Genomic DNA, 114,933 nt, shown 5'->3' with positions numbered 1-114,933 from the left:
ACACCAAGCGTTCGGTGCGTAAGGCGTACACCGAAAGCCTCATCGGCCGTGGCGATATCTCCATGAAGGAAGCCGAAGACGCCCTGCGCGATTACCAGGGGCAGCTGGAGCGGATCTTCAACGAGGTGCGCGAGCTGGAGAAGTACGTTCCGGAGCCGTCCCCGTCGGTCGAGGACGAGCAGAAGATGCCGACCACCCTGGTCACCGCGGTCGACAAGACCGTGCTGCAGCGCATCGGCGACTCGTTCGTGAACGTGCCCGAGGGCTTCAATGTGCATCCGCGCGTCAAGCCGGTCATGGAGAAGCGCCGCGAGATGGCGTACGAGGGCAAGATCGACTGGGCCATGGGCGAATTGCTCGCCTTCGGCACCCTGGTCGACGAGGGCAAGGCCGTCCGTCTGACCGGTCAGGATTCCCGTCGTGGCACCTTCTCGCAGCGGCACTCGGTGATCATCGACCGTAAGACCGGTGGCGAGTACACCCCGCTGCACAACATCGGGTCGAAGAATCCGGGTTGGTTCGCGGTGCACGATTCGGCGCTGTCCGAATACGCCGCCGTCGGTTTCGAATACGGTTACTCGCTCGGCAACACCGACGCACTGGTGTTGTGGGAGGCGCAGTTCGGTGACTTCGTCAACGGCGCGCAGACCATCATCGACGAGTTCATCTCCTCCGGTGAGGCCAAGTGGGGCCAGCTCTCCGAGGTCGTGCTGCTGCTGCCGCACGGTCACGAGGGTCAGGGTCCGGACCACACCTCCGGTCGTATCGAGCGCTTCCTGCAGCTGTGCGCCGAGGGTTCGATGACGGTGGCGGTTCCCTCCACCCCGTCGAACTACTTCCACCTGCTGCGCCGGCACGCTCTCGACGGCATCCGCCGTCCGCTGGTGGTCTTCACCCCGAAGTCCATGCTGCGCAACAAGGCCGTGGTCTCCGAGGTCGAGGACTTCACCGACAACAAGTTCCGTTCGGTGCTCGAGGAGCCCACCTACGAGAGCGGCGACGGTGATCGTTCGAAGGTCAAGCGCGTACTGCTGACCTCCGGCAAGATCTACTACGAGCTGGTCGCGGAGAAGAACAAGAACAAGCGTGACGATGTGGCCATCGTGCGCGTGGAGCAGCTGTACCCGATTCCGAAGTTCCGCCTGAACGAGGCGCTGGAGGGTTACCCCAACGCCACCGATCTGGTGTGGGTGCAGGAGGAGCCGGCCAACCAGGGTGCGTGGCCGTTCTTCGGCCTCAACCTGCCGGAGATCCTGCCCGCCCGCTTCGCCAAGCTGCGCCGCATCTCGCGCCGCGCCATGTCGGCCCCGTCCTCGGGTTCGTCGAAGGTGCACGCGGTGGAGCAGGCCGAGATCATCGGCGAGGCGTTCGCGCCGACCGTCTAGGTCAACCGATTCACGGCTCCGGGCCGGATTCCCGCACGGGAGTCCGGCCCGGCGTCGTTTGTCCCCTTGCTGGCGTATCGAGTCCCGTCCGCGTGAATCCGCCGCTCCTAGAGTCGAATTCATGAGATCGATAAGTACCGGGATTCAGATCGACGCCCCGCCCGACCAGGTATGGAAGGTGTTCAGCGACTTCGCGGCGTATGGAGAGTGGAACCCCTTCATCCGCGAGGCACGGGGCACGCTCGCCGTCGGCTCCCGCCTGAATCTGCGCCTGTATCCGGTGAGCGGGCGGCCGATGACCTTCAAACCCGTTGTGCTGGTGGCCGAGCCGGAGCGGGCGGTCACCTGGAAGGGCATCGTGCTGGTGCCCGGCCTCTTCGACGGCACCCACAAGTTCACGATGCGAGCTCGGGACGGCGGAACCTATTTCACGCAGGCCGAGGATTTCAGCGGACTGCTCACCCCCTTTCTGGGCAGCACCATCAGCGGCACCGTGCAGAGTTTCGAACTGCTGAACGCGGCCTTGAAGAAGCGAGTGGAACAGTGACCACAATCCAGCCTTCGATCAATACCACCGTCCTGAAGAGCCTGTTGCACAACGGAATCGTGCATCGGGCGCTAGCACTGGCGGTGGCGACCATCCTCTTGATCGCCATCCACCACCCGACCTGGGTGCCGTACGCGGTGAGCCTGTACGCCATCTGGAATGCCGCCGCGGTCACCTTGAACGCGGTGAAGGCGGCGGCCGCGAACGCGCGGTGACGCCCGGTTCAGGCGGCGCGCCGGAAGGCGTCCGGGGTCTGCCCGGTCCAGCGCTGGAAGGCGCGCCGCAGGGTGCGGTGGTCGGTGTAGCCGAGCCGCCCCGCAATCGATTGCAGCGACAGTTGGGTGTCGCGCAGCAAGCGGGTGGCGTGGTCGAATCGCACCGCCTCCAACTCTTCTCGCCAGGTGGTGTCGTGTTCGGCGAGGCGGCGCTGCAGGGTGCGCGGGCTCATGGCCAGCCGGTGCGCGACCTCCTCGAGCGAGGTGCCGCGCCCGTGACTGTCGGCCAGGGCCTCACCGATCGCGGTGCGGAAGGTGTCCTGCCAATTCGGCGCGGGTCGTGCGCTGTCGATGATCGAGCGCGCGTACATGCGCATGACGCGCTGTAGCTCGGGATCGAAAGGTCTTGCGGCAGGCTCGGATTCGGGATCGAGGAAGGTGATCCGATTCCCGCTCTGCCCGAAATGGATATTGCCGGTGCCGAACACCTCGCTGAGATGGTCGTGCCGAGCCGGTGCCGCATGCGCGAAATCCACTCGCACCGGCCGTAATCCGTCGCCGCGCGCATCCCGCGCCCGCCGCAGGATGAGCCCGAGCGCGTACTCGTTGATGGTCCTGTCGATCTCGGTACCGGTCTTCAGATTGTCATGCTCGACGGTGAGCCGCGCCCCGTCCTCCACCACGGAAATCCGCGCGAGTGGGTCGCAGATGGCGCTCAAATACTCCCCGGCATCCGCGAAACCCGCTGCGAGCGTAGGCGCTCCGCTGGCGAGATAGTCCCATACGTGCAGCCGCCCCCGGTCGGCCGCCGCAATGGCCCGCGCTCCCCCACCGACCGGATCCGCCGCGTGAATCAACTCCCACACCCGCAGCAGCGACGAAGTGGGAAATCGCGTCAGATCATCGTCCAGGGCCGGTCCCCGCACCCCGTCGATGAATGCCAGCTCATGCTCGGGCACTCCCGATTGCTCCGCGACCCCCAACAACAACCGCATCACATGCGAGGCCACAGAATCCCTAACCACCGCGTCAGCCTACCGAGCGGTCTGCTGCCCGTCTGCCCCTGAAACCTCCGGCGGGCCAGGGGTTCCGGTCCGGCTGGACGCGAACTTGCCCCCGCATGCTCCACGTCGTATATTCCACGTGGAATATTTGGAGCGGAGGAGGCCGATATGGCGGGCAAGCAGGCGAGTGTGGCGCTGACGCCTTTGGCGATCGCGGTGCTCGCGCTGCTGGAGGAGAAGCCGATGCATCCGTACGAGATGTATCAACTCCTGATGACCCGGCACGAGGACGAGCTGGTGAAGATCAAACCCGGCTCGCTCTATCACACGGTGGCGCGGCTGGCGGAGCAGGAACTGGTGGTGGCCGAGGGCACCGATCGGGCCGGTAATCGCCCGGAACGGACAACCTATCGGATCAATCCGGCGGGCCGGGACAACCTGCGCGCGCGCATCACGGAAATCCTCCGCACTCCGATCAAGGAGTACCCGATTTTTCCGCTCGCCATGGCCGAGGCGCACAATTTGCCGGTGCACGATGTGATCGCACTACTGCGGGAACGCGTCACCTGGGTGGACGGCCGAGTCGCCGAGTTCGAGGCGCTGCAGGACTGGGTCCGTTCCCGCCGGGTACCGCGGCGGTACTGGATGGTCATCGAATTCCTGCACGCCTCGAATGTCACCGAGGCCGGTTGGCTGCGGCGGGTGATCGCCGAACTCGAATCCGGCGAACTGCCGTGGTCCGATTTCGATCCGGTGACCGGCGAGCGCATCCCGGGCTGCGATGACGACGACGACCGGCTCGGCGCGGACTGGGGCGCGGGCCTGAGCCAGGCGGACCTGGCTGCCGTCCGAAAGGGCGTGGTCCCCTGACAAACCGCGAAAACCAGTCCCTTACACAGACTTTCATTCTCTAGATAGGAACCCCATGTCCACTCAACGCAATCCGTGGCTGGCGCTATACGCGCTGGTCGTCGGGTTCTTCATGATCCTGCTGGACATGACCATCGTCGCGGTGGCCAATCCGGCGATCAAGGAGGACCTGAACGCCGATATCAACAAGGTCATCTGGGTGACCTCGGCCTATCTGCTCGCCTATGCGGTGCCACTGCTGGTGACCGGGCGGCTCGGAGATCGCTTCGGCCCCAAGAACATCTATCTGATCGGCCTGACGGTCTTCACCCTCGCCTCGCTGTGGTGCGCCATGTCGACGAGTATCGAGATGCTCATCGCGGCCCGCGCGGTGCAGGGCCTGGGCGCGGCGCTCATGACGCCGCAGACCATGGCCGTCATCACCCGCACCTTCCCGCCGGACAAGCGCGGCGCGGCCATGGGCCTGTGGGGCGGCGTCGCCGGTCTGGCCACCCTGGTCGGCCCGATCCTGGGCGGTGCGCTGGTGGATTGGCAGGGCTGGCAGTGGATCTTCTACGTGAACGTGCCGATCGGCATCGTGGCGTTCGCGTTGGCGGTCTGGCTGGTGCCCTCGCTGGAAACCCATGAGCACAAGTTCGACTTCGTCGGGGTGGCGCTTTCGGGCATAGGCATGTTCCTGCTGGTCTTCGGCATCCAGGAGGGCGGTACCCGCGACTGGGACGCACTGACCTGGCTGATGATCGGCGGCGGTCTGGTGGTATTCGCGCTGTTCGTGGTGAATCAGGCCCGCAATACCGGTGAGCCGCTGGTACCGATGAGTCTGTTCAAGGACCGCAATTTCTCGCTCTCCAGTCTGGCGATCGCCACTATGGGTGCCGCGGTAACCAGCCTCTTCGTGCCGTTCTATTTCTTCCTGCAACAGGTGCATGGCATGTCGCCGACCAAGTCGGCGCTCGTCCTGGCTCCGATGGCCATCGTGACCGGTGTGTTCGCTCCGATCATCGGCAAGATCTCGGATCGGATGCCGCCCCGCATCCTGCCGACCATCGGATTCGCCGTCTTCGCGGCAACGGTCTTCGGATTCGCGGCACTGATGAAGCCGGACACCTCGATTCCGCTGTTCCTGGTTCTCGGCGGTGTCGCGGGTATAGCCAACGCCTGCATTTGGGCGCCACTGGCCACCACTGCCACCCATAACCTGCCGGTTCAGCAGGCGGGTGCGGGTGCGGGTGTGTACAACACGACCAGGCAGGTCGGTTCGGTGCTCGGTTCGGCCGCTGTCGCCGCGCTGCTCTCCTCGCGGCTGGCGGCGCAGCAGCTGGGCGGTGGCCCGATGATGGAGGGCGGTGGCAGCTCGGCGAAGATTCCGGCGCCGGTGCTGGAGAAGATCAGCACCGCGCTCGCCCAGTCCACGATCCTGCCGGGCTGCATTCTGCTGATCGGCGTGGTGGCGTCCGCGCTGTTCGTCGGACACGGCAAATCCGAGGACAAGGCTCCGTCCCCCGAGAAGGCGGATATCGCGGGCTAGACGCTCGCGCCGTGAGCGGGCCCTCTTCACCGATTGCGAAGGGGGCCCGCTTGTTTCAGCTCAGTAGACGAGTCCGTACAGCCGCGGCCAGTCGATGCGGATCTCGATCGGCATATCTATCAGGGTTTCGCCGCAGGTGGGCGTGAGGCGGCGGTGCGGCCGATAGTGGCCGAGCACCAGCACATGGGTCTGGATAGTGGTCACATGGTCATGGTTCAGGTAAACCAGCCAGTACCAGGGGATTCCGGCCTGCGCGTACTCCGCCTGCTTATCGGTGGTGTCGATGCGCTCGGTCAGCGGTGACACCACCTCGACCGCGATCTTCACGCGGGCCGCGGGTAGTGGACCCGAACCCGTTGGAGCACAGGTGAACAGCGCGATATCGGGCCGCCGCAGCGTCAATCGCGGCAGTTCCCAGAGCAGTACGTCCTGCTCGACGGCGGCGTACAGCGGTCCGTCGCTGTAGCGCGCCATATGCGATTCGGCGCCGGCCTCGAGCATGGCTCCGATGCGGCGCGCGGCATTGTGATGCCGGTGCGAGGCCGGATCCGCCCGCACCACATCGCCGTTCACCACTTCGACCAGACGGCAGAAGTCGCGCGGCAACTGCTTCCAGACATCGAGGGTGATCGGTTCGGGCTGCAGGTTCTCCGCCCGCGCCCATTCCAGCACTCCGGTCATGCACGCTCCTTGATTGGGCGTCAACGGCCGGGCCGATCGTAATGCGCGGGCGCGGGCAAAACGGCCGTTCGGCATTTTCGCCACTCCGAATAGCCCGGCAATTGCGGTGATTCAGCCGATTCGTACGAATCTCGAGGCGTATCCGGTCGCACCGTCGGGTACCTCGCCCGCGATATCAGCGGTCTGCACCACGCCGTCGCCGTCGGTGCTGCGCGCCCAGAGGGTGTGCGGCCCGGAGGTGGCTTCCCAGTCGAAGGCCCATTGGCGCCAGGTGTCGATCGACGGTTCGGCGGCGAGCCGCGCGGGCTGCCAGTCGCCGTTGTCCACGCGCACCTCAACGGCGCGAATGCCGCGATGCTGGGCCCAGGCGACGCCCGCCACGGTGATCCGGCCCGCCGCGAGTTTGCCGCTGCCGGGTGTGTCGATGCGGGTTCCGGTCTTGATCGGCCCGCGCTCGGACCACCCACGCCGGGTCCAATACGCCTGTGCGCGATCGAATCTGGTGATCTCCAACTCGGTCACCCATTTGGTCGCCGAAACGTAGCCGTAGAGTCCCGGCACCACCAGTCGCGCCGGGTAACCGTGCGCGGTGGGCAGCGGTTCACCGTTCATACCGACCGCGAGCATGGCATCACGACCGTCGGTGAGCGCCGCGAGGGGACTGCCCGCGGTGAAACCGTCGATACTGCGGGACAACACCATATCGGCGTCCGGATGCGGTCCGGCCTCGGCGAGCAGTTCGTCGAGGCGGTACCCGAGCCAGCTGGCATTGCCGATGAGATCGCCGCCGACCGGATTGGAGACGCAGGTGAGCGTCACCAGCTTCTCGACGGCCCGGCGGGAGCCGAGATCGGCGTAGTTGATCCGGATTTCGCGATCCACCATGCCGTGAATGCGCAGTGACCAGTCGTCCTTGCTGACCTGCGGAACGGTCAAAGCCGTGTCTATGCGGTAGAAGTCGTTGTTCGGCGTGAGATAGGAAGACAGACCCGGGATTCGGAGATCGGCGGCGGGATCCACCTCGACCTTCGGCCCGGCGGGCGGCGGTAGTCGCACCTCCGCGCGCTCCCCCGAGACATCGTGCCGCCGCGCCCCCAGCACGCGCCCCACGACTCCGGCGGCAGCACCGGAGGCCACGGCGATACCGATACCGCGCATGACGAGTCGCCGCTCCAGCGCGATATCCGAAATCGACGCCGCGGCAGCACTTTCCGTACCGGCTTCGGTCTCGGCGACCGCGGCGCTCGCCGCGTCGAAATCGGCGATACGGCGAATCAGTGTGCGCAGCACCATGATTCCCGCCCAGGCGCCGATCAGTGACGGCAGCGCCCAGGTCCAGGAGGCATGCGGCCGGGACACCGCGGCGATCAGGGCGACCAGTCCGAACACCGCGAAGAGCGCCGAACCGATCGGGCGGCGCACCCGCTCCACGAGCCCGGCCACCCCGGCGACGATCAGCGCCACCACGCCCATCGAAACGAACAGCACCAGTTTGTCTTTGGTGCCGAATCGCTGAATCACCCACTCGCGCACCCCGTCCGGGGTGTGATCGACAATCGTCGATCCGATCGCCTGCAGGGGTGTGCTGTCCGCGCTGATGAGCACCGCGACCAACTCGGCGACCCCGAGGGTCACCGCGGCGGCGGCGATACCACCGACTATTCGAAGTTCACGACCGGCCACGGATCCGACCCTACTGCCGGATTCGGCCCGTGCACCGGTGCGAACAATGACATTCCGGTGACGCCGGGTTCCTTATGACCCGCTCCGGACGGAAGCGGGTCACGGTAACGGAATGGGGATTCAGCGCGGGGTGTAGCTGATCATCCACGGCACCGAGAATTTATCGGTGACCATGGCGAACGCCTCGGCCCATTCGGTCTTGCCGAGCGGCATGGAGACCTGGCCACCGGCGGAGAATTCGTGGTAGACGCGCTCGGCCTCGACCGCCGAGTCCACCGCGAGATTCACCATTTGGGCCCGGTTCTGGGAATCGACCGGCTGTGCCGGTGAATCCATTCCGGAGAGTTCGCTCCCGGCGACAGGCAGCGATGCGTACGCGATCCAGTTCTTGACCTGTTCGGGTACGTTCTCGCTGCCCTGCATCTCCCCGAAGCGGGACAGCCGCAGTTCACCTCCGAAGACGGACTGATAGAAGGTGAACGCCTCTTCGGCGTTGCCGTTGAATACGAGACACGGGTTCACGGATGGCACGTCTGCCTCCTCGATCGACTTTCCCTGTGGATGGACGATCCGCCATCCACAGGGTAGGACTTCCCCGCATCGCCGAAATCATCGGCGTTCGGTCGAACTAGGAGTAGATCGCGTCCACGTCCGCCGCGTACTGCTTCATGACCACATTGCGCTTGAGCGAGAGCTTCGGGGTGAGCTCGCCGCCCTCCTGGGTCCAGTCGACCGGCAGGATGCGAATCTTCTTGATGGCCTCGGCATGTGACACCAGCTTGTTGGTGGCGGCCACGGCCTCGTTGATCTCCGCGACCAGGGCCGGGTTCTCGATCAGGTGCTCGATGGTGGTCTCGGGCGGAATGTTGTTGCGCTCGCGCCACTTCGGCAGCGTCTCCTGATCGAGGGTGATGAGCGCGCCGATGAACGGCTGTCCGTCACCGACCACCATGACCTGGCTGATCAGCGGGGCCTGGCGCAGCGAATCCTCGAGCATGGCCGGGGAGACGTTCTTACCGCCCGCGGTGACCAGGATTTCCTTCTTGCGGCCGACGATGGAGATGAAGCCCTGCTCGTCGATGGCGCCGAGGTCACCGGTCTTGAACCAGCCGTCGGCGTCGAACGCGTCGGCGGAGGCTTCCGGATTGTTCCAGTAGCCGCCGAACACCACGGGTCCGCGAATGAGCAGTTCGCCGTCGTCGGCGACCTTGGCACCGTGGCCCGGCAGCGGCTGACCGACCGAGCCGACCTTGATGTGCTTGGGGGTGTTGACGCTGACGGCCGCGGTGGATTCGGTCAGACCGTAGCCCTCGTAGATGGTGACGCCCGCGCCGCGGAAGTAGTGGCCCAGTCGCGCGCCGAGCGGTCCGCCGCCGGAGACCGCGGAGGAGCACTGCCCGCCCATGGCTTCGCGCAGCTTGCTGAAGACCAGCTTGTCCAGCACGGTGTGCTTGAGCTTGAGGACCAGGCCGGGGCCACCGTTCTGCAGCGATTCGCTGTATTCGATGGCCACCTCGGTGGCGTAGTCGAAGATCTTGCCCTTACCGCCGTCGTGCGCCTTCTGCTTGGCGCCGTTGAACACCTTCTCGAAGACGCGCGGTACCGAGAGGATGAAGTTCGGCTTGTACTCGCCGAACTGCTCGACCAGCGTGGACCAGTCCGAGGTGTGCGCGACGGTGACGCCGGCGTCGAACGCGGCGAGCGCGACCGCGCGCGCGAAGACGTGCGCCAGCGGCAGGAACAGCAGCGATTTGCGGCCGGGCCGGAGGAATTCGCTCATGGCGGAGCGGTCCGCGGCCGATTCGGCGTAGAGGTTGGAGTGCGAGAGCATGACGCCCTTGGGCTTACCGGTGGTGCCCGAGGTGTAGATGAGGGTCGCGGGCGAGGCGGCCTTCACCTGGGCGCGGCGCTCGTGCACGACACTGTCGTCCAGCTCCGCGCCGCGCTTGGTCAGCTCTGCGACGGCACCGCTCTCGATCTGCAGCACCTCACGCAGATCACCCAGTCCGCCTTCGATTTCGGCGATCGTGGCGCGCTGCTTCTCGTTCTGCACGACGATCGCCTTGGTGGCGGAGTCGGACAGGATCCAGCGGATCTGCTCGGCCGAGGAGCTGTCGAAGATGGCGACGGTACAGCCGCCGGCGGCCCAGATGGCGAAGTCCAGCACGACCCACTCGTAGGAGGTGGCGGCCATGATGGCGACCCGGTCTCCGAGTTCGATTCCCGAGGCGACCAGACCCTTGGCCACCTCGGTCACGGTCTTCGCGAACTCGGCCGCCGTGACGTCGTTCCAGCCGCCCTTACCATCCGGAGTATTGAAGACGACCAGGTCAGGGGTCTTCTCCGCATGCCGGAACGCACCGTCCGACATATTGGCGTTCTCGGGGATGGTGTAGGTAGCCGGGACTTCGAACTCTCGCATCGCTGCCCTTCCACAGTGGGTTTACTCGCGGGTAATTTACGCCACGCTTACATGTCACACCCGGCAGCCCGCCCGAACAGGTTCTCATCGCCTGTCCGACCGGGCTTCACAAACCGTGCTGCCCCTATCCTATGGATCGGGTTTGCGCAGGTCGAAGGGCTTGCCGCAAGAACTCTCCGAGTTCGCGGGTAATCGCCTCGGCCGGAGCCACCAGCGACGCCTGCAATTGGGATACGTGCCAGAGACCCTCGGTCTCGGTGAATCGGGTTTCCACACCGGCCGCCCGGAGCTTGTCGGTGAGCCGAATGCACTGGACATGCAGCAGCTCGCCCCTGTCCGCCTGCACATAGGTGGGCGGCAGCCCGTGCAGTTCGGCGAGCAAGGGCGCGTAGCCGACATCGAGTCCGTCGCCGTCGCCGAGATAGGCGGCGGCGCAGGCGCGCGACCACGGCTTGTTGATGACCAGATCGCGGGTGCGCTCCGGAATCTCATTGGGATCGGCCCACGGTGCGATCAGACCCAGCGCGGCCGGAGTCAGGCCGTGCTTGTCGCGCAGCCGGACGGCCAGTGCGAGCGCGAGCCCGCCACCGGCCGAATCACCGGCCACCGCAATGCGTTCGGGCTGATAGCCGAAGGCGATGAGCTCCAGGAACGCCGCCTCGGCATCGTCCAGTGCGGCCGGGAACGGATGCTCCGGAGCCAGCCGATAGTCCAGAACCTGCACGGGACAACCGGTTTCCCGCGCGAGGTACCCGGCCAGCGGGCGGTGGGTGGCGGGCGAACCGACCGTATAACCGCCACCGTGCAGGTACAGCACGGTGGCGCTGTCGGTCGCCGGGCCGAGCGTGACCCGCTCGGCCGGACGCCCACCGAGGCGGACCCGCTCGGCGTGCGTACCGCGCAGCGCGCCCTGCGCGGGTGCGCCCAGATCCATCAACGTGCGCTGCACCGTGAAGGGCAGGCGCTTGTTGAGCATGAGCCGGAACATCGGATGGAGCACCGCGCGCGCGACGGGCAGCGGCAGATTCAGCTGTGGCATATCCATTTTCCCTAGGGCAGGAAGCGCTTCTGCACGGTCGCGGCAATGCGCTGATAGTACGAACCGGTGCTGCGCACGAACAGGTCGAGCAGCTTGGCCTCCCAGCCGATCAGCACGCGGCCGTGACCGCGGGCCACGCCCTCGGTAATGGTCTGCGCGGCCATCTCGGGGGTGTGCATGGCCAGCTTCTTGTCGAAGAGGGTGGCCAGGTTCTGCTGGTTGAGCCCTTCGGAGACGGTGGCATTGCGGGCCACTGCTGTCTGGATGCCGCCGGGGTGCACACAGGTGACCTTGACGGGCTTACCGCTCATGATCATTTCCTGGCGCAGCGCCTCGGTGAAACCGCGCACCGCGAATTTGGCCGCGTTGTAGGCGCTCTGGCCGGGGACCGCGATCAGGCCGAAGAGGCTGGAGATGTTCACGACGTGACCCGAACCGGATTCGATCAGGTACGGCAGGAAAGCCTTGGTGCCGTTGACGACTCCGTAGAAGTCGACATCCATGATGCGGTCGATGTCCTTGAACGCGGTGTCCAGCACATCGCCGTGGTGCGCGATACCGGCATTGTTGTAGATCTGGTTGACCTTGCCGAAATGCTTGTTCACCTCGTCGGCGTAGAGCAGTACGGCTTCGCGCTCGGCCACGTTCAGGCGATCGGATTTGATCTGCACGCCGTACTTCTCGCACAGCCGCACGGTCTCGGCCAGGCCATCGGTGTCGATATCGGACAGCGCCAGCTTGGCGCCGCGGCGGGCCAGATTCAGCGCCAGCGCACGGCCGATGCCGGAGCCCGCGCCGGTGATGACGCAGACCTTGTCCCTGAAGTAAGCGTCGTTGCTCACGGTTACCACTTTCGGTTGTTCGGGCCCTACCGGGAATTACGCGGCGGGTCGGGCGGAGCTCGAGGTCTCGTACGCGGATACGTCGAATTTCTCGAGCAGACTGCGGAACCGGAAGGTGAAGTCCGGCCAGAGCGTGGTGTTGTTGCCGTGCTTGTCGAGATACCAGGAGGCGCAGCCGCCGGTATTCCAGACCGCGCCGGTCAGCTTGCGCTGTAGTTCGGCGTTGTACTCGTCCTGTACATCCTTGCGCACCTCGACGGTGCGCAGGCCGAGCCGGTCGACGGTGGCCACGGCATCGGCGATGTAGTTGATCTGCGATTCGATCATGTACACCATCGAGGTGTGGCCCAGGCCGACATTCGGGCCGAGCATGAAGAACATATTCGGGTAGTTGTGGATGGCCGAACCCTTGTAGCCCTGCTGGCCGATGGCGTCGAAGACCTCGGACAGCGTGCGGCCGTCGCGGCCCGAAATGGTTTCGTACGCCGGGGAATCGGTGACGTGGAAGCCGGTGGCCACGATGATGGCGTCCACTTCGCGCTCGACGCCGTCCTTGGTGACGACCGAGTTGCCGCGGATCTCCCGGATGCCGTCGGTCACCAGGTCGACATTGTCGCGGCCCAGTGCCGGGTAGTACTCGTTCGAGATGAGCATGCGCTTGCAGCCGATGCGGAAGTTCGGGGTGACCTTGGCGCGCAGCTCCGGATCCTTGACCTCGATGCGCAGCTTGGCGCGGGCCACGGTCTCCAGAATCTTCATGGCGGGCGGGAACTTGGCCAGGCCGACCACCTGGGTCTCCCGCGCGGCGTAGATGGCGGCGCGGGAGAGCGCCTGCACGCCCGGAATGTATTTGAAGGCGAGCTTCTCCGGCAGCAGGTACGGCCGGTCCGCGCGCGGCAGCAGCCAGGGCGCGGTGCGCTGGTACACGTCCAGGTGTGCGACCTGCTTGGCGATGCTGGGCACGATCTGGATGGCCGAGGCGCCGGTGCCGATGACAGCGACGCGCTTACCGGTCAGGTCGGCATTGTGATCCCAGCGCGCGGAGTGGAAGATCTCGCCCTGGAAGTCGTTGATGCCCTTGATATCCGGCAGGTTCGGCTCGCACAGCGCGCCGACGGCGGAGATCAGGATATCGGCGGTGAAGTCGCCCTGGCTGGTCTGGATCTCCCAGCGGGCGGCCGCGTCGTTCCACTGCGCACCGGTCATATCGCAGTTGAAGACGTGCTTATCGCGCACGTCGTACTTGGCGGCGACCGACTGAATGTAGCGCTGAATCTCCGGCTGCTTGGAGAACGAGCGCGACCACTCCGGGTTCAGCGCGAAGGAGTACGAGTACAGCTGCGAGGGCACATCGCAGGCCGCGCCCGGATAGGTGTTGTCGCGCCAGGTGCCGCCGACATCATTGCCGCGCTCGAGCACGAGATAGTCGTTGCGACCCTGTTGGCTCAACCGGATCGCCAGCCCGAGGCCGGAGAACCCGCTGCCGACGATGATGATGCGGGAATGCCGGGCGGGCCGGTTGTCGACAGCTTTGTCTGTAACCTTGCGACTCATGTATCCGAGCGTAAGGTCTTATTGAGTTCGAGTCAATAGTATTGACTCACGTTCAGTAAGATTGTGCAGTGACCGAAGGAGCCAGCGTGAGCAAGCCCGACGCCGGAGCCAAGCGCACCCGGCTCAGCCCCGACGAACGTCGCCAGCAGCTCATCACCCTAGGTGCCCGGATGCTGCGAGAACGCTCACTGGAGGACGTGTCGGTGAGTGAGATCGCCGAACAGGCGGGCATCTCCCGGGGCCTGCTCTTCCACTACTTCCCCACCATGGGGGACTTCCACCTGGCGATCATCGCGCACGCCAATGCCGAGCTGCTGGCCCGCACCACACCCAATCCCGAACTGCCACTGGCGGATATGCTGCGCGACTCGATCGAGCGCTACGTCGATTACGTCGAGGAGAATCGCACCCCGTATCTGGCGCTGCTGCGCGGCCCCGCCAGCGCCAGCCCCGAACTGGTCACCATGGTGAACGCCCACCGCCTCGCCCAGGTGCAGCGCATTCTCGCCGAAGCCCCCATCCCCGTGCAGGATTCGGATATGCCCCGGCTCACGCTGGCGGTCCGGGGCTGGATCGCCTTCGTGGAGGAGACCACGCTGATCTGGCTGCGCGAGGCCCCCATTCCACGCGCGGCGCTCGTCGATCTGCTGGTCGATTCACTGCCCGCGCTGACGCTCAACTCCACTCTCGCCGCCGCCCTGCGCGACTGACCCCGATATCCAACACCTCCGCCAGTGCGCGGTTATCCGTTGTGCGGCAGGCTGTTTCGGGCCAGTACCCGGTGACGGCCGCGACTATGAGCGCGGCGGCGAGCGGGGTGTGCGCGCGGGTCAGGGTGCGGTACAGCTGTTCGGCCGGGGTCCATCCGCACTCCTGCTCGGATATCGACATCGAGGTCCCTCCCGTGGGTCCGTGAAGCTGGAACCACGAGATTGCCATCGGTGGAATATGCTGTGCGCCTGAAAAATCCGGCGTCGGCGCAGATTTCGGTAAATCCTCATACCAGCCCGGCGTACTTGCGTAATCCTTCGAGATCACGCACCACGAGGTGCCGATTGCGCAGGCAGACCAGATCCGCCTCCTGCATGCGTTTCATGGCCAGCCCCACCGCGTCCTCCCCCGCGCCGATGAGATTGCCCAACTCCTCATAGGAGAGTCGCACGGTGATCTCCAGCCCGTATTCACCCGGGCGGCCGTAGGATTCGGCGAACTCCACCAGTAACCGCGCCAGACAGCGCCGCACCGGACAGCCACCGAAATCCAGCCGCCGCTGATCGGACCAGGCCAGCCGATCGGCCAGCGTCCGGCACAGTGCCTGCCATCCGTCCGGATGCTCCGCGAGAAACCCCAGGAACATATTCCCCGGAATACAGTGCACGATCGTCGCGGTGCACACGGTCGCGGTGGCCGACCGGACCGAATTCGGTGTCAGCGCGCCCAATTCCCCGATCACATCCCCGCTCACCCGAATCGCGAACAGCGTCCCGGTATCCGCGGTGATCTTCACGCAGGCCGAGACCGTGGTATCCCGCGATCGCAATACGTACACGATATTGCCGGGATCCCCCTGCCGCATGAGCATCGTCCCCGGTTTGCATTCGCGCTCATGCCCCAGCCCGAGCAACTCCCGCCGCGACCGCGGGCTCAACCGCGCCAGCAAAGTGTTCTCCGGCCACGGCCAACTCTCCAGTGTGCCCATCGAATCCAATCCGCCCTCGTTGGAATCGTCCCCGAACCTCAACGGTAGGCGAGCCACGCGGCGGCGCACCAGCACGGTGTGATCAGTTTTCGCGGGAGCGATGAATTCGTGCGGCGTGCGGCGTCAGGATTGGTGAGCGGTTGCCGCCGGGGTTGCCGCATGCCAGTTTTCGGGAGCGCTCATGAACACTCCGTTATTCGATATGAAGTCGGCCGCCGGTGCGCTGAACGCGGTGGTCGCCGGGGTCCGGGACGATCAGCTCGAATTGCCCACGCCCAGTCCGGAATGGACCGTGGCGATGTTGCTTGCCCATATTGTCGGGTTCACCGAGGCGTTTCGCGACGCCGCCACCAAAGCGGGTATCGGGAACTCACAGCCGCCCAGCGATGCGGATCTGGTGCTCGAGGATGGCTGGCGCGAGCGGATCGCCCTGCAACTCGAGGCGTTGGTCGCGGCGTGGCGGGAGCCGGAAGCCTGGGAGGGCGAGACCGAGGTGGGTGGAGTCCGGGGACCAGCGACACAGATGGCGGTCTTCGCCTTGGACGAGGTGGTGATTCACGGGTGGGATCTGGCCAGCGCCACCTCGCAGACCTACCAGCCCGGCGATGAGGATCTCGCGGTGCTGTGGGAGATGTTGCGGCACACGCCGGATGCGGGCACCCCGGGCCTGTTCGGACCCGCGGTTCCCACCGGAGCGCACAGCTCGCTCTTGGATCGGGTGCTCGGGCGGACCGGCCGCGACCCGCTGTGGACCGCCGGGTAGTACTGACGGCCAAGGCTTTCGACGCCTACAGCGCGTGGGCGTCCAGCCAGGTGCGGGCCAGGTCGGCCGGATCGGCGTGATTGTCGCGAAGCTGGCGCAGCATATCGGCGAGATCGGTGGTGGTGAGTTCGCCTGCCACATAGTTGAGTTTGCGGAGCTGGACATCCGTCAGTGCCGACTTGCGAACGATGGGCAGCACCATGGCGGCACGAAAAACATAGGCGGGGTCGGCCAGGGCGGTCAGGTCGGCTCCGCCATCCGACAGGTAGGCCACCGGCCCGGAGAGCACAGCGAGTTGGATTTCACCGGTGGACAAGGCTTTTCGCGCCTCCTCCGAGGTGGAGAACGGAACCGTGCGGGTAACGGCGCAACCGTAGACCGATCGCAGCGGGGCGATCACATCGCGCTCGGGATCCAGGGGCGCGTGCATGGGATCGAGGGCCGGACCCGTCGCGATACCAATGGTGAGGCCGGGGCAGAGCGGGGCCAGGTCTTTCAAGGAGGACGGCAGTTCGGTGGTGGCGGCGGCCACCACGGCGGGGCGCAGATCGGTGCCGTCGGCGGGGTCGCCCACCGTGAGCCCTTCCGGGAGAGCGCCGTTGAGGGCTTTGTTCACATCGTCGGGGGTGCGCGCCCGCGATGTGGAGTCCAGGGCGGTGAGCAGATCACCGGTCACATCGGCCACCGCTATCGCGGTATCGGCATCGAGGGCGGCGAGCTGCGCGGGCCGCGCGCCCAATCCGGCACGCACCGCCGTTCGCGCGCCGGTGCGTGCGAGTGCGCCCGCGTAGATCTCGGCGAGCAGCGTCGACTGCGTGGAATCGCCCGCGCCGATGGTGAGCGCGGGTGCGTCGTCGCTCCCGCACGCGAGGGTTGCCAGCGCGACCGTGACCGCCAGCGCGGTGGACAGCAGGGCTCGCCGGGGGGCGCGGGAATCTGTGCTGCCGAACATGCGCAACAGTCTGCCGCGCCGCGGCCGCGCACCCCGGATCGGGTGCCCCCGAGCGTGTCTCACCAGCGAATTGCGCGAGCGAATTGATTGCGGCGGGCACTCGTGCGCCGCGCAACACCCGCAAAACCAACCCGGTGTAGGCAACGTTCTCGGGGCAAACCGGGCAGTATGGACAATCAAGTCGGTTCTCCCGAAGCCACCGCGCGCCGGGAAACCCGCATGCCCCCGCTCGGAAGGACTACAGTGCATTCGCTCATCACCACGCGCGCCGACGGCAGGCGCACCGCCCGCACCGTACTACGCATCCTCGCCGCAGCGGTAGCGCTGGCGGCCGCCATGGCCGCCTCCGCATGCGGCGGTAATTCCGACAATCCACTCGGCGGTAAGAGCGACTGCGGTGGCGGCACCGACAGCCTCACCGTCGGCTCCGCCAACTTCCCCGAATCCGAGACCGTCGCCGATGTGTACGCGGAAGCACTGCGCGCCAACGGCTTCCAGATCACCACCAAACTCAATATCGGCAGCCGCGAGGCGTATGTGCCCGCGCTGCGACAGTGCGCCATCAGCCTGATCCCGGACTACACCGGCAACCTGCTCCAGTATCTGGACAAATCCGCCACCGCCACCTCCCCCGCCGATGTGAATGCCGCGCTCACCAAGGCGCTGGGGGATCAGCTCGGCATCGCCACCCCCGCGCCCGGTGAGGACTCCGACGCGGTCGTGGTCACCAAGGCCACCGCCGACAAGTGGAATCTGAAGACCATCGCCGATCTGGCCCCGCACTCGGCTGAGGTCAGCTTTGCCGCACCGGCCGAATTCGCCGAGCGCCCAGGCGGTCTGCCCGGTCTGAAGAAGGTCTACAACCTCGATATCGCGGCCGCCAAGTTCGTGCCCATCGCCGACGGCGGCGGCCCGGCCACCGTGCGCGCACTCACCGACGGCCAGGTGACCGCCGCCGATATCTTCACCACCTCGCCCGCCATCGCCGCCAATAACCTGGTGGCCCTGGCGGATCCGCAGCACAACTTCGCCGCGCAGAATGTGGTGCCGCTGTTCAATACCGCCAAGAAGAGCGACAAGCTGGTCGCCGTGCTCAACGCGGTCTCGGCGAAACTCACCACCGCCGAACTGATCTCACTCAATACCGCCGTCTCGGGCAGCGCCAAGACCGAACCCGCCGCCGCGGCGAAGGCGTGGGTGCAGGCGCAGGGGCTCGACAAGCAGATCGGCTAGGAGGGGAAATACGGTGTCCGATATCGAATTCAGCGGCGTCAGCAAGACCTACCCGGGCGGTACGGTCGCCGTCCACGATTTCGACCTGCGCATCGAATCCGGATCGTTCACCGTGTTCGTCGGTCCATCCGGCGGCGGCAAGACCACCGCCATGCGAATGATCAACCGTATGATCACCCCCAGCACCGGCACCATCACCGTTGCCGGACAAGATATTTCGACACTCGACCCGGTGCAGCTGCGGCTCGGCATCGGCTACGTCATCCAGAATGCCGGGCTGCTGCCGCACCGCACCGTACTCGACAATGTGGCGACCGTCCCGGTGCTGCGCGGCGAATCCCGCCGCGCGGCCCGGGCAGCCGCGTTCGAGGTATTGGATCGGGTCGGCCTGGATCGCGCACTGGCCCAGCGGTATCCGGCACAGCTCTCGGGCGGACAGCAGCAGCGCGTCGGAGTGGCCCGCGCCCTGGCCGCCGATCCGCCCATCCTGCTGATGGATGAGCCGTTCAGCGCCGTCGACCCGGTGGTGCGCACCGAACTACAGGCCGAGATGCGACGGCTGCAAGCCGAACTGCACAAGACCATCGTCTTCGTCACGCACGATATCGACGAGGCCATCAAACTCGGCGACCGCGTCGCCGTCTTCGGCGCGGGCGGAAAACTCCAGCAGTACGACGAACCACAGCGCGTACTCGCCCAGCCCGCAACCGATTTCGTGGCCGGATTCGTCGGCCGCGATCGCGGCTATCGCGAACTCTCCTTCCGCAGCGCCGCCGAGGTGCCGCTGCGCGAACTCGCCACCATCACCCCCGAGGAGGTCACCGGGGTACGCCTGCGCAAGGGCGAATGGCGACTCGTCATCGACGCCGACCGGCGACCGGTCGGCTGGATCGACACCACCGGCGTGGAGGGCGTGCGCGCCGGCCGGCCGCTCGCGAACAATGTGGCGGCGGGCGGCTCGCTGTATCCGCCGAACGGCGATCTGCGCCAGGCCCTCGACGCCGCCATCTCCTCACCGTCGGAAATCGGTGTGGCGATCGAGGATTCGGGCGCGGTGCGCGGGGCCATTCTGGCCAAGGATGTGCTGGAACAACTCTCGCGCCAGCGCGCCGCCGAGGATGCCGAGCGCAACCGCGCCTTCTTCGAGGAGGAGTCGGTCAATTGAGGTATCTCCTGGACAATTTCACGGAGATCGCCGGATACGCCCGCACCCACCTGTACCTGGCGCTGCTGCCGCTGCTCATCGGTCTGGTCATCGCCATACCCGCCGGAGCCATCGCACATCGGGCCCGCTGGCTGCGCCGCATCACCACCACCGCCGCGGGCATCGCCTACACGATTCCGTCGCTGGCGCTGTTCGTCATCATTCCGCCGCTGCTCGGTATCGCCGTCATCGATCCGCTGAATGTCGTTATCGCACTGACCATCTACTCGGTGGCATTGCTGGTCACCGCGGTCCCCGCCGCCCTGGATTCGGTGCCCGCGCAGGTGCTCGACGCCGCCGATGCCATCGGCTACACCCGGCTGCGCCGCACCCTCACCGTCGACTTCCCGCTCGCCCTACCGGTTTTCATCGCCAACCTGCGCGTGGTGGCCGTCACCAATATCTCCATGGTCACGGTCGGCGCGCTGATCGGCGTCGGTGGGCTCGGCAAACTCTTCACCCAGGGCTATCAGCGCGACTATCCGGACGAGATCATCGCGGGCATCATCGTGGTGCTGGTGCTCGCCCTGGTCATGGACCGACTGCTGTACCTGCTCGGGCGACTCGCCACCCCGTGGCTGCGAACCGGCGGCCTACGCCGCCGCCGGGCGAAAGGCATTGCGGTATGAACCTTTTCCTCGACGCCTGGCACTACCTCTCCGACGGCGCGAACTGGGGCGGGCCGACCGGAATCGAAACCCGTATCGCCCAACACCTGTGGTACAGCCTGCTGGCCATCGGCCTCTCCGCCGTCATCGCCCTGCCCATCGGCCTGCTGGTCGGGCACTCGCACCGCGGCGCGGCGGCGATCGTCGGCTTCGCCAATGCCATGCGCGCCCTGCCGACCCTGGGCGTCCTGACCTTCGTGGTGCTGCTCATGGGCCTGGGCCTGTTCCCCCCGATCCTGGCGCTGGTCACCGTCGGCATTCCGCCCCTGCTGGCGGGGACCTACGCCGGTATCGCCAATGTCGATCCCGGCGTCGTGGACGCCTCCCGCGCCATGGGTATGAAGGAACGCCAGGTCCTGTTCCGGGTCGAACTCCCCAACGCGCTACCGGTAATCCTCACCGGCCTGCGCGCCGCGACCCTGCAGGTGGTCGCCACCGCCACCATCGCCGCGTACGTGAACCTCGGCGGCCTCGGCCGCTACATCTTCGACGGCATCGGCCTTTACAAATACGATCGCGTACTGGTCGGAGCGATTCTGGTGGCCGCGCTGGCCCTCGCCCTGGATGCCGTACTGGCCTTCGCGGTCTGGCTCTCCGCCCCCGGCGCGGGCCGCCTGCGCCGCACTCCCCCACCCGTCACGCGGGCCGCACAACCGGTCAGCTGACCGACCGCGCATTGACCTCCACTGTGATCTGGGCCACGATGACAGGTGGCCCGAAGCACCATCCACTCAGTAGGAGGTCTGCGTGAAAGCCATGAAAGCCCGCGACATCATGCACCGCACGGCGGAGTGTGTTCCGGCGGACGAAACCCTCGATCGCGCCGCGCAAATGATGCGCAATATGGATGTCGGCGCCCTTCCGATCTGCAATAACGACCGCTTGATAGGCATGCTCACCGATCGTGACATCGTCGTGCGCTGCATTGCCGAGGGCCATGACCCCTCCCGCGTGCGATGCGGCGACCTCGCCCAGGGCACACCCCGCTGGGTCGACGCCGAGACCGACGTCTCCGCGGTCTTGGAGATGATGGAGCGGAACCAGATCAAGCGACTGCCGGTCATCGACGTCAAGGGCGGAAAGCGACTCATCGGCATGATCTGCGAATCGGATCTGGCCAAGAACGTCAGCGATAAGCAGCTCGCCGAATTCGTGGCGGCGGTCTCGGTACCGCATTAGTCAGCCGTTTCTCAGCCGCCGGTCGCAGAATGACCCGGTGCAACCGGGACGAATCCTTGTCATAGAAGACGCCGAAGCCATTCGCGCCGCCGTCGCCTCGGGGCTGACCGCCGTCGGTCACGAGGTGCTCGGGCGCGCGGATGGAGCGCGCCTGGAACAGGATCTGGCGCGGTTCCGGCCCGATGTGGTCGTGCTCGATGTGATGCTGCCGGGCCGGGACGGCTTCGCACTGCTCGAGGCGGTACGGGCACGCTCGGCGTCGGGGGTGTTGATGCTGACCGCGCGGGACGGGGTCGAGGATCGGGTACGCGGATTGCGCGCCGGATCCGACGACTATGTGGTGAAACCCTTCGACCTCGCCGAGGTGGTGGCGCGGGTGGACGCGCTGCTGCGGCGCATGGGACGGGCACGGGCGCGAATCACGGTGGCGGACCTGGTGATCGATGTGGACTCCGGCAGTGTGCGGCGCGGGGACGCCGACATCTCACTCACCGCCACCGAATTCAAACTGCTCACCTATTTGGCCGGGCATCGGGACCGGGTGGTCACCAAAACCCAAATCCTCACCGCCGTATGGGGTTACGACAATTACGATCCGAACCTGGTCGAGGTGAATGTGAGCGCGGTGCGGCGCAAGCTCGAGGAGCACGGGGAGCGCCTGCTGCACACCGTGCGCGGGCTCGGCTACACCCTGCGGGTGGGCGATCGGTGAAGACGGTATCGCTGCGCCGCCGGGTCACCCTCACCACCACCGTCGTCTCCGGCGTGGTGCTGATCGCGGTCGCGATCACGGTGCACGCGTTGTTCGGACTGGTGGTGAATCGCAGTGAGAACGCGGTACTCACCGATCGCGTACAACTGGCGAAAAGTCTCACCCAGGAAGGTGTTTCACCGGACGAGTTGATCGCCCGGGTGGATACCAAATCCGTACGAGCCCGGCTGGTACTGCCGGACGGGCGCACCTTCGGCAGCCTGACCCGCAAGAACGCCGACGACACCACGGTCAAGTCCCGGACGGCGCGGCTCACCGGCGGCGGCCAGCTGAACGATGCCCGGCTGACGCTGCAGATCGACACCCCGCTGCTCTCCCGGGTCCAGCAGCGCCTGGGCTTCCTGCTCGGCATCGCCACCGCGAGCGCCATCGCGGTGATCGCGACCGGACTCTGGTTCGGCATCCCGCGCGCCCTGGCACCCCTGGACGCCATGACCCGACTGGCCCGCGAGATCGCCCGCGGCCAGCTCGGCCGCCGCCTCGAACCGTCCCGCACCGATACCGAATTGGGCCGCACCGCAGCGGCATTCGACGAAATGCTGGACACCCTCGAGGGCGCGCTGCACGACACCACCGCCGCCGAGGCCCGCGCCCGCGCCTCCGAACAGCGCATCCGCACCTTCGTCGGCGATGCCGCACACGAACTCCGCACGCCGGTGGCGGGTATCCGCGCGCTCGCCGAAGCGGTGATTCAGCAACCCGCCGACGCCGATCCCGAAGACCGCCAGCGCATGCACCTGCTGCTGGTCCGCGAGGCGCACCGGGCAGGCCGTCTCATCGACGACCTCCTCGACCTGGCGCGCATCGACGCCGGCCTGCACCTGCGCCGCGCGCCGACCGACCTGTACGACCTGGCCGCCGCCCAACTCGACCGGATGCGAATGCTGCACCCGCACATGGACTTCCGCCTCGAAGGCGGTCCCCTCACGGTCGAGGCCGACCCGGAACGCGTGACCCAGATCCTGGCCAACCTGCTGAACAACGCCTGTCAGGCGATGAACGCGGATCCGGTCGGTGCGACACCCGTTCCGCCCGGTGGTGCGGCAGCGCCCACCGGCCCCACCATCACCGTCCGCCTCCGCGCCGCCGACGCGTTCGCGGAGCTATCGGTCGCCGACACCGGTCCCGGCATTGCCCCGCGGGACCGCGAACGCGTCTTCGACCGCCTGGTCCGCCTCGACACCGCCCGCGACCACCGAGCCGATGGCTCCGGCCTGGGGCTCCCGATCGCCCGCGGCCTTGCCCGCGCCCATGGCGGCGATCTGACCTGCGTAGATCCCGAACCCGGCGAGTCCGGAGCAACCTTCCTGTTGCGGCTTCCCCACGCCTCCTGAAAGCCGCGGGGCTGCCGCCTCCGACATCCCGGGACACCGCCCCGTCTTGCCGGGACACCACCCCGTCATCCCGGCGCGCTTTCGGCCGGGAGCCACCGCGGCAGCTGAAGATCGCCTGAAGATGGTCCCCGGATTCAGGGGATCTTCAGGTGGCGGAGGCAGATTCGGTGGGGACAGATCGTCGTCACGAAGGAGTGGGTATGAAGCGCAGCATTGCCGCCGTTCTCGCCGGTGCGGCCGGATTCGCCGCCATCGCCCTGGCGGTGCCCGGCGTCGCCTCGGCCGATGGACCCGATTGCAGCCCGGCGGCTCTGAGCGCGGCCCGGGCCGACGCCAAATCCAAAGTGCAGGCATACCTTTCGGGCCACCCGGACGCCGCGGCCGAATTCGCCAAGATCAAGACGCTGCCCAAGGATCAGCGCCGGGCCGAATGGCAGTCGTACAAGTCCTCGCATCCGCAGGACGCCCAGGCCATCAAGGACGCCCGCCAGGCCGTCCGCGACTACCGCGCCAACTGCCACAAGTAGTTTCCGGCGTGAGGCCGCCCCGCATCCGGGGAGACCGGCCCCAGCATCCTGGCGCGCCACCCCCGTTCATCCCGACGCGCCACGGGAGTGACAGTCCGCACCGAATCTCGGCGACCACCGTGCGCGTCGTCCCGGTGAACACTTCCTCGCCCTGTTCACCGGTCAGCACGCGATTGCCCTCGCGGCGCGGCGCATACGGAAACCGATTGGCGGGCATCGACTCAGCGAGTCGATGCCCGCCAATCGCCGTCCGCCGGGCCGCGCGGCGTGCGGCCGCCCCGGCCGCCCCACTGTTCACTCGCGAACCAGCCCATTGCGGTAGGCGTACACCACCGCGTGAATGCGGTCGCGCACACCGAGTTTGGCGAGGATGCGCGAGACGTGGGTCTTCACCGTCTCCTCACCGACGCCCAATTCCGCGGCGATCTCATAGTTGCTTCGAGCATCGGCGACGAGCAGTAGGACTTCACGCTCGCGGGCGGTCAACTGCGCGAGTTCCGGGGGCTCGGCGGGTGGGGCCAGATCCGCCGCGAAACGTGTTGCGAGCCTTCGAGTCATGGATGGGTCGATGACCGCGTCACCGCGTACCGCGACCCGAATGGCCGCCACCAGATCCTCCGGTGGCAGGCTCTTGAGCAGGAACCCACTGGCTCCGGCCGCCAGCGCCCGGGACAGATTCGCCTCACTGTCGTAGGTGGTGAGCACCAGCACCCGGGTACCACCCGCCGCCACAATGGCTTCCATGGCGGCCAACCCGTCCAGTTTGGGCATACGCACGTCGAGGATCGCCACGTCCGGCCGCAGCCGGGCCGCCGCCTCGATGGCCGCGCGGCCGTCCCCCACCTCGGCCACACATTCCAGATCGGGCTGCCCATCCACCACCGCACGCAGTCCGGACCGGAACATGGTGTGATCGTCGGCGATCAATATCCGAACCGGTGCCGTGCCCGCCATGCGATCCTCCTCGATATCCAGGCCGGTCATGCCGCGCCGATCGGCACCGAAACCACTATGTCCCAACGACTTCCGGTCCGATCCGGACCGGAGTCAACGGTGCCGCCGAACAGCTCCACCCGCCGCCGAATGCCGTCCAGTCCGCGTCGCACTCCCGCGCCGGGCGCCGGGGCGGTGGCGATCGGGTTGGTCTCACGAATCTCCACCCGGGTCGGCCGGTACCCGATCTCCAGTCGCGCGGGTTCGCGCCCATGCCGCAGCGCATTGGTGAGAATCTCCTGCACCACCCGGTGCAGCATGACGTCCAGGGACTCCGGCAGCACCGGCGGCTCACCCGAGATCGCCACGCGCACATCGAGTCCCGCCGCCCGCACGCGCTCCACCAATTCGTCGATATCGGCGAGTCCGGGCTGGCGCTGCCCGTCATCGTCCCGCCCGTGCAGCAGATCCAATTGCCGCCGCAGATCCACCATGGCCGAGCGGCTGCTGGACTCCACCGCCGTGAGTGAACGGGTAGCCGCCTCGGCATCGGTGCGGGACAGCGCTATTCGCGCCACACCGGCGTGAATTCCGATGGCGCTCACATGATGTGAGATCACATCGTGCAGATCCCGGGCGATGGCCGCCCGCTCGTCCGACAGCGCCCGATCCAGCGCCGCCCGGTGCTCCTGTTGCCGAAGCCGTTCCCGCTGTTCGATTTCGGCGATATAGGCCCCGCGCGCCATGGTGTACCGGCCCACCAGCCACGGCACCAGTCCGGTCGCGGCGATGACGAACAGGCTCCGCCAGTCCCGCGAAACAGAGCCCGCCGCAAAGAGATTCGCCAGGACCGAGCCGACCATCAGACCGGCGACCGTGGCCACCGACACCGCGCCGCCCAGCCACGCACCCGCTCGATACCCGGCCACCAGGAAACCGACATCCGATATCCGCGTCGAGGTGCCGTAGTGGTGCACGAAGATCATGGCGCCGGCCTTCACCAGCACCTGCGCGACCGCGGTCCCCACCACCCAGCCGGTGGTGGGTGTGGCGGCGAGCGCCAGATCGGCGGCGATGAAACCGATCGCGAGCACCGTGGCGGCCAGCGGCGCGGCCCCGAACGCACCGCACAGCACCAGTTGCAGACTGTCCACCACCGCCGCGACCACCGCCACCAGCAGCGATTGCCGGGCCAGCGCCCTGCTCACATCCATCGCACGGCACCACCCTCTCGTCATCGGAACTCGGCAGGCGGGGCCGCCGTGACACCCGGTCCATCGCGCCGACCATCACCGATTCGGCGCCGCCGGCATCGTTCGCGACGGTACCCGGAGAGCCGCCCATCCCCCGTGTGGGGGACGCGAAATCCCCCGTCGGCGCGACGATTCGTCACGCTCCGCTCATTACCGTCGAGGTATACCTTCCGCGCAGATATTTCCGCTCAGGAGACCGTGTGATTCCAGATCTCTTCATCTACGCCGTCCCGGCATTCGCGCTGCTCATGCTGGTCGAGTGGATCGCCGATCGGCGCGACCCGGACCGCCCCGCCAACGGTATGACCGGCCGGGACAGCGCCGCCAACATCGCGACGTACGCCATCGGACGGTTCGTGAAACCGTTTGTGGCGCAGATTATCCCGTTCTCGACGGTGGTGCTGGTCGCGCACCTCACCCCACTGCACCTGTCCCCGAAGGACTGGTGGGTGTGGGTGCTGGGCCTGGTGGTGACCGATTTCTGCTACTACTGGGCGCATCGCGCCGATCACCGCATCCGGCTGCTGTGGACCTCGCACAGCGTGCACCACTCCAGTCGCTTCTTCAATTTCTCCACCGCGATCCGACTGCCGTGGGCGCATCCGGTCGCCGCGCAGCTGCGTGGAATGTGCTGGATTCCAGCCGCTCTCATCGGCCTGCCGGTGTGGATGATCTTCCTGCTGCAGACCATCGGCCTGCTCTACCAGTTCCCGATCCACACCCAGCGGGTGGACACGCTGTGGCGGCCGATCGAATTCCTCTTCAATACCCCGGCGCATCACCGCATCCATCACGGCTCGAATCAGCCGTACCTGGATACCAATTACGGTGGCGTATTCATCATTTGGGACCGTATGTTCGGCAGCTTCGCCGCGGTATCGGAGCCCATCCGGTACGGGCTGACCAAGAACATCGGCACCGACAACCCGATCAAGGTCAACTATGCCGAATTGATGAACCTGGTGCGTGATGTCCGCGGCGCGAATACCTGGAAGGGCCGCCTGGGCTACGTTTTCGGCCCACCCGGCTGGACCGAGCATCCGGCCGACCAGCCCGAGCCGCCGCGGGATTCGGCGCGGCAGACCGAATCCGGCCGGGCCACCGCAGCGGCCTGAGCGTTGTGCCACAAAGCAATTCGACCCCCGCACCGGAATCGGTGCGGGGGCCGAACTCTAGTTCGGGCCTCGGGTCAGGCGACGCCCTCGGCGCGGGCGGCGGCGCCCACGGCCTCGGCGACGGCCGGGGCCACCCGGGGATCCAGCGGGCTGGGGATGATCCTGTCCACTGCCAGCTCATCCGCGACCACCGCGAAGATGGCATCGGCGGCGGCCACCTTCATACCCTCGGTGATACGGCGCGCGCCCACATCCAGCGCGCCCTTGAAGACGCCCGGGAACGCGAGCACATTGTTGATCTGGTTCGGGAAGTCCGATCGCCCGGTCGCCACGATGGCGGCGTACTTGGCGGCCACCTCCGGGTGGATCTCCGGATCCGGGTTCGACATGGCGAACACGATGGACTCCGGCGCCATCGAGGCGATGAGCTCCTCGGCGATGGTGCCCGCGGACAGACCCAGGAACACATCGGCGCCCGCGAGCGCCTCGGCCGGGCCACCGGTGACCTTGCGCGGGTTACTGCGCTGCGCCAGTTCGGCCTTCACCTCGTTGAGGTCGCCGCGATCGCTGCTGATGATGCCCTTCGAATCCAGCACCACGATGTCGGAGACACCGGCGGCCAGCAGGATGTTCGTGCACGCCACACCGGCCGCGCCCGCACCCGACACCACGACCTTCAGATCCGCGATCGGACGGCCCTGCACCGCGGCCGCACCCTTGAGGGCGGCCAGCACCACGATGGCGGTGCCGTGCTGGTCGTCATGCATGACCGGGCAGTCCAGGGCCTCGACGAGACGCTTCTCGATCTCGAAGCAGCGCGGCGCGGAGATGTCCTCCAGGTTGACCGCGCCGAAGCTCGGGCGCAGGCGGATCACGGTCTCGACGATCTCGTCGACATCCTTGGTGTCGAGCACGATCGGAATCGAATCCAGGCCGGCGAACTTCTTGAACAGCGCCGCCTTGCCCTCCATCACCGGCAGCGACGCACGCGGGCCGATATCGCCCAGGCCCAGCACCGCGGTGCCGTCCGAGACGACCACGACCAGGCGCTCGGCCCAGGTGTAGGCCTTGGCGAGCGACTCGTCCTTGTGGATGCCGCGGCAGACCTGCGCCACACCCGGGGTGTAGGCGATCGAGAGGTCGCGCTGGGTGTCCAGCGGGGCGGTGAGTGCGACCGAGAGCTTACCGCCCAGGTGGCCCGCGAAAATTTCTTCCGTGGTGATGTCGGAAAGGTTCGCAGCATTGGTCGCGGGGCTTGCCGTGGTGGCATTCACTGCTTCAGTCACGGGTGACACGATTTCACTCCATCTCGGTGCGGACTCAACCGTTTGACGGTTACCGTTCGGTAATAGGTAATGGGGGTTTCGGAACTCGTTTTTCGGGCGCGTCGGCCATCACCGCGGGCCACTTCGAAAACCTTGCCACCACATCGTGGCAACGCGCACAAAGTATTACCGATCGCGGGAAGCGTGTCTCGGAGGAGACAACACAGCGCTGCACAGATCGTCGAGCTGGAACCGGACGGGTGGGTCCGCGATGCTGCCGGGGTGATCAAGAGTCAATCCGCGCGTCGCGGACCGTAATCACCGAGTCTCCCCGGACCGGGCGGTCGGCTGCGGCCGGGGGTCGTCACATTCTGCCAGTAGCGTCGACGACGCGCCAAATCGGGTCCGGCCCATCGCGCGCGTTCACCATCAACGAAGCCTAGGTGAGCCGAATCACCCGCAGGTTAAGGGAAACTCGCACGTCCGGCCGCGACTACGGAGAACTGTCACAACACGGTCGCCTCGGCCGCCGTGAGCTGTCGCGCCCGATTGGCAGGAAGGCGGTGAGATCGACGCCGAACCGATTCCCGGCGCCTATTGCGCCGCGATTCGCGAATGCGGTGACCGCGCACGTGGTTCGCGGAAGCCGTAGCCGACCCTGCCGCAACGGCTTCCGTGTACGCCCTGGCCAGCTACTATCGCGACTGCTCAGGAGGCTTCGGGTGCGGCGCTCTCGACGGGTCCGCGCATGGTTCGCGGTGCGGCGGTGCGCTCCGGGCGCACCCAGACGCTGTCCAGACCACCGGTGAGCAACCGGACACGCCAATCGCTCGCCACGCCAGGGTGATCGGTGCGGCGGTGCATTCCGCGCGTCTCCGTGCGAGCGAGAGCGCTGTACTTGGTCCAGCGCGCCACAGCCAGCAGCGCCGCGGCCTGCCGCGCATGCAGGCGTTCGGTGCCCTTACCGCCGAGGTCGAACTCGACCCCGGGCCACATACCGTCCAGTTCACCGATGCTGTCGCGCAGACTGCCGTCACTGCGCCAGTAGCTGCGCCGCAGCGGCAGCGTGTGCTCCTGCACCAGCCCGACCACCGCGCGCGGATCGATGCGCGCCCGAGCACCGAGCCCGACCCCCGGCACCGGACGGGTCTTGCCGACCTTGCGACGGGTCCCGGCGAACCGCGCCGCGGCCTGGCCCGCCCACACCCCCGACGACACCGCCCAGGCACCGTTCTGACCGCCGAATCCGGAGACCGCGCCGGTCACCGGCTCGCGCGTGGTGACATCGCCCGCACCGTAGAGCCCGGGAACCGTAGTGGCGCAATCGGGTCCGGCCAGCCACAACCCACCGGTCCCGCGCACGGTGCCCTCCAATACCGCACGCAATGGCACCCGCCGCGAATCCCCCTGTCGGACCGGCACTTCGCGATCGGAACCGAGCAATTCGGCATGTTCGCCCAGGAGCAGCGGCGGATCCGCGCTCGCATCGGACAGGTCGTCGAGGGCGGCGAAGACGCGGCGACCGTCGGCGATGGCGGCGAAGGCCTGCGCCCGGGAGCCGACGCCCGCACCGCAGAGCACCGAACGGGATTCGTCGTACAGCGTCGCGAAGTGCCGGACCTGGTCGGCGGGGAAGGCGCCGGGCGGCCGCTGGCCCGAGACCGAGGCCGGACCCGAAACACCCGCCGGGAGCAGCGAATACGCGTTGGAGAACTCCATTCCGGAGAGTTCGGCCCCGGCCTCGGCACCCATCAGCAGCCCCTCACCGGTATCCACATCGGTGCCCGCGCCACCGGAGAGGAAAGCGCAGCCGCCGGTGGCGATGACCACCGCTTTGGCGCGCGCACTCCAACTCCGGAACTCGCCCTCCAGGGCCACGCCCGCCGCACCCGAGACCACGCCGTCGGCATCGGTGAGCAGCTGTAATGCCGGATGGTGATCCAGGATTCGCACCCCGGCGACCACCATGCTGCGGCGTAGTCGGCCCAGATACTTCGGCCCGTCCAGCCGGATACGGGTGGGCGGTCCGCCGCGGTCACCGTGCGCCCGCAGACCACCGTGCACGAGTTGTGCCACACGCCGGTGCGTCTCCTCGAGCACCCGATACATCCACTCCGGATCGCCGAGCCCGCCGCCGTGCTCGAAGCTCTCCGCGACCGCCTCATCGCGCAATCGCCCGGGCGGAATGTTCCAGAGCGTCGCCCCGGCGCGTGCGGTGGGGCCGCTGGATCCGCAGCGGGCCTTGTCGACCAGCAGAACTCGAGCACCGGCCGCCGCCGCGGCGAGTGCGGTCCAGGCGCCCGCCGGACCACCCCCCAGCACAAGCACATCGGTCTCGAATTCGGTCATAACGACAAATGTTCGCGGACCGTTCAACTACTCGCAACCGTTATGCGTATTTCAATTCCACCACTGCAGCCACAGCAGCGATCCGGCTATCGCAAAAACTACCGCGCATCCGAAAAATGACGCAATTCCCTGACGCCTATCAGCAAATACCTGCGCTCCCACAACCGACAATCCCGCACCGATATGCCACGCCAGATCGGCTCCCCCGGGGCCCGGAAAATCATGCTGGGCACCCATGATCGCCGCGCCGACCACCGTCGCCACCAAAACCACCGTGCCACCCGCGACGATCCCACTCAGACCCCGGAGTACCTTCACGCGGTGATCACCGGAACCCCACTGGACTTGCCCACAAGTATCTCGAATTGCGTTGGGTCGGTGGTGAATTCGCCGAGTTGAATGGTCTTGTTGCTGCCGTGGTAGTCCGAGGAACCGGTGGTGAACAGACCGAGTTCGGCGGCGAGTCCGGCAAGCACCTCGCGATCGGCGGCGCTGTGATCGGGATGATCGAGTTCGAGCCCGCCCAAACCCAGCTCGGCCAATTCCCGAATATGGTCCAGGGCCAGCAACCGGCCGCGTTTGCGGGCGCGCGCATGCGCCACCACGGTCACCCCGCCCGCCGACCGGACCATCTCCACCGCGCGCTGCAACGGCGTATCGGCCTTGTCCACGTAGTACTTGCCGTGCGGGGCCAGCAGATCCTGGAACGCCGCGTCGACGGTCGGCACCACACCCGCCTCGACCAATGCCCGCGCCAGATGCGGACGGCCGGCCGACGGACCCGCCGACGCCATGACCGCGTCCGGATCCACCGGCAGTCCATCGGCCGCCATATGCTCGGCGATCGCCCGCAGGCGGACGGTCCGCTCACCACGCAGCCGCTCGCGCTCCTGCGCGAAGGCGTCATCGGTCGGATCGAACAGATAGGCCAGCAGATGCACCGCCACCGGCCAGCCGTCGTCGCCCCTGCCCTCGCAGGACATCTCCATACCGCGCACCAGCGTCAGGCCCGGCGGTAGCGCCTCGACCGCCTCCGCCCAGCCCGCGGTGGTGTCGTGATCGGTCAGGGCGACCACGTCCAGCCCGGCGGCCGCGGCATTGCGGATCAGCTCGGCCGGAGTATCGGTGCCGTCGGAGGCGGTGGAATGAGTGTGGAGATCGATGCGCACAGGGTCTATCTTGCCTGCGCCGCCGCAACCGCCCCGGGCAGCCGGTCCGAGCGCGGTGCGCACAATCGGGCCCGCGCTGCTCACGACTCCGGCCATCAGCGCGAACTAGACTCCGGCGAGTGTCCTCGCTACCGCAACTTCCGTCCTTCCGCTGGCCGAATCGGGCGCAGGCGCACCCGCATACGGCCACGCCGAAGCACGGCGCGAATGTGGTGGTCGACTGCGCGGTCTACGTGGACGGCAAACGACTGGCGGCGCACTGCACCTATGCCGAGGCATTGGCCGAGGTGCGCAAGCGCGGCGAAGGTTTCGTCTGGCTCGGTCTGCTCGAGCCGAGCACCTCGCTGATGACGGACGTGGCGAAATCATTCGGTCTGCACTCACTCGCGGTGGAGGACGCGGTGAGCGCGCATCAGCGACCCAAACTCGAACGCTACGACGACATTCTGTTCCTGGTGCTGCGCACGGTCTCCTATCACGTGCACGAACTCAACACCGTCAGCGAGATCGTGGACACCGGCGAGATCATGATCTTCCTCGGCCCCGATTTCGTGATCACCGTGCGACACGGCGATCACAGCGGCCAAGGTGAGCGTGCAGCAGAACACCGATATGCGAAAGATCTCCGCCTACGCCGCCATGGCGGCGGTGCCGACCATGATCGCGGGCATCTACGGTATGAACTTCGACCATATGCCCGAATTACGCTGGACCTTCGGCTATCCCGGGGTCGTCGCACTCATGGTGGTGTTGTGCGGTGCGCTCTACGCGAACTTCCACCGCAACAACTGGTTGTAGCTCAGAGCGAGGCCGCGCCGCGATCCGCGTCGCGTACATCGATTTTCGCCTCGGTCCAGGCATCGCGCAGCGCGGCGGCACCGCGAATACGCACCCAGGCCGCCTCGGTCGCGGTAATCGGTGTGGCGGTCAGAAACCGCACCGGCTCAGCGGGTTCCGGCAACTCCACCGCGGCGATATCGCTGTCTTCGAGCAGTACCGCCGTGAAAGGCGCGTTGAGCCACAGCGGTTCTCCCAGATCCAGCAGCGCATCGGCCTGCAGCACAATGCCTTCCACCGAGGGTGAGGCCACCAATACCGCGAGCGCACGGGTCAGGCCCGCGCCCGCCCCGACCCCGCCGCGCAGCGTCAACGCCAACTCCGCGCGCGGTCCGCGCACCGGATCGGCCAGTGCCGCCGTCGGATCCGTCATGGGATGCCGCGAACCACCGAGCGTCACATAGTGCACCAGATCGCCATCGGGAATCCGCAGGATCTCGATGGGCTCCAGCCCGAGGAAGGTCACCGAGGCCGCGTCCGCGGACTCCACTCCGAAGTGTCCGAGCACCCCGGCCCGGACCTTGTCGATCACATCCATGCGCTAGATGGCCAGCCGAGCCAGCATGTCACGCGCCTGTTCGGCGGCCTTGGGATCGCACAGCACGTCATAGCGCCCCGCCACCAACTGCATGGTGGAAGCGAAATCCCGCTGCCCGCGCGTGGCGGCGTACGGGATGGTGGTGGAGATGACGCCGAAGACGATGCCGCCGATCAAGCCGACCAGAATCGCGCCGCTGGAGGAGAACAGGCTCAGCAGCAGGCCGATGAACAGGCCCAGCCAAGCGCCCGACACCACACCCCCACCGATGACCTTGCCCCAGGTCAGGCGATAGAGCACGCGTTCGACCTGCATGAGATCGACGCCGACGATGGTCACGTTCTCCACCGGGAAGGAATTGTCGGCCAGGTAATCGACCGCACGCTGTGCCTCGGCGTAGGTCGGGTAGGACCCGACCGGCCAGCCCGACGGTGGCGTCGGTAGGCCCGGACGGTTCCGGCTCGAGTTCCCCAAGGGATTCGTCATGGCTCCATCATGCTATTTCTCGTCAGCGGACGGCGGTTCGCAGCGCCGATCAAAAAGAAGGCGTGGCACGCGTCATTTTCGCCGCTCGTCCTTTATCAGCGATCACCTGCGCCATCTTGGCGCTGGCCTCGTCGATCATCTCGTCGCCGAGCATGACCGCTCCGCGAGCTCCGCCCGCGGCCGATGTGTGAAAAGCGTACGCGTCCAGAATTTCCTCGGCGCGGTCGTAGTCGGCCTGACGTGGGCTGAAGATCTCGTTACCGGCCGCGATCTGATCCGGATGCAATACCCACTTACCGTCGAAACCCAGTGCGGCGGTGCGTGATGCGTTGCGCCGGAAGCCGTCGATATCGCGCACCGCCAGGTACGGCCCGTCGATGGCCTGCAAACCGTGCGCCCGCGCCGCGAGCAGGATCGTCATATAGATGTGGTGATACGCGTCACCGGGTTCGTAGCCCTCGGGCTGTTCGCCGACGACCAGGGTGCGCATATTGATCGAGGCCATGAAGTCGGCCGGACCGAAGACCAGGGTCCGCACGCGCGGGCTCGCGGTGGCGATGGCGTCGATATTGCGCAGTCCCAGCGCGTTCTCGATCTGCGGTTCGATGCCGATCCGCCCGATCGGCAGGCCGTTGGCCTTCTCCAACTGGGTCAGCAGCAGGTCCAGCGCCTGTACCTGACCGGCGTCGGTGACCTTGGGCAGCAGCAGCGCGTCGATGCGGTCGCCCGCGCCGTCCACCACCGCGATGACATCGGCGTAGGTGTGCTCGGTGGTCCAATCATTGACTCGCACAACGCGAATCTGCTCACCCCAGCCGTCGGAGTTCAGCGCGGCCACGATATTGGCCCGCGCTTGCGCTTTGGCGGCGGGCGCGACGGCATCCTCGAGATCGAGGAACACCTCGTCGGCGGCCAGCCCCTTGGCCTTCTCCATCATGCGGGGATTGCTGCCGGGGACGGCGAGCACCGTACGGCGCGATGTCATGAGTCACTCCTTCTACGTCCGCGCTCGTGGCGCGACATTTCGGGCAGCCCCGAACCACTAACCTTGACACTCATGGCAGCGACGAGAGTTTTCGCCGCCCGGCTCGCGGGCTTGGTGGTATTGGGACCGGACGGGGAGTCTATCGGCCGCGTTCGCGATCTGGTGATCTCCGTCCGGTATGACCGGCAGCAGCCGCGCGTACTCGGCATCCTCGTCGAACTGCCCACGCGCAAACGGATTTTCGTGCCGATGCTGCGGGTGCAGGCGATCGATCCGGGTGCGGTGACGCTGACCACCGGGACCATCAGCGTGCGGCGTTTCGAGCGACGGGCCGGTGAAATGCTGGCCATCGCGCAGATTCTCGATTCCACGGTGCGGGTCGCCGATCCGGAGTTGCCGCAGCTGGCCGATACCGATGTGGTGGTGGTCGACCTCGGCATCGAACAGTCCCGCACCCGCGACTATCTGGTCTCCCGGGTCGCGGTGCGCGAACGCCGCCGACTCGGCGTCGGATTCGGCCGGCGCGGTGCGGTGCACGTGGTGGATTGGGCCCAGGTGCGCGGGCTCACTCAGACCGAATTGAATCTGCCCGGCCAGGATGTGACCCAGCTGCTCACCCAGTTCGAGGGCATGCGGCCGGCCGATGTGGCGCATATGCTGCGCGAGCTGCCGCGCAAGCGCCGCATCGAGGTGGCCGCCGCCTTCGACGACGAGCGACTCGCCGATGTGGTGCAGGAGTTGCCCGAGACCGATCAGGTGGAGCTGCTGGAGCAGCTCGGCGTGGAGCGCGCCGCGGATCTGCTCGAGGCCATGGACCCCGACGATGCCGCCGACCTGCTCGGCGAGCTGCCCGAGGGTGAGGCGGAATCGCTACTGGCGCTTATGGATCCGGAGGATTCCGAACCGGTCCGGCGACTGCTCGAACACGCCCCGTACACCGCCGGTGGTCTGATGACCTCCAAGCCGGTGGTGCTCACCCCGGCCACCACGGTGGCCGAGGCCCTGGCCCGCATCCGCGATCCGGAGTTGACGCCCGCGCTGGCCACCATGGCCTTCGTGGTGCGCCCGCCGACCGCCACCCCGACCGGTCGCTACATCGGCTGCGTGCACTTCCAGCAACTGCTGCGCGAACCTCCGGCGAACCTGGTCGGCGGCATTGTCGACGATGATCTGGTGCAGTTGCGCCCGGAGGCCCCGCTCACCGCCGTGACCCGTTACTTCGCCACCTACAACCTGGTGTGCGGACCGGTGGTGGACGCGGAGAATCATCTACTGGGCGCGGTGACCGTCGACGACGTCCTCGACCATCTACTGCCGGAGGATTGGCGCGAACAGGATGAGGACAACCACGACGTGCACGGTATTCCGCTGATCGACGGCACCGGAGGCCGCGCATGACCGACCGTATGGACAAGACCAGCGCGCGCCAGCGCCTGGAGTCGCCGATGGAGACCCGCTTCCGCGGATTCGATTGGGACGCAGAGGCTCTCGCGCGCAGTAGTGAGAAGGTCGCGCGTTTCCTGGGCACCGGCCGCTATCTGGTGATCCAGACGGCGATCGTGATCGTCTGGATCGCGCTCAATGTCTTCGCGATCCGGCTGCAGTGGGATCCGTATCCGTTCATCCTGTTGAACCTCGCCTTCTCCACCCAGGCCGCCTACGCCGCGCCGCTCATCCTGCTGGCACAGAACCGGCAGGACAACCGCGACCGCGTAGCACTCGAGGAGGATCGGACCCGAGCTGCCCAGACAAAGGCCGACACCGAATTCCTGGCGCGCGAACTGGCTTCGCTGCGACTCGCCGTCGGCGAGGTGGCGACTCGTGACTATCTGCGCCGCGAGCTGGATGATGTCAAGGATGCCCTGGTCAGGTTGGAGAAACTGATGACCGACGGCGAGGTCGTCAAGGAGCGCAAAGCCAAGAAGAATACCGATCGAAAGAGGGCGGAGGTCGCAATTTCGCCGCAGAAAGATGGCGACTAACCGCACAAGCTGTACACAACAAGCTTACGGATGGGTAACCTGGATCACGTTGTTCCGAGCGACCGACCCAGACACCCGCGTATTGCGGCCCTCGTCACCGGGAACCGGCCGCACGACCGAGGGGATTGTGTGGTGGCGAAGAGAATATCTGCACCGGTGACAGCGTCGGCGCTGCTGATAGCGGGCCTGGTCACCGCCGGTTCGGCCACCACCACCCCGGTGCATACCGAGACTCCGCAGGCCGCGCCCGAGGCGCTGCTGGCCGCCGCGGCCTCCGATACCTCCGGTGGCAAATCCGTGGAAACCGCCTCGGATCAGACCGTCGGGCTGGTGCCCGCCGCACCCGAGGCACCGCGCAAACTCAGCGCCATGACCCCGCCCGCCGACGGCGCGCTCGGCGGCAATGTGCAGCTGCAGAACATCGCGCTACCGGGCGGCACCGGCGCGCTCGGCATTCCGGAGCTGGTGCTGGCCGCCTACCGCAATGCCGAACTGGCACTGGAGTCCTCGACGCCCGGATGTGGGCTGCCGTGGAATCTGCTCGCCGGAATCGGGCGCATCGAATCACTGCACGCCAGTGGCGGGCACACCGATGCAGCGGGCACCACCATCTCGCCGATCTACGGTCCGGCGCTCGACGGGACACTGCCCGGTAACGAGGTCATCAAGGCCACCAACGGCAGTTATGTGCGCGCCGTCGGACCGATGCAGTTCCTGCCCAGCACCTGGACCAACTACGCCTCGGACGGTAACGGCGACGGTGTCGCCGATCCGAACAATGTCTTCGATGCCGCGCTGGCCGCGGGCAAGTACCTCTGCTCGGGCGGTCTGGATCTGCGCGATCCGGCCCAGCAGCTGCGAGCCGTACTGCGCTACAACAACTCCATGTCGTACGCGGCCAATGTGCTCAGCTGGTCGAACGCGTACAAGACCGGCGGCACGCCCGCGCCGGTGAACATCTCCGCCGAGATGATCCCGCCCGGCGCGCTCACCGCCGGACCGGATATGACGGCCGCCTCGGTGAATATCCCGGCCACCACGACCACTACCACCACCGACGCACCGCCGAGCACCACCCAGGCCACGCAGACCCAGGTGATGATCACCATCCCCGGCCTGCCGCCCATCCCCTGCGGCATCTTCTGCCCCGCGCCCGCGGTACCCGCGAATCCCTGTGAGTCAGTGCAGCTTCCGGCCACCGAGGTGAAGCCGGACGCCAAGCCCGAGGACGGCCTGCAGACGGGTGAGCAGGACAAGGCCAACCAGGACCAGGTCCAGCAGTTCGGTCCGGACGGTAAGCCGATCGAGAAGACCACCACCTGCACCCAGCCGCAGCAACAGGATCCGGCGGTCCAGCCGCAGGGTCAGCAACCGAACAATCAACCGGCCCAGCCCGCCGCGACCGACGAGCCCGCCCCCGCCGCGCCGGTCGATCCGGCCCCGGAGTCGGTCGATCCGACCACCCCGGCCCCCGGCATCACCCTCCCGTTCGGCATCACCATTCCGCTGCCCGCTCCGCCGGCCCCGGCCGTCCCGTAATCCATTGCGGCCGTTACCCCTTGAGCCCGAGGCCCAAGGGGTTACAGTTGTTTGCCGACGCACCTTTAGTCCGCTTTGCCGGGGTCCGAGATCCGGTCTCGTTAACCAACTCCCCGTAGCCGAATCATCAAGAATGATTACGAAGCAGTAACGGAACGGTCTCGAATGATGTAGCGTGGCCCTCACTGCGTCAAACGGTTTCGCAAGAACCGCCGGCAATGGAGGGTCAGCACCAAGTGGGACGTCACCGTAAGCCCCCGGTTCCGACGATTCGCCGCGGATCGGTGATAGCACTCACCAGCCTCGTGCCCGCGGGCCTCGCCACCGTCACCGGCGCCTCCGACGGCAACCTCGTCGGCAGCCTCACTTCCGCACTCCAGCACGAGTTTTCGCCGGAGGCGGACGAAGCCCTACCCAGACCGGAGGCGGCCGCCGCGCCGGTCGCCGCCCTGGAACCCATGCTTCGTGAGGCCAAACAGGTTGTCCCCGTTGGCCCTCCGGTCGTGAAGACCGTCGCCCTGCCGGACGGCCGCGTACCCGCCGCCCTGCCCGCCGGTCCGATCGGCATGCCGGGTATCGCCGAGAACGCCTATCAGAACGCCGAACGCATTCTGGCCCTGGAGAATCCGGCCTGCGCCATGCCGTGGTCACTGCTCGCCGGTATCGGCCGCGTCGAATCCACGCACGCCTTCGGCGGTAAAGCCGATGCCGACGGCAACCCCATCGATCCGGTCTACGGCCCGGTCCTGGACGGCAGCCTGTGGGGCAACAATGTCGTGCACGACACCGACGGCGGCGAACTGGACGGCCTGGCCTCCTACGACCGCGCCATCGGCCCCATGCAGTTCCTCCCGCAGACCTGGCGCAAGTACGCCGCCGACGGCAATGGCGACGGCATCGCGGACCCGCAGAACCTCTTCGACGCCGCCCTCACCGCGGGCAAGTACCTGTGCTCGGGCAATCTCGATATGCGCGATCCGGCCCAGCAGACCCGCGCCATCCTGCGCTACAACAACTCCATGGCCTACGTCGCCAACGTGATGGCCTGGGAAACCGCCTACTCCACCGGCATCGCCCCGGGAGCCTCGGCCCTGCCCCGCATCTGACAACCGGCCGGCCCCGCCCTCCGTCCCGGCACGCGCACCCATCACCCCAGCACGCGCGCACCCGTCATCCCGGCATGTTTTTGGCCGGGAACCACCGCCACCCAGCGCCGCACAGGTATGCCTCCCCGCAGCGAACGCGCCGGGATGACAGGAGGCGGACGACTCGAGCTCGGCCCGCAACCGCCGTACCGCTCGGCGTCCCCGACCGAGACGGTTCCGCCCGGCGCATTGAGCGCTGCCGCCCACTTGATCTCGTGCGCATCGAGCTCGGCAGCACGGTCGGCGGGTGGCGTAATCGCCGGGCCGGTCCCCGCTGAGGCGCCCGAGCCGGTCCCCGTGGCGGCCCGGTACGCCGTAACTCCTATTCTTTCCGTATGCCAGTGGTAACGGAATCGGATGTGCGGGGCGCGCTCGCGAAGGTGAACGACCCGGAGATCCGGAAACCGATCACCGAATTGGGCATGGTGAAGAGCGTCGAGATCGGCCCGGACGGCAAGGTCGACGTGGTGGTCTACCTGACCACCTCCGCGTGCCCGATGAAGGGCGCGATCACCGAGCGTGTCACCAAGGCCGTCAATGACGTGCCCGGTGTGGGCGCGATCAATGTGACCCTCGATGTGATGAACGACGAGCAGCGCACCGAACTTCGCAAGAAGCTGCGCGGTGACAATGCCGAACCGGTCATCCCCTTCGCCCAGCCCGGTTCGCTCACCCGCGTGTACGCGGTCGCCTCCGGTAAGGGAGGCGTCGGAAAGTCCAGTGTCACCGTGAATCTCGCGGCCGCCATGGCCGCCAAGGGCCTGTCGGTGGGCGTGCTGGACGCCGATATCTACGGCCACTCGGTCCCGCGCATGCTGGGCACCGAACAGCGCCCCACCCAGGTGGAGCGAATGATCATGCCGCCCATCGCACATGACGTGAAGGTCATCTCGATCTCCATGTTCACCCAGGGCAACACCCCCGTGGTGTGGCGCGGCCCGATGCTGCACCGCGCGTTGCAGCAGTTCCTCGCCGACGTGTTCTGGGGCGATCTGGACATCCTGCTGCTGGATCTGCCGCCCGGCACCGGTGACGTCGCCATCTCGCTGGCCCAGTTGATCCCGAACGCGGAGATCCTGGTCGTCACCACCCCGCAGCTGGCCGCCGCCGAGGTCGCCGAGCGCGCGGGTTCCATTGCGCTGCAGACCCGTCAGCGCATCGCGGGCGTGGTGGAGAACATGTCCTGGCTGGACCTGCCCGATGGTTCGCGCATGGAGCTGTACGGCTCCGGTGGCGGACAGACCGTGGCCGACAACCTGACTCGCGCGGTCGGCGCGAATGTACCGCTGCTGGGCCAGATCCCGATCGAACAGGAACTCCGGGAGGCGGGCGACGAGGGCACCCCCATCGTCCTGAGCGCCCCGGAGAGCGCCTCCGGCAAGGCTCTGCTGGAGATCGCCGACAAGCTGGCAGTCCGCCGCCGCGGCCTGGCGGGTATGTCGCTGAACATCGACACCACGCGACACCTGTAGCGAGGCAGAGTCTGCCTCCTGTACGAATTGGCCCCTGCCCGTTGCTATGGCAACGGGCAGGGGCCAATTCGATGGGTTGGTGGGATACCGGCCCGCGAGAGACGCTCAGCGCCGGGCCAATTCGACGACTGAATTCCGCTGGGGCGAGCTGTGTCCGAGTCCGGGGCGGCACCTAAGCTCGGAGCCATGCTCACGCTGCTTCTCTACGTGCTGATCGTCGGTCTGGTGGCCGCGCTGCTGTTCTTGATCGTCAGCGCGCTGTTCGGACGGTCGGAGGAGCTGGGTCCGCTACCGGAGGGGACCACGGCCACCGTGCTGCCCGCCGAGGGCATCAGCGGCGCGGATGTGCGGGCACTGCGCTTCCAGCAGGTGGTGCGCGGCTACAAGGGCGGTGAGGTCGATTGGGCGCTGACTCGACTCGCGGCGCGCATCGACGAACTCGAATCGCAGCTGGCGCACGCGCGCTCCGGCGATCAGGTGGCGGCGAGCGCACTCGCGTACTCGGCCACGAACGGTACGGCCGTCCCCGCCGAGACGCCCGCCCCTCGCCGCGTCGCCACCGACCTTTCCACCGACGGCGAGGCTCCGCTGCCGGAGGTGATCCCGAGCCACCCGGGTCAACCGTCCCCGGGCACGCCGAGCCGGTCGACCACACCGGAGCTGCCGGGTACCGAGTCGGGTGCGCTGTGACCGAGCCCGGTGACGGCCGTACCCGCTGCGGCTGGGCCGAGGGCTCACAGCTGTATCGGGACTATCACGATCAGGAGTGGGGCCGCCCGCTGCACGGCGATGACGCGCTCTTCGAGCGGGTGTGTCTCGAGGCCTTCCAGTCGGGTCTGTCCTGGATCACGATTCTGCGGAAACGCCCGGCCTTCCGTGCGGCTTTCGACGGCTTCGTGATCGAACGGGTGGCGCGCTTCGGCGATGCCGATGTGGAGCGGCTCATGGCGGATCCGGGCATAGTTCGCAATAGCGCCAAAATCCACGCCAGCATCCACAATGCCCGAGTCGCCCTGGACCTGCGCGAACCCCTGGACCAGCTGCTCTGGTCCTTCGCCCCGACCACCGAAAAGCGGCCGCGCACCCTCGCCGATGTGCCCGCCGTCACGATCGAATCCACCGCTCTCGCAAAAGAACTGAAGCGGCGCGGATTCAAGTTCGTCGGACCCACGACTGCGTACGCACTCATGCAGGCGACCGGGATGGTAGACGATCACATCGCCGATTGCTGGGTGAATGTCAGGACTCCCTGAACGCCACAACGGTCGGTTTTTGGAACTCAGGTACCCGCCCCGATCCGCGATAGGGAAGAATGGTCATGGTGTAGCCCGCCACATGTCGGCGGGCTGCCTGGTTGGTGACAACTGGAGTTCCATGAAAGTGCGCAGAAATCCGCGCAGATCTGGAGGGAGCAGAGGATGGCGGCCATGAAGCCCCGCACCGGGGACGGTCCCCTCGAGGCAACCAAGGAAGGGCGTGGAATCGTCATGCGGGTTCCACTCGAGGGTGGCGGGCGTTTGGTCGTCGAGCTCACACCGGAGGAAGCTGCGGCACTGGGTGACGAACTCAAGAGTGTCACCAGCTAGTTGCCAGACTTGCCAGTGCCGGTGAGTAACCCAACTCCAGGGGCTCTCGGGGGTTTCAACCCCGAACCCCCGGAACCAGGACGCGCGGAATCGCGGCTCACCGGCGCATCGGTTCCCACCGGACACCCTCTCGGCCCGGTCGATCGTTTGATCGCCTGCGTCGATCTACTGTCCTGCCCGGAGTGCGGCCGAGACCTCGCCGCCCGCGACCGCAGCCTGTGCTGCCCCCGCGGCCACAGCTTCGATATCGCCAAACAGGGCTATGTCAGCCTGCTCACCGGCGCCTCCACCAAGATGACCGGAGACACCCCGGCCATGCTCGACGCCCGGGCGGCGTTCCAGCAGGCGGGACACTTTCAACCCATCGCCGACGCGCTCGCCCGGGCGATCGGCGCCGGTCTCGTCGACACCGCGGCGGCGCACGCTGCTACCACTGCCACCCCATCTGCGCGGAAAGCTACCGCCAGTCCACGAAACCCGGCGCTGTCCGATTCGACGGCACAGCGCGGTGGCATGACACGCCCGGGCACCACCGTGGCCAGGGCCTCGGCGGCCCGACTGACGACCGCTCTGCTGCCTGAGCGGCAGGCTGTTCCGGAGTTCGCGGGACCCGCATTGCTGGAGATCGGCGCGGGCACCGGCTACTACCTGGCAGCCGCACTGGATGCCGTGCCGAGCGCGCGCGGACTGGCGCTGGATGTCTCCAAACCGGCGGTGCGCCGGAGTGCGCGGGCGCATTCCCGGGCGGGCGCGGTACTCGCCGACGCCTGGCGCGGACTGCCCATGCGCGATGGATCCGTGACCGCGGCGCTGTCGGTTTTCGCGCCGCGCAATGCGCGAGAGGTCGCGCGCGTACTGAATCCGGCTGGGCGGTTTCTTGTCGTCACACCCACCGCACGGCATTTGGGCGAGTTGATCGAACCGCTCGACATGGTGAGTGTGGACGCGCGCAAAACCGATCGACTCGCCGATTCGCTGGAAGATCGCTTCGAACTGCTGGACCGGTCCACCATCGAGTTTGAAATGCCATTGACGCAGATTGATATCGCGAATGTATCCGCGATGGGACCCTCGGCTTTCCACGCCGCCGAACAACGCGCCGAGCGGATCGCGGCCCTGCCCGACCCCTTCGGGGTGACCGCTTCGGTGACGGTCTCGGTCTACCGTCCGCGCGGCTGATTCGGCAGCAGATCTAATGGGTTCCGCACCAGCGGACGGTTGTCGTCGGCGCGATGCGCGGTGTAGATCGTGGTGGCGGCATCGATTCCGGCGAGCGGGATGATGCGCACCGACTCGGGTGCGGTGAAGGTGGCACTGCGCGGCGCGATGGTGACGCCCAGGCCCGCCGCGACCAGATAGAGCAGAATCGTCCAGTTGGTGGCCTCCTGGACGATGCGCGGACGGCGACCGGACTCCAGCAGCGGCGCCAGATTCCTATCGTGCGCGCGGCTGCCCGCCGCGCGCGGGAAGAACACCAGTGGATTGGTGACGAGTTCGGCCCCGGTAATGCTCTCGCGCCCAGCGTCCTCTACGAGTCCATCGGCTTCCGGCATGTCCCGCCGACGGAGTTGGCGCCCAGCCCGGACGACCGCGCGAATGTGTTCATGCGCTACGACTTCTAGGCTGCGCGCTCGGTCACTAGGTTTTGCGGATCTCGTCGTAGACGCGCGCGGTCTGCGCGGCGATCTGATTCCAGTCGAATTCGGCGATGGCGCGGGCCCGCCCGGCAACACCCATACCCGCGGCGGTCTCCGGGTCGGCGGCGACCTGGTTGATCGCGCGCGCGAGTCCGCGTTCGAAGGCCTCGGGGGTGTGCTCGTCGTAGTGCACCAGGCGTCCGGTCACGCCCTCGGCGACCACCTCGGGAATTCCGCCGACGTCCGAGGCCACCACGGCGGTACCGCAGGCCATGGCCTCCAGATTCACAATCCCCAGGGGTTCGTACACCGAGGGGCAGACGAAAACCGTTGCGGCGGCGAGGACCTGCCGCACCAGTTCGGTGGGGAGCATCTCGCGCACCCAGTACACGCTGTCCCGGGTTTTGCCGAGTTCCCGCACGGCACTGGCCACTTCGGCCTCCATGGCGGGTGTGTCGGCGGCTCCGGCGAGCAGGACCAGTTGAATGTCCGGGTCCAGGTGACGTGCGGCGGCGAGCAGGTGCGAGACGCCCTTCTGCCGGGTGATGCGCCCGACGAACGCGGCGACCGGTCGGTCTCGTTCAACGCCGAGCTCTTCGAGAATGTCGCGGGTATCGGGTGCCGGGCCGCCGGGATGCCACACCTGCGCGTCGATTCCGTTGTGCACCACATGCACTTTCGCCGGATCGATATCCGGATAGGCCGCCAGTACATCGCCGCGCATACCCGCGCTCACCGCTATCACGGCCTCGGCGTAGGTCATGGCATTCTGCTCGGACCAGGAGGAGAGCCGGTATCCCCCGCCGAGCTGCTCGGCCTTCCAGGGCCGGCGCGGTTCCAGCGAATGCGCGGTCAGCACATGCGGAATCCCGTACAGCTCGGCCGCGAGATGCCCGGCGAGCCCGGTGTACCAGGTATGCGAGTGCACCACATCCGAACCGCCCGCGGCATCGGCCATGCGCAGCTGCGCGGACATCATCTGCAGCGCCGAGTTCGCGGCGTACAGCATCGGATCCGCCTGGTGCACCACGGCGTCCGCGCGCGGCACCCCCATACAGTGCACGGTCACATCGCAGAGCTGCCGCAGTCGCGGAACCAGTTCGGTGACATGCACTCCCGCCCCGCCGTACACCTCCGGCGGGTACTCGCGGGTCATCATCGCGACTCGAAGTTCGCGCCCGCCGTAACTCACCGCCCCAAACTACAGCGTGAGGTGGTCGGGTTCAGTCCCGACGCCGATTCGCTCCCCCACCGACATGCGCCGCGCCGCGAAACTCCCCCGCTGCGACGCACCACTTCCCCCGTCGCACCGCGACTGCCACATACCTGCCGAACCGAATGCCGCGCCACCCCACAAGCGATGCGTGCCCGCCCATTTCCCTGTCGGAACAGCACCACTCGGTTCGCGGCCCGGCTCGGTTCTGGAGCGACGGAGGGAGGGAGCGCAGCGACCGACCGGAGGAGTGAAGAACCGAGCCTCAGGGGGCCGCGAACCGCGACGCCGAAGGCGGCGCAAATAAGCACAGACAGACGCAGTTCATTCGGGGTTCCTTTGCACGCGGTAGTTTGGCGAGTGTGAGGAGCCAGCCGCACGTACTCGGGATCGTGCTCGCCGGCGGCGAGGGCAAGCGACTCTTTCCGCTCACCAAGGATCGCGCCAAGCCCGCCGTTCCATTCGGGGGTGCGTATCGGCTCATCGATTTCGTGCTGTCGAATCTGGTGAACGCGGGTTATCTGCGGATCTGTGTACTCACCCAATACAAATCGCACTCATTGGATCGGCATATCTCGCAGACCTGGCGGCTCTCGGGTTTCGGCGGCGAGTACATCACCCCCGTTCCGGCGCAGCAGCGCCTGGGCCCGCGCTGGTACACCGGTAGCGCGGACGCGATCATGCAGTCGCTGAATCTCATCTATGACGAGGACCCGGAGTACATCGTGGTCTTCGGCGCGGACCATGTGTACCGAATGGATCCGGAGCAGATGGTGCGGGCGCATATCGAATCCGGGGCGGGTGTCACGGTGGCCGGAATTCGCGTGCCACGCAGTACCGCGAGCGCCTTCGGCTGTATCGATACCGATGAATCCGGCCGGATCACCGGGTTTCTGGAGAAGCCCGTACATCCACCCGGCACGCCCGACGATCCGAATGTCACCTTCGCCTCGATGGGCAATTACGTCTTCACCACCAAGGTGCTGGTGGACGCGATTCGCGCGGATGCCGACGATAACGACTCCGACCACGATATGGGCGGCGACATCATTCCCGGTCTGGTGCGCGCGGGCGCGGCCTCGGTCTACGACTTCGGCGGCAATGACGTGCCCGGCGCGACCGACCGCAGTCGCGGTTACTGGCGCGATGTGGGCACCATCGACGCCTTCTACGAGGCGCATATGGATCTGGTGTCGGTGGACCCGGTCTTCGATCTCTACAACCGACATTGGCCGATTCGCGGTGCCGCCGAGAATCTCCCGCCCGCCAAATTCGGCCGCGGCGGTCTGGCGCAGGAATCGATCGTCGGTGCGGGCAGCATTCTGTCCGCGGCCACGGTCCGCAATTCGGTGCTCTTCTCCAATGTGATGGTGGAGGACGGCGCGACCGTGGAGGGCAGTGTGCTCATGCCGGGTGTGCGGATCGGCCGGGGCGCGGTGGTACGGCACGCGATTCTGGACAAGAACGTGGTGGTCTCCGAGGGCGAGATCATCGGCGTGGATCTGGATCGTGACCGGGACAGATTCGCGGTCAGCAATGGTGGCGTCGTCACCGTCGGCAAGGGCGTCTGGGTGTGAGCGAGTCCGCGACGCGCGGATAACGGTGGACAGCGCTCCCTCCGGGTCCGAAAATCGGAGGGTGGAGCGCTGCCCCGCCGGGTCGCGCGGGAGGGACGAGCATGAACCGCGCAACGAGGGTCGTCACCGCAGTCACCTGCCTGGCCCTGACGGCCGCCCTGGCGGGGTGTGCGCAGCACGGGACGGCCGTCGCCGGGGAGATGGATGTGCGCACCCTGGACGCGGGGACGTATCCGGTGAATCGGTTCACCTACGACACCAACTCCAATGGCAAGGGCCCGATGCTGGAGGCCATGCGGATGGCCTCCGGGGTCACCCCGACTGTCAATGTCGATCCGAGTCTGAAGGTCGGTCGTGGCGGCATCGTGCTGACCGAGATCAATGATGTGGTGAGCGTCAGTCACCTGTCCTCCTCGGCCAAACCGGTGCTGCAGAATCGCGGCTTCATCGCCGGATTCGCCATGAGCGGTTCGGATCTGCCGGATCCGCCGGGTTCGAACGCGCCGGATCCGGCCGGCACCACGGTCACCATCCGGCTGCTGCGCTTCCCCTCCGCGGACAATGCCAAGCTGGCGGCGAAGGAGCTCGAGGACGCCGATTTCAATGTGGCACTGGATCAGAACAAGAAGCTGACCCTGGCCGACTATCCGGATGCCTTCTCGCACTGGCGGCCCGGGGTGGGCAGCATCGGTGTGGTCATGGCGCGCAAGGAGTTCGTGATCTCCGTCTTCGCCTCGCGGCCCAAGGCGGAGCAGGCGGATCTGCTGTCCTGGGCGAAGAAATCACTCGACGCCGAAGTGCCCGCGGTGGATGCCTTCTCGCCAACCCCCGCCGACAAGATCGATTCACTACCGGTGGACCCGGATCGACTGCTGGCACGAATCCTGGTGTCCGACAGGGACAATCACACACCCGATCCGGACAACTTCGCGGTGTACGGCGCGAATATGCTCATCCACCCGGCCGGGGACGAGGGCCTGCGGCAGCGGCTGGTGAACGACACCGGCATGGACGCCATGGCGCTCACGCAGGATGGTTACCTGTTCCGCACCCGTGATGCCCGCGCCGGTATCGATCTCACCGCCGGGCTGATCAGCAGTCTGGGTGAGACGGCGGTCGGTGCGCCGGACAAGGTGCCGGATACCAAATGCGTGCAGCACAGCGGGGCGTACCGGTGCTATGTGGTCTACAAGCGCTACGTGGGTGTGGTGACGGGCGACAGCCAGGACGAGGTGCGCAAGAAGGCGACGGCACAGTACGTGCTACTGGCCAACAGTTTGTAGCTCCGCGAGAGTGGATCCCGGCCAAAAACATGCCGGGATGACGGAGGGGCTCAGAAGCGAATGATCTTGGCGTCCAAGGCACGCCAAACGGCCGGGCGGGAAGGGCGGCGGGCACCGTGCCCGCCGCACCCCGCGGCGTCCTCGGCGTCCGATGCCTCGTCCGCACAGCGCTCGCACTCCGAATCCACTGCCGCGGTTGGTATCTCGTGACGCTCCGGGGCATGCCCATTGCGCGGCGGCATCGTCGCCGAATGCCCACCGGAGTGGGAATCGTCCCGGAAGCGATAGTCCCGGAATCCGAAGGGCTGCAACAGCGCTCGCATATACTCCGGACCGTCCTCGGGCAGTACGGTGCGCTCCTGCCCGATGATGTCGACGCCCTGGTGATACCAGACCCGCGCCACCAGGCCCTCGACGGGATCGACCACACGGAAACTGGCGTGCCCGTCGGTGGTCAGCCGGAATTCGGCGATACGCCGCCACCGTCCCGACTCACGCAGATAGAGACCGACCACCGCCGGAGTCCGCTGACTCATGGAAAACCTCGCTCATAGCACTTTTCCCTGGAGTATCCGCCGCGGTCCCGTTGTAATCCTCCTGTGGCGCAGGAGCGTTCAGTTCGCGTACGTGCGCGCCCCACAGAAGGGTTCGCACGGCCCGGGTGTCGACGGCACGATATGCGACTGGTCGTCGAATCGCGCGCCGCTGACGAGCAACAGCACCAGCAGCGCCGTACAGACGATCAGGCCGAATATCACCAGCGCGGGCCACAGCCATCCGGCCGGTAGATGTACACCGAGTACGAGTCCCTCGAGTCCCATCCCCCACCTCCTTAAATCGGTCTCTACCCGTGGTACCACCCGCCGCGCGTTCGAATCCACCCCTGCGACTGCCTCAGCGCTGCCCCTGACCGAAATCACACGAGAGCCGCGAACCGCCGGCAACGGTTCGCGCCCCCGATGGAGTCGTCAGCGCAGGTCGCGCCGGCGGAATCCGATGAGCCCCACCGCAATCAGCACGGCGGCGATGACCAGCAGAATCAGCACCGGAGCAAGATCGAGCGCATGCCCCGGCACCTTCGGCAGATGCTCGAACGGTTCGAGGTCGCGGAGCCATTGCGGGGCGCCGGAGATCGCGCCGAGCAGGAAGACCGCGATGGCGGCGGTCAGCACGCCCCACGCCACCGAGGTCCAGCGCGGTACCAGACCGAAGAGCGCCACCGTGATTCCGGTGAAGATCCACACCGCGGGCAGTTGGACGAGCGCGGCGCCGAGCACATCGGGCAGCTTGGCGCCGATATCACCGGCCGCGCGCCCGTAGACGATTCCACCGAGCAGACCCGAAACCAGCAGCGCCACAGCAGGCCCCAACAGCGCGAAGACCAGATGCGAAGCAGCCCAGCGGGTTCGCGATACCGCACCGGTGAGCAGCGCCTCGGCGCGGTCGGTGCTCTCCTCCGAGTACAGCCGCAGCGCCGCCGAGACCGAGTACGCGGCCGCCGCCACGCCGATCATGGTGAAGGCGTACGTGATCATCGAGTTCTCCAGCGAGGCGGAACCGCCCATACGGGTGATCAGATCCTTGATGGACTGGCTGCTGCCCAGTTCGTCGCCGATCCCGTGCACCACACTGCCGATGATCAACCCGTACAACCCGAGACCGACGGTCCAGGCGATCAGGGTGCCGCGCTGCAATCGCCAGGCGAGTCCGAACGGACCGCTCAGCGCGGGTCCGGCGACAGCCGCGCCCGGCCGCTCGGCGATCAGACCCGCACCCAGATCCCGGTGTCGCAGTAGCGAATACGCGAGCAGGGTGAGCAGGACGACCGCGGCCACGTGCAACAGCAGCACCCCGAAATGGTTGCCCGCGAACGGTCGCACCTGGAGCGACCAGCCCTGCGGCGACAGCCACACCAGCGGGCCGATGGGCCCGTCTCCCGCACGGGCGTCGCCGATGGCACGCAGCGTGTAGGTCACGCCGAGAATCGCGAAGGCCAGACCGCGGGCCAGCCGGGCGCTGGTGGTCAACTGCGCGCAGACCGCGGCCACCGCGGCGAAGACCGCGCCCGATCCGGCCAGAGCCAGGCCGAAGGCCAGCGATCCGGCGCGTACGTCGTCGCCGGTGAGCTTGCTCCCGGACAGGCTCAGGAAGCCGATCAGCCCGGTGGCCAGCGCGCCGCCGTAACCGACGATGAGCGCCGCGGTGAGCCCGGCGTACCGCCCGACCCGGGTGGCGGCCACCAATTCCCCGCGGCCCGTCTCCTCCTCGGCCCGGGTGTGCCGAATCAGGGTGAGGATCGTGGCGATGGCGATGAGGGTGTAGAACATCCCCGCTTTCCAGATGCCGACCGCGCCGAGGCTGGTGTTGTAGACCGGCCCGTACATGGCCAACTGGGCCGGACTGGCGAGGATGGAGTCGGCGAAGCTGGCCCGGTCGGCATCGCTCGGGTACACGCTGACAATGCTGTTGATGTAGACGCTGCCGAGTGGCAGGGACAACAGCAGTATCCACAGTGGCAGCACAATGCGATCACGCCGCAGGTACAACCGGAGCATCTGCCCCGTTCCGGTGAATCCGGTTGACCGTAACGGCCTTTCGACCGCGTGCCGGGCGGTGATGGCGGTCATTTCGCGACCCGCTGCAGTTCGGCGGAGTCCCGGCCGGATTCGGCGGCGCCCTCGCCATTGAGCGAATAGTGACGCAGGAACAGCTCTTCCAGCGTCGGCGGCGCGCTGACCAGGCTGCGCACCCCGGCATCACCGAGCACCTTGATGAGTTCACCGAGGTGTTCACCGTCCACCTGGCAGTGCAGCGTGTGATCCTCGCGGCTGATATCGGCGACGCCCGGAATCCGGCTCAGATCACCCGGGTCGCCGATCATTTCGGCGGTGATGGAGGTGCGGCTCAGATGCCGCATCGAGGCAAGCGTGCCGGACTCCACCGTCCGCCCGGCGCGGATGATGGTGACCCGCTGACATAGCGCCTCCACCTCCGAGAGGATGTGACTGGAGAGCAGCACCGTGCATCCGCGCTGGGATGCCTCGTGCACGCATTCGCGAAATGTCTGCTCCATCAGGGGGTCCAAGCCCGAGGTGGGTTCGTCCAGCAGGAACAACCGGGCGTGCGAGGAGAAGGCCGAGACCAGCGCCACCTTCTGCCGATTGCCCTTGGAGTAGGCGCGCGCCTTCTTCTTCGGATCGAGTTCGAACCGCTCGATCAGCTCGGCACGGCGCTGCTGATCCAGCCCGCCGCGCATACGCGCCAGCAGATCGATGGTCTCACCGCCGCTCAGCGTCGGCCAGAGCGTGACATCGCCTGGGACATAAGCGATATCGCGGTGCAGGGCGACCGCGTCGGTCCATGGATCGCGCCCGAGCACCTGGGCGTCACCGGAGGTGCGGGACAGGATGCCGAGCAGTACCCGAATGGTGGTGGACTTCCCCGCGCCGTTCGGGCCGAGGAACCCGTGCACCTCCCCCTCGTCGACCTCCAGGTCGAGGCCGTCGAGGGCGTGCACCTGGCCGAAGTTCTTGTGCAGATCCCGGACCGAGATGGCCGGGTTGGCCGGAGCATTCATCGAATCTCCTTGTAGGAAAACGACAGTGGGTGATCATTGGGGAGCCGGGGGATTCAGGGTGTCCAGCATCATCGAATCGGTGAGCATGCCGTTGGTGTAGATCTCGAGTGCGGGCAGCATCATGAGATCGGCGTACTCGCGCAATGCTTTTCGAAAATCGATGCGGCCCTCGTGCTTGGCCTCGTAGAGCTGCAGGAACATCATGATCCCGCCGCCGTTGGTGGTGGCCAGATAACGCGCGGTGGCTTTCAAATCCTTTGGGGCACGGTAGGTTCCGGCCTCTATACCGGCGGTGAGATAGCCTTCGACATCCTCGACCATATGCTCGAAGAAGCTGATGAGCAGGCTGCCGCCGGATTGGAAGCTGCGCAACAGATAGGCCATATGCGGTGCGAATTCCTCGATCTCCGCCAATTGCTGTAGCAGGCCGTTCGACGAGGGGCGCTGTGCGAACTCCACTTTCGCGGCGCGCACCACCTCCCGCACGTGGTCGTCACAGGCTGTGCGCAGGCCCTCTTTGGAGCCGAAGTGGTGATTCACCAGGCCGGGCGATACCCCCGCCGCGGCGGCGATGGCCCGTACTCCCACCCCGAAACCCTGCTCCCCGAAGGTGGTGATCGCGGCATCGCGAATCCGGGCCCGGGTGGTCAGATCCTCAGAGGCTGAACGCATGTTCAATACATTAAACACTCGTTCAATCTCGACGCAAGACCCGGCACCGTAGGAAAATCGCAAAGTTCACGAAATACATGCCCCGCGGATAATCCACGCGCGGAAAACTTCTCCGACACCACGTACCACGGTGCGGAAATTCCCCGCGAGGATCAGAGTCCTCGCAGTTCAGAGGCGATTTTTACCCGCGCGAGGCGCAGAGCAGCCCGTCGCCGACCGGGATGAGCACGCTCGTCAGCGCCGGATCCTCGGCGATCGCGCGGGTCGCCGCGCGCACCGCCTGGGTCTGGGGATCGCGCTGCGCCGGATCGGGGACCCGCCCGCCGAGCAACGCGTTGTGCAGCAGGATGGCCCCGCCCTCGCGTAGTAATCGAACCGCCTGCGCCACATACTGCGGATGCTCCAGCGGCGCGGCATCGATGAACACCAGGTCGTATGCCCCATCCGCCAAGCGCGGCAATACATCCAGCGCCCGGCCGTTGATCAGCCGGGTGCGCGCGGGCGCGATCTCGGCCGAGCGGAACGCCTCGCGCGCGGCGCGCTGATGTTCGGGTTCGGAGTCGATGGTGGTGAGCGTGCCGTCCTCGCGCATGCCGTCGAGCAGCCAGAGTCCGCTCACCCCGGCCCCGGTGCCGACCTCGACCACCGCACGCGCGCCCAGCAATTGGGCGTACATACTCAGCAGTGCCCCCACTGAAGGGGGTACCGGTGCCGCGCCGAGTTCGAGGGCGCGTTCGCGCGCGCCGATGAGAATCTCGTCCTCGGCGACGGATTCCTCCACGTAGGCGAGGTTGCGCTGCAGGTTCGATGCCGCGGGAGTCTGGCTCACGGCTATGAGGCTAATGGCGCGGGACGCCGAAAGCCCGGCGGTGACCGGCCGGTGTGGCGATTTTTCTCAGGTGTCCCTCAGCCAGCGCATATGCCGGCCACATCGGGACCGGCAAGAGTATTGCCAAGTCAGGCCAGCGACCTTCGGCCACGGCGATCGGGAACAACACGACCCACCAGGTCGGTTGTACACGAAAACCGGGATCGAGGTCCCGAGTAGGAGGTAATCCCATCCACATGGTCGACGCGGCGCGTGAACCCGCCACCCTGCCCGTGCAGGACATCTCTTCGGACGCCACCACAGTGTCGGACGAAGATCTCGACGCGGCTGCGCTCAGCGGCACCGCTGCCTTCGATGCCACCGGTGACCGCACCATGATGCCCACCTGGGACGAACTGGTCCGGGAACACGCCGACCGCGTGTACCGCCTGGCCTACCGTCTCACCGGCGATCAGCAGGACGCCGAGGATCTGACCCAGGAAACCTTCATCCGGGTGTTCCGCTCATTGCAGAACTACCAGCCGGGCACCTTCGAGGGCTGGCTGCACCGCATCACCACCAACCTCTTCCTGGATATGGTGCGGCGCCGCAATCGGATTCGCATGGAGGCGCTACCCGAGGATTACGACCGGGTGCCGTCCGAGGGTCCGGGTCCCGAGCAGGTCTACCACGACGCCAATCTGGACCCTGAGCTGCAGGCGGCACTGGATTCGCTGGCTCCGGAGTTCCGTGCCGCGGTGGTGCTCTGCGATATCGAGGGGCTGTCCTACGAGGAGATCGGCGCGACGCTCGGGGTCAAACTCGGCACCGTCCGCAGCCGGATCCACCGAGGACGTCAGGCACTCAAAGAACACCTTGCGCATAATGGAGTGGAGCGGCGTTTCGCCGCCGCCGAGAACGCCAGGTGAGCGGGCGGGCAGTGGGCCCGCACACCGGCAATCCCGATGCAGCCGAGGTGGTCCGGAAGGGTGTGCAGCTTATGAGTGGCGAGGACAGAACGCCGCGTCCGCCTCGTTTCGCCCCCACCGAGCATCTGGCCAGTGAGGCCATCGCCGCCTATGTGGACGGTGAATTGCGGATGAACGCGTATCTGCGTGCCGCGCATCATCTCTCCGTCTGCGTGGAATGCGCGGCGGAGGTGGACGCCCAGCAGCAGGCTCGTATTGCGCTGCGGCAGTCCTCCGATCAGATTTCCGCGCCCATGCGCCTGCACGATTCGCTGAGCCGTATCCCGCTGTCGGAACTCCCCGGTGCGGAAACGCTGAATTCCGAGCGCGGCACGCTCGCTCGTGGCGCGAGTTTCGTCGGGCTGCGCCAAGATTCGTTCGACAGCAGACGGTGGACATCCTGGTGGCGCAAGTAGAGTTCATCGCGTGACCACCGAATCGAAGAACACGGGCCCGATTCCGGGTGAGGGGCCCGCGGCGAACAACCTGCCGAATTCTGCGCAGGCTTCGGATTCGGCGGCCGATCGGGGGAACCTGAGGCCGTCGGACGCACCGGTCCTGGGGCCGCGACCGGTTTATCGGCCGCATGTCGACACCCATACCGCGCGCGCCTTCCGCCGTCCGAGTGGGCAGCCTGGTTCGTTCTCCCCGCGCACGGCCGCCGCCGCTGCCGCTGCCGCCGCGCAGGACGGGCCGCTGGTGCAGAACCGCCCGCCCGATGCCGTACTGGCCGAGGCGTTCGGTCGCCCGGCGGGTTCGGACGAGATTCTGCAGCGCGATCCCGACGCCAAGGCCGAGGCCGCCGCGAACGCCGCGCCGGCCGATCCGTGGCGGGATCCGAATTCCGCTGCCCGCCTTGGCTCCCCGGCGGTGCAGACTCCGCAGCCGCAGCCGCTCGCCCCGGGCCGTCAGCTCTCCGCTCGCGAGGTGTTGTTCGGCAGCCGGGTCGCGCCCAAGGCGCTGGCGATTCTGGCCGGTGTGGCGCTGGTGATCGGTTTGGCCGGCGGTCTGGTGGGGCGGCTCACCGCCGAATCCACCTCCGCGCTGACCTCCCGCAAGGTGGCGTTGCAGTCGACGGATTCGACGAATGTCTCGCACGGCCAGATCTCCAAGGTCGTGGACGCGGTCATGCCCGCGATGGTGACCGTGCGCGCCTGGGTCGGCGATTCGGGTTCCACCGGTTCGGGCGTGGTGATCGACGGCGCGGGTTACATCGTCACCAATAATCACGTGATCTCACTGGCCGCGAATGACAAGAGCGGCAAAGCCCAACTGCAGGTGGTCTTCTCCGATGGCACCCGGGTGCCGACCAGCATTGTCGGCCGCGATATCAAATCCGATCTGGCGGTGCTCAAGGTCGATGTGAAGAACCTGTCGGTGATTCAGCTCGGTAATTCCGATGAGGTGAAGGTCGGCGACGATGTGCTGGCCATCGGTTCCCCGCTGGGCCTGGAGAAGACCGTCACCTCCGGTATCGTCTCGGCGCTGCATCGCCCGGTGAAGGTCGGCGGTGAGGGCACCGATACCAATGCCACCCTGGACGCCGTACAGACCGATGCCGCGATCAATCACGGCAACTCCGGTGGCGCGCTCGTGGATATGCAGGGCCGGTTGATCGGCATCAACTCCGCTATCAAGTCCGAGAGCGGCGGTTCGGTGGGTCTGGGCTTCGCGATTCCGGTGGATCAGGTGAAGCGGATTTCGCAGGCGCTGATTCACGACGGCCAGGTGCATCATCCGCGATTGGGTGTGAGCGCCAAGACCAAGATTGTCGCCAATGATGTGATGAGCGGTGCCGCGGTCGCCGATGTGCAGGCCGGTAGCCCGGCCGCCAAGGCCGGCATCGTGGAGGGCGATGTGATCGTCAAGGTCGGTGATCGTGATGTGTCGGGTCCGGAGGAATTGACGGTCGCGGTGCAGTCCAACGAGATCGGGCAAACCGTGAATGTGCGACTCATTCGCGACGGCCGTGAGGTCGATGTACCCGTAACCCTGGAATCGGATTAACCCGGATGAACATGACTTCAATGGTTCGCGGCCGTCCCGCTTCTGGACTGAGTGGAGCGGAGGAGCGCAGCGGGGGAGCGGAGGGAGGGAAGAAGCGGGACTTCAGGGCCGCGAACCCGCCCGGAGCGAAGCGTAGGGCAGAATAAAACAGTGTTCAGCAATATCAGCTGGGGCGAGTTGCTCATTCTGCTCGTCGCCGCCCTCGTGATTCTCGGCCCCGAGCGTTTGCCCGGGGCCGTGCGCTGGACCACCCAGAGCCTGCGCCAGGTGCGTGATTACGCCAGTGGCGCGACCCAGCAGCTGAAGGATGAGCTGGGTCCGGAGTTCGACGAGATCCGCAAGCCGCTGGAGCAGTTGAACGAACTGCGCGGTATGAATCCCAAATCTTTGGTTACCAAACACCTTCTCAATGGCGACGATTCATTTCTGACGGGTAGCTTCGACAAGCCCGTCACCTCCGCGAGCAGCGGTTTCGAGGATTTGTCCATGCCGAAACCGCAGAAACCGCTGGAGCGCAACGAACGTCCGCCGGTCGATCCGGACGCTACCTAGACCAACTTCGTCAAGCGGTCTAGACACTTGTGGCTGTTCAGGTATCTAGACTGCGCTCATGTCGGCCGACGAGGTGGCACGGGTGTTCGCGATCGAAGACAAGGTCGAGCGCCTCAAAGCCGCCACCGACGGCGTGGCGGCGGCGCAGCAGCAGATCAATGAGCTGACGCGAATCCGCCGCGCCGTAATTCGCGAACTACACGCCGAGGGCTGGACGTTCGCCAGAATCGGTGCGGCCGCCGGACTTTCCCGCGCCCGCATCCATCAGGTGAGCACCCAGGGACCGGTGCCGGAGGGGCTCTTCTTCGGGCACGGGCCGCTCACGATTCTCACCCCGGACGTGCGCAGCACCACCCGGGCCATCGCCCTGGTGGGCGCGCCGGACGCCGCGGCGCCGCACCGGCTGGTGGAGCTGCTACGCGAACTCGGCTTCACCGCGACCGTCCAGCGATTCCTGCCCGGGCGGCCGTTGGATCTGGACCGGGACGGTCTCATCGTGCTCGGCGGGCCCGAATTGTCGCCCAGTCTGCGCTATCTCGTCGCCGCCGATCCGCGCCTGCGCCGCACGGTGGCGCGGGCCGGACGGGTCCGCCGCGGTATCGAGGATCGCGCCGCCCGCCGCGTCTACCGCCCCGGCGGCACCGAGCCCTACGACATCGCCTACCTGGCCCGACTCCCCCGCCCGGACGGTAAGGGAACCGTGCTCGTCATCGACGGCCTGCACCCGCCCGCGTCCCTGGGCGCGATCCGGCTGCTGGCAACGAGATTGGCGACCCTGCACGAGCGCGCGGCCAACCACCCCTTCTCAGCGGTGGTGGGCGTCCGCTACGACCGCAATACCGGCGAGCCGATCGAAGCGGACCTGCTCACCCCGATCTACCGCCACGACCGCTGACGCCAGCTCACGTCATCGCGACACGCTCCCCCGTCATCCCGGCATGCCTTTGGCCGGGATCCACCCAGTTCAGTGGATCCCGGCCAAAACGCGCCGGGATGACGAGGAGGGTATGCCTGGATAACAGGCCCGGACGACCCAGAAACTGTCAGGCCGCGGCCCACTCCGGCCGGAGCGTATTCATCGGGGGCCGGTCGGCCAGCGAGACTTCCGTGGCCTGTGCGGTGAATTCGCCACTGATCAGCGGGAATTGGGTGAGCGCCGCCCCCGAGTCGGGGACGCCCGCACGACCCAGCACCGTGCCGAGGATCTGTCGGCTCATCACACCGAGCTCGGACAACGGCCGGTTACGGTGCTGGCGCACACCGAGATTCACCTGGCCGATGGCCGCGAGCCCGAGCAGGTCGTGGGTATCGAGCAGCAGCCCGATCTCCACGCCGTAGCCGGGTGCGAACGGCACCGCGGTGAGCAGTTCCCGGGTGCCCGCGTATTCGCCGCCCAAGGGCTGCAACACATTCGAGAGCGCGGGGCGCAGCGCCGAGAGCAGGGGCCTGGCCACCAGTTCGGTGACGCGGCCGCCGCCGTTGTCGTCGATGGTCGCGCCCTGCCGCAGCGGCCGCCGGTAATACGCCTTCACCAGGTGCATACCGTCGACGGTGAGCAGCGGTCCGAGCAGCTTCGGTACGAACATGGGATCCGGATCGATCAGATCGGAGTCCACGAACGCCACCAGATCACCGGAGGTGACCGCCAGCGACCGCCACAGCACCTCCCCCTTCCCGGGAACGGGCTCGAGTTCGGGCACCGCCTGTTCGCGGGTGACCACGCGCGCTCCCGCGGCCTCTGCCAGCTCGGCGGTGGCATCGGTGCTTCCGGAGTCCAGGACGACGAGTTCGTCCACCAGCGTGCCGAGCAGCGGTCGAATGCTGGCCACCACGCTGGCTACGGTGGCTTCCTCGTTGAGTGCGGGCAGAACGACCGAGACGGTGCGGTCGCCCTTGGCGGCCACCAACTCCTCGACGTTCCATTCGGGGCGGTCCCAGGTATTCGTGGTGACCCAGTTGTTCATGCTCATACTGTGTCCATTCGGCATGAGTGGGGGCCCTACGTGGTTACGCTCCGCTGCCGCCTCCGGGCCTGACCCACTCATGCCAGACCTCGCAGGGTGCGGGCGGGTGGGCGTTGGCCCTGGATCGCGGCGATCATGTCCACCACGCGTCGGGTGGCCGCTACTTCGTGTACCCGGAAAACTCGAGCACCCGCGGCGGCCGACCATGCAGTCGCTGCCAATGTGCCCTCCAATCGCTCGGATAGCTCGACACCAAGAGTCTCTCCGATGAAATCCTTATTACTCAGCGCCATCAAGACAGGCCATCCGGTATTCACAAGAACGTCCACGGAACGCAACAATTCGAGCCCGTGATAGGTGTTCTTGCCGAAATCATGTGTCGGGTCTATCAGAATCGAATCTTTCGAAACGCCCGCCGCGACCGCATTCTCGGCCGCCGCGACAACGGTTTCTGTGACCTGCGCCACCACATCGTCATAGCGCACGCGATGCGGCCGGGTACGCGGAATGGCTCCGCCGGTATGGCTGCACACAATTCCGGCGTTCAACTCGGCGGCGACATCGACCAGTCCGGGATCGGCCCCGGCCCAGGTGTCATTGATCAGATCCGCGCCCGCGTACACGGCCGCGCGGGCGACATCGGCCCGCCAGGTGTCGATGCTGATCAGCAGTTCCGGGAATCGCTGCCGGATAGCGGCGACGAACGGAACCACCCGGCGGGTCTCCTCGGCGGCGTCCACATCACTGCCCGGCCCGGCCTTGACCCCGCCGATATCGACCAGATCGGCGCCCTCGTCCACCGCGCGCGCGACGGCGGCCATGGCGGCCTCGTCACTGAAGGTCGCACCCTTGTCATAGAACGAGTCCGGCGTCCGGTTCACGATCGCCATCACGAGCGCCCGATCCGTCGCCACCGGCTTCCCGCACAATGTCGGCAACGGCGCACACATGCCCTCGACTGTACCGACCCCTGTCACCCCTGTGCTGGGCAGCCGACCGGGACCGCGAACGTTCAGTTACGCGGGGCCTGTCCTGCGGCGACTTCCTCGATATAGCCGTCGTGGGCCTTGATGTAGCCGTCGGTGCGGCCCGCCAGGACGTAGAGGGTGCTGCTGTCGTCCGGGGCGAAGCCCTGACTGCGGAGTTCGACCTTGCGGGATTTGAAGGTCGAGGTCTGTTCGAGCTCGGGGACCACCCGAATGAACAGCGGGACAGCGTAACTGGGCAGGCGGTCGTAGAGGGTCTCGGCGGCGACCTTGCCGTCGAAGACCGCCTCCGGCGCCAAGGTGATGGCGGCCATGCCCGCCTTACCGTCCGCGCCCGGGATCTCCACGCCGTAGACGACGGCCTGCACGACCGCGTCGATACCGTCGAAAGCGCCCTCGACCTCGGTGGTCGCGACATTCTCGCCCTTCCAGCGGAAGGTGTCACCCAGGCGGTCGACGAAGGCGATATGGCCCCAGCCCTGTTTGCGAACCAGATCGCCGGTGTCGAACCAGCAGTCACCGGAGCTGAAGCCGTCCCGGACGAGCTTGGATTCGGTTGCGGCACTGTCGGTATAGCCGTCGAAGGGCGAGCTCTTGGTGACCTTGGCCAGCAGTAGGCCGACGCCGCCGGTGCGGACGCGGCGAAGTTTGCCGTCCGCGGCGCGCTTGGCTTTGCCGGTGGCGTCGTCGTATTCGACGACGGCGAAGGCCAGCGGGGTGAAGCCCGCGGTGCGATCCAGGCTGAAGGCGTTGATGAAGGCCACATTGCCCTCGCTGGCACCGTAGAACTCGACGATTCGCTTGATACCGAAGCGATCTCGGAATTCGTCCCAGATCTCCGGGCGCAGGCCGTTGCCGACGGCGAGCCGGACGGTGTGCTGGCGATCGGTGCGCCGGGCGGGCTGATTGAGCAGATAGCGGCAGAGTTCGCCGATGTAGATGAAGGCGGTGGCCTGACCGGCGATCGCCTCCTCCCAGAATCGGGAGGCCGAGAACTTGCGCCCGAGTGCGAGTGTCGCGCCGCCCGCGATCACCGAGGAGAGCGCGACCGTCAGCGCGTTGTTGTGATAGAGCGGCAGGCAGCAGTACAGGGTGTCGCCGCCGTCCAGTCGCACGCCGAGACCGCCGATGCCCGCCATGGATTTGGTCCAGCGCAGATGGGTCATGACGCTGGCCTTGGGCAGGCCGGTGGTGCCGGAGGTGAAGATCAGATAGGCGCGTTCACGTGCTCGGATCTGTTCGCACACGGGCGGATTCGAGTCGTCGGCGGTGCGGGCCGCATCGGCGAGATCCTTGGACCAGAGCACGCCGGGGCGGAGCTCGGCGAGGGTGTCCAGGGCCTCGGCGCACTCCTCGCCGATCACGTCGAGTGCCGAGTCCAGGAGTCCGAAACTGTGCTGCAGCACGGCATCTCGCTGATTGTTGTTCAGCAGGCCCGCTGTCGCACCGAGTTTCACCACCGCGAGCACGGTGAACAGCGCCTCGGGGCGATTGGCCATCAGGATGCCGACTACATCGCCGCGCTTGACGCCTCGTTCGGACAGCACGGCAGCGTACCGGTTCACCTCGGAATTGGCTTCGCCCCAACGGTATTCGCGGCCCTCGAAACGCAGGAAGGGGCGGTCCGGATGTGCGGCGGCCGCGCGCTGGAAGAACAATCCGATGGACGCCCTGGAGTCGCCTTTGACCAGCATGTGTACGGCATTGCGGGCCATGCCCGGCAGCTGTGTCGTCATACCGGGCAGGCTGCGCGCCACATCCAGCAGGCCGACCGTCGAACGGGCATTGTTCTTCACTGCGCTGGACTCCTCATCGGATCGTGCTCGTGGTCACACCCTTACGGATGCACACTCCGTTGTCGAGTGAAACCCGCGCGGCCCCGCATGAAATCGTCAGAGCTCCGGATCGAGCGCCTCGAAGGCCGCGGCGAGATCATCGGTCAGCACCACCCGGTCCAGGGCCTCGCGCCCGGCGAAACCGCGCTCGCGCAGCTCCTCCAGCCAGGCGAACAGTCCGCGATAGTGACCGTCCAGGTCGAGGACGACCACCGGTTTGTCGTGCATGCCCAGGTAGGCCCCGGTCCAGGTTTCGAAGAGCTCCTCGAGCGTGCCGAGGCCGCCGGGCAGGGCGAGGAAGGCGTCGGCGCGCTCGTCCATGACCTGCTTGCGCTCGCGCATGGAGTCGGTGACGATGAGCTCGTCCGACTCCACATCCGCCATTTCCCGGTGCACGAGTTTCTTGGGAATGACACCTACGGTCTTCGCACCCGCCTCGCGGGCGGCGGTCGCGACCGCGCCCATCATGGAGACGTGTCCGCCACCGGAGACCAATTGCCAACCGCGGCGGCCGATCTCGGCGCCGACGAGCCGGGACAGCTCCAGGGCGGCGGGGTCGCTGACGCTGGCCGAGCAGTACACGCAGACCGAATAGGGTTCGCTCACCACTGATCTCCTCTCGCCTCGGCGGCATCCATCGCGGCGCGCTGTTCGGCAGCCGCGAGCACGATGCTCACCACCTCGTCCACGCTGTCGGTGACGTGCAGCAGGTTCATATCGCCGGGCGCGATCTTGGCGGAGCCGAGCAGTGAGTCGCGCAGCCAATCCACCAGTCCCGCCCAATATCTGGTGCCGAACAGAATGATCGGGAACTGGTTGATCTTATGCGTCTGCACCAGGGTGAGGGCCTCGAACAGCTCGTCCAGCGTCCCGAAACCACCGGGCAGGCAGACGAACGCCTGCGAGTACTTGACGAACATGGTCTTGCGGGCGAAGAAGTACCGGAAGTTGATCCCGAGGTCGACCCAGTCATTGAGATGCTGCTCGAACGGCAGCTCGATCCCGAGCCCGATGGAGTATCCGCCGGCCTCGGACGCGCCCCGATTGGCCGCCTCCATGGCGCCCGGCCCGCCACCGGTGATCACCGCGAACCCGGATCGCGCCAGCGCCCCGCCGATGGCCGTACCCGCCTGGTACTCCGGCGATTCCGGCAGGGTGCGCGCCGACCCGAAGACGGCGACCGCCCGCGGCACCTCCGCCAAAGCGCCGAAGCCCTCGACGAATTCGGCCTGAATGCGCAATACCCGCCACGGATCGGTATGCACCCAATCCGCATGCCCTCGCTCATCCAGCAAATGCTGATCGGTAGTTCCGATACCGACCTTCCGGTCGCGCCGCAGCATTATCGGACCACGGAAACGTGGGTTCTTCGAACCAGGAACATCAGCCTCAGCAGACATGCAGCCAACGGTACTGTGTTCTTGGCCTCCGCTTCGCTGCGGCGGGTCGCGGCCCTCGTGACCCCGGTTCTTCCCTCCCTCCGCTCCTCCGCTTCGCTCCCCCGCTCCACTCAGTCCAGAATCGGGGCGGGCCGCGACATTGGACGAATCACTTCTTGGGGGTATCGGGGGTCATGCGGCTGGATGTCAGGCTTTGTCGCCCATCAGGTAGCTGCGGAGCATGGCCGTGACCTGGGTGATCTGGTCGACCGGGAGGTGTTCATCGCGTTTGTGGGCGAGGTTGGGGTCGCCCGGGCCGAAGTTCACGGCGGGAATGCCGCGGGCGGCGAAGCGGGAGACGTCGGTCCAGCCGTATTTGGCGCGGACGCCGCCGCTGCCGTGTCCGTGCACGATCTCGATGAGGTCCTTGGCGGCCGGGGCGGAGAGGCCGGGCAGAGCGCCGGGTGCGCCGTCGGTGCGATCGAAGCCCAGATCCAGGCCCGAGAAGACCTCGCGCACATGCTCGGTGGCCTCGTCGAGGGTGCGGTCGGGTGCGAAGCGGAAGTTCACATCGACCTCGGCGATATCGGGCACCACATTGCCCGCGACGCCACCGGAGACGCGGACCGCGGACAGGCCCTCGCGATAAACGCAACCGTCGATATCGACTTCGCGCGCCTGATAATTCGCGAGCCGCTCCAGAATGGGCGCGAGGCTGTGAATGGCGTTGTCGCCCAGCCAGGCTCGCGCGGTATGCGCGCGCACGCCGGAGGTGGTGAGTCGAATACGCAGTGTCCCTTGGCAACCCGCTTCGATCCAGCCGCCGGACGGTTCGCCGAGAATGGCGAGGTCACCCTCGAGCCATTCCGGGAGTTCGCGTTCGATCCGGCCGAGCCCGTTGAACTCGGCGGCGATCTCCTCGCAGTCGTAGAAGATCAAGGTCAGATCGTGCACCGGATCGGCGATGGTGGCCGCCAGGTTCAGGAATACCGCGTCACCGGATTTCATATCGACGGTGCCGCAGCCCCACAGCTGCCGTTCGCCCGCCTCGGTGACCTCGAAGCGGCTGGGCACATTGTCGGCGATCGGGACGGTGTCGAGGTGCCCGGCGAGAATGACGCGGGTGGCCAGTCCGCGATTGGTGCGGGCGAGCACGACATTGCCGTGCCGCAGGATCTCGAATCCACGAGTCTGCTCGCGCAGCGCCTTTTCGACGATATCGGCGATGAGCGTCTCATCCTTGGAAACGCTGGGGATGTCCACCAGAGCGGCAGCGAGGTTGATCGGGTCGGCGCTCAGATCGATGGTCACCCACTCCACCTTAAAGGAGTAGTTAACTCCGCTCTCGTTATGCCGCCCGCCATGGCACAAAAAGGCACCGTTTCGGGCAAATTACTGCGGCCGGTAATCTTTACTCCCGTGAGTACTCAGGGAGCAGTAGCAGTCGGCCTCGCCACCATCACCGACAATGGAACGGTCCTGGACACCTGGTACCCGTATCCCGCGCTGGGTGCGGTGACCGATACCGGCACCAAGCGCCTGGACGCCTCCGATGTCGAGTACGCCAAGTTCGCCGAGGCCGCCGGGTTCGACGAGGCCCGCCGCGTCGAGGTGGTCGTGGTGCGCACCGGTATCGCCGATCTGGCCGCCGCGCCGGTCGATACGCACGATATCTACCTGCGGCTGCAACTGCTCTCGCATCGTCTGGTCCGGCCGCACGGCCTGAACCTGGACGGCATGTTCGGACTGCTCGCCAATGTGGCGTGGACCAATTACGGCCCGTGCTCGCTCGAGGAGTTCGAGCTGACCCGCCTGAAGCTGCGGGCGCGCGGTCCGGTGACCGTGTACGGCGTGGACAAGTTCCCCCGCATGGTGGATTACGTGGTGCCCTCGGGTGTGCGCATCGCGGACGCCGATCGGGTGCGCCTGGGTGCGCATCTGGCCTCCGGCACCACGGTCATGCACGAGGGTTTCGTGAACTTCAACGCCGGGACGCTCGGCAATTCCATGGTGGAGGGCCGCATTTCGGGTGGCGTCGTGGTCGGCGACGGCTCCGATGTCGGTGGCGGCGCGTCCATCATGGGCACCCTGTCCGGTGGCGGTAAGCAGGTCATCTCGCTCGGTGAGCGCTGCCTGCTGGGCGCGAACTCGGGTCTGGGCATTTCGCTCGGCGACGACTGCGTGGTGGAGGCGGGGCTGTACGTCACCGCGGGCACCAAGGTGACGCTGCCTGACGGCGCGGTCATCAAGGCGTCCGAGTTGAGCGGTAAGGACAATCTGCTCTTCCGCCGGAATTCGGTGACCGGTGCGGTGGAGGCGGTGGCGCGCAAGGGCGCCGGCATCGAGCTGAATGCCGCATTGCACGCCAACGACTGAGCAACCTGTGGATCCCGGCCGAAAGCACGCCGGGATGACGAGGGTTGCTAGTCGATACCGAAGGCGATGATCCGCTCCGGGGTGATGCGGATCAGCTCCGGTGTGCCACCGGGGATATAGGTTTCGACATCCCGCAGAGCCTGTGCGGTGCCACGGATTTCGAGGCACCGCACGGTCCACGGGTCGACCGAGGGCACATCGTCGACGACGAAGGCGATCCGGTCCTCTTTGCTCAGGTTCCGGAACTTCTGTGACGCGCCCATACTGTGTCCGGCGATATCGATGGTGCCGAGCGCGGCGTTGTACCTGAACCCGACCGGATTGTTCTGCGGCGACCCGTCCGGTCGGATGGTGGCGAGCCGTCCGAGGCGCTGACCGGCGAGGTACTCGATCTGGGCGGGCGTCAGTGTGGCGATCATGGGTCCGACGTTATGACCTCGAGTGCGGTTCAGGTCAAGCGATCACTCAGCCGAGCAGCTTCTTCTGCACCTTGCCCATGGCATTGCGCGGCAGCGCCTCCACCACCCGCACCTCGCGCGGTCGCTTGTGTACCGAGAGTTCGCCCGCCACATGGTCGATCAACTGCTGCGATACGGAATCGCCCGTGCTGTCCCGCAATACGACGTAGGCGACGATGCGCTGCCCCAGATCGGTATCGGGCACCCCGATGACGGCGGTCTCCGCCACGGCCGGATGTCCGAGCAGCGAGGTCTCGATCTCCCCCGCTCCGATCCGGTACCCGCCGGATTTGATGAGGTCCACCGATTCGCGCCCGACGATGCGATGGAAGCCCTCGGCATCGATGACCGCCACATCCCCGGTCTTGAACCAGCCGTCCTCGGTCCAGTTCTCGGCGGTGACCTCCGGCTTGTCCAGATATCCGTCGAACAGCATCGGCCCCCGAACCTGTAGTCCGCCAACGCTTTCCCCGTCGTGCGGCAGTACCTGTCCGGCCTCGTCGACCAGCCGGGTCTGCACCCCGGACAGCGGCGTCCCCACCCATCCGGGCCGCCGCTCGCCCTCCGGCCGGGTGGAGAGCGTAATCATGGTCTCGCTCATACCGTATCGCTCCAGCGGCGCGTGCCCGGTGAGCTCGCGCAGCCGCTCGAACACCGGGACCGGAAGCGGGGCGCTCCCCGAGATGAGAATCCGGGCTTTCGCCAATTCCTTTGCCGCATCCGGCTCTTCGGCGATTCGCGACCACACCGTCGGCACCCCGAAGTAGATGGTGCCGGGTGCGGCGGCGTACGCCTGCGGGGTCGGCTTGCCGGTGTGCACCAGCGGACTACCCACGCGCAGCGGGCCGAGTACGCCGAGGATCAGACCGTGCACGTGGAACAGCGGAAGTCCGTGCACCAGAACGTCATTCCACGTCCAACCCCAGGCTTGCGCGAGTGCGTCCAGCCCGGCGGCAATGGCCCGGCGGCTGAGCATGACGCCCTTGGGCGCACCGGTGGTCCCGGAGGTGTAGAGAATGAAAGCGATTGCCTCGGGCGCGGGTTCGGCATAGGTGTGCCAGGAGCGCGCGTGTGCTCGCACGGGCACCACCGGTAGATCACTACCCTCGGGCGCATCGCCCAGCCATGCCTGCGCACCCGAATCCCGCAGTATGTGCGCGAGTTCCGCGCTACCCGCATCCGGCGGTACCGGGACCACGGTGACGCCGGCGATGAGGCAACCGACCACCGCCAGCACGGTTTTCACGGTCGGCCGGGCCAGTACCGCGACCCGGTCGGCCCGGGCGACACGTTCGGCGACGGAGGTGGCCGCGCCCAGCAGATCACTGCGCGAGAGGGTCACCCCGTCGATGGTGACGGCATCGGGAATATCGTCTCCGGCGGCGACGGCGGCCGGATTCAGCGAGCTCAGCAGTAGCGGCGACCTGTAGGACACGCGCCAACGGTACCGGAGCGGCCGGGACACGAATCGGGTGCGAAGTGCACCGGTAGGTTGACAGGTGAGGCGAGTGGGTAAGAAAGTTTGTGTACAACCTTCTCACTCACGAGGATGTGGTCAACGATGACCAGGCCAGTGCATGCTCAGCCGTACGGCGTCGAGAGCGAACCCTCCATTGATATTCGGCAGTTCATCGACGGGGCGGCGGGCCTGCTCGGCGGGGCCGCGAATGTGATCATGCAGCTCGCCCATCCCCCGGTCGGATACGGCGTGGTGGAGTCGCCGGTGGAGAGCGGCAACGTGATGGTGCATCCGATCAAACGATTGCGGACCACCATCACCTACCTCGCGGTGGCGCTCATGGGCACCGAGGCCGATCGGGAGGCGTATCGCGCGGCCGTCGACACTTCGCATCGGCAGGTGCGATCCAAGCCGGGAAGTGCGGTGAAGTACAACGCCTTCGACCCCAAATTGCAGTTGTGGGTGGCGGCCTGCCTGTACTGGGGCTCGAAGGACCTTTACGAGCGAATGCACGGCCCGATGAACGAGGCCGACGCCGAGGCCTTCTACCAGTACTCGTCGCGACTGGGGACGACCCTGCAAATGCGACGTGAGATGTGGCCCGTGGATCGCGTTGCGTTCGAAGCGTATTGGGCCGAGAACTTGGCCAAGACCTCCATCGATCCGCATATTCGCGCCTACTTCGAGGACCTCATCGATCTGCGCATGCTGCCGCGGCCGGTGGGGTCGGCCTTCGGCGGTATCCACCGCTTCTTCGTGACCGGGCTACTGCCGCAACATCTTCGGGACGAGATGGGCATGACCTGGACACCGCGGCAGGATCGACTGCTGGCACGGATCATGCGCACGGTCGGCGCCGCGGAGGAGCTGCTGCCCACTCCGGTGCGGATCTTCCCGATCAATGTGTATCTGATGGATATGCGCCTGCGCTGCCGACTCGGATTGCGGCTGGTCTGAATCGAAAGCCTCAGAAGATACGGAAGCCCGGCAGTACGTGATCGATGGCGAAGCGGCGCAGCGCGGCCTCGTCATCGAGCGGGATCACCGTCTGCGGGGTCAGCGCGAGCGACAGCGAGTTGCGGGCGATCATCTCCGCCAGCGGCAGCGGATCGTATTCGGGGAGTTTGCCTTCCGCTTGCAGTCGGGTGATGAACTCGGCCAGATAGTCGCGGCCCAATTCGATGACCGGCGCACCCTGCACGGTCAGATACGGCAGCACCGTCTCGGGTTCGGTCGCGAGCAGGCGCACCAGCAGCTTATTGCCGCGCAGGCTCTCGATGAAGGCGATGAACAGGGCGACGATCTGATCCTGGGCACTGGCGTCGCGCTCGATCTCGGCCTGCACGGCGGCATCGGCGTCGGCGATGAACTGGCGGGCCTGGCGCAGGCCGACCGCCTGGATCAGATCGGATTTGCCGGCGAATCGCCGATAGAGTGTGGCGAGGGAGAGACCGCCGCGCCGGGCGACCTCGACCATGCTGGTGCGTTTGATTCCGAAGTCGAGGAAGGCCACCAATGCGGCGTCGAGCACCTTGCTCTGATTGCGATCCTCCGGACCCGATCCGCGCACGAGCGGCAGGAGTTCGGCCAGCTTGGCCATGGTCCGGCCCCTTTCGAGTCACGAAGATACGATGACGCTCCAATCATCGCACATTGACAGGCACCCACCTCGATGAGAAGGTGAGAATAGGAGTTTCTCACACTCTCCTCAGTGACGAGGAGTGACGACGAGGAGTCGAGTCAACGATGACCGCCCCGCTGCGCAAATCCGACGAATACCCCGAAGACCTGCCCCGCGAGCTCACGCCGCAGCAGATTCGCGAATATATCGACGGTCCGGCCGCCTTCCTCGGCGGTGTCGCCAATGTGATCATGCAGCTCTCGCTCAAACCCGTCGGCTACGGCGTGATGGAGAGCGATGTCCGCAGCGGCAGCGTCATGGTGCATCCGCTCAAGCGGCTGCGCACCACACTCACCTATATCGCCGTCGCCATGATGGGCGATGAGGACGATCGCATCGCCTACCGCGAGGCCGTCAATACCTCACATCGCTCGATCCGCACCAAGCCGACCAGCCCGGTCAAGTACAACGCCTTCGACCCCAAACTGCAGCTGTGGGTGGCATCCTGCCTCTACTGGGGTATGGACGACCTCTACCACCGCATGCGCGGGCCGATGAATCCCGAAGTGGCAGAGGACTTCTACCGCTACAGCGCCCGGCTGGGCACTACCTTGCAGATGCGTGCGGAGATGTGGCCGCCCACCCGCGACGCGTTCTACGCGTACTGGGAGCAGACGCTGGCCACCAAGCACATCGACGAGCCGACGCGCGCGTACTTCAACGCGCTCACCGACCTGAAGATGCTGCCCTATCCCCTGCAATTCCTGTTCGGCGGCGTGCACCGGTTCATCGTCACGGCCCTTCTCCCGCAGCATCTGCGGGAGGAGATGGGCATGACCTGGTCCGCGCGCGACGAGCGCTTCTTCGCCGGTTTTCTGCGCCTGCTCTCCGCCGTCTGGACCCGCATGCCCACCGTCATCCGTCTCTTCCCGTACAACTTCTATCTCACGGATATGCGCTTGCGCCGTCGCTTCGGCCGTCCGCTGGTCTGAGCCCGAAAGGCTTTCGGGCTCACCCGCGCTCGGTGAGTGCGCGCAGGAAGAATCCCAGATTGGCGGGGCGTTCGGCGAGACGCCGCATGAGGTACCCGTACCACTGGGTGCCGTAGGGGATGTAGACCCGCAGGGCATGCCCGTCCTCCACCAGCCGCCGCTGTTCGGCATCGCGAATCCCGTAGAGCATCTGGAATTCGAAATCCCCGGGACTGCGGCGATGCTCGGCCGAGAGCCGCAGCGCCGCCTCCACCATGGCCGGATCATGCGAGGCGATCATGGGATGCCAGGCCCCGCGCATGAGCACATCCAGACAGCGCAGATAGGAGTCGTCCACCTCCGCGCGTTTGCGGTAGGCGACCGTCTCGGGCTCCTGATACGCGCCCTTGCAGAGCCGCACCCGGGTGCCCGAGGCCGCCGCGTCCCGGCAATTGTCCTCGGCGGTGCGCAGATAGGTCTGCATGGCCACCGCCAGCCAGGGGAATTCGGCGCGGGCCTGTTCGACCGCGGCCAGGGTGTCGAAGGTCGTGGTGTGATCCTCGGCGTCGACGGTCACCCACACCCGCGACTCCACCGCCTTGGCGCAGAGCTTGTGCAGGTTCTCCGCGGCAATGGCGGGCCCGTCCGCGCCGAGGGATTGTCCGAGCGCGGAGAGCTTGACCGAGACCTCCACCGGCGGCACCTCGGTATCGGGCGCCCGATCCAGTTCGGCCAGGTCGTCGATGAGCGAAATGTATTCGGCCACAGCGGCGTCGGCCATGGCCGGATCGGTGGTGTACTCGCCCAGGAAGTCGACGCTGACCATGCGCCCGCTGTCCAGCAGCGCGCGCACCACCGGTGCGAGTTCGGCGCGGGTCTCCCCCGCCACGAAACGCCGCACCACCGCGGCGGTGATCGGCGTCCTGGTCACCGCCCGCTTCAACCGCGGCGAATCGGCCGCGGCGAGGATCGCCGGTCGCAGCGGGTTCATTGCGCCTCCATATGCGGGTAGCGGTAATCGGTCGGCGGGACGAAGGTCTCCTTCAGCGTGCGCGGCGCGACCCAGCGCAACAGGTTGAGATAGGACCCGGCCTTATCGTCGGTGCCCGAGGCACGCGCCCCGCCGAACGGCTGCTGACCGACCACCGCGCCGGTGGGTTTGTCATTGATATAGAAGTTCCCGGCCGCGAATCGCAGTGCGGTGGTGGCCTGTTCGACGGCCTGGCGATCGCGGGCGAAGATCGCTCCGGTCAATCCGTAGGGCGAGGTGGCGTCCACGGTGGTGAGCAGATCGGTGAAGGCGTCCGGGCGGCTGTCGTCATAGACGTGCACCGACAGGATCGGCCCGAAGTACTCGGTGGCGAAGGATTCGTCAGCCGGGTCGTCGCTGAGCAGCACCGTGGGCCGGATGAAGAAGCCCTCGGCATCGTCGTAGACGCCACCGGCCGGTACCGAGACACCGCGGGCGCGGGCGCTGGAAATCGCGGCGGCGTTCTTGTCGTAGGACCGCCGATCGATCACCGCCCCACCGAAATTCGACAGATCCGCGATATCGCCGTAGGTGAGCTCGTCCACCTGGGCCAGGAACTCGTCGCCCATCTGCCGCCACACCGATTTCGGGATGTAGGCGCGCGAGGCCGCCGAACACTTCTGCCCTTGATACTCGTAGGCCCCGCGAATCATGGCTATGCGCAGGGAATCCGGATCGGCCGAGGAGTGCGCGACGATGAAATCCTTGCCGCCGGTCTCGCCCACTATGCGCGGATACCCCTGATACCGTTCGATATTCGCCCCGACCTGTTGCCACAGATAGTGGAACGTCTTGGTCGATCCGGTGAAGTGGATGCCCGCCAGGCGCGGATCAGCCAGTGCCACCTCGGACAATCGCACACCATTGCCGGTGACCATATTGATCACCCCCGGCGGCATACCGGCCGCCTCCAGCAATTTCATCGTGTAGTACGCCGAAAGCGTCTGTGTCGGTGAGGGTTTCCACACCACGGTATTGCCCATCAACGCCGGTGCGGTGGGCAGATTCCCGGCGATGGCGGTGAAGTTGAAGGGGGTGATGGCGTACACGAACCCCTCCAGGGGCCGGTAGTCCATCCGATTCCATACGCCCGCCGACGATTCCGGTTGTTCGGCCAGTATCTGCCGGGCGAAGGCCACATTGAAGCGCCAGAAGTCGACCAGTTCGCACGGTGCGTCGATCTCGGCCTGCTGCACCGATTTCGACTGGCCGAGCATGGTGGCGGCGGCGATGGTCTCCCGCCACGGTCCGGCCAGCAGATCCGCCGCCCGCAGCAGGACGGCCGCACGTTCTTCGAACGGTAGCGACCGCCAGGCCGGGGCGGCGGCGGTGGCGGCTTCGACGGCCGCACTCGCCTCCTCATGGGTGGTATCGGTGTACGAGCCGAGCACCTGCCGATGCCGGTGTGGCATCACGATGTCGGTGCGTTCACCGGTACCGGGTTGATGTTTGCCGCCGATCACCAGCGGTATGTCGACGGATCCTGCGGAGATTTCGGCGAGCCTGCCCGTCAGCAGTGCGCGTTCACGAGAGCCGGGTGCGTAGGTGTGCACCGGTTCGTTTGCGGGAGCAGGGACAACCGTGACAGCGTCCATATCCCAGGCTAACGCGAACAAGACCACCGCCGTGGTGCAGACGCACCGAAATTCTTCCGGCTAGCCCATATCGTTGGCGATGATGTTCTCGATATTGCGTTCTGCCAGAGCGGTAATGGTGACGAACGGGTTGACCGTGGTCATGCCCGGGATCAGCGAACCGTCGATGACGTACAGCCCCTTGTACGCGGAGAGTCGCCCGTAGTTGTCGGTGCTCTGATTGAGTACACAGCCGCCCAGCGGGTGGTACGCCAGATCATCGCCCCAGGTCTTGTACTCACCGAACAGGTCGGTGCGGTAGATCGTGACTTCCTTCTTGTTGATCTTGTCGAAGATGCGCTTGGCGGCATCGATACTCGGCTGATTCCAGGCGGTCTGCCAGTTCAGATCCGCGCCACCGGTGCTGGCGTTGTAGGTGAACTTGCCGCGGTTGGGGTTCTTGGTGATCGCCAGATAGAGGCTGGCGAAGGTTTCGATGCCCGCGGGGAAGGGCGACACCTCGGCGAACGCGGGACCGCCGCTGTCCGCCCAGTTATCGATACCGAGGGTTGGAATACAGGATTGCAACGCACCGGTGGCATCCCACGCCTGGTTCTGCCGCGCCACCATGACATTGCCGTTGTTGCCCCAGCCGGTGCCGACCGAATCCGGCAGATTGCCGAGCTTGCCGGTGGCCTTCATGGCGACCAGCAGCTTGCTGGTGCCGACGCTGCCGGCGGCGAAGAAGACCTTCTGCGCCACAACGGATTTGGTCGACACGGTATTGCCACTGGTGTCGATCTGCTTCATCTCGACCTTGTACCCGCCGTCGGTGGGCGAGACGGCGGTGACGACGTGCATGGGCGTGATGCCGACCTTGCCGGTGCCGACCGCGGCGGCCAGGTAGGTCTTGTCCAGGGATTTCTTGCCGTAGTTGTTGCCGTAGATGACCTCGGCGTCCAGGGCGGAGCGGGTGGCGGTCTTGGCCTGCTCCTGCTTCATGTAGTTGAAGTCGTAGACATTCGGCACGAAGGTCCAGGAGAACCCGGATCGCTCGGCCTGCTTCCGGCCGACCCTCGCGAACTTATAGCACTCGGCGCTGTCGAACCAGGTCTGATCGATATTGTTCACGCCCAGAGCGGTATTGGCGCGCGGGTAGTAGGTGCTGTACATCTCGCCCGCGTCCACCGACGGCAGAATGCTGGCGAAGTTCTCCTGCTTGGGCGTGACCGCCATACCGCCGTTGACGAGCGATCCGCCGCCGACGCCGCGGCCCTGGTAGACGCGAATCCCGCTGAACTGCTCCGAATCCAGTACGCCGGTGTACTTGGAGATGGACTTGTTGTAGGGCGCGCCCATGAAGTGATTGACCGGCTGATCGGTCTCGGTCCGCAACCAGAAGGACCGGCCGTCCGGCTTGAGCATATTGCAGAAGATCTTGCCGTCCGAGCCGGGCTGCGACCAGGACATGCCCATCTCCACAACGGCCACATCGATTCCGGCCTGCGCCAGTCGCAACGCGGCGACCGCGCCGCCGTAGCCGGAGCCGATGACCAGCACCGGCACCTTATCGCCGTCCGCTAGCTGTTTGGTTGGTAGCGCTTGTGCCGGGACCTTCCTGGATAGAACTGCCGCCCCCAAAATGACACCTGTTGCAGCGAGAAACCCGCGGCGGCTGACGCCGCTGCCGAACTCGCTCTTACCAGTGTTTTCGTACACAAAACCGCGCATGAACCGGGCTCCTCATCGAGACTCAGATGAGAACTTGTTATAGAGAGTGTGAAGAGACCGTGTGTCACTTTTCGGGAAAATCGGAAAAAGTACAGCAACCCGAACCTTGCACACGGGGCCGGACAACGAAAAAGGAAGGGCGCGAGCAATGCTCGCGCCCTTCCTGAAAAATGCGACCCTGACGGGACTCGAACCCGCGACCTCCGCCGTGACAGGGCGGCGCGCTAACCAACTGCGCCACAGGGCCTTACTCGCCACCGGACCACCGGGCCTGGCAACGCGGTAGACGTTATCACGGCCCGGGGCTGGAGGTTAAATCAGCTGGTCAGGCGATCAGCGGCCGCCGCGATGCGCTCATCGGTGGCGGTCAGCGCGATCCGCACATGCTGTGCGCCACGGGGTCCGTAGAACTCGCCCGGAGCCGCCAGAATGCCACGCTCGGCCAACCAGTCCAGGGTGGTGCGGCACGGCTCGCCACGGGTCGACCAGAGGTACAGACCGGCCTGCGAGTCGTCGATGCGGAACCCGGCCGCCAGCAAGGCATTTCGCAGCACCTCGCGATGGGCCCGGTAGCGCTCGCGCTGTTCGGCCTCATGCGTGTCATCGCCGAGGGCGGCGGTCATGGCGGCCTGGATCGGGAACGGCAGCATCATGCCGGAGTGCTTGCGCACCTCCAGCAACTCCGCGACCAGCGCCGGATCACCGGTGACGAAACCGGCGCGGTAACTCGCCAGATTCGAAGTCTTGGAGAGGGAATGGATGGCGAGCAGGCCGGTGTGATCACCGTCGCAGACCTCGGGATCCAGCACCGAAATGGCCCGGCCCTCCCAGGGCAGTCCCAGGTAGCACTCGTCCGAGGCGAGGATCGCGCCGCGCTCGCGGGCGAATTCGACCACCTTGCGCAGATGCTCGACACCGAGCACCTTGCCGGTGGGATTGGACGGCGAATTCAGGAAGATCAGCGCGGGCTTCTCCGGTCCGAGCTGAGTTACCCCGTCCGCGCGCAGGATTCGGGTACCCGCCAGCAAACCGCCGACCTCATAGGTCGGATAGGCCACCTCGGGAATCACCACGAGATCGTCCGCGCCCAGTCCGAGCGTGCGCGGGAGTCCGGCGATCAGCTCCTTGGTGCCGATCACCGGCAGTACCGCGTCCGGCTCGATACCGGTGATCCCGAACCGCCGTTTCAGCGCTGCCACAACGCTTTCCCGCAATTCGGGGGTGCCGTGCGTGGTCGGGTAGCCGGGCACCGCCGCCACCGACGCGAGCGCCCGCTGGATCAACGGGTCCACCGGATCGACCGGGGTGCCGACGGACAGATCCACCAGCCCGCCCGGATGCGAAGCGGCCTTCGCCTTCACCGAAGTGATGGTGTCCCAAGGGAAATCGGGTAGTAGTGCACTCACCCGGCCACGCGCGGTCAATGCCTACTCCGCGGCCATCGGCGGTAGCGCCGCGATGAACGGCGGATCGTAATCGACCTTGCCGACCTTGGTGGCGCCGCCGGGTGAACCGAGATCGTCGAAGAACTCGACATTCGCGTTCACGTAGCCGCTCCACTGATCCGGGGTGTCGTCCTCGTAGAAGATGGCCTCCACCGGGCACACCGGTTCACATGCACCACAGTCCACGCACTCGTCCGGTTGGATGTACAGCATGCGGCCACCCTCGTAGATGCAGTCCACGGGGCATTCCTCGATGCACGCCTTGTCCTTCACGTCAACGCACGGTTCAGCGATGATGTACGGCACTGCCGCTCTCCTAGTCTGTCCTCACATGCGGGATAGTCCGCCCCGCGAAACAGTACAGGGTCTATTTTGCCCTCCGCTTCGCTCCAGGCGGTTCGCGGCCCTGTAACCCGGTTCTTCCCTCCCTCCGCTCCTCCGCTGCGCTCCCCCGCTCCACTCGGTCCAGAACCGGGGCGGGCCACGAACATAGGACGGATGTGATCGGGGGCGGAAATGATTCGGAGCGGATCAGGGCAACGGTGCGATCAGCCTACTACCAGGGAAACCGGTGGACGATGCGGCGGCACACCATAGGTGGTAGTGCGCTGCCGGACCGGGCGACCGATACCGGTCGCGATTTCGGTGATCTCCTCGACCGTCTTGGCCGAGCCGTGTTCGGAGCCGGCCATGCGGGAGATGGTCTCCTCCATGAGGGTTCCGCCGAGATCGTTCGCGCCGCCGTTCAGCATCAACTGGGTGCCCTTGATACCGAGCTTGACCCAGCTGGTCTGAATATTGTCGATGCGGCCGTGCAGCATGATGCGCGAGAGTGCGTGCGCGGCCCGGTTATCGCGGACGGTCGGACCGGGGCGCGAGGCTCCCGCCAGGTACAACGGCGCGCTCTGGTGCACGAACGGCAGCAGTACGAATTCGGTGAAACCGCCTGTCTCGTCCTGGATTCCACGCAGTACCCGCAGGTGACCCACCCAGTGTTTGGGGTTGTCGACGTGGCCGTACATCATGGTCGAGCTGGAGCGGATGCCGAGTTTGTGCGCGGTGGTGATGACCTCGACCCAGGCCGAGGTGGGCAGCTTGCCCTTGGTGAGCACCCAGCGCACCTCATCGTCCAGGATCTCCGCGGCGGTGCCCGGAATGGTGTCCAGTCCAGCCTCTTTCAGCGCGGACAGCCAGTCGTGAATGGACTGACCACCTCGAGAAGCCCCATTGACGACCTCCATGGGGCTGAAGGCGTGCACGTGCATCCCGGGGACGCGCTGTTTGATGGCGCGCACCAGATCGGCGTAGCCGGTGACGGGCAGTTCGGGATCGATACCGCCCTGCATGCAGATCTCGGTCGCGCCCTCCACATGCGCCTCCCAGGCGCGGTCGGCGACCTCCGAGGCGCTCAAGGTGAAGGCATCGGCATCACCCTTGCGCTGCGCGAACGCGCAGAAGCGGCAGCCGGTGTAGCAGATATTGGTGAAGTTGATATTCCGGTTGACGATGTAGGTGACGTCATCGCCGTTGGTGTCGCGGCGGAGCTGATCGGCGAGCGCCGTAATCGCTTCCAGCGCGGGGCCGTCCGCGGTGGCCAGGGCCAGATACTGATCGTCGGTGAGCCCGGCCGGATCGCGCTCGGCCGCGTGCAGGGCGGCCAGCACCTCGGAGTCGAAGCGCTCGGGTGCGGCGACCGCGAGCTCCTTCACCTGTTCGCGAATGGTCTCCCAGTCGCCGAACGCGCCCAGACCGTCGCTGGTGAGCGCGGAATCGCTGCGGGACTCGGTATTTCGGCCCTCGGAGTCGATGGCGGTATTGAGATCGATGCGGCCCACCGACTCCCAATCGTGGTCCGGCTCCTGCCAGGGCAGACCGGTGGGATTCACCGTGCGCGCCAGACCGGTGAGCGGATCGGCGAGCGCGGCCACATGCCGGGAGACGCGCGGATCGATCCACGGATGGCCCGCGAGCACATACTTCGGGTGTGCGGTCAGACGCTCGGTGAGCACATATCCGGCATCCGCGGTGACCTGCGCGAGGGTCTCCAGATTCGGCCAGGGCCGCTCCGGGTTCACATGATCGGGGGTGAGCGGTGAGACGCCGCCCCAATCGTCGATTCCGGCGTCGATGAGCGCACGGCACTCGTCCAGGGAGACCAGATTGGGCGGGGCCTGAATCCGCATCTTCGGCCCGAGCAGCAGGCGCGCCACCGCGATGGTCGCGCGGAACTCCTCCAGATCGGCATCCGGGGTATTGCGCATGGCGGTGTCGTGCTTGGCCAGGAAGTTCTGCACGATCACCTCCTGCACATGTCCGAAAGCCTTGTGCGACTTGCGAATCGCCATGATCGACTCGGCGCGCTCGGTGAGGTTCTCGCCGATGCCGACCAGAATGCCGGTGGTGAACGGCACCGAGAGCCGGCCAGCGTCGGTGAGCGCGCGCAGGCGGACCGCCGGATCCTTGTCCGGACTGCCGTAATGCGCCTGACCCGGTTCGGTGAACAGACGGGTGGAGGTGGTCTCCAGCATCATGCCCATGGACGGGGCGACCGGCTTGAGGCGGGACAGTTCGGCCCAGCTCATCACACCCGGATTCAGGTGCGGCAGCAGGCCGGTCTCCTCGAGGACGCGAATCGACATGGCACGCACATAATCGAGGGTGGAGTCGTAGCCGCGCTCGTCCAGCCACTGCCGGGCCTCGGGCCAGCGCTCCTCGGGACGGTCACCGAGGGTGAAAAGTGCTTCCTTACAACCTAGTTCAGCACCCTTGCGGGCGATCTCCAGCACCTCGTCGGGTTCGAGGTACATACCCCGGCCCTCGGCGCGCAATTTGCCGGGCACGGTGACGAACGTGCAGTAGTGACACTTGTCGCGGCACAGGTGGGTGAGCGGAATGAAGACCTTGCGCGAGTAGGTGATCGGCAGCGTGTCGCCCGCGTAGCCGGTCTCGCGCAGGCCCGCATCGCGGACGCGGGTCGCGGATTTCGCCAGATCCTCCAGGTCATTGCCCCGAGCTTGGAGCAGCACCACCGCCTCGTCGAGGTTGAGCGTCGCGCCGTCACGGGCTCGCCGCAACGCCCGGCGCATACCCGAGGGGCTGGGCGGAGCCGGGGGGAGACTCGGGTTCGCTAGATCCGTCACGTCCTCGATCATGCGCCATCCATCCGACTGATCCGACTCGGGTGCCATAAGAACCGGCAACCAGACGCCAGGGCAGGCTATTCCGCCGGTGGCTCGCGGATATTCTCGCGCGGGCGGGCGCTGGGCGCGCGCTGTGATGCGCCTGATGGGCCAAACCCTTGCGGGGGGCCGGTGGCGTGTCTAGGGTGATCCGCCACGATTACTCGTATCGCTTGATTCGAATATTCGCATTCACCTTCATATGCAGTACATGACGAAACGGGGAACCCGTGTTCGAGAGATTCGGCCGCGTCACCATCACGGCCGCGGCGGGCGCGACGCTCATGCTGACCATCGCGACCAGCTCCGCCGCGGCGGCCTTCGGACTGCCACCCGCCAATCCGTATCTCGGGCCGGTCGGCACCGCGACCATGCACGGCGATGCCGAATCCTCCGACGCCACTCCCCTGCCCGGACCCGGCACCGGCAGCGTTCGCGCCGACTTCCATGAGGAGGCCGCCGCCTGCCCGACCATCCTGCGGGGATCGGACGGTTTCCCGCAGGCGCTGTGCACCAAGATCACCGATCGCGCGCCCGAGGTGCTGCTGCTCGATCCGAACAGTGGAAACACCCTCGCCACACTGGATCTGACCAAGGGCAGTCTGCTCGGCGGCGTGTACGCCTATCTCGACGAGCAGAACCGCATGGTCACCGTGGACGGCAGCGGCGATCTGCTGCGCATCGACCACCAGCGCGGCGGCAATGACTGGAAACTGTCCATCGCGTCGAGAACGCCCATCGCACAGGCGGTTACGGCGCACTGCGGTGGCGGGGACTGCGATCACGTCGCCTCGGTCATGCCGGACTTCGACGGGCGCGTCTGGTTCGCCACCGACAACGGCGCGGCCGGATTCGCCGATCCGGCGACGGGTGTGGCGCGGGCCGTCGAACTCGCACCCGGGGAATCGGTCGCCAACAGCATTTCGAGCGCACCACAGGGCGTTTCCGTCGCCACCGATCACGCGCTGTACCTGCTGCGCGCCGATTCCAGCGGCAACCCGTACGTGGTGTGGCGGCAAGCCTACGATCGCGGACCGGCGCGCAAACCCGGCCAACTGAGCTGGGGCACCGGTGCGACCCCGACCTTCTTCGGCCCCGGCAGCGGCACCGAATACCTCGCCATCACCGACAATGCCGCGAACAAGGAGAACCTGCTGGTCTTCGACACCGCGACCGGCAACACCGTCTGCTCGATCCCGGCCGTCGACGGCACCGAGAACTCCCCGATCGGTGCGGGCAACAGCCTCTTCGTCGCCAGCACCTACGGCTACCCGTATCCGCAACTCCCCGCCAACGCCGGACCCAGTCAGCCCGCCAGCGCCAATTTCAGCGGCGGTATGACCCGCATCGACGTCACCGGCTCGGGCTGCACCGTGGTCTGGACCAATACCGTCCCCTCCGCGGCGGTCCCCCGCCTCTCGGTCGCCGACGGCAAGATCTACACCATCGGCCGCCACTCCCTGCTCGGCTCGGGCAGCCTCGGCTCCGGCAGCGCGGGCCTGCCCACCGGCAGCGGCGGCGTGACCGACACCTTTAAGTACACGGTCATCGACGCGGCAACCGGCAAGGTCGACACCGAACAACAGATCGGCGCGACCACGATCCACGACACCCTCCAGATGGTCGGCACCATCGCCCCGGGGCGGGTGCAGTACCAGGGCACCTTGAGCGGACTGTTCCGAATCACCCCGAAGTAGGCGGATCTCTCGTCATCCCGGCGCGTTTTCGGCCGGGATCCACCCCGTTCAGTGGATCCCGGCCAAAAGCATGCCGGGATGACGGAGACGATTCAGCCGGGATAGCCGGAGGCTGTTCAGCCGGGATAGCCGGGGATTCGGGCCCGAATCGTGCAAAGCTGGCAGGCATGTCCGAGCGTCCCGCCTCCGGCGAACTCCGCACCGCCCCCGGCGGCATCATGGCGGACCCCGCCTGGCATCCGAGTCCGCGCGCCAAACTGCTGTGGGCGATCGGCGCCGCACTGTCGTGGGTGTTCCCGTTCCTCGCGCTGATCATCTGGATGATCGTGGATCCGCACCGGCGGAACTGGCAGGGGATCATCCTCGTAATCGCCTTGCTGGCAGCGGCATTCAGCATTGTGGTGGTGCCGCTGTGGCGATACGCCGTGCACCGGTGGGAGATCACCGCCGAGGCGGTGTACACCCGCACCGGATGGTTCACCCAGGAGAGCCGGGTGGCACCGATCACCCGTATCCAGACCGTGGACACCTATCGCGGACCGCTGGAGCGGCTGCTGGGACTGGCCACCGTCACCGTCACCACCGCATCCTCGGCCGGGGCCGTGCACATCAGCGCACTGGCCCTCGATGATGCCCGGCGGACGGTGACGCGGTTGACCGAGATCACCGCCCGGCATCGAGGGGATGCCACGTGAGCCACCCGTCCTGGCAGCGCCTGGACCGGCGAATGCTACTGGTACACCCGATCACCGAGCTGATCCGCTTCATTCCGGTACTGCTGGCCACCCTCATCGCGGGCGCGCGCAGTGATAGCCCGATGTGGAGCCTGGGCGTGGTCGGCGTCATCGTCGTACTCGCCCTCACCCGCTGGTTCACCACCACCTACCGCATCACCCCGGACAATGTGGAGCTGCGCACCGGATTGCTCCAGCGCAAACGACTCTCGGTGCCGCGCAACCGAGTTCGCTCGGTGGACGTGGAGGCCGATCTACTGCACCGGGCACTCGGACTGGCGGTGCTCTCCATCGGGACCGGACAGCAGGCAGAGCGCGGCGACCGTTTCAAACTCGATTCACTCGACGCCAGCCTGGTGCCCGCACTACGCACCACCCTGCTGGAGCACACCCGCGAACACACCCACGGCGGCGCCGAAACCGCGACGGCACAGGCGGATACGGCAACGACCGACGGGGTGTTACTGACCAAGCCGGTGGCCGATGCGCCCGCACCGCCCAGGCATCCGCCGGTGGAAATCACACACTGGCAGCCGAAATGGGTGCGCTACGCTCCGCTGTCGCTGACCGGATTCGCGATCATCGCGCCGATCGTCGGCCTGCTGTTCCAATACGGTTTCGCCCGCGTCATCTTCGACTCCAACGCCGTGCAGGGCGTGGAAGACGGTGGCGCACAAGCGATCGCGTTCGCCGTGCTGCTACTCATCTTCTTCCTGGTGGCCTTCGTCAGCCTGGCCGCCTGCGCCCGCTACCTGATGACCTACTACGGCCTGCGGGTGATCGACGACGGCGCGACCCTGCACATCCGCCACGGCCTGTTCACCACCCGCCAGATCACCCTCGACCTGGCCCGACTGCGTGGCGCGACGGTCAACGAACCGCTGCTGCTGCGCATGGCGGGCGCCGCCGAACTCGAAACCATTATGACGGGCACCAAATCCCGTCAGAAGATCGTCCCCCAGGCGCCGCGCGAAGCGGTGGATCACACCCTGGCGCACCTGCTCGACTCCACTGCCGCGATAGATTCCGTCGACCGAACAGCCGTCACGGCAAACACCGGTTCGGCGTCGAGCGAGGCCCACCTCACGATTCCCCCGGTCGTCACCGCCGCCCTGCGCTCGCACGGACCCGCGGCAACCCGGCGGCGCTATACCCGAGCCCTGACCCCACCACTCCTCGCGGCGGCCGTGCTCATCGTGTTTTCCCTGGCAGGCGTGACGATTCCGGCTTGGATATGGGCCCTGGTGGTGATCGCGGCCGCGATCGCCACGGCACTGGCATGGGATCGTGCCCGGGGCCTCGGTCACGCCGCCATCCCAGCCCGCGGCGACAATCCGACCTGGTTGATCACCCGCAGTGGCTCCCTGGACCGCGACCGCGATTGCCTGGAAGGGCCCGGCATAATCGGCTGGACGGTCCGCCAATCCTGGTTCCAGCGCCGCGTCGGCCTGGCCACCATCACCGCCGCCACCGCGGCGGGCAAGAAGCGGTACCGGGTGATCGACATCCCCATCGATCAAGCCTGGCCCCTCATCGACGCTGTCACCCCCGGTCAACTCGGAAGCCGTTGAGCCACAACCGGAGTGACTCCGGCGAGGGCGCACGCGTGGCGGCGCGATCGAACGATTCACCGCCGTGGGTGCGCACTCGCGGGGACGATTCTCACCACTGGCCGGGCTGGTACTCACCGCCGGTCATACCGGCGATCACATTGAGCCGATTCCAGGCATTGATCGTGGCGATGAGGGAGATCAGCGCACCGATCTGATCATCGTCGTAGTTCTTGCGCACCTGAGCCCAAGTGTCCTCGGAGATACCGGGATTGGCGTCCGCCAGCCGGGTGCCCTCCTCGGTCAGGGCCAGTGCAGCGCGCTCGGCGTCGGTGAAGACCGAGGATTCCTTCCACGCGGCGACCATGGCCAGCCGGACCGGAGTCTCACCGGCGTGGGCGGCATCCTTGGTGTGCATATCCAGGCACATCCCGCAGCTGTTGATCTGCGAGGCGCGGATCTTGACCAGTTCCTGGGTGGCCTTGGGCAGGGTGGACTCGTCGACGACGCGGGCCGCGGTCACCAGGCGCTTGTTGAACTTGGCGGCGACTTCATTCTGGTACAGGGCGAAGCGGGTCATTGTTCTGCACTCTCTCTCGGGTTCTTGTTGACTACACAGGAAGGACGACGCAGCCCGCACAGGTGTGACATCGATGTCGGATGTAATTTTCTATTCACAACCGATTAAGTATCTTTCAGCAGCTCGAAGGCGGAAAAAGTAAGCAGAGATTTCCTCCCCGTGGTAGAAATCTTCGAGGTTTACGAAGGGGATTCGGTATGGAACCAACGGCCCAGCAGCGGGCAGCGCTCGGAATGATCTGCGATACGTTCCTGCCCGGGGACGGGCTCACCCTGCCCGCCGCGACGGAGCTCGGGACGGTCGAGACGATCTTCCGGATTCTGGGCCGCAATCCGCGCGTGGCGGAGCAGAAGCAGCTGGCCACCCTGCTCGGGCTGTGGGATTCGCGAATCACCGGGCTGCTCACCGGTAATGGGCCGCGTAAGTTCTCCACGCTGTCACAGCAGCAGCGGGAGAAGGCACTGCTCAAACTCGGCGACTCCGGCCTTGCCCCGGTACGGGCCATCTTCCAGGCGCTCAAACAGGCTGCGCTGCTGGCCTACAACGTCACACCGGGGCCGACCGGTACCAATCCGCTGTGGAAGGAGATCGGGTACCCGACTCCGACCGGGCCGCTACAGGGCGCCCCGCAACCGGCGTTGAAGCCCCTGCGATTCACCGAATCCACCACGCTCACTTGCGATGTCGTCATTATCGGATCGGGTGCGGGCGGCGGTACGGCCGCCGCGGTCCTCGCCGCAGCCGGACTCGATGTGGTGGTCCTGGAACGCGGAGACTACTACGACGACCGGGATTTCGGTGCGGGTGAACTGAACGCGCTCACCAGCCTGTACGCGCCCGGCCCCGCCGGATCGGCCGAAGGGCAGATCACCCTGGTCGCCGGGGCCTGCCTCGGCGGCGGCACCGTCGTCAACTGGAGTACCGCACTGCCGACCCCCGATGCCGTACGGCAGGAGTGGGCCGAGCTGGGTGTACCCCAGTTCGCCGAGGCCGAATACGGTGATGCCCTCGATGTGGTGTCCGAGCGGCTCGGTGTCACCGGCGACAAGTCACCGCTGTCCCCGCGTGACGGGATTCTGGAGCGCGGCGCGCAGGCGCTCGGCTGGGATGTGGATACCCTGCCGCGCAATGTCTCCGATGCCTGCGACGCCGGAATCGAGTGCGGCCGTTGCGGTTACGGCTGCCGGCTAGGTGCGAAGCAGTCGGTCACCAAGACCTGGCTCGGCGATGCGGCCGGACACGGCGCGCGACTGGTCGTCGATGCGAATGTGCGGCGCATCGAGGTGAAAAACGGTCGTGCCGAAGCGGTTTCGGCCCTCACCTCAACCGGTGCCGAGATCAAGGTGGCGGCCCGCGCGGTCGTCGTGGCCGCCGGTGCCATCCAGACACCCGCCCTGCTGCAACGCTCCGGGCTGCAGAACAAGAATATCGGCCGTCACCTGCGCCTGCATCCCGCGGCCGCGGTATTCGGCGTCTTCGAGGAGGAGATCCGCCCCTGGGAGGGTGGTCTGCAGACCCGAATCAGCCGCCACCACGCCGATTTGGATGGCAAGGGCTACGGCGTCATCTATGAGACCGGCCCGATTCATCCCGGCCTCGCCACCGGTTTCATGAACTGGCGGGGTGCGGCGGATCATCGTGCCACCATGCTGGATTTCGCCCGCTCCAATGCCGTCGGCATCATCACCCGCGACCGCGACTCCGGCACGGTGGAGATCGACAAGACCGGTGAGCCGATCGTGAAGTACAAGCTGTCCGATTACGACGCGAATCATCTGCACACCGGAATCGCCGGTGCCGCACAGATTCTGGAGGCCGCGGGCGCGCACCGCATCTTCTCCGGACATCAGGCCGGGGTCGGCTACGAACCCGGCGTGCGCGGCTCACACGCCGAATTCGAAGCCGCCTGCAAGGCAGCGGGTTACGGTCCCGGGCAGTGCTCCATGGGCGCGCTGCACATTATGGGTTCGGCGCGCATGGGTGGTTCGGCGGAGATCTCGGCGACCAATCCCGACGGCGCCACCTGGGAAGTGGCCAATATCGTGGTGGCCGACGGCTCCAGCTTCCCGACCGCGCCGGGCGTCAACCCCATGGTGTCCATCGAGGCCATCGCCTATATGACCGCCGAACGCCTTGCCGCACAACTGAGCTGACCGCACCGGCTCAGAGCGACCGGATGCCCTCCAGCACCGCGGTCAGCAATCCCATATCGGAGGTGCTGCCCGTGGGCGGCGGGGGCATACGGAAGACCAGCCGACCGTCGTCGATCAGATCGCCGATGAGCACCTTGGTCACCGCGAGCGGCAGACGCAGATGCGCCGCCACCTCCGCCACCGAGATCGGATTCCGGCACATGCGCACGATGTCGGCGTACTCGGGTTCGGTACGCCACATCGAAGTGCCGCGCTGTGCGTCGACCAACTGCGTGGTCATGCTCAGCTCCGGGCGTTCGACACCGCCCCGGCCGCGGGTCACCGCGAAGAGCCGGACCAGCGGACCGGAATCCTCTTCGTACCAGTGTTCGCGCGGCTCGTTCATGGCCGTTGCGAGCCGCCCGCGTGACTGGGCTGCGCCCCCGGGCGGATCGGCTCGACGGACAGATGGGTGCCGACGCGCTGCACGGTCTGATTCATCTCGAATGCCACCAGACCCATATCCGCGTGCTCGGACGCCAGCAGCGCCAGACAGGCGTTCTCGCCCGCGGCGGTGATGAACAGCACCGCCTCATCCAGCTCGACCACGGTTTGGCAGACGCCGCCCGCCCGGAAGTGATGCCCGGCCGACCGCGCCAGACTGTGCAGCGCCGAGGCCATCGCACCGAAACGCTCTGCGTCCGAACGTTGTTGACCCGAGGAGAAGCCGAGCAGCAGGCCGTCGGTTGAGAGCAGCACCGCCTCGCGCGCATCGGTCAGCCCATTGACCAATTCGTCGAGCAGCCAGCTCAGATCGATTCGCTGGAAGGTGGTCATTGTGGTCCTCTCTCGGATTCCGGGCGCACCGCACGGCCCTGGCGGGTGCCCTTGGCAATGGCGCTCATGAGATTTCGGGCCTCATCGGCGGTGCGCTTACGCGGTGGTGCGGGAGCCACCGGTTCGGCCGCGGCCTGGGCCTCGGCTTCGGCCGTACGGCTGCGGCGCGGCAGATCCGGACGCACTTGCGGGGACTGCGCGAGATCGGTGTACGTGCCGGGCCGGTCCGGGTTCGACTCCGCGCCGGCCGCGTACGAGGCGGAGAGCGCGTTCGGCCCCGGCTCCCGCGTCCGGAGGCTCGGTCGCGGCAGCGCCGGAAGCTGTTCGGTCCGAACGGCATTCGACCACTCGTGCCGCAGGCCATTGCGCGGTTCGGGCGAGCCCTGCGGTGCTGCGGGCATCTCATGGCGGGGCGGTCCGGCGGCCTCGAGCACCGCCGACGGGATGAGCACTACCGCGCACACACCGGCGTACTCGGATTCGGCGAGTCGCACCGATATCCCGTGCCGCCCGGCCAGTTTCGCGACCACGAACAGACCCAGCCGGGTATCGCCGGAGAGGGTGGCCACGCTGAAGTCCGGCGGATTCGCCAGCAGCGCATTGCGTTCGGCGAACTCCGCCTCGGACATGCCCAGACCCTGATCGATGATCTCGACCGCGACGCCCCGGCCCACCACCACCGCTGACACCGTGACCTGCGCCTCCGGCGGCGAGCAGGCCGTGGCATTGTCCATGAGCTCGGCCAGCAGATGGATCACATCGGCCACCGCGTGCTTGGACACCCACGCCTCGGGCAGCCGCCCGGTCTGAATTCTGGTGTAGTCCAAGCTCTCCGCGACCGCACCGCGCACCAGATCGATGAGCGCCACCGGATTACGCCAGCGCCGCCCCGGCTTTTCACCACCCAGAATGATCAGGTTCTCGGCATTGCGGCGGGCCCGGGTCGCGAGATGATCGAGCTGGAACAGCAATTCGAGCTGATCGCTGTTCTTCTCCTCGCGTTCGGCGCGATCCAGCAGACCGAGCTGCCGGTGCACCACCACCTGGCTGCGATGGGCGATGTTGAGGAAGACTGCATTGATACCGGCGCGGGTGCGCGCCTCACCGACCGCCGCCGATACCGCCACCACATGCGCACGGTTGAAGGCCGCGGCGACCTGGCCGAGCTCATCGGTGCCGAAGTCCAGGCGCGATACCTCGGCGGCGGCATCGATCTCCTTGCCCGCACCGAGCGCGGCGATCATGCCGGGTAGCCGCTCATCGGCCAATTCCAGTGTGTCGCGGCGCAATCGGCGCATACGGCCGATGAAGCGGTTGGCCAGCACCAGCGCGGCGATGAAAGCCAGTGTGGCAATGACCAGTACGACGGCACCGCCGAGCAGGGAATCGCGGGTGGCATCGTCACCCTGATGGCGCGCGGTCACGTGCGCGTCGCGGCTCTGGTCCTCCCACAGCCGCTGTAGCGCGGTATTGACCTGACCGGAGGCACGCTGCCATTCCTCCAGGCCCACCGGCAGCGGAGCCGGTTCCGCCGCGGTCTTGGTATCGCGAGCCTCGGCCGAACTCTCCGCGGTATCGGCGCTTTCGCTGACCGGACCGCGCAACAACAACGCATCCTGCATCTCGGTGACCTGCTGCCAGGCCGCACCGGCGGTGATCGCGTTGAGCTGATCGAGCCGCACGCCTTTGAGCACCGTCGCCGAATACGCCACCTCGGAACGGAATTCACCGACGCGGCGACCGAACTCGAGCAACTGGGCATCCGGGAACTCACCGGTGGTCAGCGCCACCGCACCGATGGTGTCGGCCTGGGAGAGCGCCTCCGCCGCACGCAATTGCTCCACGGCATAACCCAATTCGATGCCGATCTTGGCATTCGGCGCGACCCGGGCCGCGAGCATGGACGCGGCGATGATGGTGCCGATCACCTGGGTGAAGAAGCCGAAGATCTGTTCGGGTTGGGCCTGCATGGCATCCACCCCGCTACGCAGAGTGGGCACCATCTCGAAGAGTTTGTTGTACGCCTCGATATCGCTCGCCGAACCGTCCGGATTCAGTTCGCGGGCCGCGTCACCCTTGGATATGACGACGGCCAGCGCCTCATCGGAGTGCTTGCGCGCGGGGATCAGCTCCGCGATGGCGTCGGTATCGCCGGCCAGGCGCAGCACCGAGAGCCGCCGCTCCTCCTCGAAGGCCGAGACCATGAGAATCGCGGGAGTTGTGGTGCTGCTTGCCAGTTCGGCCCACTGCTTGGCCTCCTGCGCGGATTTGACCAGGTAGATTGCCGCGCCACCGCCGATGGCCAGCAGGGTGACGCTGGAGATGAGCACGATGGAGAGCAGCCGAACCCGGATACCCACCCATCCACGGACTCCGCGCCCCACCGAATTGGTCTGCCTGCCAACCGATTTGCGCAGATTCTGCCAGCTGCCCACCGAAATCTTCCCGCTCCCGAACGCTGCCGCGCCCCATATCATGCCGAACCACCCGAAATGAGCTGTTCGTCATGCTTCCTCGATCGAGAGAGTAACGGAAAGATCCCGAATCGACTACAGCTTCAAATCATTTCGAAGGCTAATGAGGTAGCGGTGGATTCACCATGGCATACGGGTCACACCAGCGGTCGGGTACGGCCGCAGACCTCGACCATCATCACAGCACGCCGAAATTGGCACGAATCACATTGTCCGCATCGACCTTTCGCTTCAGTACCCGCAGTCGCTCGAGGGTCTCGGTTTCGAAGGCCGCCGCCGCGGACTCCCCCGGAGCCAGGAACGTGTACGGCTTCGAACCACTGATATGCGCGCCGAGTGCCTCGACCAGCGCCTGCTGCTTGGCTGTCACCTGATCGCGCAGCTCCGGAATGCCGAGGCCGAGCAGGTACACCGCGTACGGCTCGGTCAGCGGCCCGCGCGCACCCGCACCGGGCAGGGCCAGCGCACCACCGAGATGGCGGACCTGGATATTCAGCAGCGGGGCGACGGTATCGCCGAGCAGCACCCGCACGGTCTCGTCGTCGAGATCGGTGAGCAGTTCGGCGCGGGATATGGAGGGGCTGGGCGCGATCGGCTCCGAGGTGATATCGCCGAGATCGGCCACCGACATGACCGCGCGGGTATCGGAGACCGCGCCCTCGACTCCGTCGAGGGCCGCGACCAGCGCGCGTCCCCGCGCCGGATCACCGAGGTAGGCGACATCCAGGGCCACCATCTCCGGGGCCTGCGGGAACCGGAACCGGTGGAACCATACCGACAGCTCATCGGGGGCCTGAGAGGTCAACCGCCGGAACAACTCCCACACCTCACGGGTACGCGTGCCCGGCCAGACCACCCGCCCGCCGTACAGTCCCGGCGCGGGGAACAGGTCGACCTCCAGCGCGGTCACCACACCGAAATCTCCGCCGCCACCGCAGAGCGCCCACAGCAACTCCGGATCGCTGTCGGCGGTCACGCGCACCGGATCGCCGTCGGCGTTCACAATCTCCAAGGCGCGCACCGCGTTCGACGCCCAACCATATTTGCGGCCGAACCAGCCCAAACCGCCGCCGAGCGTGTACCCGGTCACCCCGACCACCGGATTACTGCCAGCCAGCCCGGTCAGTCCGTGCTCGGCGGCCGCGGCCTGCACCTGCCCCCAGTCGGCTCCGGCGGCGACCAGCGCCACCCGCGCCTCGACATCGATGGACACCGAATCGAGCTGTCCGGTGCGCAGCAGGATCGCGCCCGCGATATCCCCGGTCGCACCGTGCCCGGTCGGCTGGGTGACCACGAATCCTCCGGTATCACGAGCGAATCGCACGACCGCCGCGACATCCCCGACCGTGGCGGCCTCGACCACCGCTGCCGGGCGCTGTTCCACCGCGGTATTCCACGGCGTGGTCGCCTGCTCGAAATCCGCGTCACCGGGTGTCAGTACCCGGCCCCGAACCCGTGTGCGCAGCTCCTCGAAACCCATTGTCGCTTCTCGCTTCCGTTGGTCTTGATCGGTTGTCAACAAGACGAAGCAGGCGGAGCAAGTGTGACCGTGGGGCGAAACCAGCGCTATTCGCCCCGGTAGCCGTCCAGATCCAGGCGGATGGTGAGCAATTGGGTGCCGAAACGCTCGATGGCATTGCGGGTCGACTGCTGTCGCCAGCCCGCCAATCGCGCCCGGGCGTCATCCTCGGGCAACAGGGTGGCCACGGCCGGATACCAGCGCCGCCGATACCGCACTCGAATCTTGGGCTGCGCGGCGATATTGGCGACATAACCGGCGCGTCGACCGTGCTCGGAGACCACCCACAGCGCGGTGCCGTCGGGATTCACACCCACCACGCTCACCCGGCGCTTACCGGTTCTACGACCGTGCGTCTCCAGCAGCGCATGATCGGCGATCAGCCCGGCCGAGACCAGGGCGCGCATCGGCGGATTGATCAGATACCGCTGAATAATCCTGACCCGCTGGAACTTTCGGGCCGCATCGATCTCGCCGGACATGGCGTCTCCTTCGCTGGGCAGCACATCCGAAGCATGCCACCGCGATGCCGGACCCGGTTAGCGCACGGCCTTGATCTCATGCGCGTAGCGGGCGGTCGCGCGCCAATACAGGTACAACCCCGCCGGCACCAGTCCGCACAGCAGCAGCGCCATGGTCGGCCAATCGCTGATGAGCAGCGCGTCACCACCTGGTCCGCTGCTGGCGCACACCAGGAAGCCGAGCGTCCACACCGTCAACGGAATGATCATGACCGGAATGCGCTGACTCACCACCGACATGCCCATCACCAGCAGCACATTCACCACACCCGCGACCAGCGCGGTGATCGGCAGCGCGATCGCCCCGGCCGTGGTGGCGGTCGAGGCCAGCGGCGCGGCGGCGGCCAGCACCGGCTGACTGGTCGGCACATGCGCGTGACCGGCGTAGATCGGCAGGTAGAACACCTCGAGCACCAGCGTGATCAGCGCGTCCACCGTCAGGAAGAGCGCGATGGCGATGGTGACCCAATTCGGTGCGGGCACGCTGGCCGCGCGCGGGGAGTCACCCGGGCGAGCTCCGACGGCGGCCGTCACGGCACCGGCGGGAAGCCGAGCAGGGTCAGTAGGTGACTCTGCATATCGACGAATCCGTACAGCACCGACAGATACAGCTCGTGCTGCGCCTGGAAGTTGGGGCGCTGGCTCTCGACGAACGCCGCGATCGCGTTTTGCAAGTCCCAGTTGTACATGGCTCAGTGTCTCATCTCGATCGACTGTGAAACGGGTGCGCCGGGCAATCCGGCGAACAGATCATGCTCCTGACCGTCGGCACCGACCGGACCGCGCTGCCCACGCACCAGAATGTAGTGCTCCTCCGGCAGCACCGGCTGGGCGATATTGTTCGACAGCGCGAACTCGCGGCCGGACGGCGCGACCGTCACCTGGGTGGCGTGTGCGCGCAGGGCCGCGCGTTTGGCGGCGAGGGAATCGGCGATATCCACCGTGGTGGTGACGGATTCATGTGGCACACAGGCCAATTCGCCCGCGTGCGGCAGTCGCCAGCCGGGCGGCAGCGCACCGGGCAGCTGATCCACCGTGCGGCGCTTGAGCGCCTCGGTGTGCATGGCGAGGGTGGCGCCGTCGGTGACCGTCCAGTAGACCTTCGGCACTTCCCAACCCCACTCGGACGCGGAATCGACTGCGGCCATGGTGATTTCGTGCGCGCGAAGATGATCCGGATGACCGTAGCCGCCGCGCGGGTCATAGCCGACGACCACATCGGGACGCAGCTCCAGCAGGATCTGGACCAGCGCGTCCACCGCCTCCTGACCGGATTTCACGAAGGCGCGCGGATTCCGCGCCGCGGGTGTCCCGGCCATGCCGGAGTCCCGCCAGCGGCCCGCACCACCCAGGAAACGCGGCGGCGCGGCGGCCAATTCGCCCAGGGCCCTGGTCAATTCGAGAATCCGGAAGCCGCCCAGCTGATCGGCCTGATCGGCGACCAGGCGCGCCCACTCGTCACCGATGACCTCACCCTCCTCACCGAGGGTGCAGGTCACCACGGTCACCGGAATACCCCGCCGCCGATAGTGCGCGATGGTGCCGCCGGTGGTGATGGACTCGTCATCGGGGTGCGCGTGCACCAGCAGCAGCCCGCCCTGCCCCCGCGCCCCTCGATCCGCCGCGGTCATGGCAGCCGCCGCCAGTTCGCGGCATCGGCGAAGACGCCGGTCTGGATGGCGCCGCTCAGCGAGACGCCGTCCACCCGCGGTCCGGCCGCGGCCACCTGCGTGTCCTGCACGATCGGCAGCACCGTCGCCAGATTCCAGAGCGCGGGTTCGGAGTCGCCGATCACCTTGCCGACATCGATACCGCGCAGCGCGGTATCGATACCCGGCTGCAGGACCGGATCGCAGACACCCGAAAGATTGGACGGCGCCTTCTTCGCGGCATCGGCGACGGTGTTGTCGGTGGTCGTGTCGGAGGCATCCGGGACCGGTACCGGCGGGCAGCCGTAGCGCGAGGCCAGCGCGGTCGCCGGATCGGCGCCCGCGTACTCCCAGCCGACGATCGCGTCCACCCCGGCATCGGTGGTGTCCTTGCCGTACAGCTGTGCGGCGGCGACACTGCGCACGATCACATCGATTCCGGCACTGCGCAATTGGTCGGCGGCGGTATTGGCGACCGCCAGCGTCGCGGAATCGTTCTCGACCGCGCCGATCCGAATGGTCAGCGTCTTACCGTTCTTGGCGATCGGACGCGGTTGCGGCGCGGGCGAAGTCGGCGACTGCGATACCGAAGGCTCCGGTCCCCGGCCATATCCGGCCTCGTTGAACAGGCCGTACACCTCTTCATTGCTCAACCGTGGCGGCTGCGTCGCGGCATAGCCCGGGTCCGACGGTGCCAGCACCTGCGCGCGCACCGGCTCCACCCAGCTGCCGGTCTGCGCGCCGACCGTGGCCAGCAACACCGGATCCAGCAGGCCGAGCACGGCTTTGCGCACCCGTGCATCCGCCAAATCACCTGTGCGGCCGTTCAATACGAGCTGCATCTCCCGGGATTGCGCCTGAATCGCGGTACGCACCGAGGGAATCGCCGCCAACTGCGCCTGCAAGGCGACCCCACCGTGCACCAGCGCCATCTGCGCGTCCCCGACCCGCAGCGACTCCGCCACCTGTGCGGGAGTTCCACCGCGCCGCAGCAGGATCTGATCCGGCACCGCGGGCTTACCCCAGTACCGGTCATTGCGCTCGAGCAGAATCTCCTCGCGACCGCGATCGGCCTGCTTGATGCGGAACTGGCCGCCCGAGATGCGAATGGTGTCCACCAGGCCCTGCTCGAACCCGGAATCCTTCACCAGATGCTGCGGCAGCAGATCGGTGAACAACTGCCGCCAGGCCGGATACTCCTCGCGCAGAGTGACGGTGACGGTCTTACCGCCCGCGGAGGAGCTCACATCCGAAATCAGCCGATACCCGGCCGGATCCACCACACCCGGCTGCGTAATCATCTGCTGCCAAAGGTATTTGAAGTCCTCGGCGGCAATGGGAGCGCCATCGGACCAGGACGCCTCGTTCTTGATCTGATAGGTGATGGTGAACGGCTCCTGCGAGGTCACATCCGCCGAAACCATCAGCGCCGGATCCAGCACCCAATCCGCGCCACCCGGTACCACCGGATTCGGCACCGACCGGAACGGACTCGGCAGCACCATCGAGGAGACCGCCGACGCCGCGGGCGAAAGCTGCGACCGCAGATGCGGATTGAACCCGATACCGATGTCATCCACCGCGACGACGATCGAATTCTTCCCCGGCTTGGCGGGCTGCGTCTTCGGGCTGTCGGTGGACTCGATGGGCGGTGGCGGATTCGCGGTGCAGCCGGTCGCGACCGCCAAGAGGGTCGCGACCATCAAAAGCACCACGCGCAAGGATGCGCGCACACCGGCCCCCGTTCTCACTGTGCCCAATTTGCCCTCCGCTTCGCTCCGGGCGGGTTCGCGGCCCTTTGAGGCTCGGTTCTTCACTCCTCCGCTCAGTCGCTGCGCTCCCTCGCTCCGTCGCTCCAGAACCGAGCCGGGCCGCGAACCTTGACGGTCATGGCACCCGGATCGTGTGCATCGCGATCGTAGGCGATTCCAAGACGCCGAACTCCCCCCGCCCCGAGTCGCGGCCCGCCCCGGTTCTGGACTGAGTGGAGCGGGGGAGCGAAGCGGAGGAGCGGAGGGAGGGAAGAACCGGGGTCACGAGGGCCGCGACCCGCCGCAGCGAAGCGGAGGCAGATATTACAGCGACAGATATTACTGCGCGGCGCGGTCGCGGGCCTTCTTACGGGAGAGCTCGCGGCCACGCTCGGTCGCGCCCAGGATCAGCTTGCGGACGCGGACGACCTCGGGGGTGACCTCGACGCACTCGTCGTCGGTGCAGAACTCCATGGCCGCTTCCAGGTCCAGGTGCAGCGGCTTGGCCAGGGTCTCGAAGACGTCGGCCGTGGCGGACCGCATATTGGTCAGCTTCTTCTCACGGGTGACGTTGATGTCGAGGTCCTCGGCACGCGGGTTGATGCCCACGACCATGCCCTCGTAGGTGTCGGCGCCCGGCTCCACGAAGAACTGGCCGCGGTCGGCGAGCTGGATCATGGCGAACGGGGTGACCGAACCGGCACGGTCCGACACCAGCGAACCGGTGTGGCGGGCGCGGATCTCGCCGGCCCACGGTGCGTAACCGTCGAAGATGGCGTTGGCGATACCGGTACCGCGGGTCTCGGTGAGGAAGTCGGTACGGAAGCCGATCAGACCGCGCGAGGGGACGATGAACTCCATGCGCACCCACCCGGCGGAGTGGTTGCTCATCTGGACCATCTTGCCCTTGCGGGCGGCCAGCAGCTGGGTGACGGCGCCCAGGTACTCGTCCGGGCAGTCGACGGTGAGCTCTTCGTAGGGCTCGTGCATCTTGCCGTCGACCATCTGGGTGACCACCTGCGGCTTGCCGACGGTCAACTCGAAGCCTTCGCGGCGCATCTGCTCGACCAGGATGGCGAGCGCGAGCTCACCACGACCCTGCACCTCCCAGGCGTCCGGGCGGCCGATGTCGAGCACCTTCAGCGAGACGTTGCCGATCAGTTCCTTGTCGAGGCGGTCCTTCACCATGCGGGCGGTCAGCTTGTGACCGGACACGCGACCCACCAGCGGCGAGGTGTTGGTGCCGATGGTCACCGAGATGGCGGGCTGGTCAACGGTGATGCGCGGCAACGCGACCGGGTTCTCGACGTCGGCGAGGGTGTCGCCGATCATGATCTCCGGGATGCCCGCGACGGCGACGATGTCACCGGCGATGGCCTCTTCACCGGGCTTGCGCTCGACGCCGACGGTCTGCAGCAGCTCGGTGATCTTGACGGTCTTATTGCCCTCGGGGGTCATCCACGCCACGTTCTGGCCCTTGCGCAGGGTGCCGTTGTGAATGCGGACCAGGCCGATACGGCCGAGGAACGGGGAGGCGTCGAGGTTGGTGACGTGCGCCTGCAGCGGTGCGTCCTTATCGCCCTTGGGGGCGGGGACGTACTTCATCAGGACCTCGAACAGCTCGTCGAGGTTGTCCGCGGCGGGCGCGGTGCCGTTCTCGGGGCGGGCGGTGGAGGCCTTGCCCTCACGGCCCGAGGCGTACAGCACCGGCAGATCGAGGGCGAGCTCGGCGGCTTCGGAGGCTTCGTCATCCAGATCGGAGGCGAGGTCCAGCAGCAGATCGTGCGACTCCTCGACGACCTCTTCGATACGGGCGTCCGGACGGTCGGTCTTGTTGACCACCAGGATGACCGGCAGCGAGGCAGCGAGGGCCTTGCGCAGTACGAAGCGGGTCTGCGGCAGCGGCCCCTCGGAGGCGTCGACGAGCAGGACGACACCGTCGACCATGGACAGGCCGCGCTCGACCTCACCACCGAAGTCGGCGTGGCCGGGGGTGTCGATCACGTTGATCACCGTCAGCGAGCCATCGGCATTGTGCCGGTGCACCGCGGTGTTCTTCGCGAGAATGGTGATGCCCTTCTCGCGCTCCAGGTCTCCGGAGTCCATCACTCGGTCGACGAGCTCGGCGCGCTCGGCAAACGCCCCGGACTGACGCAACATGGCGTCGACCAGTGTTGTCTTGCCGTGGTCGACGTGCGCCACGATGGCGACGTTACGGAACTCGACAGACGACACGTTAGATTCCTCCTGGTGCAAAGGGTTGGCCCGACCCGGCGGGTCATGCATGGGGAAGTAGTTGATTCCACCGGGCATGCGGCGAGCTACACACTACCGTTCGACATAACTCACACGTTTAACGCACCCGAGTTAGGTTAAGCTAACCAACATGGGCAAGGTGAAGGCGAAGGACGTTTCCAGTCTGAAGCCGAAGAGAAAATGCTGCCGCAAGAAGACGCGGTGCGTGAAATGCCCCGTGGTCATCATGCGCATGAAGAAGCTCGAAGCCTCGGGCTGCTGCGGCAAGAAAGAGCTCAAGAAGGGCCTCAAAGCCGCCCGCGCGGCGTGAATTCCACAGGCGCGCTGCCGAAATCCGCGCGCCCGCGCCGCCCCGGGAGTACACCGGAGGCATGACTCCCGCACCGCTCTCCGAAGCAGAGATCGCCAAGGCGCTCACCGAACTCCCCGACTGGACCCGCACCGGGCAGAGCATCTCCCGCACCGTCGAGGCCGCGTCATTCCTGGCCGGGATCGAACTGGTCCGCCGAGTCGCGGTCGCCGCCGAGGCCGCCAACCATCATCCGGATATGGATATCCGCTGGCGGCGCGTCACCTTCACGCTCTCCACCCATGACGCCAATGGCCTCACCGCGCTGGATGTGGCTCTTGCGCATGAGATCGATCGACTGGACGCACAGAGTTAGCGCTGTATCTACGCGGCGCGAGCAGGGCCCTGCGTGGTTACGCAGGCTGCCGCCTCCGGGCCTGACTGCTCACGCCGGCCCGCCCACGCCACCCAGACATAGAAGATCAGCACGCCGATCACATCAACCGCGGCCAGCCAGGACAAGATGCCCGGCCGCGAAATGGTCCAAATGGAAGTCTGGAAATGCGAGAGCAGCCACGGCACTCCGATAACCGTGGTAACCAGCCAGTACCCGGCCACCAGGCGCGCGCCCGCGGCCTCGCGCATCGGACCGTAGAGCAGCCACAGCACGACCGGAATCAACCAGATCCAATGGTGTGACCAGGAAATCGGCGACACCATCAAACCGAACAGCTGCACGATGAGCAGCGTGCCCAGCCGGTCGTCTTTGGCCAGCGCGCGCCAGGCCAGCACCGCGAGTACGGCCGTGACCAGCACCGCCGCGAGCCACACCGGCCCGGAGACCACATCGTGGCCGAGGATGCGGCTGAGCGCGCCGCGCAGTGACTGGTTCACCGACGACCCGACCGGGCCGATCCGGGTGGCGTCACCGAGCAGTTCGGTGAAGTACTTGCGCGTCTCATCGGGAGTGATCAGGTAGGTCAGCCCGATGGTGCCGAAGAACACCACCCCCGACCACACCGCCGCGAGCCAACGTCGCCGCGCCACGAAATACAGGCCGGTGACAGCGGGCGTCAGCTTCACCCCCGCGGCCGCGCCGACCAGCGTGCCGGACACCCACCAGCGGGCGCTGCGCACGGCGAGCATGGCGATCAACACCAGGAAGACATTGACCTGGCCGTAGTCCAGGGTGGTGCGCACCGGTTCGAGCCACAGGCCGACAGCGGTCCACGCCACCGCGACGGTGCGCCAATGTTGTTCGCGTAGTGCGTCTTTCCCGAGAATCAGCTCCAGCGCGAGCCACACCACGCCGAACAGCGCGGCCATGGTCGCGAGCAGCCAGGCGATGGCGACAACGGAGAACGGCAGGAAGTGCAGCGGATAGAACACCAGCGCCGCGAACGGCGGATAGGTGAAAGGCAGCGGAAAGTCCGGTGTCTTACTGGAGTCGGTGTAATCGAAGAGGTTGCCGCTACCCAGCGCGGCCGAACCATCCACATAGACGTGCAGATCGACGAAGTTCATGCCATTCGGCAGGAAGAGCACCCAGGCGAGGCGGACCAGCACCGAAATACCAAGTGCCGCGGCTGCCAGTCGGAAGTGTCGGTTCACGGCGGGACTTTCAGCTCGGGCGACAGGCCTCGACAAGCCTAGTCGTACGGGGAAATGTGCCGTGCGGCATGCTCCCCCTGCTGTAACATTTGCATCACTGACAACATCAGTAACACCGCTTCCGGTCCGCTGTTCGATAGCGTTACTTGATGCAGGACGCCAAGATCACTCCGTGGCTGTACAACCGGGCAGCACGGTCCCTAGAGTGGCGCGGAAGCGATGTCTCCATCGCCGCTAGATGCACCCGAAGGTAAGGACGGCTACACCAGTGCTTCGCACCCGAGGATCGCGGTTCGCAATGTCCGCAGTCGCCCTGGCCGCCTGCGCCACCGTGGCCGTGCCCACCACTGCGTTCGCCAAGCCGGCGCCCGCGCCCGCGCAGACCACGGCGTCCATTCCGATGATTCCCGAAGGCGTTTCGGTCGACGCGCTCGCTTCGCTGATTCCCGCCATCATCGGTGCCGCCGCCGGACCCGCGGATATCGCGGCTCCCGGCCCGCAGACCGCCATTCTCGATCAGGCCAAGCAGATCCTGGCCACGCTGAACCTGCCGCAGTCGGTCAAGGACACGCTGAACAAGATCATCACCTTCCTGGACGGCAGCGGCGGCGGTGGCCCGGACATCCCCCAGGACGGCCCGGTCATCGCCCAGTTCCTGTGGCCGACCATCGGTAAGGGCTGCATCGGCTCCGGTGCGGATTCGGTGGGCACCGCGCTCGCCGTGCCCGGCCCGGCCCAGCTGCCGCCGCCCGGACCCGTTGCGGGACAGACCGGTTTCGTCTTCACCGCGCTCGGCACCAAGCGGCCCACCGAGATTCAGACCCCGCCGATGACCGTGCAGTGGCTGAACCTGGACACCCGCGTGAGCGGTGTCGTCAACCTGACCGATGAGGCCAAGATCAATCCGGATGGCCCGGCCACACTGTCGGCCATCGTCAACACCGGTGCCGGACGCGTCGTCGCCGTGGTCTCGGGTTCGCTGACCACCCAGGCGGATGCCGAATCCCAGCCCATCACCTGCTCGTTCCTGCCGACCATCGGATTCTTCACGGTCTGAGGACAATCCGCTGTCAGCTGAGAATTCCGCCCCTGTTCCTCCCCGGCGCCAAGCCGGGCCGGGACAGGGGCGAAGTCTTTCTTGATCAAGGCCGACTGTGGTAGACCGGCAGGTATGGCCGCTGATAACTCCGCCCTGCGGGGCCTGAAGTCGCGCCGATCGATTCTCTCGATTCGCTCGGAGGGATCGATCCTGTCGATCGGCTCGGCCTATTCGATTCTGTCCATCGGAAGTATCGGGTCGGTGCTGTCCATCGGCTCCGCCGGATCCTTCGGCTCACTCATCTCATCGGCGTCGTTCGGCAGTATCGGATCGGCCTTCTCGGGTCTGTCCCGCTGGTCGATCTTCTCGTGGATGGGTGACCGCCAAGCCTTCTCCGGGGGTGACGACGACGCGGTCGATCATCACCGCACCTTGCGTGTAGTCCCCGACGAGCCGGATCTGCTGGAAGATCCGACCTTCCACAGCCAGACCTAGCGGATCGCTACCACCATTGGCCGTACTGGGGTGCGAGTACGGCGTTGACGTCGACTCCGATGCCGTCCAGCGAGCGCTTGTCGATCTCGAACTGGTGCAGGTTCGCGTCGGGGTGGACGTAGCCCTTCGGGGTGCCCCAATTGTGTTGCCAGAAATAGGAACCCAGGCCCGCGTCGCGAATCGAGTCGATGGTCGGCGAGTTGGCGTAGACGCCGACGCGCTCGCGGCCCAGGACCGTCTCCCAACCCCGTAGATAGGGCTCGATCATACTGTCGAAGTCGGCGTCGTCGGGATTGTCGTCGATGGAGGCGTAGATGGGTGCGCTGTCCGGACCACCCGCCGCCTTATGCAGTACCAATCCCCTTGCGGCATGCTTGAGTCCGGCCGCGAGGCCGCCGCGCCAGTCCGCGGTGGGCCCCTTGCCGAACTGGTAACAGGAGACCACCGAGAGCCCGGCCGCCCGGAGTTGCTCGACCTCCCCGGCGAGCAGCGGCTTTCCGGCCATCCACTCCGCGCCGGGGCGGCGGTCCGAGACGTATCGGATGACGCCCATATGCCCTTCGGCACTGATGGATTCGGCGGTCGGGACACCGCCCGCGTAATCCAGCAGGGTGCCGAGTTGCTGTCGCGCCGCGGCATTGGGGGCGGGCAGGCTCAGACCGGCGGAGACACCGGCGGCCACGGTCGCGCCTCCGAGTAGGAACGCCCGGCGGCTGACACGGGAAAAGACCATCGCGGAACTCCTTCGCACACTCGCTGACCGAACATGCCGATCGCGTGCGCACCGAAGGATTGCCGTGACCGGTAGAACCTTTTGCGGCGTGCCCGGCGCACCTTCCCCGATGATCCGAAGATCATCCGTGCGCCGGGAGCCCTGAACGCGCCCTCATTTCACCATATTCACATTGGAATCGCCAGTCGCACACGGCACTTTGACACCATTAGTCACATACGTGCGCAATCGGGCACATCGGACATGGAGGATCGGAATAGCAACAGGTCAGACGCGGGTACCGTCGAGGCGCGCACCCACATCGATGGTGCGGCGCGAAGTATCGGCAACCTCGGCGCGGACCACCGAGGCCACCTGTATCGCCACCTGACGGCGAATCCCGGCGAGCTTGCCCAGCGTGGCCGCGCGCAGGCCCTGCGCCTTGAGCTCGAGCTCGATCTGCTCGGGCGCGGGCGGGGCGGCGTCGATCACGATGAGCAGCGGCTCGGCGGCACGGGCGGTCAGGGCCACCGGCACCTGCAGCTCGGCGCTGTAGCGATTGGATTGCAGCACATCCACGGTGATGTCCAGGCTCACCGGAATGGTCAGATCGAAGGTCACCAGATCCGCCTTATCGACGGTATCGGCCTCCGGAATCGGGTGTTGCCCTGCGGGCGTGGGCAATTCGGCGATCACCGGTTCGCGCTTGACGGGCGCGGGGTCGTGCGTGGACTCCACGATCCGAGGTAGTCGCACGGTGCCGTGCACCGCGACCTGCGCCCGATTACCCGGTCCGGTGCGGATCGGACCGACCTCGATGGGCTTGCCCGCCATGGACTCCACCACCTCGCGCACCCGGTCGACGGTCACGATGCGTTCGAAGAAGCGGTGGCCGAACTCGCCGTAGTCGATCCAGTCATGAGCGGGCCGACCGCGATACGGCGAACCGCTGCCATTGAGAATGGCCTCGACGTCGAAGGTGCGCCCGCGCTGTGCGTCCGGGTCCTCGAGAATGGCATTGATGCGATTGGCGACCTCGCGCTGCACCAATTTGGCAATGGGATCGACCAAGAGGTCGAAGGCCGCGCCGATGGCCTGCGCCCGCATGACGAAACTGACATCGCGGCCGGTGACCGGCGGAATATCGATGACGATCAACAGCGGGTCCGCGGTGCGGGCGTGGAGTCGCAGATCGATGTCGACCACCGCCTCCAGGCGTAATCGCTGACCGCCGAGGGTGACGTCGACCCGGAGTTTCACCGGCAGCGCCACATCGAAGTGCACATGCGGGCCGCGCCGAATGATGGTGGGTTTTCCGACGCTGCCCTTGGCCACGAATCGCGCGAGTCCGGCGGGGCCGATACTGAATGGTCCGATGGTCATACCGCGCCCGGCCATCCCGGAGACCGCTGCTTCGATTCGGGATTCCGTTACCGCCGCCGCCACGAAACGTTCGCCGAATTCGGCGTAATCGATCCAGATGGGTTCGTCGGACGGCGTCATCCAGCTACTTTCGTCGGGCGGGGACCCCTGTCCTGCCGATGAGGGGGCAGCAGGACAGGGATCAATCGGCGACGCTGCCGGGCGCCGCCGAAGACCATCGTAGGCGGAACTCCCGTTCTGTCCCACCCTCCAGGGGCAGCGTTTCCAAAATGTGGAACTGGACTGTTCACAATCGGCCGTATCCGACTATGCCGGAGACCTCCGCGGGCGCGATGCGATGGATGCTGATCTTGCCGAATTCATTACCGCCGATGGTGGTGATGGAGTCCGCGGCGGTGTCGATGACGATATTGGTGTGCTGACTGAATGCACTGCCCCCGGCGTACATGACCACATCGCCGATATGCGGGCGATAACCCGGCTCCTCGAAGCGGTTCTGCTGCCGGTAGTAGGCCTCGAGGGTGGAGACACCCGGAATACGCCAAGAGCCGGAATTCGGATTGTCCAGTGGGCGACCGGATTCCCGCATCACCCAGCTGACGAAGTCGGCGCACCACGGTTCCCGGACGCCTTCGGAGTAGGTGGTGCCGCCGGGCTGGCGGGCGAATTCCCGCGCGGTGACATCGAGCACGCTCAGCTGTGTGGCGTCCAAGCCGGTGCGGTCGACGGCCGGAAAACTACGCAGCCGATCCCCCGCCACCGCGGGATAGCCCGAATGCTGTTGCCACCAGCGCACTCCCACCACCGCGCCGACGGCGAGCACGGTCAGCGCGGCCACCAGCGCGAGCCAGCGCGGCCCGCGCCGTTTTCGGGCCGGACGCTCCAATCGCACGGTCATACGATCCCTCCCCGGTATCCGGTCGACGATCGACCGCTACCAGTTTCGACGCCCGGCGGGCCGTGGCGGTTCCCGGGTGGGCGAACCTCCACAGGATCTGCACAACCGCTCTCAGTCGGCCTGGCCGGGACTGCCGCAGATCTGACTCAGCGAGACTTCGCGGACGCGGTGAGTGCGCCGCGGCACATGGTTGGGGCCGCCGCGTTCGGCGAGCAGGGCCAGGTCGACCTCCAGCCGCCGCAATAGCTGATCGGCCGCATCGCGGTGTGCCGCGGCGCTCTCCGGATAGCCCAGGAAATCCGCTAGTTCGGCGAGGCGATGATCCATCGGGCCGAGCACGGTCGCGCCGGTCTCCAGGCCCGCGATGGTCCCGGAGTACGGCAGCAGTTGGTCGTACAGCACGCGCGCCCACGGTCGATCGCCCAGGGCGATGGCGAGCCGGGTGCGCACCGAACTGAAGGTGGACCAGAATTGCGGTGCCAGCGGAGCCGCCTCGGCCAGTACCTGCCGGGCCAGCTCCTCCTGTCCGGAATGCAGTAGGGCCAGTGCGTAGCCGTCGATGAACAGCTCGGGTTTGACGGCGGCGCGCTCGCGCAGGTCATCCAGGAAGCCGGACATGTCCTCGCGCGACCAGGCGAGCGAGATGGCGATTCCGATATGCAGGGCATTGGGTTCGCGGGCCGGTTCGAGTACTCCCGCTTCGGTATTCGCGACGATCTGATCGGCGGCGGCGGGTTCGATGGCGAGCATCAACTCCACGCCGTCGGTATTGCCGCGCAGCAGCTCGAGCACCATATCGAAGGGTGCGATGGCATCGAGCAGATGGCGCAGCTGACCGTCGGTGGCGTACTCCCCCGCGCGGCGGGCGTGGTCGGCGGCGGCGACCAGATCGGCGTCGGCGAGTGCGGCCCTGAACAGCAGATAGTGTGCGAGCGCGCGGAATTCGGTGAGTTCGGCCTCGGTGGCGATCCGAAGCATCCGTCCCGCATGGCGTTTCAGATCGTCGGCGCGCAGGAAACCGCCGCGCGCGAAGGCGGCGAAGGCCTGTGCGTTCAACACCGTACAGAGCAGGTCCGGATCGGGAATGGGGGCGGCCAGCTCGCTCGCGGTACGCGCGGATCGGTCGGTGGCCTCGAGATCCTCCAGTGCCTGATCGAAGACCGCGGTCACGTGTATCCGAATCCTGGTGGTGACGGGCAGATTCGGGTCTTCCAGGGCAATGCGCAGCGGCTCCCGGATCCGCCGGTCGGGGGTGTGCCAGTCATGCACGGACCAAATCAGTGGGGTCGGCCAACAGGTGGCCGCGCGGGCGAGAAATGCCGATCCGCCCAGAGCTTCGGCCAATTCGATGGCCTGTTCACGAGCCGCGCGGGCCGCGAGATGCTGGCCGTCGTAGGCCAGGGCGGTGACCAATTCGCAGCGGGCCTCCAGTACGGCGACGCGGTCCTCACGCGCCGCCTTCGGGGCGGTATGCCCGGCCAACTCGTGCAGGGTGAGCACCGATCGCCACCGTCGCACCGCATCGGCCCGCATTCCGCGCTGTACGCAGCGGCGGGCGGCGGCGCGCACGAATTCGAGTGCGCGAACGGCTGTTTCGGCATTCGCGCCGAGTGCGGCGTGATGGGCCAGTGCGTCGATATCGACGCCGGGCGGGGCCGCGGTCTCGGACGTCTCGGCCATGGTCTCGGCCGTCGTGCCCGTGGCTTCGGCGTGGGCGGCCACCTGGGCCGTGGCGCTGGCACGAGCCGCGGTCCAGTGCAGCGTATCGACATCGTCGGGCGGACCGCCGGGGGCGGGCATTCCGGCGGAGTGCGCGAGTGCGTCCATGGCGGTGACCGTTGACGGCGAATCGGTTTGTGCGGGAGTGCTTCCCGTGGTCTTGGGCAGTGCGGCGGTGTCGGCCACCGATACCCCGGCGGAGTGCGCGAGCGCGTCGATGGCGGTGACGGATCGCGTCGTGCCCGCATCACTCGGGAGCCGATCACAGAGGAGTTCGAAGGCGGCCCAGTGCATTCGGGCCCGGCGCAGCACCGGGATGTCGTAGTAGACGGTTTCCCGCACCAGTGCGTGATCGAAGGCGATTCGGCCGCTGCGCTCGGTGCGCAGTAGTCGCGCCGCCTCGGCGGTGGCGATCAGATCGATGACGGCGTCGGGGGTGTGGGTGGCCGAGGCGGCGAGGGTATTGACGTCGCTGTGCTCACCCCACACCGACATATGTCGGAGCAGTTCGATCACCTCGGCGGGCAACTGGGCGATGCGGCGGCCGAGCAGATCGCGCACGCTGTCCGGGAGTGCGTCGGTACTGCCCTGTCCGGCAACGAGTTTGGCCAGTTCGCGGACGAAGAGCGGATTGCCGCCGGTGCGGCGACGCAGCAGCTCCACGGTGCGGTCGTCGAGGATGGTGAGTCCGGCGGCGGCCGCGGCGCGCCGGGTACCGGCCAGATCGAGGCCGTCGAGTTCGATCCGGTCGGCGGTGAAGAGCGCCAGCGCGGCGGCGGTATCGCGGACGCCGGGTCCGGCCTCGGTGCCGCGCAGTGTGGCGACGATCAGGATGGGCCGGTCGCGCAGCCAGTTCACCACCTGCCGCAGTACCTGCAGGGTGGCGGCGTCCGCGCCGTGCACATCCTCGAGCACGATGGCGACGGGTCCATTGCCCGAGCGTTCCCGGCAGGAGCGGACCACGCGCCGCGCGAGCGTGAAAGCGTCGGAGACGGTATAGGTTTCGGGGTCGGCGGCATCGAGTCCGGTCAGTACCTCGGCCCAGGCCCAGGCGGGCGGTGCGCCCTCCACCTCGGGGCAGCGGCCGAAGACGGTGGTCCAGGATTGGCCGGCCAACTGGGTGACGAGGGTGGCGGCGAGGGTGGTCTTGCCCGCACCGGCCTCACCGGAGAGCCAGACCAGGCGTACCTGGCCGGCCGCGGCGGCCTCGGCGGCGGTGGTCAGGGCGGTGCGCTGTTCGCTGTAACCGCTGTCCGGCAAGGAATCCGGGGCCTGTTCCGGATCGACTCGGCGCATCACGATCGGCGGGGCCGGGGTTTCGGCCTCTACGGAGTGCGTGAGGATGGCCGTCTCCAGGTCGCGCAGGCCGGGCCCGGGATCGACGCCGAACTCGAGGGTGAGGAATTCGCGGCTGTGCCGCACGGTGGCCAGGGCGTCCAGGGACTGTCCGAGCCGATACTGGGCCAGGGCGAGCAGTCGCGCGCACTCCTCCCGGCCGGGGTGTTCGGCGAAGATGGGCCGCAGCGCCAGCACCACCTCGGCGGGCCGGTTCAGCTCCAGTGCCGCCTGTGCCCGTAGTTCCGCGGCGGTGAGGCGCAAGGCCGCGAGCCGGGCGGTTTCCTGCATGGCCCAGGACATTCCGGCGAAGGATTCGAAGGCGTTACCGTGCCAGCAGGCGAGCGCGGCATCGAGTACCCGCACCTGTTCCATCGCATCGGGTCGCTGCGCCGGATCACGCATGGCCGATTCATGGCCGTGCAGCAGCTGTTCGAAGTGCCAGGAGTCGACCTGTTCGGGTTCGAGATTCAGCGCGTACCCGTGTGATTCGGAGACGATGACGCGCGACTGCGCGCGGCGCGGCCGCTCCGGTTCGAAGACCCGGCGCAGATTGTGAATGTAGACCTGGAGCGCGGCAACGGCTTTGGTGGGCGGATCCCCGCTCCAGAGATCGTCGATGAGCCGGTCGGTGGGTACCACCCGCCCGCCCGCGACCACCAGACGTCCCAGTACTGCGCATTGCATAGGAGCCCCGGGGGGCACTCGCTGACCTTCGATACTGATGTGCAGCGGACCCAGCACACCGATCCGCGTTACCGCCATGGCGCGGAACCACCCCCATTTACCCACTTGCGAGCCAAACCAAACAAGGCCTTCAATATGGCAGAAATTCTGCGGCATACCCAGTCTTGCGATCCGGCTTAACCCGTTACGAAGACAATCGCAAGAGTTGTACCGCACACTGCCTAGGGTGTTCGACCCCTCCCGGCCCCCGCCCGCCGATCTCGCGGTGCTGCACAGCCTTACGTATCCGGCGTGCCTGCACGACGGCGCCTTCGACGTAGTGGCCGTGAACAGCGCCTTCAGCAAACTCTTCGAGGGCACCGGTCCCGGCGCGAATCTCCTGACCGCCATCATGCTGGAGCCCATGTCCCGCTATCGGCTGAGCAATTGGGAGGCCGAGGCACAGATCATGGTGTCGGCCTTCCGGGACTGCTCACCGAATCTCGTCTCGCCGGAACGGCGTGAGGAGATCCGCACGCTGTGCCGGCGCGCCCCCGAATGGGATCGGCTGTGGCAGAACACCGCCGCACCCGAGGACAGGGGCGAGCGCACCATGCTCATGCGCGCACCGGAGACCCGGGCCGAGCATCGTATGTATGTGCAGACCTTCGAATTCCACTCACCACGGCGGCCCTGGTGGCTGCTCACCGTGGTGCCCTTCGACTCCTCACCCGAGGCCGAACAGGCTCATGCTTCGGCCGCGGGCTCCTCGAACCAGCCGTCCTCGGGTTCCGCGAACCCGTGATATATGAGCGGTATGCGCCGGTCCACACCGAAATGCCGGTAGACCGCGAGCATGGCGGCGCGTACCGCCGCATCGTGGAAGTCGTCGATTCTGCGTGCGCCGAGCTGATGTTCGGGTAGCAGCGAGAGCCGGGTGAGCTCCTCGGGATCGTCGAGGTCCAGGCCCAGCGGGGCGGGATCGACGATGAAGTGATCGCGCAGCACCGTGCGCGCGCGAGCCGGATCGTGGGTACCGGGCCGGAAGGCCAGGAATCGGGTGCGGACCGCAGGTGAGCAATGCACCTGCAACCAGTCCACCAGGGTGGCATTGGGGCGCGGTATGCGGCCGGTCAGCGGGGTCTGTTCGAGCAGATGCAGCATGCTGCCGCCGGGAACGCGTGGTTCGGGAGCCAGGAACAGGGTGAGCGCGGGAGAGCCCGATACCCTGTCGGCGAGATAGACCTTGGTGGCCATGGGGTCGGGCATGCGCTTCTCCCTCGAGAAAGAGGGGTCGCGCTAGGCGACCCCGCGCCCGGTTGCTGGTTGATGCTCCGAAGTGCTGCCGACCGCCGAGTCACCTGATTCGGAGAGATCTCCTCGACGGCCGACCAATGCGACACTCGGAAGTATAGTCGCGAATCTAGGCGTCGATCAGCCGGTTCCGCGCGGGCCGCGCACTGAACTGACCCTCGATGGTGGCGCGGACGGTCGGCCACTCCTCGTCCAGAATCGAGTAGAAGGCGGTGCTGCGCACCTCACCGTCGAGTCCACGCGAATGCGCGCGGCGCACGCCGTCGCTGGTCGCGCCGAGCCGCTCGATTGCCAAGCGGGAGCGCCGGTTTCGCACATCGGCACGCATGCTGATGCGACGTACCCGCCAGGTCTCGAAGGCGTGCTGCAACAGCAGCATCTTCGATTCCAGGTTGATGCCCGTCCCACGCGCGTGCGGTGACAGCCAGGTGTTCCCGATCTCGGCGGCATCGGGCACCGCCATCAGGGGATCTCCGGGCGGCAGCCCGTGCACCAGCGGCCAGACCATCGGCCCCTGCCAGTAGTCGAATCTGGTGAACCGGGTCGACCCCAGCACCCGCCCACTGGCGACCGCGATAATGGCGAACGCCAGCGATGTCCCGGCGGCATGCCCGGCCAGCGCCTGCGCCACATATTCCAGCGCCTCGTCCACCCCGTGCGGGACGGGCGTGTACGCATATTCGTCACGATTCCCCGCCGCTGCCTCCGATATACCCGAAGCATGCTGCGGCGCAAGGGGTTCCAGCCGGACCAGACGGCCGGTCAGAGTAAGGGGTACAGGCACGTTCCCTCGATCTTTCGGAGACGGTCGGGGGCCCGCTTCGGACAGTGCCGCACCGGCCGAGTGCTCCGGAATCGACGAATCAGCCTTGGCGCGCCAGTAGCAGCATCGAACAGTGCGATGAACGATAGCGGAACAAGGCCGCACAACAAGGCAGGCGGCGCGCAAATTTAATCCGCCGCTGAGCGTGTCGCGCCGGACGTGTTTGCGCGCCGCGGCAGCCCGTCAGATCCCCCGGTCAGGGCGGCGCTTTTCACCCCGCGCCGCCCCGTTCCCCGGACGTAACCGGGGATATCCGGCAAATCCGGTCAGTTAATAGTCGGTAATGGGTAAATCGCGGTTTCAAAGCGCTGAGGTGCGGCGGACCTTAAAATGACGTTTGCTGCCGGTTTGTCCGGTTGGATCGCGGGTATCCGCTGATCGCATCGCGTTTCCGTCAGTCATTCCTGAATTCAGTAAGGAGAGCACATGACGAACCCCACGCTGGAACAACTGATCGGCGCCACCGTCTACGACAGTGCGGGTGAGGCGATCGGGCGGGTCGAGAATTTCTACCTCGACAATGAGTCCGGAGCCCCGACCTGGGTGGCGATGGCGGGCGAGATCGGACGCGCCCCGACCTTGATTCCGCTCGACGGCGCCGGTTACGGCACCGAGGATATGAGTCTGCGGGTGCCGTATGCCAAAGAGCAGATCCGCACCGCACCGCACCTGGAGAACGACGGGGGCATCGACTCTCGATCCGAACAGCAGTTGATGGCCCACTACACCAGCGGCCAGCGCCGCACCGCCGGGCCGAGCACGATGAATCCGGCTGGGCGCCAGCGGATTCAGGCCGGGGCCGAGGAGCCGATGACCTACGGCGCCGCGGAAACCCGCCCGACTCGCCACGAAAAGAACGACAGGACATAGCTTTTCGATCCGATACTACGAGGAGGAGTTGCTATGGAATGGCTGCTCGGTTTACTCGGCGGCGTCGTCGGAGGTGGCGTCGGCGGATCGAAGAATCCGCTTGGCCCCGTGGTCAACGGCGGTCTCGGCGCGGTGGGCGGCGGTATCACCGGCGTCATCATCCAGGCCGCGACTTCGGGCGGATTGGATTTCGGGCAGATCCTGGCGCAGGTCGCCGGCGGCGGCATCGTCGGTGCGGTGCTCTCGGCGATCACCGGCTTCGCCACCCGGCCCAAGGCGGGCGAGATTCGCTGATACGCCCACCCATCGTGGACGACTCTGACAAGGAGCTCTCATGACACGTTGGAAGAACTCGGTTTTCGCCGCCGGTGCGGCATTCGGTTTGTTCGCCGCCGCGGGCCTGGGTCTGCTGGCGAGTCCGGTCGCGGCGCAGCCCGCCGACGCCGGGGCCGCGATCGACGCGCACTACAACGAGAAGGGCGGCGCGAACTCGCCGCTGGGCCAGAAGGTCGGCGAGGTGTATGCCTTCGGCCCGAACGGTGCCGCACAGGACTTCCAGGGCGGCAAGATGATCTATTCCCCCGATACCGGCGCCAAGGTGATGTACGGCGCCATCCTCGACAAGTATCTGGCGCTGGGCGGGGCCGACGCCGGGCTGGGTTATCCGACCAACGACGAATCCGATGCCCCGGTCGCGGGAACCGCGCGCTACAGCGAGTTCTCCGCACCCGAGGGCGCGACCATCGAGTGGAGCCCGCAGGGCGGAGCCTGGCTGGTACGCGGACCGATCCGCACCGCCTGGTCGCATCTGCACGCCACCGACGGCATGCTGGGCACGCCGATCTCGGACACCACCGTCGCGAACGGCGTCTACACCCAGCGCTTCGCGGGGCAGAACGGCGCACCTGTCGATATCAGCTGGAGTGCCGCGGACGGTTTCGTCACCGCGCCACCTGAGATCGCCGCCCAATTGAGCGGTCTGGATGTCTCCGTTCCAGGTGCCGCCCCGGGCGGTGCGGTGGTCACCCCGGCCCCCGAATCCGGTGTGGCGGTGAGCGATTCGGATTCCAGCTCGGCCGCCAAATGGTGGGCCCTGCCCATCGGTCTGGCGATCGCGGCGGTCGCGGGCGGATTGGCGGCACTGCTGACCAAGGGCATGCGTGGCGCCCACCGCGCGGCTGCCGGATCGTCCGGCGCCCGCACGACATACGGCACCGCGGCGGCGGCCGGAACCACGGCCACCGCCCAGATGCGCCGTGCCGGTTCACATCTCGCGAGCGCAGCCGAACTCGCCCGCGGCATTCCCCGCACCGGCGGAGTGTGAACACCGCGGGGCGGACCGCCCGAAAACGACGGCCCGCCCCGCACTTTCGTCGCTCGAGCCCCATTCGGTGATCCGAATGGGGCTCGATGTCCTCTAGCGCACCTGTTCCCACAGGCGCAGGTAGACCTCAGCACCGTGGAAGACGTCGGTCATGATGTCCGGGCCGCCGAGGACTCGGACGGCTTCGAGCCAGTCGGCGTAGGTGCCGTAGGTGGCGGTGCCGTCGGTGTTGATGTCGAAAGTGCGGTCGCCCCAGCGCTCTCGGTCGAAGGTCACCTTCCCGTCATGGGAGGTGAAGGGGTACTGGATGGTGTTGGGTCCGAGTGGGGCGCCTTGTCCGGCAAGGCCGTTCATATCCGAGCCGAAGCCGTAGCCGAAGTCGCCGCCGGGGCGGGGCATGGTGCGGGCCTCGCGCCAGTTCTTGACGAAGGTCACGGGTTCGCTCGCATAGGGGGTAGCGAAACCACCTGCGGCATAGACGCGTTGGGTGGTCTTGGTCGAATCCCAGCCGTGCGAGGACAGCACGCCGGGATAGTGCCGCTTCTCGATGATGGTCATGACTTCGTCGGCGGTGGCTTCGCTGAGGTGATCGACTTCGATGAGGAAGCCATGGTCGATCATCTTGTTGATCAGGTACTCGCCGAGGTCGGTCAGACCGCGGACATTGCAGTGCGGTCCCGCCGCGTACAGGGGCAGCGGTGCGCCACCCAGCAGGGGCCCGGTGAGGTTGCTGAGGAACTGGTTGATATTGCCCGCGATGGGTACCGAGGGCTGGGTGCTGTCGTGCTCGGGACCGTTGCAGGACTGGACATTCCAGAAGGTGCCGGTCTGCATGAAGTTGCCCGCGTTCACCAGCAGGCCGGTGGTGTCATGGTCCATCTTCGTGCCGCCGAAGGCATTGTCGAATTTATGGACGGGGAAGAAGCTGCTGACCCCGATATTCCGGAGTTCGGTCAGCCAGCGGTCGACGTCGGCTCGGCCGCATTTGGGCTGGCCGAGGAATACCCCGCACCCCATCGGATCCGACAGCTCCATGCCCAGGACCACCGCGAGCTTTCCGGACGCGGCGACGGCGCGCGCCGCGGCCGGGTCGGTGACGATCCGGAAGAAGCCCTGTCCGGGGCCCCCGGCCTGGGCATCGATGTAGTCCTGTAGCGCGCGCAGGTCTGCGGCCTGGGTGCGCACGGAAGTCATATCGTTGCAAGGGTTTCGGCGATCGGACATCATGGCGCACAACGATTCGTTGTCCACCAGATCGACCGTCAGCACCCGGAGCCCGGCCTTCCAGGACCGTTCGATACTGGTCCAGTAGGTGCCTTCGGCGGTGAGCACCGACGGTTTCGGCCAGTCCCGGAAGGTGGGCCAGCCCCGGGTGTCGGAGCTGTGGAACGGTTCGCCGTAGTCGAGGAAGCTGGCGACCAAACCATTTGTGCCGGTGCGGTATTGCGAGCAATCGGGCAGCGCGTAGGTCACGCCGTAGGGATGCCACGGGCGGCCGCAGTGGAAGTTGCCGCCCATGAACTCGTAGGCCGTGACGTGCGCGTGCGCGTCGATGGTGCCCACGATCGAGCCGTCCGCGCCGACGCTGGGGCCCGGGGTTCCGTTCGCGTTCGACTGCGCTTCGGGGAATTCGGCACAGCCGGTTTCCTGGACGAACGTGGCGGGCGTGCTGGTCTTCGTCGCACTGTTGGTGAGAGTGAATCCACCCGCACCCGAACCCTCCACCTTCCAGACGGCGGTGACGGACGGGTTCTTCGCGGGGTGAATCGACCCCGCCGAGGCGTCCAGCACCTCACGGTTTCGACCGTAGAGCAGATATTCGCCGAGCCCCGTCGCATGCATCCGATACGGTCCCGCCGCCGGGACCAGCGCCCCGGCGGGGGTGTCGATCCGGTAGCAGCCGTTGACCAGCGAATAGCGGGTTTGCCCCGAGTCGGCGGTCGGATCGGCGGCGGCGAATCCCGAGCCGGGTCCGGCGACTCCTGCGGCCATGAGGGCCACGGCCAGTAGGGAGATGTTGAAACGCAAGGCATCTCGTTTCTGAACTAGTTCCATTTCAGATCAAGCGCACCCTACCGTCAAAATACTATGAAGCATAGTTTTTCGCGATTCTCAGACCAGGAGCAAGACCAGTCCGGCACTCAGCCCCACCGCGACCACCGACGCGATCGGCGCCAGCAGCATGGTCGCGAAGGCCATGACCGCCGCCATACGCCGTGCCGCCGAACGGGACTCCGGCGCGGACGACAGACATTCGAGCCGCATCGCCAGCGCTTCATCGACGAATCCCAGCGGCGTCACGGGCGTGGTCGCGTGGGCGGCAACGGTATTCAGCGCGGCGCACAGATCCTGTGGATCGGTCGAGGCGGCGGCCGTGCGATCGGCGGCCAACTCCACCAGCGTGGTCAGCGCGGCCGGGGCCGCCGCGAACAACGGAATCCACCAAAAGGCCCGGGCCAGAACCTGACACACGCCGAGAATGTGATGGTGGAACCCGCGCAGATGCGCGCGTTCGTGCGCGAGCACCGCATGCCACTGCGCATCGGTCAGGCAGCGCGCCAGCCCGTCGGTCACCACCACATACCCGCCGCGCCCAGCCACGCTGTACGCCAAGGGAATCGGATGGTCGAGCCGCACCACCTTCGCCCCCGCCGGATCGGCCCGCCCCAATATCTCGACCAGCTCGTTATGCCGACGCCGCCGCGCCACCCCACGTCCCCTGTGCCCGAGGGCAATCCACGCCAACTGCCCGGTCGGCACGATCATGCCGATCGCCACCACCGGCATGATCAGCCGCGCCGTCCAGGTCACGACGACCGGCTCGATCGCGGCCAAACTCCGCACCACCCCACCCGCGAACTCCTCCCCCGGCGGATCCCCCGGCCACGCCAATGCGATCAACACCAGCGCCCCGCATCCGAAGACAGCGGCGATCGCCCCCAGCCACGCCATCATCCCCACCCCCGGCGCGGCCCCGAAATCCACCCGGGTGAGCACCGCGGGCACCACCACCCCCAGTGCGATTCCGGCCGCCACCAGCGCGGCGATAACGATCATTCGCGACGCTCGTCGCCGGAAATCCCCCGCCGCAACGCCTCGACCTCACGCACACTGGCGGTCCGCGCCAAATGCAACAGCACGGCGGGCGCATCGGGACTGTCATCGAGAATCTCCCGCAGCAAATCCGTGGTCGCCTCGGCCCGACTCCGGCTGGGCAGATACCGATAGGACCGCCCCACCTTCTCCCGCCGCACCCACTCCTTCTCGAACAGATGCGTCACCACCGTCAACACCGTGGTGTACGCCGGAACCCGCTCGTCACTGCTGAGCCGCTCCACCAGGTCATGCACCGACAGCGCCTCCGCACTGTCCCACAACACCGCCATCACCTGGCTCTCGAGCGCGCCCAGCCCCTTCATCACTCCACCTCATTCGATCAGCCACCGTTCCGGTGACCTCCCCCGGACGAACGCCCAATCTACTATCGACCGAATCATGGTCAGGATTCCGAACTCTCACTGAGCATGCGATCGGCGTTGTCGATGACCGAATGGGCATGCATCGTCAACAATGCGACCAGATCGACGGAGTCTCCGCCGATCTCCTTGGCGATGAAGAGGCCATCCGCCCCGGCCAATGTGTAAGTCGTCAATGCATGCACCTGCGACTTGCTCAGCCCCGGCTTCAATGACAGCAGC

At 66.7% G+C, this 114,933-nt stretch carries 111 protein-coding genes, 1 tRNA gene and 2 pseudogenes (2 of these 114 only partly in view); 48 read left to right on the top strand and 66 right to left on the bottom strand.

Going from position 1 to position 114,933, the window contains the following annotated elements; translation table 11 throughout:
* From OHB26_RS17750 to OHB26_RS17740, 3 genes are all read left to right on the top strand, one after another.
* A protein-coding gene (locus tag OHB26_RS17750; RefSeq protein ID WP_330185262.1) for a multifunctional oxoglutarate decarboxylase/oxoglutarate dehydrogenase thiamine pyrophosphate-binding subunit/dihydrolipoyllysine-residue succinyltransferase subunit crosses the window boundary here: on the top strand, positions 1–1,385 show its 3' end. Its footprint begins 2,443 nt before the window's first position; 1,385 of the gene's 3,828 nt are visible here — the last part of the coding sequence; its start codon lies off the left edge, out of view; the stop codon is at positions 1,383–1,385.
* A 121-nt stretch (positions 1,386–1,506) separates the two neighbouring features.
* Positions 1,507–1,932: an SRPBCC domain-containing protein gene (locus OHB26_RS17745; RefSeq protein ID WP_330185261.1), complete on the top strand. Its 426-nt coding sequence runs from the start codon at positions 1,507–1,509 to the stop codon at positions 1,930–1,932.
* Positions 1,929–2,147, top strand: a complete 219-nt coding sequence (locus tag OHB26_RS17740) for a hypothetical protein (RefSeq protein WP_330185260.1) — start codon at positions 1,929–1,931, stop codon at positions 2,145–2,147. The genes OHB26_RS17745 and OHB26_RS17740 overlap by 4 nt, the downstream gene beginning before the upstream one ends.
* A gap of 8 nt (positions 2,148–2,155) precedes the next feature.
* On the opposite strand, the gene OHB26_RS17735 is transcribed toward OHB26_RS17740, so the two are convergent.
* On the bottom strand, positions 2,156–3,172 hold the full coding sequence (locus tag OHB26_RS17735) for a helix-turn-helix transcriptional regulator (protein WP_330185259.1): 1,017 nt from the start codon (positions 3,170–3,172) through the stop codon (positions 2,156–2,158).
* Between the two features lie 147 nt (positions 3,173–3,319).
* Here OHB26_RS17735 and OHB26_RS17730 point away from each other — a divergent pair, with 147 nt between their 5' ends.
* Together OHB26_RS17730 and OHB26_RS17725 are read left to right on the top strand one after the other, a co-directional pair.
* On the top strand, positions 3,320–4,021 hold the full coding sequence (locus tag OHB26_RS17730) for a PadR family transcriptional regulator (protein ID WP_330185258.1): 702 nt from the start codon (positions 3,320–3,322) through the stop codon (positions 4,019–4,021).
* Positions 4,022–4,076: 55 nt separating this feature from the next.
* Positions 4,077–5,549, top strand: coding sequence for a DHA2 family efflux MFS transporter permease subunit (locus OHB26_RS17725; RefSeq protein ID WP_330185257.1), 1,473 nt, complete (start codon positions 4,077–4,079; stop codon positions 5,547–5,549).
* A 60-nt stretch (positions 5,550–5,609) separates the two neighbouring features.
* Here OHB26_RS17725 and OHB26_RS17720 read toward each other — a convergent pair whose 3' ends face one another.
* The 7 genes from OHB26_RS17720 to OHB26_RS17690 form a co-directional block, all read right to left on the bottom strand.
* Complete coding sequence (locus tag OHB26_RS17720; protein WP_330185256.1) at positions 5,610–6,230, bottom strand: Uma2 family endonuclease; 621 nt, start codon at positions 6,228–6,230, stop codon at positions 5,610–5,612.
* 111 nt (positions 6,231–6,341) lie between these two features.
* On the bottom strand, positions 6,342–7,913 hold the full coding sequence (locus OHB26_RS17715; RefSeq protein WP_330185255.1) for a molybdopterin-dependent oxidoreductase: 1,572 nt from the start codon (positions 7,911–7,913) through the stop codon (positions 6,342–6,344).
* Positions 7,914–8,033: 120 nt separating this feature from the next.
* Complete coding sequence (locus OHB26_RS17710; protein ID WP_330185254.1) at positions 8,034–8,444, bottom strand: VOC family protein; 411 nt, start codon at positions 8,442–8,444, stop codon at positions 8,034–8,036.
* Between the two features lie 97 nt (positions 8,445–8,541).
* Positions 8,542–10,335: an AMP-dependent synthetase/ligase gene (locus OHB26_RS17705; protein WP_330185253.1), complete on the bottom strand. Its 1,794-nt coding sequence runs from the start codon at positions 10,333–10,335 to the stop codon at positions 8,542–8,544.
* A 124-nt stretch (positions 10,336–10,459) separates the two neighbouring features.
* Positions 10,460–11,374 carry an alpha/beta hydrolase gene (locus tag OHB26_RS17700; protein WP_330185252.1) on the bottom strand — a complete coding sequence of 305 codons (915 nt, stop codon included), beginning with the start codon at positions 11,372–11,374 and terminating at the stop codon, positions 10,460–10,462.
* 11 nt (positions 11,375–11,385) lie between these two features.
* Entirely contained in the window at positions 11,386–12,216 is an 831-nt protein-coding gene (locus OHB26_RS17695; protein ID WP_330185251.1) for an SDR family NAD(P)-dependent oxidoreductase, read from the bottom strand.
* A gap of 36 nt (positions 12,217–12,252) precedes the next feature.
* A complete protein-coding gene (locus OHB26_RS17690; RefSeq protein ID WP_330185250.1) occupies positions 12,253–13,770 on the bottom strand; it encodes a flavin-containing monooxygenase in 1,518 nt (505 codons plus the stop codon).
* An 86-nt stretch (positions 13,771–13,856) separates the two neighbouring features.
* Between OHB26_RS17690 and OHB26_RS17685 the strand changes: the two genes are divergently transcribed.
* Positions 13,857–14,480, top strand: a complete 624-nt coding sequence (locus OHB26_RS17685; protein WP_330185249.1) for a TetR/AcrR family transcriptional regulator — start codon at positions 13,857–13,859, stop codon at positions 14,478–14,480.
* Here OHB26_RS17685 and OHB26_RS17680 read toward each other — a convergent pair.
* Both OHB26_RS17680 and OHB26_RS17675 read right to left on the bottom strand, forming a co-directional pair.
* A complete protein-coding gene (locus OHB26_RS17680) occupies positions 14,446–14,661 on the bottom strand; it encodes a hypothetical protein (RefSeq protein ID WP_330185248.1) in 216 nt (71 codons plus the stop codon). The two genes, OHB26_RS17685 and OHB26_RS17680, sit on opposite strands and share 35 nt — an antisense overlap.
* A 106-nt stretch (positions 14,662–14,767) precedes the next feature.
* Positions 14,768–15,469, bottom strand: a complete 702-nt coding sequence (locus OHB26_RS17675) for a Crp/Fnr family transcriptional regulator (protein ID WP_330185247.1) — start codon at positions 15,467–15,469, stop codon at positions 14,768–14,770.
* A 181-nt stretch (positions 15,470–15,650) separates the two neighbouring features.
* Between OHB26_RS17675 and OHB26_RS17670 the strand changes: the two genes are divergently transcribed.
* Positions 15,651–16,232: a TIGR03086 family metal-binding protein gene (locus OHB26_RS17670; protein ID WP_330185246.1), complete on the top strand. Its 582-nt coding sequence runs from the start codon at positions 15,651–15,653 to the stop codon at positions 16,230–16,232.
* A gap of 25 nt (positions 16,233–16,257) precedes the next feature.
* Here the strand turns inward: OHB26_RS17670 and OHB26_RS17665 are convergent, their stop codons facing one another.
* Positions 16,258–17,184, bottom strand: coding sequence for a glycine betaine ABC transporter substrate-binding protein (locus OHB26_RS17665; protein WP_330185245.1), 927 nt, complete (start codon positions 17,182–17,184; stop codon positions 16,258–16,260).
* A gap of 336 nt (positions 17,185–17,520) precedes the next feature.
* Here OHB26_RS17665 and OHB26_RS17660 point away from each other — a divergent pair, with 336 nt between their 5' ends.
* The 8 genes from OHB26_RS17660 (at position 17,521) to OHB26_RS17625 (ending at position 24,101) form a co-directional block, all read left to right on the top strand.
* Positions 17,521–18,417: an ABC transporter substrate-binding protein gene (locus OHB26_RS17660; RefSeq protein WP_330185683.1), complete on the top strand. Its 897-nt coding sequence runs from the start codon at positions 17,521–17,523 to the stop codon at positions 18,415–18,417.
* A gap of 13 nt (positions 18,418–18,430) precedes the next feature.
* Entirely contained in the window at positions 18,431–19,582 is a 1,152-nt protein-coding gene (locus OHB26_RS17655; protein ID WP_330185244.1) for an ABC transporter ATP-binding protein, read from the top strand.
* Complete coding sequence (locus tag OHB26_RS17650; protein WP_330185243.1) at positions 19,579–20,250, top strand: ABC transporter permease; 672 nt, start codon at positions 19,579–19,581, stop codon at positions 20,248–20,250. The genes OHB26_RS17655 and OHB26_RS17650 overlap by 4 nt, the downstream gene beginning before the upstream one ends.
* Positions 20,247–20,954 carry an ABC transporter permease gene (locus tag OHB26_RS17645; RefSeq protein WP_330185242.1) on the top strand — a complete coding sequence of 236 codons (708 nt, stop codon included), beginning with the start codon at positions 20,247–20,249 and terminating at the stop codon, positions 20,952–20,954. Before OHB26_RS17650 ends, OHB26_RS17645 begins: the two co-directional genes overlap by 4 nt.
* Before the next feature lie 91 nt (positions 20,955–21,045).
* A complete protein-coding gene (locus OHB26_RS17640) occupies positions 21,046–21,468 on the top strand; it encodes a CBS domain-containing protein (RefSeq protein WP_330185682.1) in 423 nt (140 codons plus the stop codon).
* Positions 21,469–21,505: 37 nt separating this feature from the next.
* On the top strand, positions 21,506–22,180 hold the full coding sequence (locus tag OHB26_RS17635) for a response regulator transcription factor (protein ID WP_330185241.1): 675 nt from the start codon (positions 21,506–21,508) through the stop codon (positions 22,178–22,180).
* On the top strand, positions 22,177–23,574 hold the full coding sequence (locus tag OHB26_RS17630) for a sensor histidine kinase (RefSeq protein WP_330185240.1): 1,398 nt from the start codon (positions 22,177–22,179) through the stop codon (positions 23,572–23,574). Before OHB26_RS17635 ends, OHB26_RS17630 begins: the two co-directional genes overlap by 4 nt.
* A 200-nt stretch (positions 23,575–23,774) precedes the next feature.
* Positions 23,775–24,101, top strand: coding sequence for a hemophore-related protein (locus OHB26_RS17625; RefSeq protein ID WP_330185239.1), 327 nt, complete (start codon positions 23,775–23,777; stop codon positions 24,099–24,101).
* Positions 24,102–24,395: 294 nt separating this feature from the next.
* On the opposite strand, the gene OHB26_RS17620 is transcribed toward OHB26_RS17625, so the two are convergent.
* Both OHB26_RS17620 and OHB26_RS17615 read right to left on the bottom strand, forming a co-directional pair.
* Complete coding sequence (locus tag OHB26_RS17620) at positions 24,396–25,085, bottom strand: response regulator transcription factor (RefSeq protein WP_330185238.1); 690 nt, start codon at positions 25,083–25,085, stop codon at positions 24,396–24,398.
* Positions 25,082–26,248, bottom strand: a complete 1,167-nt coding sequence (locus OHB26_RS17615) for a sensor histidine kinase (protein WP_330185237.1) — start codon at positions 26,246–26,248, stop codon at positions 25,082–25,084. The genes OHB26_RS17620 and OHB26_RS17615 overlap by 4 nt, the downstream gene beginning before the upstream one ends.
* Before the next feature lie 239 nt (positions 26,249–26,487).
* On the opposite strand from OHB26_RS17615, the gene OHB26_RS17610 reads away from it, so the two are divergent.
* Positions 26,488–27,402: a sterol desaturase family protein gene (locus OHB26_RS17610; RefSeq protein ID WP_330185236.1), complete on the top strand. Its 915-nt coding sequence runs from the start codon at positions 26,488–26,490 to the stop codon at positions 27,400–27,402.
* A gap of 74 nt (positions 27,403–27,476) precedes the next feature.
* Here OHB26_RS17610 and OHB26_RS17605 read toward each other — a convergent pair whose 3' ends face one another.
* The 4 genes from OHB26_RS17605 to OHB26_RS17590 all read right to left on the bottom strand — a co-directional run bounded on the left by OHB26_RS17605 (position 27,477) and on the right by OHB26_RS17590 (position 32,185).
* Positions 27,477–28,697, bottom strand: a complete 1,221-nt coding sequence (locus OHB26_RS17605; RefSeq protein WP_442942966.1) for an NAD(P)-dependent malic enzyme — start codon at positions 28,695–28,697, stop codon at positions 27,477–27,479.
* A 678-nt stretch (positions 28,698–29,375) separates the two neighbouring features.
* A complete protein-coding gene (locus tag OHB26_RS17600; RefSeq protein ID WP_330185234.1) occupies positions 29,376–31,016 on the bottom strand; it encodes an FAD-binding protein in 1,641 nt (546 codons plus the stop codon).
* 51 nt (positions 31,017–31,067) lie between these two features.
* Entirely contained in the window at positions 31,068–31,280 is a 213-nt protein-coding gene (locus OHB26_RS17595; protein WP_330185233.1) for a hypothetical protein, read from the bottom strand.
* A gap of 50 nt (positions 31,281–31,330) precedes the next feature.
* A complete protein-coding gene (locus OHB26_RS17590) occupies positions 31,331–32,185 on the bottom strand; it encodes a PHP domain-containing protein (RefSeq protein WP_330185232.1) in 855 nt (284 codons plus the stop codon).
* A gap of 119 nt (positions 32,186–32,304) precedes the next feature.
* On the opposite strand from OHB26_RS17590, the pseudogene OHB26_RS17585 reads away from it, so the two are divergent.
* Positions 32,305–32,983: pseudogene (locus OHB26_RS17585) on the top strand (CorA family divalent cation transporter).
* A gap of 1 nt (position 32,984) precedes the next feature.
* On the opposite strand, the gene OHB26_RS17580 reads toward OHB26_RS17585, so the two are convergent.
* Genes OHB26_RS17580 through OHB26_RS17570 form a run of 3 tightly spaced genes read right to left on the bottom strand, consistent with a single transcriptional unit; the run spans position 32,985 to position 35,031 of the window.
* Positions 32,985–33,560, bottom strand: a complete 576-nt coding sequence (locus tag OHB26_RS17580; protein ID WP_330185231.1) for a suppressor of fused domain protein — start codon at positions 33,558–33,560, stop codon at positions 32,985–32,987.
* Positions 33,561–33,563: 3 nt separating this feature from the next.
* Complete coding sequence (locus OHB26_RS17575) at positions 33,564–34,046, bottom strand: general stress protein (protein ID WP_330185230.1); 483 nt, start codon at positions 34,044–34,046, stop codon at positions 33,564–33,566.
* Between the two features lie 49 nt (positions 34,047–34,095).
* Positions 34,096–35,031 carry an HpcH/HpaI aldolase/citrate lyase family protein gene (locus OHB26_RS17570; protein WP_330185229.1) on the bottom strand — a complete coding sequence of 312 codons (936 nt, stop codon included), beginning with the start codon at positions 35,029–35,031 and terminating at the stop codon, positions 34,096–34,098.
* 72 nt (positions 35,032–35,103) lie between these two features.
* On the opposite strand from OHB26_RS17570, the gene OHB26_RS17565 reads away from it, so the two are divergent.
* The 9 genes and pseudogenes from OHB26_RS17565 to OHB26_RS17525 all read left to right on the top strand — a co-directional run bounded on the left by OHB26_RS17565 (position 35,104) and on the right by OHB26_RS17525 (position 43,934).
* The gene (locus tag OHB26_RS17565) at positions 35,104–36,429 is read left to right on the top strand and encodes a magnesium transporter MgtE N-terminal domain-containing protein (protein WP_330185228.1); all 1,326 of its coding nucleotides are present in this window, start codon (positions 35,104–35,106) and stop codon (positions 36,427–36,429) included.
* 8 nt (positions 36,430–36,437) lie between these two features.
* Positions 36,438–37,013 carry a DUF1003 domain-containing protein gene (locus tag OHB26_RS17560; RefSeq protein WP_442943019.1) on the top strand — a complete coding sequence of 192 codons (576 nt, stop codon included), beginning with the start codon at positions 36,438–36,440 and terminating at the stop codon, positions 37,011–37,013.
* 156 nt (positions 37,014–37,169) lie between these two features.
* Positions 37,170–38,552, top strand: a complete 1,383-nt coding sequence (locus tag OHB26_RS17555) for a lytic transglycosylase domain-containing protein (RefSeq protein WP_330185226.1) — start codon at positions 37,170–37,172, stop codon at positions 38,550–38,552.
* A gap of 236 nt (positions 38,553–38,788) precedes the next feature.
* Positions 38,789–39,658 (top strand): lytic transglycosylase domain-containing protein, encoded by an 870-nt coding sequence (locus OHB26_RS17550; RefSeq protein WP_442942965.1) that lies wholly within the window; start codon positions 38,789–38,791, stop codon positions 39,656–39,658.
* Between the two features lie 374 nt (positions 39,659–40,032).
* Positions 40,033–41,169, top strand: coding sequence for an Mrp/NBP35 family ATP-binding protein (locus OHB26_RS17545; RefSeq protein WP_330185224.1), 1,137 nt, complete (start codon positions 40,033–40,035; stop codon positions 41,167–41,169).
* Positions 41,170–41,355: 186 nt separating this feature from the next.
* Positions 41,356–41,637: pseudogene (locus OHB26_RS17540) on the top strand (DivIVA domain-containing protein); the annotation flags it as partial.
* 218 nt (positions 41,638–41,855) lie between these two features.
* Entirely contained in the window at positions 41,856–42,422 is a 567-nt protein-coding gene (locus OHB26_RS17535; protein WP_330185223.1) for a DNA-3-methyladenine glycosylase I, read from the top strand.
* A 165-nt stretch (positions 42,423–42,587) separates the two neighbouring features.
* Entirely contained in the window at positions 42,588–42,755 is a 168-nt protein-coding gene (locus OHB26_RS17530) for a DUF3117 domain-containing protein (RefSeq protein ID WP_006554284.1), read from the top strand.
* Positions 42,756–42,902: 147 nt separating this feature from the next.
* A complete protein-coding gene (locus OHB26_RS17525) occupies positions 42,903–43,934 on the top strand; it encodes a putative RNA methyltransferase (RefSeq protein WP_330185222.1) in 1,032 nt (343 codons plus the stop codon).
* On the opposite strand, the gene OHB26_RS17520 is transcribed toward OHB26_RS17525, so the two are convergent.
* Together OHB26_RS17520 and glgA are read right to left on the bottom strand one after the other, a co-directional pair.
* Entirely contained in the window at positions 43,916–44,308 is a 393-nt protein-coding gene (locus OHB26_RS17520) for a LysR family substrate-binding domain-containing protein (protein ID WP_330185221.1), read from the bottom strand. The two genes, OHB26_RS17525 and OHB26_RS17520, sit on opposite strands and share 19 nt — an antisense overlap.
* 85 nt (positions 44,309–44,393) lie before the next feature.
* Positions 44,394–45,551, bottom strand: a complete 1,158-nt coding sequence (gene glgA, locus OHB26_RS17515; RefSeq protein WP_330185681.1) for a glycogen synthase — start codon at positions 45,549–45,551, stop codon at positions 44,394–44,396.
* Positions 45,552–45,967: 416 nt separating this feature from the next.
* Here glgA and glgC point away from each other — a divergent pair, with 416 nt between their 5' ends.
* Both glgC and OHB26_RS17505 read left to right on the top strand, forming a co-directional pair.
* Complete coding sequence (gene glgC, locus OHB26_RS17510; RefSeq protein WP_330185220.1) at positions 45,968–47,182, top strand: glucose-1-phosphate adenylyltransferase; 1,215 nt, start codon at positions 45,968–45,970, stop codon at positions 47,180–47,182.
* Between the two features lie 101 nt (positions 47,183–47,283).
* On the top strand, positions 47,284–48,465 hold the full coding sequence (locus OHB26_RS17505; RefSeq protein WP_330185219.1) for a DUF7373 family lipoprotein: 1,182 nt from the start codon (positions 47,284–47,286) through the stop codon (positions 48,463–48,465).
* 50 nt (positions 48,466–48,515) lie between these two features.
* On the opposite strand, the gene OHB26_RS17500 is transcribed toward OHB26_RS17505, so the two are convergent.
* The 6 genes from OHB26_RS17500 to OHB26_RS17475 all read right to left on the bottom strand — a co-directional run bounded on the left by OHB26_RS17500 (position 48,516) and on the right by OHB26_RS17475 (position 53,543).
* A complete protein-coding gene (locus tag OHB26_RS17500) occupies positions 48,516–49,001 on the bottom strand; it encodes a hypothetical protein (protein WP_330185218.1) in 486 nt (161 codons plus the stop codon).
* 78 nt (positions 49,002–49,079) lie between these two features.
* Positions 49,080–49,286: a hypothetical protein gene (locus OHB26_RS17495; RefSeq protein WP_330185217.1), complete on the bottom strand. Its 207-nt coding sequence runs from the start codon at positions 49,284–49,286 to the stop codon at positions 49,080–49,082.
* A 147-nt stretch (positions 49,287–49,433) separates the two neighbouring features.
* Positions 49,434–51,092 (bottom strand): ABC transporter permease, encoded by a 1,659-nt coding sequence (locus OHB26_RS17490; RefSeq protein ID WP_330185216.1) that lies wholly within the window; start codon positions 51,090–51,092, stop codon positions 49,434–49,436.
* On the bottom strand, positions 51,089–52,042 hold the full coding sequence (locus OHB26_RS17485; protein WP_330185215.1) for an ABC transporter ATP-binding protein: 954 nt from the start codon (positions 52,040–52,042) through the stop codon (positions 51,089–51,091). Before OHB26_RS17485 ends, OHB26_RS17490 begins: the two co-directional genes overlap by 4 nt.
* A 33-nt stretch (positions 52,043–52,075) precedes the next feature.
* Positions 52,076–52,714 (bottom strand): TetR/AcrR family transcriptional regulator, encoded by a 639-nt coding sequence (locus tag OHB26_RS17480; RefSeq protein WP_330185214.1) that lies wholly within the window; start codon positions 52,712–52,714, stop codon positions 52,076–52,078.
* A gap of 181 nt (positions 52,715–52,895) precedes the next feature.
* The gene (locus OHB26_RS17475; protein ID WP_330185213.1) at positions 52,896–53,543 is read right to left on the bottom strand and encodes an O-methyltransferase; all 648 of its coding nucleotides are present in this window, start codon (positions 53,541–53,543) and stop codon (positions 52,896–52,898) included.
* Positions 53,544–53,779: 236 nt separating this feature from the next.
* Between OHB26_RS17475 and sigE the strand changes: the two genes are divergently transcribed.
* The 5 genes from sigE (at position 53,780) to OHB26_RS17450 (ending at position 57,944) form a co-directional block, all read left to right on the top strand.
* Positions 53,780–54,451, top strand: coding sequence for an RNA polymerase sigma factor SigE (sigE, locus tag OHB26_RS17470; RefSeq protein WP_330185212.1), 672 nt, complete (start codon positions 53,780–53,782; stop codon positions 54,449–54,451).
* Positions 54,452–54,522: 71 nt separating this feature from the next.
* The gene (locus tag OHB26_RS17465) at positions 54,523–54,906 is read left to right on the top strand and encodes a hypothetical protein (protein WP_330185211.1); all 384 of its coding nucleotides are present in this window, start codon (positions 54,523–54,525) and stop codon (positions 54,904–54,906) included.
* A 10-nt stretch (positions 54,907–54,916) separates the two neighbouring features.
* Positions 54,917–56,497: a S1C family serine protease gene (locus OHB26_RS17460; protein ID WP_442942963.1), complete on the top strand. Its 1,581-nt coding sequence runs from the start codon at positions 54,917–54,919 to the stop codon at positions 56,495–56,497.
* A 150-nt stretch (positions 56,498–56,647) separates the two neighbouring features.
* A complete protein-coding gene (gene tatB, locus OHB26_RS17455) occupies positions 56,648–57,049 on the top strand; it encodes a Sec-independent protein translocase protein TatB (RefSeq protein ID WP_330185210.1) in 402 nt (133 codons plus the stop codon).
* A 58-nt stretch (positions 57,050–57,107) separates the two neighbouring features.
* Entirely contained in the window at positions 57,108–57,944 is an 837-nt protein-coding gene (locus OHB26_RS17450; protein WP_330185209.1) for a hypothetical protein, read from the top strand.
* Between the two features lie 148 nt (positions 57,945–58,092).
* Here OHB26_RS17450 and OHB26_RS17445 read toward each other — a convergent pair whose 3' ends face one another.
* The 6 genes from OHB26_RS17445 to dapE all read right to left on the bottom strand — a co-directional run bounded on the left by OHB26_RS17445 (position 58,093) and on the right by dapE (position 64,524).
* The gene (locus tag OHB26_RS17445) at positions 58,093–59,013 is read right to left on the bottom strand and encodes a glucosyl-3-phosphoglycerate synthase (RefSeq protein ID WP_330185208.1); all 921 of its coding nucleotides are present in this window, start codon (positions 59,011–59,013) and stop codon (positions 58,093–58,095) included.
* 77 nt (positions 59,014–59,090) lie between these two features.
* Positions 59,091–59,963: a dihydropteroate synthase gene (folP, locus tag OHB26_RS17440; protein ID WP_330185207.1), complete on the bottom strand. Its 873-nt coding sequence runs from the start codon at positions 59,961–59,963 to the stop codon at positions 59,091–59,093.
* Positions 59,964–60,025: 62 nt separating this feature from the next.
* The gene (locus OHB26_RS17435) at positions 60,026–61,795 is read right to left on the bottom strand and encodes a long-chain-acyl-CoA synthetase (RefSeq protein ID WP_330185206.1); all 1,770 of its coding nucleotides are present in this window, start codon (positions 61,793–61,795) and stop codon (positions 60,026–60,028) included.
* A 96-nt stretch (positions 61,796–61,891) separates the two neighbouring features.
* On the bottom strand, positions 61,892–62,443 hold the full coding sequence (locus OHB26_RS17430) for a TIGR00730 family Rossman fold protein (protein WP_330185205.1): 552 nt from the start codon (positions 62,441–62,443) through the stop codon (positions 61,892–61,894).
* A complete protein-coding gene (locus tag OHB26_RS17425) occupies positions 62,437–63,234 on the bottom strand; it encodes a TIGR00730 family Rossman fold protein (protein WP_330185204.1) in 798 nt (265 codons plus the stop codon). Before OHB26_RS17425 ends, OHB26_RS17430 begins: the two co-directional genes overlap by 7 nt.
* A gap of 186 nt (positions 63,235–63,420) precedes the next feature.
* Positions 63,421–64,524 carry a succinyl-diaminopimelate desuccinylase gene (gene dapE / locus OHB26_RS17420; RefSeq protein WP_330185203.1) on the bottom strand — a complete coding sequence of 368 codons (1,104 nt, stop codon included), beginning with the start codon at positions 64,522–64,524 and terminating at the stop codon, positions 63,421–63,423.
* A 108-nt stretch (positions 64,525–64,632) separates the two neighbouring features.
* Here dapE and dapD point away from each other — a divergent pair, with 108 nt between their 5' ends.
* Positions 64,633–65,589 (top strand): 2,3,4,5-tetrahydropyridine-2,6-dicarboxylate N-succinyltransferase, encoded by a 957-nt coding sequence (gene dapD, locus OHB26_RS17415; RefSeq protein ID WP_330185202.1) that lies wholly within the window; start codon positions 64,633–64,635, stop codon positions 65,587–65,589.
* 47 nt (positions 65,590–65,636) lie between these two features.
* Here dapD and OHB26_RS17410 read toward each other — a convergent pair whose 3' ends face one another.
* Together OHB26_RS17410 and OHB26_RS17405 are read right to left on the bottom strand one after the other, a co-directional pair.
* Positions 65,637–66,008, bottom strand: coding sequence for a PPOX class F420-dependent oxidoreductase (locus tag OHB26_RS17410; protein ID WP_330185201.1), 372 nt, complete (start codon positions 66,006–66,008; stop codon positions 65,637–65,639).
* Between the two features lie 46 nt (positions 66,009–66,054).
* Positions 66,055–67,482 carry an acyl-CoA synthetase gene (locus tag OHB26_RS17405; RefSeq protein ID WP_330185200.1) on the bottom strand — a complete coding sequence of 476 codons (1,428 nt, stop codon included), beginning with the start codon at positions 67,480–67,482 and terminating at the stop codon, positions 66,055–66,057.
* A gap of 126 nt (positions 67,483–67,608) precedes the next feature.
* Here OHB26_RS17405 and OHB26_RS17400 point away from each other — a divergent pair, with 126 nt between their 5' ends.
* Entirely contained in the window at positions 67,609–68,463 is an 855-nt protein-coding gene (locus tag OHB26_RS17400) for an oxygenase MpaB family protein (protein WP_330185199.1), read from the top strand.
* A 10-nt stretch (positions 68,464–68,473) separates the two neighbouring features.
* Here OHB26_RS17400 and OHB26_RS17395 read toward each other — a convergent pair whose 3' ends face one another.
* A complete protein-coding gene (locus tag OHB26_RS17395) occupies positions 68,474–69,106 on the bottom strand; it encodes a TetR/AcrR family transcriptional regulator (protein ID WP_330185198.1) in 633 nt (210 codons plus the stop codon).
* Positions 69,107–69,252: 146 nt separating this feature from the next.
* Here OHB26_RS17395 and OHB26_RS17390 point away from each other — a divergent pair, with 146 nt between their 5' ends.
* On the top strand, positions 69,253–70,119 hold the full coding sequence (locus OHB26_RS17390) for an oxygenase MpaB family protein (RefSeq protein ID WP_330185197.1): 867 nt from the start codon (positions 69,253–69,255) through the stop codon (positions 70,117–70,119).
* Between the two features lie 19 nt (positions 70,120–70,138).
* On the opposite strand, the gene OHB26_RS17385 is transcribed toward OHB26_RS17390, so the two are convergent.
* The 7 genes from OHB26_RS17385 to OHB26_RS17355 all read right to left on the bottom strand — a co-directional run bounded on the left by OHB26_RS17385 (position 70,139) and on the right by OHB26_RS17355 (position 79,030).
* On the bottom strand, positions 70,139–71,089 hold the full coding sequence (locus tag OHB26_RS17385; protein WP_330185196.1) for a proline dehydrogenase family protein: 951 nt from the start codon (positions 71,087–71,089) through the stop codon (positions 70,139–70,141).
* The gene (gene pruA / locus OHB26_RS17380; RefSeq protein ID WP_330185195.1) at positions 71,086–72,723 is read right to left on the bottom strand and encodes an L-glutamate gamma-semialdehyde dehydrogenase; all 1,638 of its coding nucleotides are present in this window, start codon (positions 72,721–72,723) and stop codon (positions 71,086–71,088) included. Before pruA ends, OHB26_RS17385 begins: the two co-directional genes overlap by 4 nt.
* Before the next feature lie 60 nt (positions 72,724–72,783).
* The gene (locus OHB26_RS17375) at positions 72,784–74,433 is read right to left on the bottom strand and encodes a GMC oxidoreductase (protein WP_330185194.1); all 1,650 of its coding nucleotides are present in this window, start codon (positions 74,431–74,433) and stop codon (positions 72,784–72,786) included.
* Between the two features lie 173 nt (positions 74,434–74,606).
* Positions 74,607–74,680: transfer RNA gene (locus tag OHB26_RS17370), tRNA-Asp, on the bottom strand.
* 70 nt (positions 74,681–74,750) lie between these two features.
* Positions 74,751–75,857: a succinyldiaminopimelate transaminase gene (gene dapC / locus OHB26_RS17365; protein ID WP_330185193.1), complete on the bottom strand. Its 1,107-nt coding sequence runs from the start codon at positions 75,855–75,857 to the stop codon at positions 74,751–74,753.
* Positions 75,858–75,860: 3 nt separating this feature from the next.
* Complete coding sequence (gene fdxA / locus OHB26_RS17360; protein ID WP_067572375.1) at positions 75,861–76,184, bottom strand: ferredoxin; 324 nt, start codon at positions 76,182–76,184, stop codon at positions 75,861–75,863.
* Positions 76,185–76,426: 242 nt separating this feature from the next.
* Positions 76,427–79,030, bottom strand: coding sequence for a bifunctional FO biosynthesis protein CofGH (locus tag OHB26_RS17355; RefSeq protein ID WP_330185192.1), 2,604 nt, complete (start codon positions 79,028–79,030; stop codon positions 76,427–76,429).
* 257 nt (positions 79,031–79,287) lie between these two features.
* Between OHB26_RS17355 and OHB26_RS17350 the strand changes: the two genes are divergently transcribed.
* The 3 genes from OHB26_RS17350 (at position 79,288) to OHB26_RS17340 (ending at position 83,059) form a co-directional block, all read left to right on the top strand.
* Positions 79,288–80,754 (top strand): outer membrane protein assembly factor BamB family protein, encoded by a 1,467-nt coding sequence (locus tag OHB26_RS17350; protein ID WP_330185191.1) that lies wholly within the window; start codon positions 79,288–79,290, stop codon positions 80,752–80,754.
* Between the two features lie 167 nt (positions 80,755–80,921).
* Positions 80,922–81,449 carry a PH domain-containing protein gene (locus OHB26_RS17345; RefSeq protein WP_330185190.1) on the top strand — a complete coding sequence of 176 codons (528 nt, stop codon included), beginning with the start codon at positions 80,922–80,924 and terminating at the stop codon, positions 81,447–81,449.
* Entirely contained in the window at positions 81,446–83,059 is a 1,614-nt protein-coding gene (locus tag OHB26_RS17340; protein WP_330185189.1) for a PH domain-containing protein, read from the top strand. The genes OHB26_RS17345 and OHB26_RS17340 overlap by 4 nt, the downstream gene beginning before the upstream one ends.
* Before the next feature lie 91 nt (positions 83,060–83,150).
* On the opposite strand, the gene OHB26_RS17335 is transcribed toward OHB26_RS17340, so the two are convergent.
* On the bottom strand, positions 83,151–83,618 hold the full coding sequence (locus OHB26_RS17335; protein ID WP_330185188.1) for a carboxymuconolactone decarboxylase family protein: 468 nt from the start codon (positions 83,616–83,618) through the stop codon (positions 83,151–83,153).
* Between the two features lie 197 nt (positions 83,619–83,815).
* On the opposite strand from OHB26_RS17335, the gene OHB26_RS17330 reads away from it, so the two are divergent.
* Entirely contained in the window at positions 83,816–85,771 is a 1,956-nt protein-coding gene (locus OHB26_RS17330) for a GMC family oxidoreductase (RefSeq protein WP_330185187.1), read from the top strand.
* Between the two features lie 10 nt (positions 85,772–85,781).
* Here the strand turns inward: OHB26_RS17330 and OHB26_RS17325 are convergent, their stop codons facing one another.
* The 10 genes from OHB26_RS17325 to typA all read right to left on the bottom strand — a co-directional run bounded on the left by OHB26_RS17325 (position 85,782) and on the right by typA (position 96,736).
* The gene (locus OHB26_RS17325) at positions 85,782–86,156 is read right to left on the bottom strand and encodes a DUF742 domain-containing protein (RefSeq protein WP_330185186.1); all 375 of its coding nucleotides are present in this window, start codon (positions 86,154–86,156) and stop codon (positions 85,782–85,784) included.
* Positions 86,153–86,587: a roadblock/LC7 domain-containing protein gene (locus OHB26_RS17320; RefSeq protein WP_330185185.1), complete on the bottom strand. Its 435-nt coding sequence runs from the start codon at positions 86,585–86,587 to the stop codon at positions 86,153–86,155. Before OHB26_RS17320 ends, OHB26_RS17325 begins: the two co-directional genes overlap by 4 nt.
* Positions 86,584–89,022 (bottom strand): sensor histidine kinase, encoded by a 2,439-nt coding sequence (locus OHB26_RS17315; protein ID WP_330185184.1) that lies wholly within the window; start codon positions 89,020–89,022, stop codon positions 86,584–86,586. The genes OHB26_RS17320 and OHB26_RS17315 overlap by 4 nt, the downstream gene beginning before the upstream one ends.
* Positions 89,023–89,239: 217 nt before the next feature.
* Positions 89,240–90,541: an FAD-binding oxidoreductase gene (locus tag OHB26_RS17310; RefSeq protein ID WP_330185183.1), complete on the bottom strand. Its 1,302-nt coding sequence runs from the start codon at positions 90,539–90,541 to the stop codon at positions 89,240–89,242.
* A gap of 86 nt (positions 90,542–90,627) precedes the next feature.
* Positions 90,628–91,062, bottom strand: a complete 435-nt coding sequence (locus tag OHB26_RS17305) for a nitroreductase/quinone reductase family protein (protein WP_330185182.1) — start codon at positions 91,060–91,062, stop codon at positions 90,628–90,630.
* Between the two features lie 57 nt (positions 91,063–91,119).
* Positions 91,120–91,635: a hypothetical protein gene (locus OHB26_RS17300; RefSeq protein WP_330185181.1), complete on the bottom strand. Its 516-nt coding sequence runs from the start codon at positions 91,633–91,635 to the stop codon at positions 91,120–91,122.
* Positions 91,632–91,790 (bottom strand): hypothetical protein, encoded by a 159-nt coding sequence (locus OHB26_RS17295; protein WP_194852736.1) that lies wholly within the window; start codon positions 91,788–91,790, stop codon positions 91,632–91,634. Before OHB26_RS17295 ends, OHB26_RS17300 begins: the two co-directional genes overlap by 4 nt.
* Before the next feature lie 3 nt (positions 91,791–91,793).
* Entirely contained in the window at positions 91,794–92,732 is a 939-nt protein-coding gene (gene mshB, locus OHB26_RS17290) for an N-acetyl-1-D-myo-inositol-2-amino-2-deoxy-alpha-D-glucopyranoside deacetylase (protein WP_330185180.1), read from the bottom strand.
* On the bottom strand, positions 92,729–94,453 hold the full coding sequence (locus tag OHB26_RS17285) for an ABC transporter family substrate-binding protein (RefSeq protein WP_330185179.1): 1,725 nt from the start codon (positions 94,451–94,453) through the stop codon (positions 92,729–92,731). The genes mshB and OHB26_RS17285 overlap by 4 nt, the downstream gene beginning before the upstream one ends.
* Before the next feature lie 387 nt (positions 94,454–94,840).
* Complete coding sequence (gene typA / locus OHB26_RS17280; protein ID WP_330185178.1) at positions 94,841–96,736, bottom strand: translational GTPase TypA; 1,896 nt, start codon at positions 96,734–96,736, stop codon at positions 94,841–94,843.
* A gap of 151 nt (positions 96,737–96,887) precedes the next feature.
* On the opposite strand from typA, the gene OHB26_RS17275 reads away from it, so the two are divergent.
* Positions 96,888–97,067, top strand: a complete 180-nt coding sequence (locus OHB26_RS17275; RefSeq protein ID WP_330185177.1) for a hypothetical protein — start codon at positions 96,888–96,890, stop codon at positions 97,065–97,067.
* Between the two features lie 61 nt (positions 97,068–97,128).
* Complete coding sequence (locus OHB26_RS17270; protein WP_330185176.1) at positions 97,129–97,422, top strand: 4a-hydroxytetrahydrobiopterin dehydratase; 294 nt, start codon at positions 97,129–97,131, stop codon at positions 97,420–97,422.
* 8 nt (positions 97,423–97,430) lie between these two features.
* Here the strand turns inward: OHB26_RS17270 and OHB26_RS17265 are convergent, their stop codons facing one another.
* On the bottom strand, positions 97,431–98,693 hold the full coding sequence (locus tag OHB26_RS17265; protein ID WP_330185175.1) for a mannosyltransferase: 1,263 nt from the start codon (positions 98,691–98,693) through the stop codon (positions 97,431–97,433).
* A gap of 262 nt (positions 98,694–98,955) precedes the next feature.
* Between OHB26_RS17265 and OHB26_RS17260 the strand changes: the two genes are divergently transcribed.
* The gene (locus OHB26_RS17260; protein WP_330185174.1) at positions 98,956–99,714 is read left to right on the top strand and encodes an Rv1157c family protein; all 759 of its coding nucleotides are present in this window, start codon (positions 98,956–98,958) and stop codon (positions 99,712–99,714) included.
* Positions 99,715–99,828: 114 nt separating this feature from the next.
* Positions 99,829–100,191, top strand: coding sequence for a hypothetical protein (locus OHB26_RS17255; RefSeq protein ID WP_330185173.1), 363 nt, complete (start codon positions 99,829–99,831; stop codon positions 100,189–100,191).
* Positions 100,192–100,198: 7 nt separating this feature from the next.
* On the opposite strand, the gene OHB26_RS17250 is transcribed toward OHB26_RS17255, so the two are convergent.
* From OHB26_RS17250 to OHB26_RS17235, 4 genes are all read right to left on the bottom strand, one after another.
* Complete coding sequence (locus tag OHB26_RS17250; RefSeq protein ID WP_330185172.1) at positions 100,199–100,924, bottom strand: DUF1906 domain-containing protein; 726 nt, start codon at positions 100,922–100,924, stop codon at positions 100,199–100,201.
* A 267-nt stretch (positions 100,925–101,191) separates the two neighbouring features.
* A complete protein-coding gene (locus OHB26_RS17245; protein WP_330185171.1) occupies positions 101,192–102,406 on the bottom strand; it encodes a hypothetical protein in 1,215 nt (404 codons plus the stop codon).
* Positions 102,407–102,572: 166 nt separating this feature from the next.
* Positions 102,573–103,184 carry a CHAP domain-containing protein gene (locus OHB26_RS17240; RefSeq protein ID WP_330185170.1) on the bottom strand — a complete coding sequence of 204 codons (612 nt, stop codon included), beginning with the start codon at positions 103,182–103,184 and terminating at the stop codon, positions 102,573–102,575.
* A 111-nt stretch (positions 103,185–103,295) separates the two neighbouring features.
* Positions 103,296–106,925 (bottom strand): BTAD domain-containing putative transcriptional regulator, encoded by a 3,630-nt coding sequence (locus OHB26_RS17235; protein WP_330185169.1) that lies wholly within the window; start codon positions 106,923–106,925, stop codon positions 103,296–103,298.
* A 226-nt stretch (positions 106,926–107,151) separates the two neighbouring features.
* Between OHB26_RS17235 and OHB26_RS17230 the strand changes: the two genes are divergently transcribed.
* Complete coding sequence (locus OHB26_RS17230) at positions 107,152–107,709, top strand: MmyB family transcriptional regulator (RefSeq protein ID WP_330185168.1); 558 nt, start codon at positions 107,152–107,154, stop codon at positions 107,707–107,709.
* Here OHB26_RS17230 and OHB26_RS17225 read toward each other — a convergent pair.
* Together OHB26_RS17225 and OHB26_RS17220 are read right to left on the bottom strand one after the other, a co-directional pair.
* Positions 107,652–108,173, bottom strand: coding sequence for a hypothetical protein (locus OHB26_RS17225; protein WP_330185167.1), 522 nt, complete (start codon positions 108,171–108,173; stop codon positions 107,652–107,654). The genes OHB26_RS17230 and OHB26_RS17225 overlap by 58 nt on opposite strands.
* A 154-nt stretch (positions 108,174–108,327) precedes the next feature.
* The gene (locus OHB26_RS17220) at positions 108,328–109,002 is read right to left on the bottom strand and encodes a GNAT family N-acetyltransferase (protein ID WP_330185166.1); all 675 of its coding nucleotides are present in this window, start codon (positions 109,000–109,002) and stop codon (positions 108,328–108,330) included.
* 465 nt (positions 109,003–109,467) lie between these two features.
* Between OHB26_RS17220 and OHB26_RS17215 the strand changes: the two genes are divergently transcribed.
* Genes OHB26_RS17215 through OHB26_RS17205 form a run of 3 tightly spaced genes read left to right on the top strand, consistent with a single transcriptional unit; the run spans position 109,468 to position 111,235 of the window.
* Entirely contained in the window at positions 109,468–109,911 is a 444-nt protein-coding gene (locus OHB26_RS17215) for a PRC-barrel domain-containing protein (RefSeq protein WP_330185165.1), read from the top strand.
* Between the two features lie 33 nt (positions 109,912–109,944).
* Positions 109,945–110,205 (top strand): hypothetical protein, encoded by a 261-nt coding sequence (locus tag OHB26_RS17210; protein ID WP_067572348.1) that lies wholly within the window; start codon positions 109,945–109,947, stop codon positions 110,203–110,205.
* Between the two features lie 40 nt (positions 110,206–110,245).
* Positions 110,246–111,235, top strand: a complete 990-nt coding sequence (locus OHB26_RS17205) for an LGFP repeat-containing protein (protein WP_330185164.1) — start codon at positions 110,246–110,248, stop codon at positions 111,233–111,235.
* Positions 111,236–111,328: 93 nt separating this feature from the next.
* Here OHB26_RS17205 and OHB26_RS17200 read toward each other — a convergent pair whose 3' ends face one another.
* The 4 genes from OHB26_RS17200 to OHB26_RS17185 form a co-directional block, all read right to left on the bottom strand.
* Entirely contained in the window at positions 111,329–113,263 is a 1,935-nt protein-coding gene (locus tag OHB26_RS17200; protein ID WP_330185163.1) for a peptidase, read from the bottom strand.
* 84 nt (positions 113,264–113,347) lie between these two features.
* Positions 113,348–114,292, bottom strand: coding sequence for a M56 family metallopeptidase (locus OHB26_RS17195; protein WP_330185162.1), 945 nt, complete (start codon positions 114,290–114,292; stop codon positions 113,348–113,350).
* Entirely contained in the window at positions 114,289–114,654 is a 366-nt protein-coding gene (locus OHB26_RS17190) for a BlaI/MecI/CopY family transcriptional regulator (RefSeq protein ID WP_330185161.1), read from the bottom strand. Before OHB26_RS17190 ends, OHB26_RS17195 begins: the two co-directional genes overlap by 4 nt.
* Before the next feature lie 80 nt (positions 114,655–114,734).
* On the bottom strand, positions 114,735–114,933 hold the 3' portion of the coding sequence (locus OHB26_RS17185; protein WP_330185160.1) for a hypothetical protein. 35 nt of this gene lie beyond the right edge of the window; 199 of the gene's 234 nt are visible here — the last part of the coding sequence; its start codon lies beyond the right edge, outside the window; the stop codon is at positions 114,735–114,737.

This window comes from Nocardia sp. NBC_01503, assembly GCF_036327755.1.
In the GTDB taxonomy this organism is placed as follows: Bacteria; Actinomycetota; Actinomycetes; order Mycobacteriales; family Mycobacteriaceae; genus Nocardia.
Note: the sequence above shows the minus strand (reverse complement) of the source record. Positions and strands in the feature narration are given on the sequence as shown.

Excerpts from the sequence above, each read along its gene's own strand:
- OHB26_RS17745 (WP_330185261.1), top strand. The coding sequence starts at position 1,507 with ATGAGATCGATAAGTACCGGGATTCAGATCGACGCCCCGCCCGACCAG.
- OHB26_RS17730 (WP_330185258.1), top strand. The coding sequence starts at position 3,320 with ATGGCGGGCAAGCAGGCGAGTGTGGCGCTGACGCCTTTGGCGATCGCG.
- OHB26_RS17725 (WP_330185257.1), top strand. The coding sequence starts at position 4,077 with ATGTCCACTCAACGCAATCCGTGGCTGGCGCTATACGCGCTGGTCGTC.
- OHB26_RS17720 (WP_330185256.1), bottom strand. The coding sequence starts at position 6,230 with ATGACCGGAGTGCTGGAATGGGCGCGGGCGGAGAACCTGCAGCCCGAA.
- OHB26_RS17705 (WP_330185253.1), bottom strand. The coding sequence starts at position 10,335 with ATGCGAGAGTTCGAAGTCCCGGCTACCTACACCATCCCCGAGAACGCC.
- OHB26_RS17700 (WP_330185252.1), bottom strand. The coding sequence starts at position 11,374 with ATGCCACAGCTGAATCTGCCGCTGCCCGTCGCGCGCGCGGTGCTCCAT.
- OHB26_RS17690 (WP_330185250.1), bottom strand. The coding sequence starts at position 13,770 with ATGAGTCGCAAGGTTACAGACAAAGCTGTCGACAACCGGCCCGCCCGG.
- OHB26_RS17680 (WP_330185248.1), bottom strand. The coding sequence starts at position 14,661 with ATGTCGATATCCGAGCAGGAGTGCGGATGGACCCCGGCCGAACAGCTG.
- OHB26_RS17675 (WP_330185247.1), bottom strand. The coding sequence starts at position 15,469 with ATGGGCACACTGGAGAGTTGGCCGTGGCCGGAGAACACTTTGCTGGCG.
- OHB26_RS17670 (WP_330185246.1), top strand. The coding sequence starts at position 15,651 with ATGAACACTCCGTTATTCGATATGAAGTCGGCCGCCGGTGCGCTGAAC.
- OHB26_RS17665 (WP_330185245.1), bottom strand. The coding sequence starts at position 17,184 with ATGTTCGGCAGCACAGATTCCCGCGCCCCCCGGCGAGCCCTGCTGTCC.
- OHB26_RS17660 (WP_330185683.1), top strand. The coding sequence starts at position 17,521 with ATGGCCGCCTCCGCATGCGGCGGTAATTCCGACAATCCACTCGGCGGT.
- OHB26_RS17645 (WP_330185242.1), top strand. The coding sequence starts at position 20,247 with ATGAACCTTTTCCTCGACGCCTGGCACTACCTCTCCGACGGCGCGAAC.
- OHB26_RS17640 (WP_330185682.1), top strand. The coding sequence starts at position 21,046 with ATGAAAGCCCGCGACATCATGCACCGCACGGCGGAGTGTGTTCCGGCG.
- OHB26_RS17625 (WP_330185239.1), top strand. The coding sequence starts at position 23,775 with ATGAAGCGCAGCATTGCCGCCGTTCTCGCCGGTGCGGCCGGATTCGCC.
- OHB26_RS17620 (WP_330185238.1), bottom strand. The coding sequence starts at position 25,085 with ATGACCGGCCTGGATATCGAGGAGGATCGCATGGCGGGCACGGCACCG.
- OHB26_RS17615 (WP_330185237.1), bottom strand. The coding sequence starts at position 26,248 with ATGGATGTGAGCAGGGCGCTGGCCCGGCAATCGCTGCTGGTGGCGGTG.
- OHB26_RS17600 (WP_330185234.1), bottom strand. The coding sequence starts at position 31,016 with ATGACCGAATTCGAGACCGATGTGCTTGTGCTGGGGGGTGGTCCGGCG.
- OHB26_RS17580 (WP_330185231.1), bottom strand. The coding sequence starts at position 33,560 with ATGGATGTGATCGACAAGGTCCGGGCCGGGGTGCTCGGACACTTCGGA.
- OHB26_RS17575 (WP_330185230.1), bottom strand. The coding sequence starts at position 34,046 with ATGACGAATCCCTTGGGGAACTCGAGCCGGAACCGTCCGGGCCTACCG.
- OHB26_RS17570 (WP_330185229.1), bottom strand. The coding sequence starts at position 35,031 with ATGACATCGCGCCGTACGGTGCTCGCCGTCCCCGGCAGCAATCCCCGC.
- OHB26_RS17565 (WP_330185228.1), top strand. The coding sequence starts at position 35,104 with ATGGCAGCGACGAGAGTTTTCGCCGCCCGGCTCGCGGGCTTGGTGGTA.
- OHB26_RS17560 (WP_442943019.1), top strand. The coding sequence starts at position 36,438 with ATGGACAAGACCAGCGCGCGCCAGCGCCTGGAGTCGCCGATGGAGACC.
- OHB26_RS17545 (WP_330185224.1), top strand. The coding sequence starts at position 40,033 with ATGCCAGTGGTAACGGAATCGGATGTGCGGGGCGCGCTCGCGAAGGTG.
- OHB26_RS17530 (WP_006554284.1), top strand. The coding sequence starts at position 42,588 with ATGGCGGCCATGAAGCCCCGCACCGGGGACGGTCCCCTCGAGGCAACC.
- OHB26_RS17520 (WP_330185221.1), bottom strand. The coding sequence starts at position 44,308 with ATGCCGGAAGCCGATGGACTCGTAGAGGACGCTGGGCGCGAGAGCATT.
- glgA (WP_330185681.1), bottom strand. The coding sequence starts at position 45,551 with ATGATGACCCGCGAGTACCCGCCGGAGGTGTACGGCGGGGCGGGAGTG.
- OHB26_RS17505 (WP_330185219.1), top strand. The coding sequence starts at position 47,284 with ATGAACCGCGCAACGAGGGTCGTCACCGCAGTCACCTGCCTGGCCCTG.
- OHB26_RS17500 (WP_330185218.1), bottom strand. The coding sequence starts at position 49,001 with ATGAGTCAGCGGACTCCGGCGGTGGTCGGTCTCTATCTGCGTGAGTCG.
- OHB26_RS17495 (WP_330185217.1), bottom strand. The coding sequence starts at position 49,286 with ATGGGACTCGAGGGACTCGTACTCGGTGTACATCTACCGGCCGGATGG.
- OHB26_RS17490 (WP_330185216.1), bottom strand. The coding sequence starts at position 51,092 with ATGACCGCCATCACCGCCCGGCACGCGGTCGAAAGGCCGTTACGGTCA.
- OHB26_RS17485 (WP_330185215.1), bottom strand. The coding sequence starts at position 52,042 with ATGAATGCTCCGGCCAACCCGGCCATCTCGGTCCGGGATCTGCACAAG.
- OHB26_RS17480 (WP_330185214.1), bottom strand. The coding sequence starts at position 52,714 with ATGCGTTCAGCCTCTGAGGATCTGACCACCCGGGCCCGGATTCGCGAT.
- sigE (WP_330185212.1), top strand. The coding sequence starts at position 53,780 with ATGGTCGACGCGGCGCGTGAACCCGCCACCCTGCCCGTGCAGGACATC.
- OHB26_RS17465 (WP_330185211.1), top strand. The coding sequence starts at position 54,523 with ATGAGTGGCGAGGACAGAACGCCGCGTCCGCCTCGTTTCGCCCCCACC.
- OHB26_RS17450 (WP_330185209.1), top strand. The coding sequence starts at position 57,108 with ATGTCGGCCGACGAGGTGGCACGGGTGTTCGCGATCGAAGACAAGGTC.
- OHB26_RS17445 (WP_330185208.1), bottom strand. The coding sequence starts at position 59,013 with ATGAACAACTGGGTCACCACGAATACCTGGGACCGCCCCGAATGGAAC.
- folP (WP_330185207.1), bottom strand. The coding sequence starts at position 59,963 with ATGTGTGCGCCGTTGCCGACATTGTGCGGGAAGCCGGTGGCGACGGAT.
- OHB26_RS17425 (WP_330185204.1), bottom strand. The coding sequence starts at position 63,234 with ATGTCTGCTGAGGCTGATGTTCCTGGTTCGAAGAACCCACGTTTCCGT.
- OHB26_RS17410 (WP_330185201.1), bottom strand. The coding sequence starts at position 66,008 with ATGATCGCCACACTGACGCCCGCCCAGATCGAGTACCTCGCCGGTCAG.
- OHB26_RS17400 (WP_330185199.1), top strand. The coding sequence starts at position 67,609 with ATGACCAGGCCAGTGCATGCTCAGCCGTACGGCGTCGAGAGCGAACCC.
- OHB26_RS17395 (WP_330185198.1), bottom strand. The coding sequence starts at position 69,106 with ATGGCCAAGCTGGCCGAACTCCTGCCGCTCGTGCGCGGATCGGGTCCG.
- OHB26_RS17390 (WP_330185197.1), top strand. The coding sequence starts at position 69,253 with ATGACCGCCCCGCTGCGCAAATCCGACGAATACCCCGAAGACCTGCCC.
- OHB26_RS17385 (WP_330185196.1), bottom strand. The coding sequence starts at position 71,089 with ATGAACCCGCTGCGACCGGCGATCCTCGCCGCGGCCGATTCGCCGCGG.
- pruA (WP_330185195.1), bottom strand. The coding sequence starts at position 72,723 with ATGGACGCTGTCACGGTTGTCCCTGCTCCCGCAAACGAACCGGTGCAC.
- OHB26_RS17375 (WP_330185194.1), bottom strand. The coding sequence starts at position 74,433 with ATGCGCGGTTTTGTGTACGAAAACACTGGTAAGAGCGAGTTCGGCAGC.
- OHB26_RS17355 (WP_330185192.1), bottom strand. The coding sequence starts at position 79,030 with ATGATCGAGGACGTGACGGATCTAGCGAACCCGAGTCTCCCCCCGGCT.
- OHB26_RS17345 (WP_330185190.1), top strand. The coding sequence starts at position 80,922 with ATGTCCGAGCGTCCCGCCTCCGGCGAACTCCGCACCGCCCCCGGCGGC.
- OHB26_RS17335 (WP_330185188.1), bottom strand. The coding sequence starts at position 83,618 with ATGACCCGCTTCGCCCTGTACCAGAATGAAGTCGCCGCCAAGTTCAAC.
- OHB26_RS17330 (WP_330185187.1), top strand. The coding sequence starts at position 83,816 with ATGGAACCAACGGCCCAGCAGCGGGCAGCGCTCGGAATGATCTGCGAT.
- OHB26_RS17325 (WP_330185186.1), bottom strand. The coding sequence starts at position 86,156 with ATGAACGAGCCGCGCGAACACTGGTACGAAGAGGATTCCGGTCCGCTG.
- OHB26_RS17320 (WP_330185185.1), bottom strand. The coding sequence starts at position 86,587 with ATGACCACCTTCCAGCGAATCGATCTGAGCTGGCTGCTCGACGAATTG.
- OHB26_RS17310 (WP_330185183.1), bottom strand. The coding sequence starts at position 90,541 with ATGGGTTTCGAGGAGCTGCGCACACGGGTTCGGGGCCGGGTACTGACA.
- OHB26_RS17305 (WP_330185182.1), bottom strand. The coding sequence starts at position 91,062 with ATGTCCGGCGAGATCGATGCGGCCCGAAAGTTCCAGCGGGTCAGGATT.
- OHB26_RS17295 (WP_194852736.1), bottom strand. The coding sequence starts at position 91,790 with ATGTACAACTGGGACTTGCAAAACGCGATCGCGGCGTTCGTCGAGAGC.
- mshB (WP_330185180.1), bottom strand. The coding sequence starts at position 92,732 with ATGACCGCGGCGGATCGAGGGGCGCGGGGGCAGGGCGGGCTGCTGCTG.
- OHB26_RS17285 (WP_330185179.1), bottom strand. The coding sequence starts at position 94,453 with ATGGTCGCGACCCTCTTGGCGGTCGCGACCGGCTGCACCGCGAATCCG.
- OHB26_RS17275 (WP_330185177.1), top strand. The coding sequence starts at position 96,888 with ATGGGCAAGGTGAAGGCGAAGGACGTTTCCAGTCTGAAGCCGAAGAGA.
- OHB26_RS17270 (WP_330185176.1), top strand. The coding sequence starts at position 97,129 with ATGACTCCCGCACCGCTCTCCGAAGCAGAGATCGCCAAGGCGCTCACC.
- OHB26_RS17260 (WP_330185174.1), top strand. The coding sequence starts at position 98,956 with ATGTCCGCAGTCGCCCTGGCCGCCTGCGCCACCGTGGCCGTGCCCACC.
- OHB26_RS17255 (WP_330185173.1), top strand. The coding sequence starts at position 99,829 with ATGGCCGCTGATAACTCCGCCCTGCGGGGCCTGAAGTCGCGCCGATCG.
- OHB26_RS17250 (WP_330185172.1), bottom strand. The coding sequence starts at position 100,924 with ATGGTCTTTTCCCGTGTCAGCCGCCGGGCGTTCCTACTCGGAGGCGCG.
- OHB26_RS17245 (WP_330185171.1), bottom strand. The coding sequence starts at position 102,406 with ATGACGCCGTCCGACGAACCCATCTGGATCGATTACGCCGAATTCGGC.
- OHB26_RS17240 (WP_330185170.1), bottom strand. The coding sequence starts at position 103,184 with ATGACCGTGCGATTGGAGCGTCCGGCCCGAAAACGGCGCGGGCCGCGC.
- OHB26_RS17235 (WP_330185169.1), bottom strand. The coding sequence starts at position 106,925 with ATGCAATGCGCAGTACTGGGACGTCTGGTGGTCGCGGGCGGGCGGGTG.
- OHB26_RS17225 (WP_330185167.1), bottom strand. The coding sequence starts at position 108,173 with ATGCCCGACCCCATGGCCACCAAGGTCTATCTCGCCGACAGGGTATCG.
- OHB26_RS17215 (WP_330185165.1), top strand. The coding sequence starts at position 109,468 with ATGACGAACCCCACGCTGGAACAACTGATCGGCGCCACCGTCTACGAC.
- OHB26_RS17210 (WP_067572348.1), top strand. The coding sequence starts at position 109,945 with ATGGAATGGCTGCTCGGTTTACTCGGCGGCGTCGTCGGAGGTGGCGTC.
- OHB26_RS17205 (WP_330185164.1), top strand. The coding sequence starts at position 110,246 with ATGACACGTTGGAAGAACTCGGTTTTCGCCGCCGGTGCGGCATTCGGT.
- OHB26_RS17195 (WP_330185162.1), bottom strand. The coding sequence starts at position 114,292 with ATGATCGTTATCGCCGCGCTGGTGGCGGCCGGAATCGCACTGGGGGTG.
- OHB26_RS17190 (WP_330185161.1), bottom strand. The coding sequence starts at position 114,654 with ATGAAGGGGCTGGGCGCGCTCGAGAGCCAGGTGATGGCGGTGTTGTGG.